Here is a 103,466-nt window from a genome sequence, read left to right as displayed (position 1 = left end):
ACGACCCACCCCGTCGGGATGGGGGACATGGAGCAGACGCCCATGCTGGTCTGGTTGGCGGTGTTGTTGATGTTGTAGCCGACGCCGGTGCCGGCGCAGCTGTTGCTGCTGTAGGACCATGTGACGACCCACCCCGTCGGGATGGGGGACATGGAGCAGACGCCCATGCTGGTCTGGTTGGCGGTGTTGTTGATGTTGTAGCCGACGCCGGTGCCGGCACAGTTGTTGCTGCTGTAGGACCATGTGACGACCCACCCCGTCGGGATGGGGGACATGGAGCAGACGGCGATGCTGGTCAGCGTGCTCGAATCGGTGATGGTGTACGAGACTCCGGTGCCGGGACAGCCCCAGCTGCTGTATGAGCTTGTGATGACCCATCCTGTCGGGATGGGGGAGTTGGAACATATGGTCGTGCTGGCGGCGAGCTGCTGCGGGGCCGCCTGTGCTTGCGCAGTTGCGGCGGTCATCATGCCCAGCAACAACAACACGACCGTCACCAGATTCGGGATGTGGTTCCGTAAGGTCTTCAATGCCAGCCTCAAATCTTCTCGACGGTCTACGACTACGTTGATGCAGCTGAGATGAACCATTCGCCCACTGTCTGTTCATCTCGACTGAGATGGTGTCAGAGTTGCTCCAGCGACACCAGAGTGCCGCCGGAGAGTGCCTCCCTCTTCGGAAGTCGCTGCCCTGCCCCGTGTGATCGGCGGGTGTCCCTGACGGACACGGTGCCGTTGTCACCGCGGGAGGGATCGTGTGATCAAGTCGTGCTCGGCGATGGGAGATGGCCGATGTGCCTTCGATGGTGGGGCCGCTGGAGGGCCGGAGGCGGCTGCCCGGCGCCCCCGTTACGACGCGAGGTGGACTTCTAGGTGCGCCAGGCGGCAGCCCAACGAGCTCGTCACGGTTGGCGGCGAGCCGTCGAGGGCCCGGGCGGACACGGCCGCCCGTCTCCTGCTGGTCTTTGATGTGCCAGAGCCGGCGCCGGTAGGGCTCCGCGTTCCGGCCTTGGCGCCTGCGGGCGCCGCCAGTGCACCCGCGCCCACAACCCGCCTCGTGGTCTCGGCAGTTGGCCGGCGCGAGCGGTGCCAACCACGGCTGGCTTGTGTCAACCAAAAGCTGTGGCTGCACCTACTCGCTGTGACTGCAGTGCGCGTGGCCAACGATCGATTCCGGTCTTGTGACTGGAAGTTGTAGTTGGCGGGCAGGTCTGCGGTGCGTGCAGGTGGCTGCGTCGGCTGGAAGTGGTGGTTGGCGGTTTCTGGAAGCGAGAGTTGGCGGTCGCCACGGCTATCGATTACGGAGAGTGAGACGAGCGCTTAGGCGATGGTTGCATCGATCTTCTGTGTCAGCTGCTGGGTGTAGTCGTCGAGGATCTTCCGCAGGGTTCCCCAGAAGCCGTTTCCTTCCGGGGTGTGGAGATGGTCCAGGACCGCGTGCTGGGGCCATCCGGGGCTGATCAACGTCGGGTTCTTGGTCAATGGCGGCTCGAAGCAAGGGGCGAGACCCCATTCGCTGCCTGGACAGACCCGGACCCCGGCGGGCGTCTGATCATTTAGGGCCGTAGCCCGCTCTGGATGACAGATCCCATGCTGACTCGACAGTGAGCCTGCCGAGTCACAGTCATGAGCCGGGACGCGGTAGTTGGAACCACGAGGGAGTGGCGAGCTGGCGGTTTGGGCCTCGTGGGACACGCTTGTCAGAACCATTTGGTCACGCTTCTCGCAACCAGGGGTGAATTGCCGTTCATGTTGGAACCAGTTGAGGTGCGGAGCGGTGCCCTGGGCGCCGGAGCGTTTACCGCGGCGGCTGCCGCAGTTGGTGAACCTGTTCGAGACGCGCGGGCGAAGCAGCAAACCCCGGCGGGCGATGACGGTCCTGCACATCACCAGGGAACTACGCCAGCGTCGTTGAAGAACTGTCCAGTCGGGCCGTCGTCGGGCAGGGTCGCGAGTTTGATGGCGATCGCCGCGCCCTGTTCGGGGGTGCGCACGCCGCGGAAGCCGTTGAGGTCGGTCGCGACGTAGCCGGGGCAACCGACGTTGATCAGGATGTTCGTGCCGCTCAGCTCCCGGGCGTACTGAAGGGTGACGGCGTTCAGGAACGCCTTCGACGGCGCGTACGCCACGGACACCGGACCTGCAGTCTGCTCGGCAGCGGGTCCTGACTGCCGGGCGAGGGAGCCGACGCTGCTGGACATGTTCACGATCCGTGGTGCGGCGGAGCGGTGCAGCAGCGGCAGCATCGCATTGGTGACGCGAATGACGCCGATCACGTTGGTCTCCACGACCGTCCGGACGGTGGCGGGATCGACCCGGGTGGGTTCCTGGGGCATGCCGCCGGTGATGGCGGCGTTGTTGACGAGCACGTCGAGGCGTCCGGCCTGTTCCTCGATCAGCCGTGCGGCGGCGGTCGCGCTCGCGTCGTCGGTCACGTCCAGGGGTACGCCGAATGCCTCGACGCCGGCCGCGCGCAGTCTGTCCACCGCGGCGTTGCGGCGCTGTTCGTCGCGGGCGCCGACGCCGATACCCCAGCCGAGTGCGCCGAGGCTCGCAGCGATCTCGTAGCCGATTCCCTTGTTGGCGCCGGTGACCAGCGCAATCGTTCGTTCGCTCATGGGGACCATGCTGCTCTCTGGCCCCGACGGGGTCCAACACCGATCGGGTGGGCAACGATACTGTCCAGGTATTGATCCGGGATACCGTGGCGGCATGGAGACCCGGGAACTGCGGTACTTCGTCGCCGTCGCTGAAGAGTTGCACTTCGGGCGCGCCGCACAGCGGCTCGGGATCACCCAGCCGCCTTTGTCACGGGCGATCCGGCAGCTCGAACGTCGACTCGGGACAGCGCTGCTGGATCGGACCAGTCGCACGGTCACGCTGACCGAGGCCGGCTGGGTGCTGCTGGTCGAGGGCCGGGCGGCCCTCGACGCGGTCAACGCCGCCGAGCGGCGGACCCGCCGCGCCGCCCTGCCCGCGACCGGCCGTCCCGGCCTGGTCCTGGTCACGAAAGCCAGCGCGTCCAGCGAACTGCTGGCGAAGCTGCTCGACGCGTACGCCGCCGAACCCGGCGCGGTTCCCGTCGACGTCATTCTGTGCGGCCCGGCCGAGCAGGAACGACTTCTGCGCGAGGGCCGGGCCGACGTGGCGCTACTGCACCGGCCGTTCGACTCGACGGCCGGGTTCCACACCGAAGAGCTCAGCACGGAGGGCCAGGTCGTGATCCTGCCGGCCGGGCATCCGCTCACCGTCCGGACCTATGTGCACATGGCCGACATCACCGGGCTGCCCGGCCTGCCCCTGCCACGCTGGCCCGACCCCGACGGCACCTACCCGCCCGGCCCCGGCCCGCAGGTCCGCGACCACGCGCAGTTGTTGCAGCTCGTCGCGCTCGGCCGTGCCTGCGCGGTCTCACCGGAGTCGTGCCGAGCTCAACTGCACGGTGACCTCGCCGCCGTGCCCGTTCTGGACGCGCCGAAAGTCACCACCGTGATCGCCTGGCCACCGCACAGCCGGTCCAGAGCCGTCGCCGACCTTGTCCGGACTGCGATACGCCTCCAGTAGTTCCAACATGCCTGGCCAGGTTCCACCTATCGTGGCCCGGCTCAAGTCACTCAGTGTGGCGGGAGTGTGGAGCCGCCACCCATCGGTTTCAACCGCCACCTATCGGTTCCGGTCACACCGGGTGTGACCGTCAGCGATAGGTGGCGAGACGAGCGCCGCGTTTGCGCTGGTCACGGCACTTCTGGTCAGTCGTAGTTGGCGGGAGTTGGCAGCGATAGTCGGCGACTCAGCGCCCCGGAGCGCACTGCCGTCGGCGAATCCCCCGGTGTGACGCAGCAGGCTGGCTGTCGTGTCAGCGAGGAATCCGTCGTCCAGAATGCGCGGTAGGGCATTGCTGATGAAGGGCCTCACCCCGCCGAAGCCGAGCGTTACAGCATGCGAGCGGCCCCGCGCACCGGGAACGGTACGCGGGGCCGCTGTGTGTCCACAGGCTGGGTTCAGCAGTGGGGCAGACCGGGCACGACATGGAACATTGTCGCGCCGTCCACGTACGGTGCGAACGTCCAAGTCACCCCCACACCGACCGACTGGCCGTACTGCCACACGGCCTCGGTGCGGTACCAGACATCACCGTCACTGCCGACGTACCCCCCGGCCACCCAGCAGTCCGCCCAGACCCAGCCGCTGTTCGGCGGGAGGGTCATGTTGTTGTACTTGCTGGATCCCGCGTCGGGGGAGGTGTAGACGCCCACGTAGTGGCTGGTGGTCAGCTGGATCCATTGCGGGGCGGAGCCGTGGTTGTTCGGGTTCGGGTCGGCGGACGCCTGCGAGGTCGCGCAGAAGATGGATGCCCCAGCCATGGCGAGCGCGGCGAGAGCCTTGATCGAGCGGGTCATGGTGTTTCCCCCGGATTCCTTCCGGCCCCCCTCTGTGGGTCCGGTCGGTGTACGAGCAAACCGCACCCGGGTTGTGCGGTCCAGACCACAAACCGGCCAGGATTCGCAAGCCGGAAGCCAGCCGTCAGATACCTCGCTGATCCAGCGACAGTTGTCGTGCTGACCTGGCCGCCGAACCGCACGTCGAGTGACGCAGTCGGCGACAAGTAGCGTGCCCAGTCACACCAGGTCACGGCGCCGAGCGCGGCCGTCTCGCCATCTAGCGCCGCCAACCGCCACCTATCGATTCCGGTCACACCGGGCGCGAGACGCGCCCCGAGTGGGTCTCGCATCAAAACAAGCAGGCATGATTGCTTTTTCTTCTTCCCGATGCCACGCTGCTGCCCGAAGGAAACCGGCAGGGGAGGCGTAGGGTGCTGCGGATCGGCAATGCTTCGGGGTTCTACGGGGACCGCTTCGCGGCCTTCCGCGAGATGCTCACCGGTGGGCCGCTGGATGTGCTGACCGGCGACTACCTGGCCGAGCTGACCATGCTCATCCTGGCCCGCGACCGGTTGAAGGACCAGCGGCTCGGTTACGCCAAGACCTTCCTGCGCCAGCTGGAGGAGTGCCTGGGGCTCGCCCTCGACGGGGGCGTCCGTCTGGTGGTCAACGCCGGCGGCCTCAATCCCGCCAAACTCGCAGCCGACATCCGTGAACTGGCCGGACGTCAGGGACTCGCCGCCCGCGTCGGGCACGTCGAGGGCGACGACCTGCTGCCCCGGGCCGCGGAGTTCGGCTGGCCCGCCGGGCTGCTCGCCGCCAACGCCTACCTCGGCGCGTTCGGTATCGCCGAGTGCCTGAACGCCGGCGCCGACATCGTGGTCACCGGGCGGGTCACCGACGCGGCCCTGGTCGCAGGCCCGGCCATCGCGCACTTCGGCTGGGGCCCGCAGGACCTGGACGCGCTCGCCGGCGCGGTCGTCGCCGGACACGTGCTGGAGTGCGGCGCCCAGGCGACCGGCGGCAACTACGCCTTCTTCGGCGAACTCGACGCCACCCGGCCCGGGTTCCCGCTCGCCGAGCTGCACGCGGACGGCAGCAGCGTGATCACCAAGCACCCCGGCACCGGCGGCGCCGTCACCACCGGCACCGTCACCGCCCAGCTGCTGTACGAGACCGCCGGCCCCCGGTACGCCGGCCCGGACGTCACCGCCCGGCTCGACACCGTCCGGCTCACCCAGGAGGGCCCCGACCGGGTCCGGATCGACGGCGTACGCGGCGAAGCCCCGCCGCCCACCCTCAAGACCGGCCTCAACCGGCTCGGCGGCTGGCGCAACGAGGCCGTCTTCGTGCTCACCGGCCTCGACATCGACGCCAAGGCCGCGCTGGTACGGACCCAGCTGGAGCAGGCCCTCGCACCGGACCACCCCGCCGAGCTGCGCTGGACCCTCGCCCGCACCGACCACCCCGACGCGGGCAGTGAGGAGGAGGCCAGCGCGCTGCTGCGGCTGACCGTCCGGGACACCGACCAGGCCAGGGTCGGACGGGCCGTCAGCGCGGCCGCCGTGGAGCTCGGCCTGGCGAGCTACCCCGGCTTCCACCTCACCGCGCTGCCCGGCCCGGGCGCACCGTACGGCGTCTTCGAGGCCGCCTACGTGGCCGCCAAGGCCGTCGACCACACCGCCGTCCTGCCCGACGGCACCCGCACCGCCGTACCGCCCGCCCCCGCCACCCGCGAGCTCGCCGACGTCCCGCCCCCGGCGCTGCCGCGGCCCCTGGAACCGGGACCCACCCGCCGGGCCCCGCTCGGGCTGGTCGCCGGCGCCCGCAGCGGCGACAAGGGCGGCGACGCCAACCTCGGCGTCTGGGCCCGCGGCGAGGACGGCTGGCGCTGGCTGGCGCACACCCTCACCGTCCAGCGGCTGCGCGAACTGCTGCCGGAGACGGCCGGGTTGACCATCACCCGGCACCTGCTGCCGAACCTGCGCGCCGTCAACTTCACCATCCAGGGGCTGCTCGGCGAGGGCGTCGCCGCCCAGGCCCGCTTCGACCCGCAGGCCAAGGCGCTCGGCGAGTGGCTCCGCGCCCGCCACCTCGACATCCCGGAGGCCCTGCTGTGACCGTCCTGCCCACCCGGCTCGACCCGGCCGGCCCGGAGTACGCCGAGCACCGCGCCGCGATGCTCGCCAGACTGGCCGAGCTGGACACCGAACACGCCAAGGCACTGGCCGGCGGCGGCCCCAAGTACGTCGAACGGCACCGGGCGCGCGGCAAGCTCCTGCCCCGCGAGCGGATCGAACTGCTCGTCGACCCGGACTCGCCCTTCCTCGAACTCTCCCCGCTCGCCGCCTGGGGCAGCGACCACCCCGTCGGCGCCGGCACGGTCACCGGCATCGGGGTGATCGAGGGCGTCGAGTGCGTGATCACCGCCAACGACGCCACCGTACGCGGCGGCGCCAGCAACCCGTGGACGCTGCGCAAGGCACTGCGCGCCAACGAGATCGCCCTGCGCAACCGACTCCCGCTGGTCAACCTGGTCGAGTCCGGCGGCGCCGACCTGCCCAGCCAGAAGGAGATCTTCATACCCGGCGGCGCGCTGTTCCGCGACCTCACCCGGCTCTCCGCCGCAGGCATCCCCACCATCGCCGTGGTCTTCGGCAACTCCACCGCCGGCGGCGCGTACGTCCCCGGGATGTCCGACCACACCGTGATGGTGAAGGAGCGCGCCAAGGTCTTCCTCGGCGGCCCGCCGCTGGTCAAGATGGCCACCGGCGAGGAGTCCGACGACGAGTCGCTCGGTGGCGCCGAGATGCACGCCCGCACCTCCGGTCTGGCCGACCACTTCGCCGTCGACGAGCCGGACGCGCTGCGCCTGGCCCGCCGGATCGTCGCCCGGCTCAACCACCACAAGGCCGGCCCGGCGCCGCACCCGTGCGCCCCGGCGCCCAGGTACGACGAGGACGAGCTGCTGGGCATCGTCCCCGGCGACCTCAAGGTGCCCTTCGACCCGCGCGAGGTGATCGCCCGGGTGGTCGACGGCTCGGACTTCGACGAGTTCAAGCCGCTGTACGGAGCCAGCCTGGCCACCGGCTGGGCGCGCGTGCACGGCTACCCGGTCGGCATCCTCGCCAACGCCCAGGGCGTGCTGTTCAGCGCCGAGTCGCAGAAGGCGGCCCAGTTCATCCAGCTCGCCAACCAGCGTGACATCCCGCTGCTCTTCCTGCACAACACGACCGGCTACATGGTCGGCAAGGACTACGAGCAGGGCGGCATCATCAAGCACGGCGCGATGATGATCAACGCGGTGTCCAACTCCAAGGTCCCGCACATCTCGGTGCTGATGGGCGCCTCCTACGGCGCCGGGCACTACGGCATGTGCGGCCGGGCGTACGACCCGCGGTTCCTGTTCGCCTGGCCGAGCGCCAAGTCCGCGGTGATGGGCCCGCAGCAGCTGGCGGGCGTGCTGTCGATCGTCGCCCGGCAGTCGGCGGCCGCCAAGGGGCAGCCGTACGACGAGGACGCGGACGCCGCGATCCGGGCCATGGTCGAGCAGCAGATCGAGGCGGAGTCACTGCCCGTCTTCCTCTCCGGCCGGCTCTACGACGACGGCGTCATCGACCCGCGCGACACCCGCACCGTGCTCGGCCTCTGCCTCTCCGCGATCCACAGCGCCCCCGTCGAGGGCGCGCGCGGCTACGGCGTCTTCCGGATGTGAGGGACACGAACGACATGATCACCTCCCTGCTGGTCGCCAACCGTGGCGAGATCGCCCGCCGGGTCTTCCGTACCTGCCGGGACCTGGGCATCGCCACGGTGGCCGTGTACTCCGACCCGGACGCCGAGGCGCCGCACACCCGCGAGGCCGACACCGCGGTCCACCTGCCCGGCGCCGCGCCCGCCGACACCTACCTGCGCGCCGACCTGATCGTCCGGGCCGCGCTGGAGGCGGGCGCCGACGCCGTCCACCCCGGGTACGGGTTCCTGTCCGAGAACGCCGACTTCGCCCGGGCCGTGCTGGCGGCCGGGCTGACCTGGATCGGCCCGCCGCCGCGGGCCATCGCCGCGATGGGCTCCAAGACCGAGGCCAAGCGGCTGATGGCCGCCGCCGGGGTGCCGGTGCTCACCACCCCGGCCGAGCCCACCGAGCGCGACCTGCCGCTGCTGGTCAAGGCCGCAGCCGGCGGCGGCGGGCGCGGCATGCGGGTGGTGCGCCGGCTGGAGGAGCTGGCGGGGCAGCTCGAAGCAGCCCGGGCCGAGGCCATGAAGGCCTTCGGCTCGGACGAGGTCTTCTGCGAGCCCTACCTACCCACCGGCCGCCACATCGAGGTCCAGCTGCTGGCCGACACCCACGGCACCGTCTGGGCCGTCGGCGAACGCGACTGCTCGCTCCAGCGGCGCCACCAGAAGGTCATCGAGGAGGCACCGGCCCCCGGCCTCGCCGACGGGCTGCGCGCCGAGCTCCACCACGCCGCCACCGCCGCCGCCCACGCCATCGGCTACACCGGCGCCGGCACCGCCGAGTTCCTGCTCGCACCCGACGGCCGGTTCCATTTCCTGGAGATGAACACCCGCCTCCAGGTCGAGCACCCCGTCACCGAGTGCGTCACCGGCCTCGACCTGGTCGCCCTCCAGCTGCGGATCGCCGAGGGCGAGGCCCTGCCCGCCGAGCCGCCCGCCGCCCGCGGCCACGCGATCGAGGCCCGCCTGTACGCCGAGGACCCCACCCGCGACTGGCAGCCGCAGACCGGCACCCTGCACCGGCTCGAAATCCCCGGCGTACGGGCCGAGTTCACCACCGCCCCGCAGGACACCGGCCTACGGCTGGACTCCGGCGCCGAGGACGGCACCGAGGTCGGCATCCACTACGACCCGATGCTCGCCAAGGTCATCGCCTGGGCCCCCACCCGCGCCGCCGCCGCCCGGCGCCTGGCCGACGCCCTCACCCGCGCCCGGATCCACGGCCTCACCACCAACCGCGAACTGCTGGCCGCCGCGCTGCGCCACCCGGCCTTCCTGGACGCCCGGCTGCACACCGGCTTCCTCGCCGAGCACGCCGAGGAACTGCTCCCGCGCGCCGCCAAACCCGACCCGCTGCCGGCCCTGGCCGCCGCGCTCGCCGACGCGGCCGCGCGCCGTACGGCGCTGCCCTCGGGCTGGCGCAACCTGCCCTCCCAGCCCCAGGTGAAGCGGTACCTGGCCGCCGACGGCACCGAGCACGAGATCCGCTACCGCCTCACCAGGGACGGTCTGCGCGCCGAGGGCCACCCCGGCACCACCCTGCTCGCCGCCTCCGCAGAGCGCGTCGTGCTCAGCGCGGCGGGACTGCGCCGAACCTTCCGGGTCGCCGTGCACGGCGCCCAGGTACACGTGGACTCGGCGAACGGCACCACCGTGCTCACCGCGCTCGAACGCTTCCCCGACCCCGCCCAGCAGACCGAGCCCGGCGCCCTGCTGGCCCCGATGCCCGGCACCGTCGTCCGCACGGCGGCCGCCGCCGGGGACGTCGTCACCGCGGGCCAGCCGCTGCTCTGGCTGGAGGCGATGAAGATGGAACACCGCGTCACCGCGCCCGCCGACGGCATCCTCACCGAACTGCGCGTCAGCCCCGGCCAGCAGGTCGAACTCGGCGCCCTGCTCGCCGTCGTCCAGCCGGCCGACCAGGCCTCCCGGTCCGACCGGTCCGACCAGGCCGACCGGTCCGACCGGACCGACCGGACCGGCTGACCGGCCGTCGCCGGTCAGCCCGTACGCCCGCACCCCCTCCGCCGCACCCCTCACGCCCGGAAGGACCCGGCATGCCCGCACCGCGTACCACCGCCGCCAGCGCCACCTCCGCTACCTCCGCCACCGCCGCCGTCGCACCGCAGGGCCCGCTGGTCGAGAGCAGCGAACGCCAGGCCCTGCGTCAGGCCGTCGGCGACCTCGGCCGCCGCTACGGCTCCGCGTACTACCTGGCCAAGGCCCGCGCGGGCGAGCCCGCCGACGAACTCTGGTCGGAGGCCGGGAAGCTGGGCTACCTCGGCGTCAACCTGCCCGCCGAGTACGGCGGCGGGGGCGGCGGCATCGCCGACCTCGCGATCGTGCTCGAAGAACTCGGCACCGCCGGCTGCCCGCTGCTGCTCCTGATCGTCTCGCCCGCGATCTGCGGCACCGTCATCGCCCGCTACGGCACCGACGAGCAGAAGCAGCGCTGGCTGCCCGGCCTCGCCGACGGCACCCGGCGCATGGCCTTCGGCATCACCGAGCCCGACGCCGGCTCCAACTCCCACCGCATCTCGACCGTCGCACGCCGCGACGGCGAGGACTGGCTGCTCTCCGGCCGCAAGGTCTTCATCTCCGGCATCGACCACTGCGACGCGGTGCTCTTCGTCGCCCGCACCGAGGACGCCAGGACGGGCAAGCTCAAGCCCGCCCTGTTCGTCGTCCCGCGCGAGACCCCCGGCTTCGAGTACCGGCCGATCCCGATGGAACTCGTCGCCCCGGAGAAGCAGTTCCAGGTCTTCCTGGACGACGTCCGGCTGCCCGCCGACGCCCTGGTCGGTGACGAGAACGCCGGGCTGCTCCAGCTCTTCGCCGGCCTCAACCCCGAGCGCATCATGACCGCCGCCTTCTCCCTGGGCCTGGCGCGCCAGGCCCTCGGCAAGGCCGTCGACTACGCCAAGACCCGTACCGTCTGGGACACGCCGATCGGCGCCCACCAGGGCCTGGCCCACCCACTGGCCCAGTGCGCCATCGAGATCGAACTCGCCCGCCTGATGACCCAGAAGGCCGCCCACCTCTACGACGCGGGTGACGACCTGGGCGCCGGCGAGGCCGCCAACATGGCCAAGTACGCGGCGGGCGAGGCCGCTGCCCGGACCGTCGACCAGGCGGTGCAGACCCTGGGCGGCAACGGCCTCACCCAGGAGTACGGGCTCGGCGCGCTGCTGGCCGCGACCAGGGTCGGCCGGGTCGCGCCGGTGAGCCGCGAGATGGTGCTGAACTACGTCGCCCAGCACACCCTGGGACTGCCCCGCTCCTACTGAGGCCGGGCGCCACCCTGCCGGGTACTCGCCCCCGCCCGTACCCTGCCGGCGCGTCCGTACCCTGCCGGTCCGGGACGGTCCGGGACGGTCCGGGACGGACGGGTACCGGCGGGTACCGGCCGACCCCGCCCGGCCACTGTTCGAGGGCGGCGCCGGTGGGCACGCTGTGAGCAGTCGTCAGCATCGAACCAGGAGACGCGCATGGTGTTCCACAGCGAGTACCCCGATGTCGAGAGTGTCGCCCTGCCCATCCACGACGCAGTCCTCGGCTCGGCCGTCCGGCACCCGGACACCCCCGCCCTGATCGACGGCATCACCGGCGAGAGCATCAGCTACGCCCGCCTCGCCGCGGCCACCCGGAGGGTCGCCGCCGGGCTGGCCGAGGCGGGTGTGCGGCCCAGGGACGTGATCGCCCTCCACAGCCCCAACACCACCGCCTACCCGATCGCGTTCTTCGGCGCGACCATGGCCGGCGCCACCGTCACCACGGTCTCCTCGCTCGCCACCGCCGGTGAGCTGGCCGGCCAGCTCGCGGACAGCGGGGCGAGCTGGATCATCACCGTCTCGCCGTTCCTGCCCGTGGCCCGGGAGGCCGCGGGGAAGCTCGCCGCGGAGGGGCGGCCGATCCGGGAGATCATCGTCTGCGACGGCGCCGAGGGCCACCGCTCGCTCGCCGACCTGATGGCCTCCACCGCCCCCGAGCCGCAGCCGCGGATCGACCCGGCCGCCGACATAGCCGTCCTGCCGTACTCCAGCGGCACCACCGGCCTGCCCAAGGGCGTGATGCTCACCCACCGCTCCATCGCCACCAACCTCGCCCAGACCGACCCGCTCTACCGCCCCGCCGTCGGCGAGCGGATCCTCGCCGTGCTCCCCTTCTTCCACATCTACGGCCTGGCCGCGCTGCTCAACCAGCCGCTGCGCTGCGGCGCGACCGTCGTCGTCCTGCCCCGCTTCGACCTCGAACAGTTCCTGCGCACCATCCAGGAGCAGCGCGTCGAGGGCCTGATCGTCGCCCCGCCGATCGTCCTGGCGCTGGCCAAGCACCCGCTGGTTGAGCAGTACGACCTCTCCTCGCTGCGGCACGTCCTCTGCGCCGCCGCGCCGCTGGACGCCGACCTCGGCGACCTCTGCGCCCGCCGCCTCGGGCTGCCGAGGGTCCTGCAGGGCTACGGCATGACGGAGCTGTCGCCCGTCACCCATGTGATGTCCCCGCACGACCCGGAGCCCGCGCGCGGCTCGGTCGGCAAGCTGGTGCCGTCCACCGAGCTGCGGGTGGCCTCCCTGGACGTACCCGGCGCGGACCTGGGCGTGGGGGAGAGCGGCGAGATCCTGATCCGCGGGCCGCAGGTGATGAAGGGGTACTTCGCCCGGCCCTCCGACACCGCCGCCACGGTCGACGAGGACGGCTGGCTGCACACCGGCGACATCGGGTACGTCGACGAGCGCGGCTACCTGTTCATCGTCGACCGGGTGAAGGAGCTGATCAAGTACAAGGGCTACCAGGTCGCCCCCGCCGAACTGGAGGCGCTGCTGCTCACCCACCCGCAGATCGCCGACGCCGCCGTGATCGGCAGCTACGACGGCGACGGCGTGGAACGGCCCAAGGCCTTCGTGGTCCGGGCCCCCGGAAGCGCACTGACCGAGCAGCAGGTGGCCGAGTTCGTCGCCGCGCAGGTCGCGCCGTACAAGAAGGTCAGGGCGGTGGAGTTCCTGGACGTCGTGCCCAAGTCCGCGAGCGGCAAGATCCTGCGCCGGGAGCTGCGTGAGCGCGACCGCCCGGCCGTGGGCTGAGCCGGCGGTGCCCGGCGTGGTGACGGCTTACGCGGCAGTGTCGGCACCGGCGGCTGCGGCGGCGGCGCGGTCGGTGGTCGCGGGAGGTCCGGCCGGGTCCGATCTGGCAGTATCAGGGGCCGACCAGGCAGGACCCGCCCGCACCCACAGGGACCGCAACCGCAGATGAGCACCGCCGCCGCCCGCACGCCCCAGCAGGACCGCAGCCGCGCCACCCGCCGCAGGCTGCTGGAAGCGGCGGTGGAATGCCTCGCCGAGCTGGGCTGGAACGGCAGCACGGTATCGGTGGTCGCCGAGCGCGCCGGGGTCTCCCGGGGCGCGGCCCAGCACCACTTCCCGACCCGGGAGGACCTCTTCACCGCGGCCGTCGAGCACGTCACGGCCGAGCGGCTGGCGGCCGTCCGTGCCCACGCGGACGAGCTGCCGGCCCGGGGGCCGGAGCGTACCGAGGCCGTCGTCGACATGATCGTCCGGCTCTACACCGGCCCGCTGTTCCGGGCCGCCCTGCACCTGTGGGTGGCCGCCGCCACCGAGGCGCCGCTGCGCGAGCGGATCGTCGGGCTGGAGAACCACGTCGGCCGGGAGTCACACCGCGCGGCCGTCGACTTCCTCGGCGCGGACGAGAGCACGCCCGGTGTCCGCGAGACCGTCCAGGCCACCATGGACATGGCCCGGGGCCTGGGCCTGGCGAACCTGCTCACCGACGACAGCGCCCGCCGGTCCGGCGTGGTCCGCCAGTGGGCCCGCCTGCTCGACTCCGCCCTCGGCGCCGCCCTCGGCTCAGCCACGCAGCCTGCCGAGCCCGACCTCGGCTGAGCCACCGCCCGGGCCACGACGCATCCGGGCCACGATGCATCCGGACCACGATCCGCCCGGACCCCGGCTCCGACCACCGCCCGGACCCGAGAAGGTATCGCCCGGTCCAAACCCGGCCACGAGGGGTCGCAGGCACGCTGATCTCCGTGCAGTCTGGAGTCGTACCCGATCGGCATCAGGCTGCCCCCGACCGGGAGGGCCGCAAGGTGGGTGGTTTCCTGATCATGGGCGGATTCGAGTGGGACGCACCTGACGAGGCCGGCCGGTTCACGGCGGGCGGCGATGCCGCACGCCTGGACGGCCACCGCCTCGTCCCGCTCGCCACCGCCCTCGTCCAGGGCGACGGCCGCATCCTGCACTGGAGCGAGGACGCGGAGGCACTGCTCGGCTACCCGGCCACGGAGGCCGTCGGCATGTATGCCGCAGAGCTGCTGGTCACCGACGAGGAGCGGCCCCGAGTGCTCGACATCTTCGAGCGGATCATGAGCGGCCAGAGCTGGTCCGGCACCTTCCCGGTGCGCCACCGCGACGGGCACGTCGTCCGGCTGGAGTTCCGCACCTACCCCATCGCGGGCCCCGGCGGCGAGCCGCTGCTGCTGGCCACCGCCTCCGACGTCCAGGCCCTGCACGACGTCGAGGCGGACCTGGCGATCCTCGACGGCATCTTCACCCAGTCACCGATCGGGATGGCCGTCTACGACACCGACCTGCGCTTCGTGCGGCTCAACGACGCGCTCGCCCGGATCAACGGTCTGCCGGTGGCCGACCACCTCGGCCGCCGGGTCAGCGAGATCCTGCCGGGGGTGAACAGCGCCGAGATCGAGCAGGTGATGCGGCAGGTGATCATCACCGGCCGGCCGGTCGTCGACGCCCGCTCGCACGGCCGCACCCCCGGTGACCCGCGCCGCGAGCGGGCCTGGTCGGCGTCCTACTACCGGTTGGAGGACTCCACCGGCCGGGTGCTCGGCGTCAGCTCGTCCATCATCGACGTCACCGAGCGCTTCCAGGCCGAGGCGCGGGCCGCCCGCGCGCAGGAGCGGCTGACCACCATCGCCGATGCCACCGCCCGGATCGGCACCACCCTCGACCTCAAGCGCACCGCCGAGGAGCTGGTCGAGGCCGTCATCCCGCGCTTCGCGGACTTCGCCACCGTCGACCTGCTCGACCCGGTGTTCCAGGGCGAGGAGCCCTCCCAGCTCGGCCCCGACCAGGGGCTCAAGCTGCGCGCGGTGGCGGTCGGGGAGGCGTACGAGTCCGGCATGGACCTGGCGGTCGACGCCGTCGGCGAGATCTCCGAGTACGACTCCTCGCGCACCTACAGCCAGTGTCTGCGCAGCGGGCGCCCGCTGCTGCGCAGCCATGTGAACGCCGATGTGCTGCGCAGCCTGGTCTCCTCGGAGGAGCGGGTCACCCCCGGGATGGCGGCCGGCATCCACTCGTACCTGATGGTGCCGCTGCTGGCGCGGGGCATGGTGCTGGGCGGCTCCGAGTTCATCCGGATGCGAAACCCGGAGCCGTTCACCGCCTCCGACGTGGCGCTCGCCGAGGAGCTGGTCGCCCGGGCCGCACTGGCCATCGACAACGCCCGGCTCTACCGCCGCGAGCGGGAGACCGCGCTCACCCTGCAGCGCAGCCTGCTGCCGCAGGAGATCCACCGCACGCTCGGGCTGGAGATCGCCTACCGCTACCTGCCGAGCAGTGTGACCAGCGAGGTCGGCGGGGACTGGTTCGACGTGGTGCCACTCTCCTGCGGCCGGGTCGCGCTGGTGGTCGGCGACGTGATGGGCCACGGCATCCGGGCGGCCGCCACGATGGGCCAGCTGCGCACCGTCGCCAGGACGCTCGCCACCCTCGACCTGCCGCCCGAGCAGGTTCTGACCCGGCTGGACGAGACGGCGTCCGGCATCGGCGACGGCCAGTTCGCGACCTGCATCTGCGCGGTCTACGACCCGGTGGACCGGATGGTCACGGTGGCGGGCGCCGGGCACCTGCCCCCGGTCTGGGTCGCACCGGACGGCACCACCAAGCGGGTGCCGCTGCCGCCCGGGGTGCCGCTCGGCGTCGGCGGGGTGGCCTTCGAGAGCATCGAGTTCACCCTCCCCGAGGGCGGCACGGTCGCGCTCTACACCGACGGCCTGATCGAACGCCGCGACCAGGACCTCGACCAGGGCATCGACCTGCTCTCCCGGACGCTCTCCGGGCCCGGCCGCACCCTGGAGGAGTCCTGCGACGCGGTGCTGTCCGCGCTGGTCACGGACGGCACGGACGACGACATCGCGATGATCATGGCCCGGGTGCTGCCCATCCCCACCGACCGGCTCGCCGTCCTGCCGCTGCGCGGCGGCGGCCGGCTGCCCGCCGAGGCCCGCCAGTTCACCCGCCGCACGCTCCAGGCCTGGGGCCTGTCCGCGCTCTGCGACTACGCGGAGCTGATGGTCAGCGAACTGGTCACCAACGCGCTGCTGCACGCCGACGCGCCGCGCCGGCTGCGGCTGTTCCGCGACCGGGTGCTGACGGTGGAGGTCGCCGACGCCGGTGGCCAGACCCCGCAACTGCGCCCGTTCGCGGAGCAGGACGAGGGCGGGCGCGGGATGTACCTGGTCAGCGAGTTGGCACACCGGTGGGGGAGCCGCCCGACCAGGGAGGGCAAGGTGGTCTGGGCGGAGCTGGAGCTCCCGCTCGGCATCGCCGGCTGAGCGCGGAGCGTCCCTGAGGTACGGGGTGCGGGGCACCGCCGCCGGGTGTGGTCGTGGCGGCCCCGAGCGTGTCACTGCTCGGGGCCGCCGCGCGTCACGGTCGTGTCACCACCCGCCGTGCGTCCTGCCGCTGTGCCTCCGGTTCGTCCCCGGCCCGCGCGTGTGCCTCGGGCTCTCGGGCCTCCGGTTCCCAGGCCTCGGGCGCGCGCGCCCCGGGTTCGGTCCCGGCGCCGGCCTGCGTGCGGGCGCTCTGCTGCTCCCGGCGCTCCGCGCCGGGCCGGCCCCGCAACAGCAGCCGGGCCAGGCCCGAGGCGGCCACCAGCAGCCCGCCGGCGAACCAGGCGGCCAGGTTCAGGCCGTGGACGAAGGAGTCCCGTGCACTGGTCAGCAGCGGTCCGGCCAGCTGCGCAGGCAGCGAACCGGCCGCCTCCACTGCGCCGCCGATCGACTCGCCGGCCTGCGCGGCCGCCGCGGGGTCGGTGCCGGCCGGGACGGTGAGCGCCCCGGCGTAGAGCGCTCCGACCACCGAGCCGACCATCGCGATGCCGAGTGCGGTGCCCAGCTCGTACGCCGTCTCGGAGACCGCGGAGGCGGCGCCCGCCTTCTCGCTGGGCGCCGCGCCCAGAACCTCGTCGGCGGAGAGCGTGTAGACCACGCCCTCGGCCGTGCCGACGGTCAGGAACGCGGCGGCGATCAGCAGGTAGGTGCTGTCCTGGTGCACCCAGCCGAGCGCCCCGACGCCCAGGCCCATGGCCAGCAGACCGAAGGTCAGCGAGGCCCTGGCGCCGAACCTGCGGGCCAGCCTGGCGGTCAGCAGACCGCCGACCACCGCGCCCGCGAAGGCGGGCAGTTCGGCGAGTCCGGCCTGCAACGGCTCGTACCCGCGCACCAGCTGGAGGTACTGGGACATCACGAACACCACGCCGGAGAGCCCGATCAGCGCGATCAGCGAGGAGAGGACGGCGGCGGTGAACCGGCGGTCGCCGAACAGCCTGACGTCCAGCAGCGGGGCCGGCAGGCGCAGCTGGCGGCGGACGAAGACGAACAGCGCGCAGGCGCCGAGCACCGCGGTGGCCGCGACGTCCCAGCGGGCGGGCCCGTGCGCGGCGGCCTCCTTGATCGCGTACACCACGCCGACGACGCCCGCCAGGGACAGCAGCACGCTCGGCAGGTCCCAGCTGCCCGGCTCCGGGTCCCTGGACTCCGGCAGCAGCCAGCCGCCGAGCACCAGCAGCAGGACCACCAGCGGGATGTTGAGCAGGAACACCGAGCCCCACCAGAAGTGCTCCAGCAGCACCCCGCCGACCACCGGGCCGAGGGCCGCGCCGGCGGCGGCCGCCGCGCCCCAGATGCCGATGGCGGTGGCCCGCTCGCGGGCGTCCGGGAAGAGGCTGCGGATCAGCGAGAGGGTGGAGGGCATGATGGTGGCGCCGGCCACGCCGAGCAGCGCCCGGGCCAGGATCAGCCAACCGGGGCCGGGGGCGTAGGCGGCCAGCAGCGAGGCGGCGCCGAACGCCGAGGCGCCGGTCAGCAGCAGCTTCTTGCGGCCGATCCGGTCGCTGAGCGATCCCATGCTGACCAGCAGGCCGGCCAGGACGAAGGAGTAGGCGTCGCCGATCCACAGTAGCTGGGTGCCGCTGGGGCGCAGGGTCTCGCTGATGGAGGGTATGGCCAGTGACAGCACGGTCGCGTCGAGCGCGACCAGGGTGACGGCCAGGACGAGGACGCCGAGGCCGACCCAGCGCTGGCGCGGGCTGGCGTTGAGGATCTTGCTCATGGTGTGTTCGGCTTCCTGAGGGCGCCGCCGAGGAAGAGCTCGGCGAGCGAGTAGGCACTGTCGCGAGGGGCCAGGCGTCCGTCCTGGACGGCCCATCCGACGCCGGCGACCAGGTCGAAGAAGGCTTCGCTGAGCCACCCGGCCGAGAGCTCGATTCGGAACACGCCCTCCTGCTGCCCGCGCAGGAACAGTGCGCGGACCCGGGCGTCCTGGATCTCCCAGAGCTCGTTGATCTCGGGGTCGTCGTAGAGCTGGTTCTCGCCGGCCAGGAAGGCGCACAGCGCGGCGTCCGGCACGACCGCGTCCACCAGTCGGCGCAGGGCCGAGTGGGCGTCGCCCTCCTCGATGGCCGCGGTGTCCAGCGCGGTGGCGAACTTGCGCAGGCCGAGCGCGCCGACCTCGCGGATCAGGGCGTCGCGTCCGGGGAAGATCCGGTGCAGGGTGGCGCGGCTGATGCCGGCGGCGCGGGCGATCTCGTCCAGGTGGGCGGTCGGGCGGCGGGAGAGCACGCCCACTGCTGCTTCGAGGACGGAGTCACGATCGGTGGCCATGCTGCAAGTGTAGATCAGATGAGACATGAATGTCTCAGAGTATTTTCAGCTGCCTCAACTGAGGCAGCTGTCCATCAGGGAGGGGTGATGGGCGGTGATGAGCGGTGAGAGGCCCGAGACCCGCGGCGATCCGTCCGCGTGCGGGCAGCAAAAACCGGGGACGGCGTCCTGCTGCCGTCCCCGGTGGGGTCTGCGGTGCCGCTCCGGCGGCCCCGCTCAGCTCTGGTTGTAGAAGCCGGTGTCGTCCAGCGGGCGGTCGATCACCATGACCTCGACCTCCGCGGGCGTGAGGAGGAAGACCCGGCGAGCGATCCGCTCGATCCCTCCGCACGTGCCGAAGATGAGACCGGAGGCGAAGTCGACCATGCGCTTGGCCTCGGCCTCGTCCATCTCGGTCAGGTCCATGACCACCGGGGTGCTGGCGCGGATGTGCTCGCCGACGGTCCTGGCGGCCTCGAATCCGGTCGGACGCAGCGAGACGATCTTGGCAGGGGCCGGCCCGGACGCCATGGTCTCCTGGTCGCCCCACGGATCGTCGTACACCGCGGCCGGGTAGTTCCCGGAGGGCATCAGCCACCCGTTGTGGTGCTCGTCGCGAAGTGCTCCCATGCCGCGCCTCCCTGTCTCGTCCCGTACGCGTCCGCCCGGGTGCGCGTGTCCTTTTGACACGTCATCCACTCGTCGGAACTGTCCGAGTATCGCACTGATCACCGGTCCGGTGCCCGCTCGCGACCGCCGTACGGGTCGTGGCGCGCCGCGAATCCGGATGAACCCCGGTATCTGTTGCGACGCCGCAGCTCGACGGATGGTTGCGCGCGTAGACCATATCGGTCTTGGTCAGCCACCAATTGACCTTCTGTCAACCTGGATCTCCGGGGTTCATACCCCGGTGGTGCCGTCCACGACTTCACGGAGCAGATCGGCATGACCGTTGTGCCGTGCGTACTCCTCGATCACGTGCACCAGAATCCAGCGCAGCGTCACCTCCTGCTCGTGGCGCAGCGTTTTGCCCACCGTATCCAGCGGAAGACCGGCCGCGGCCGCACGGGCGCTCTCGACCTCGGCCCGCCAGGTGGCGAAGTCCGCGGCGACATCCGCGGTGTCGACGTTGTCGAAGTCGCCGTCCGGGTCCTGCTCCGACCAGAAGTGGCTGGGCAGCTTCTCCCCGCGCAGGATGTTCCGGAACCAGTGCCGTTCGACCTCGGCCATGTGCCGGACGAGGCCCAGCAGGGAGAGACTGGAGGGCGGTACCGAGCGCAGCCGGAGCTGGTCGTCGGACAGGCCCTCGCACTTCTCGGCGAGCGTGGCCCGGTGGAACTCGAGCCAGGCCGTGAGCATGGCCGTCTCGTCACCGGCGGAGGGGGGATAGATGCGTGCAGTCGTTGTCATGGCGGCCATAGTGGCGCAGCGCGCTGACAGTGGCCACACAATTGTCCGGACGGGTTTCGGAATCCCGGGTTCGGGACCGCCTCGCCGCGGCCGTCGCGGGCACTGTTCGCGGCCGGCCCGGTTCCTCGTCCTCAGGTTGACGCCACGTCAGTGCGTCGGCCGCGGCGCCGGGCGGTGCGCCACAGTGACACCGCGCTGAGCACGACCATCAGTGCGATCGCGCCGGCCGAGACCAGGAACGCCCCGGAGCCGGGTGAACTCGCGCTGGCGGCGGCCACGACGTAGGCCGCCGTGGCGGGCACCACGCCGATTGCCGTGCCCGTCAGGAACGGCGCGAACCGCACGCCGGAGAAGGCGGCGGCGAAGTTGCCCGCCTGGAACGGCAGTCCGGGGAACAGCCGCAGCAGCAGGGTGCTGCGGAAGCCCTGTTCGGTGAACCTGAGGTCCAGGACGGTCAGCGCCCGCGCCCGCAGGAGCGGGCGCAGCGCGTCCCGGCCGAGCAGCCGGCCCAGGCCGAACGCGAGTGCCGCGCCCAGGGTGGTGCCGAGCACGGCGAGCAGCAGGCCCTGCTCGATGCCGAGCAGCAGCCCGGCGGCGGCGTTCAGCGCCGGGCGGGGTACGAAGGCGAGGGTGCCCAGCGCGTACACGCCGACGAACGCCGGGCCCTGCCAGAGCCCGGGGACGGTGGCGGCCAGGCCGCCGGAGAGCAGTGCGGCCGGGTCCCAGAGCAGCAGCGAGGCGGCCGCCGCCAGGAGCAGGACGGCCAGCAGGGCGAGCCGGGCCCAGGGCGAGAGCAGCGCGCGGCGCAGCGCGGATCCGGGCGGCGCGGGGGGCGGGGGAGCGAGCACCGCCCGAGCTTAACGGCCGCTGCGGGGTGGCCGGAAAGCCGGAGCGGCCCGGAAGGGGCGCGGGGGCCCGGAGGCGACGCGGTGGGCGCCGGTGATCGCGATGCCTGCCCCACCCGGTCGGCGGCCCGCGTCCCGTGCGGCGTCGGGCGGCGTCGGGCGTCCGGTTCCGCGCCCGTCCCGTATCGGCGCCCGCTGCCGGGCCGGCCTGGAGCGGGAGGTCGGCCCGGCCGACTTTCGCGCCGGGGCAGCGGGCCGGGGCCGGCCGGCCGCAGCTCGCGGGAACCCGGACGGCGGGTGCTCGTCCGGTGACGAAGCCGCACCGACAGCGGGTGCGCGGACGCGCTGGACGGACCGGACGCGGGGGTGGGAGGGAATCGCAGCGAATTGCCAATCGCCGCCTTCGGCCGGGGCGGTCGAGAGATCTGAGCGCGGATTCGGCGACGGTGGCGGCAGTCGGGTCGTGTACGGGCGGGTGCCTTGGGCGTGGTGGCCGAAGGGTGCTCGCTGTCGAGTGTCACGGCCGGCCGCGCCCGCGGATTCCATCCGGTATCCGCGGGGCCGGCCCGCTGCCCGCGCGATATCAGCCGCAATTGTCCCTGAAATCGGCTCGGCCGATAGGCATACCGAGCCGGCGTGCGGTCATTCCCTAACGGCCTGCGCGCCGATGCTCCCGCTGCTCTCCGGTACGCCGAGCGGCACCTCGCGCACGGTCGGCGGGGTGCTGACCGGCTCGGCCCGGCGCAGGGCACCGGCGCCCAGGATCAGCGCGGCGGCGAGGGCGGTCACCAGGGCGAAGGAGACGGTCAGCGAGGTGGCCTGGGCCAGCGCGCCGATCACGGCGGGCGCGATCAGGCCGGAGGTGTACGTGACGGTCGCGACGCCGGCGATGGACTGGCTCGGGTTGCCGCCGATCCGCCCGGCCGCCGCGAAGGCGAGCGGGACGACCACCGCTATCCCGATCCCGATCAGCGCGAAGCCGGGGATCGCCAGGTACGGGGAATCCGCGAGGACCACCAGCAGTCCGCCCACCGTGGCCACCGCACCGCTGATCCTGGTCGCCCGTACCGGCCCGATCCGGCGGATCACCGCGTCCCCCGCCAGCCGGCTGACGGCCATGGTGCAGGCGAAGGCCGTGTACGAGGCGGCCGCGACGGTGGCGGAGGAGCCGGTGACGTCCCGCAGGTACACGCCGCTCCAGTCCATCGAGGCGCCCTCGGCGAAGACGGCGCAGAAGCCGACCAGGCCGATGACGAGCGAGCTGCGCGGCGGCAGGGCGAAGCGCGGCGGGGCCTCCTCGGTGGCGTCCGGCCTCAGCCCGGGCAGTCCGCGGCAGACGAACTGGCCGGCCAGGGCCAGTACGAGCGCGGTGACGGCCAGCTGGAGCCGGGCGTCCAACTCCTGGTGCGCCGCCAGGATGCCGAAGGCGGACGCGAGCAGGCCGCCCACGCTCCACATGCCGTGCAGGCCGGACATGATCGATCGGCCGAGCCGCTCCTCGATCACCACGCCCTGCGCGTTCATCGCCACATCGGCCATGCCCGCCGTGGCGCCGTAGACCAGCAGGGTCAGGCAGAGCACAGGCAGGGAGGGGGAGAGCGCGGGCAGGGCAAGCGCCAGGCACCAGAGCGTCAGCAACCCGCGCACCGCCGCCCGGCCGCCGTAGCGGTGGACGAGCCGGCCGGCGAGCGGCATGGCCAGCGAGGAGCCGATCGCCGGCATCACCAGCGCCAGGCCGAGCTGCCCGGCGCTGAGCTCCAGGCGGTCCTGGAGCCAGGGGATGCGCGTGACGAATGAGCCGGTGACGGCCCCGTGCAGGGCGAAGACCAGGGCGATGCCGATCCTGGCCCGGCGCGGGTCCCCCAGGCCGGGGTGCGGGCTCCCGGTCGCGCTGTCGGTCATGGCTCCGTTGCTCACGCTGTCTCTTGCGATGTCTCTCACGCGCTCGGTCATTCGACGCTCCCTCCGGATCGCGTGGCAGGCGCGACAGTGTCGTCTTGGTCGGGCGGGTCGGTGCTGTTGCTATGCCGGGCCTGTCCCGGCCGTCCTGGGCAGAGGCGGGTGCAGGGTGGTGCGGACCCTGTTCGATAAACTATCAGGAAGGGACCCTGATAGAAACCTCTGGAAGGATGCATCCCCATGACCACCGCGCGCACGGCCACGCCGAGCACCGCCCGCGCCATCAACGACCGGTTGGCGCTCAACCTGCTCCTCGACCAGGGCCCGCTCACCGCGACCGAGCTGCGCGACCTGACCGGCCTCTCCCGTCCGACCGTCGCCGACCTGCTGGAACGCCTCCAGCGCACCGGCCTGGTCGCCGTCGTCGGCGAGCGCGGCGAGCAGCGCCGGGGCCCGAACGCCCGGCTGTACGCGCTGATCGCCGACCGTGCGCACATCGCCGCGATCGACGTACGCGAGGCCGGCGTCAGCCTGGTCGTCGCCGATCTCGCGGGCCGTACGCTCGCCACGGCCGAGCTGCCCGCCGGCGCGTTCGCGTCCGATGCGTCCGACGCGGATGGCGCGGGAGGCGCGCACGCGGGGGGCGCGTCCGACCTGGCCGAACGTTCCGTCCAGGCGCTGCTGGACACGGCTCGCGAGGCCGGCGTCGGACACCTGCACACCGTCGCGGTCGGCGCCCCGGGCCTGGTCGACCCGGCGACCGGGCGGCTCAACAGCACCGGCGCCCTGACCGACTGGCACACCGGGCTGCTCGCCGCGCTCGGCGAACTGCCCGGCACGGACCTGATCCTGGAGAACGAGGTCAACCTCGCGGCGGTCGCCGAGCACCGGATCGGAGCCGCGCGCGACCGCGACACCTTCGTCCTGCTCTGGCTCGGCCAGGGCGTCGGCGCCGCCGTCGTGCTGGACGGCAAGCTGCGGCGCGGCGCCTCCGGCGGCACGGGCGAGATCGGCTTCCTGCCCGTCCCCGGTACGGGTTCGCTGCCCAGCGCCACGGGCTGCGAGGGCGGCTTCCACGCACTGGTCGGCAGCGCCGCCATCTGCGCGCTCGCCCGCAGCCACGGCCTGCCGGCGGCGGACGGCCGCGCCCTCGCAGAGATCGACGCCCGCGCCGAGGGCGACGCCCCCGCAGCCGAGGCCGCTGTGCGGGCGGCGATCGCGGCCGGCCCGTCCGGCGAAGCCTTCCTGGACACGCTCGCCGAGCGGATCGCGCTGGGCGCGGCCGCCGTCTGCGTGGTGCTGGACCCCGGCTGCCTGGTGCTCGGCGGCGAGATCGGACGCGCTGGCGGCGCCGAGCTGGCCGACCGGGTGGAGCGGCGGCTGGCGACCCTGTCGCCGCTGCGCGCCGAGGTCAGGCCGGGCGCGGCCGGCGGGGGTGCAGTCCTCAGCGGTGCCGTGCTCACCGCCTGCGACGCCGTCCGGCGGGATCTGTTCGGCGAGCCGTAGGCCGGCGCGTGCTCGGCGGTGGGCCGCCGGGCGTCGGGTGCGGGGCGGGGAGGGGTCGGCCCGTCGGCCCGTCGGGCCGCTCAGCGTCGGGCGCTCGTGGCGGGCGGCCGGCTGCCCGTGTCATCGGTGACGTCCGAGGAGTTCACGGAGTTCGAGTGGTCGGAGGACTGCGGGGTGTCCGGGGGCCGCGAGGCGCCGGTGGGCGAGAGCGCCGGGGTGCCGAGGGCGAGGGCCGTGACCAGGCCCGCCGTCACCACCAGAGCGACCGCGACCCGGCCGCACACCGCGAGCCAGGACACCGGCTCGCGGGCGGGCGGCGCGATGTTGCTCTCGTAGCGCCTGTCGCGGCAGGGCTCGTCCTCGTCCTCGTCCTCGTACAGCACGTCCGAATACGGCTCGACCGGGTGGGGTTCGCGCGCGTACGGCTCGCCGGGGTAGGACTCGGTGAACGACACCCGTTCCGCCCCCTGCGTCATCGTCCTCGTCCTTCCGCTTCGCCGGTCCCGTAGCCGTCCGTTCCGGAGCGGTCCACGTCCGGTCCGGATCGAACTATGTCCGATTCGTACAGCTTAGATCGGAAATAGCGCCGAAGATCCGTTGGCTTCCTCCGACCGGGCCCACCGGTCGACGCGGCGATCCGCTTCGCGGACGGCCTGTGGCATACGGCAGGATGGCCGCGACAGTTGATCGCCGACACACCGCCAGGAGTCGAACATGGGCCAGTCCGCGCCGGTCAACCCGTATCGCATCGGCGAGGCCGCAGCGATGCTCGGGGTGAGCGCCGACACCATGAGGCGGTGGGTCGACGCCGGACGGGTGGCCGCCGAACGCGACGAGCACGGGCATCGGATCATCCCCGGCGCGCAGCTCGCCGCCTTCGCCCGAGAGCTGGCCCGCCCGGAGAACGCCGAGGCCGAGGGCCGGCCGTCCTCGGCCCGTAACCGGTTCCCCGGCATCGTGACGCACGTCGTCCTGGGGGACGTCGCCGCTCAGGTGGAGATCCAGGCCGGGCCGTTCCGGGTGGTCTCGCTGATCAGCCGCGAGTCGGCGGAGGAGCTCCGCCTGGTCGCCGGGGCGCCGGCGACGGCCGTGATCAAATCGACCAATGTGATGATCGAGCGCCGCTGACGGCCGGTCGGCCGGTCGGCCGGACAGTCGAACAGCCGGATGCCGCCCCGGCCGGGTGGTACCGCACTTCGAGCGTGCGTGCGTGTCCTCCCGGTGGACGGCGCCGCCGCCGCGCGGACCGCCGGTCCCGCCGGAACCGAATCCGCCCCCACTCCCGCCAGAATCGAGGTCGTGTGCCCATGTCCCACCCGTCCCTCCCCTCCACCCAGAGCGCCGTGTTCGCGGTGGAGGCCATGGCCGCCCGGCACGGCCGCTCGGTCCGCGCCACCCACGACATCGGCCGTGACCAGACCTTCGCCGGGCTGCTCCTGCCCGAGGGCCTGGCCGGCGACCTCGAAGGGATACCGCACGAGGCCCTGCTGGAGATCGACGGGGCTCCGGGCCTGACCGTCCGTCTGTTCGTCCACGACGAGGCCGTGGTGACGGTCGAGGGCATCGCCTTCGACGTGCCGCGCGACAGTGTCCCGCCGTTCCTCGACGCCGTCTGGGGCGGTCTGGCGCATGTCCGGCGGAAGGCATTCCCGCCGTCCTGCACGCTGGTGGTCGCCGTGCCCGGCGAGGCGTCCTACCGCGAGGCCGTCACCGACCTCGCCCTCACCCCCTGGCTCGCGGGAATCGTCCGATGACCGCCCCCGGCCGCCCCGCGCCCGCCACCGACCACGCCGCGCCCGCCACCGACCGACCGGCCCCGCGCGTGCTCGCCGTCGCCCACCGGGGTGACCCCTACCGCCACCGCGAGAACACCCTGCCCTCCATCGAGTCCGCCCTCGCGGCGGGCGCCGACGCGGTGGAGGTGGACGTCCGGCTCACCCGCGACCGGGTGCCCGTCCTGCTGCACGACGACACCCTCGAACGCCTCTGGCGCGACCCGCGCCCGCTGCGCTCGCTCACCCTGGAGCAACTGGACGGCGTCGGCGTCCCCGGCCTGCGGGTGCCCACCCTGGCCGACGCCCTCAAGGCCGCCGCCGAGACCCCGTCCGCGCGCCTGCTCATCGACCTGGACGACCCCCACCCGGCGGCCGCCACCTGGGCCGCCGTCACCGACCTGGGCGCCGAGCAGCGGGTCGGCTTCTGCGGCCCGGCCACCGCGATGCTCGCCGTCCGGGCGCTGGCCCCCGCCGCCGAGATCGCGCTCACCTGGACACAGCCCCGCCTGCCCGCTCCGGCCCTGCTCGCGGACCTGCGCCCGCGCTACCTCAACCCGCCGTTCGGCCTGGCCGAGCCCGAATTCGTCGCGGCCGCCCACGAGGCCGGACTGGCCGTCAGCACCTGGACGGCCGACCTGCGCCGCACCATGCGGCGACTGCGCCGGGCCGGGGTCGACTCGATCACCACCAACCGCATCGCCGTGCTGCGCTCCCTCCTGGACGGGCACTGATGGCCAAGCCGCCGCCGAGCCGGCCCGGCGCACCGGCCGCACCGGTCTCACCGGGCGATGTACCCGACGTGCTCAGCACCCGGGCGCTCGGCCGGGCCCTGCTGGCTCGCCAGCACCTGATCGAACGCGCCGCCGTCCCGCCGGCCGCGATGGTCGAGCACCTGGTCGGCATGCAGGCACAGGCGGCCCCGCAGCCGCCGTACCTCGGGCTCTGGGCCCGCCTGGAGGGCTTCACCCCCGGCGCGCTGACCGAGCTGATCGAGCGCCGCGAGGTGGTCCGGACCGCTCTCCAGCGCGGCACCATCCACCTGGTCACCGCAGCCGACTGCCTGACGCTGCGCCCGCTCGTGCAGCCGGTGCTCGACCAGGCGCTGCGCAGCAACTATGGAAGATACCTGGCCGGGCTGGACCTCGGTGAGCTGGCGGCCGAGGGGCGCAGGCTGGTCGAACAGCAGCCGCGGACCTTCCAGCAGCTCGGTGCGCTGCTCGGCGCTGGCCTGCCCGAGCGCGATCCGGCCGCCCTCGCCCAGGCCGTGCGCTGCATCCTGCCGCTCGTCCAGGTACCGCCGCGCGGGATCTGGGGCCGGGGCGGCCCGGCCGCGCACACCACCGCCGAGCACTGGCTCGGCCGCCCGCTCGATCAGGACCCCGCTCTGGACGACCTGGTGCTGCGCTACCTCGCCGCGTTCGGCCCCGCGACCGTCGCCGACGTGCAGAAGTGGTGCGGCCTGACCCGGCTCACCCAGGTGCTCAAGCGGCTGGCCCCGCAGCTCATGACCTTCCGGGACGAGCACGGCCGCCTGCTGTACGACCTCCCCGATGCACCGCGCCCCGATGCCGACACCCCCGTCCCCGTACGGCTGGTCGCGCCGTTCGACAACCTGCTGCTCTCGCATGCCGACCGCACCAGGGTGCTGCCGGAGGAGTACCGGGGCCGGGTGATGAGCCACAACGGAATCGTCCTGGGCACTCTGCTGGTGGACGGACTGGTCGCGGGCAGCTGGGAGCTGACGGAGGGCCGGGAGGGCTCGGCGGACCGGCTCGTCCGGGTGCGCCCGTTCGCGGCGCTGCGCCGGGCGGACGCGGCGGCTGCCGAGGCGGAGGCCGGGCGGCTGCTGGAGTTCGCGGGCGGGGCGGGGGAGGTCCGGATCGAGGCGCCGCAGGGTTAGGCGGCCGACCGGCCCGCCCGAGCGGTCCCGCCGGGCCCGGTCGGGCCGGCCCGGCCGCCAGGCCCGGTCGCGCTCGGCCGGTCCGTCATATCCATCTGCTGGTACGGACATCCCGGAACCCGGCGGAGGAGCCCGCACAGGCTCCGGGGCCGGGTGTGAGTGGTCGAGGTACAGAGAGTGCCGCTGGGATTGACCTTGGTCGGGTTGGTCTACTTCGCGGGCGCGTCGAGCCGGCGGGGTACAGCGCTGGCGCGCAGTTCGCGCTGGTCGCCGAGCTGCGCGAGCGCGGCATCGGCTTCACCTCGCTGCACGAGAACCTGGACACCACGACCCCCGGCGGTCGGCTCGCGGCTCGGCTGCGAGCAGGTCGGCTCCGCCCCCGGCCCCTGAGTGACCTGGGTGTTTGAAGATCCCGGAGGGTCGGGTGACCCTCCGGGAGGGATCTTCAGAAGACGAAGGCTTCTTGACGACTCAAGGGCTTGGGCGGTGCGGATGAGCTTCCGCGACGGCCGGAGCGAGGCCGCCCGGGTGCGGGTCGAGCGAGGTCGGGAAGGAGAGCGCAGGCGCGAAGGCCTCACGTGCTGGACAGTCGATTCCGGAAGCCCGAACAAAACCCCTTGCCTAATGGTCAAGAATCGTTGACCATTAGGGACATGCCTACCGATGATCTTCCCGAGACGTTCCACGTCACCACTGACGAGCAGCTACGCGCCGTTTCCAATCTCACGCGGCACCGGATCATGGCCGTGCTCCGCTTCGAGCCCGCGACGATCACGCAGATCGCCGAGCGAGTGGGCCTCGCGAAGGGGAGTTCCAGCTACCACGTACGGCTGCTGGAGCGGGCCGGCCTGGTGAAGGTGGTACGAACGCGGAAGGTCCGGGGGGTCACCGAGCGGTACTACGCGATGGCCGCTCGGGCGATCGTGCTGCCGGATCCGGGCGAGGGAGGGCCGGATGTGCTGATGCGGCATGCGGTGGCGGACCTGGAGGCGGCGCCGGTGGACGGCGAGCGGCACGTACGGATGGCGCATCTGCGGCTCACCGAGGAGCAGTTCGCGGAGCTGGGGGCGCGGCTGCACGCACTGGCGGACGAGTACCGGGAGCTGTCCGATCCGTCGCTGCCGGACGCGTCACTCGTCTTCGCACTGTTCCATCCGACATCGCGCGAGCAGGCCGAAGGGGACGCCAAGTGACTTCGGACGTTCGAAAGTTGCCGACCGGGTTCGGACGGCTGTGGACTGCGCAGACGGTGTCCTCGCTCGGTGACGGGGTGTCGCATGCCGCGCTGCCGCTGCTCGCGTTGACGTTGACGCGGGATCCGATGGCGCTCGCCGTCGTCGCGGCCGCCGGAACGCTGCCGTGGTTGCTCTTCGGGGTGCTCGGCGGTGCGCTGGTGGACCGCTGGGACCGTCGGCGCACGATGTGGGTCACGGACGCGGCGCGTGCGGTGCTGCTCGCGATACCGGCGGCAGCGGCCGCGCTCGACGTGCTGAGCATTCCACTGCTCGCGGCCGTCGCCTTCCTGCTCGGCCTCGGCGGACTCTTCTTCGACACGGCCGCGACGGCCTATCTGCCGGATCTGCTCGGCCGCGACCCCGCGCTCCTGGAGCGCGCCAACTCCCGCCTGCGCGGCGCCCAGACCGCCGCGTCCGGCTTCGCGGGGCCGCCTGCGGGCAGTGCCCTGCTCGCGCTCGGGCGGGCGGTTCCGCTGCTCGCCGACGCGGTGTCGTTCGCGCTCTCCGCACTGCTCGTACGGTCGCTGCCCGCCGCACCCCGGCCCGTACCGCAGGCCCGTGAGTCGCTGCTGCGGCAGGCGCGGGCCGGCGCCTCGTACGTATTCCGTGATCAGTTGCTGCTCGGGCTCGCGCTGCGTCCGGCGGTCGGGAACATCGCCTTCCTCGCCGTGGAGACCGTACTCGCCCTCTTCGCGCACGATCGTCTCGGTATCGACGCCTTCGGATTCGGTCTGCTCCTCACGGCGGAGGCCACCGGCGGTCTGCTCGGCGCGGGCATCGCCTCCTTCCTCGGCCGACGACTCGGCACCGGCACCGCGCTCACCTGCACGGCCGCAGTCGAGGGACTCGCCATCCTGGGCCTTGCCGTCGCCCCGAACCCGTACGTCGCCGGCCTCGCGCTCGCCGTCTGCGGAGCGGGTATGGGCGCCACGATGGTACTCGGCCCCTCCCTCCGACAGGCGATCGTCCCCGCCCACCTGATGGGCCGGGTCGCCTCCACCTCCCGCATGCTCGGCATGTGCGCCGCCCCGTTCGGCGCCTTCCTCGGCGGCTGGCTGGCCACCACCTACGACGTATGCACCCCGCTCTACACCGCCGCCGGCCTCCTCCTCACCATGACCGCCGTCACGTCGACCATGACCAGCAACCGCCAGGTTGAGGCGGCGCTGCGGGCCGCCGCCCCGGCCGGTGATCCAGACCACCCGGAATCCCGGGTTCCCGTTCAGGAGGGTGCCATCTAGGGCTCCGCGAGGTCGTTGAGCCAGTGCTGAGCCCAGCTCGGCGTTCCTCGCCTCGGCCCGGAGCGTCGGGCGCCCGGCCTCCACGGGATGCAACGAGTGGCCCAGCTGGCGGGGTGCGCCGCCGTCAATCCTCGTCGTCCTCGACAGCCTCCGGGGTCCGGCCAGGGTCGCATGCCCTGGCCGGGGCCACTGGCGGTGATGTCGCCCGCGCGACGCGGACCGTAGCCACCCGAGACGCCCCACTCGGCGGGTATCGCCGAACCCCAGCAGCACCACCGGACGGTGTGCTAGCCGACGAAGATCAATCTCAGCGGCACTTTCTGTACCTCAACTACTCACACCCGGGGGCGCCAGGGCCGGGTGGGGCAGCATTGCCGGATGGACCCACCCGGCGCAGCATCCATGCATATGATCTTGATGTCCAGCGCGTCCACCGCGTCCACCGCGTTCACGCGTCGATCTGAGCCTGCATCGGAGACTGAAGACCTATGGCCGACCAGCGAGTTGTCATCGTCACCGGCGGCGGCACGGGCATCGGCGAGGCGACCGCCCGACTGCTGCGCGCCGCGGGGCACCATGTGATCGTCTCCGGGCGGCGGCCCGAGCCGCTGCACCGCGTCGCCGAGGAGACCGGCGCCGTGGCGCACCCCTCGGACACCGCCGAGCCCGACGACGTCCAGGACCTCGTGGACACGGCCGTGTCCAGGTTCGGACGGCTCGACGGTCTCGTCCTCAACGCGGGAATCGGACGCGGCGGCGCCGTCGGCGACCTCTCCCTGGAGGACTGGGAGAGCGTCATGCGTACCAACCTCACCGGCCCCTTCCTGCTCCAGCGGGCCGCCCTCCCGCACCTGCTGGCGTCGCGCGGAGCGGTCGTCGCCGTCGCCTCGGTGTCCGCCCTGCGCAACGGGGTCGGCAACGCCGCGTACGCCACCTCCAAGGCCGCGCTGCTCCAGCTCTGCCGCTCCCTCGCGGTCGACTACGGCCCGCGGGGGCTGCGCGCGAACATCGTGTGCCCCAGCTGGGTGCGGACCGAGATGGCCGACCGGCGGATGGCCCGGTTCGCGGACGAGGCCGGGCTCAGCGGTGGCGCCGACGCGGCCTACGAGCAGGCGACCCGCCTCACCCCCGCCGGCCGTGCGGGTGAGCCCCGCGAGGTCGCCGAGGTGATCAGCTGGCTGCTCTCGCCCGCCGCGAGCCTGGTCAACGGCGCGGTCCTGACGGTCGACGGAGGCATCACCGCGGTCGACCCGGGGACACTGGCGTTCGACTTCCGGATCGAACCGCGCGAGGACGGCTCCGCGTAGACCTCCGCGTAGACCTCCGCGCGGGCACCGGGAGGACGGGCCCCCGAGCCCTCACCCGCCCGCCGCCGTGCGGACGACGGTCAGGCGGCTGGCCGAGCACACCGAGCGCCCCCGCGCCGGGGCTGGTGAAGTGGGAGCAACGGCGGACGGTGGGCGGCACCGGCCCGCCCTCACCGCCCGAAGGAGACCGTCCCCATGGCCGACACTGCCACGTCCTACGCCGACCTGAGCGCCCTGGTGATCAACTGCACCCTCAAACGCTCCCCGGAGCGCAGCCACACCCAGGGCCTGATCGACGTCAGCCGCGGCATCCTGGAACGCCAGGGCGTCCAGGTCGAGGTCCTACGGGCGGTCGACCTCGACATCGCCACGGGCGTGTGGCCGGACATGACGGAACACGGCTGGGAGACCGACGAGTGGCCGGTCATCTACAACAAGGTGATGTCCGCCGACATCCTGACCCTGGCCGGACCGGTGTGGCTGGGGGACAACTCCTCCGTCATGAAGCAGGTGATCGAGCGCCTCTACGCCTGCTCGTCCGTGCTCAACTCCTCCGGCCAGTACGCCTACTACGGCCGGGTCGGCGGCTGCCTGATCACCGGCAACGAGGACGGCGCGAAGCACTGCGCGATGAACGTCCTCTACAGCCTCCAGCACCTGGGGTATGTCATCCCGCCGCAGGCCGACGCCGGCTGGGTGGGGGAGGCCGGCCCGGGGCCGTCGTACCTGGACGAGGGCTCGGGCGGGCCGGAGAACGACTTCACCAACCGCAACACCACCTTCATGACCTGGAACCAACTCCACCTCGCCCGCATCCTCAAGGACGCCGGCGGCATCCCGGCCCACGGCAACCAGCGCTCCGAGTGGGACGCCGGCTGCCGCTTCGACTTTGAGAACCCCGAGCACCGCTGAGGATGGAATCGGCGTGGGCTGACGGGAGCGCCGAAGGGATCCGATCGTCATGCGGTGGAATCCACCCCGGCCGGGCATCGGTGCACGGCGGCCGGTGAGGCTTGCCCGCCTTCGCATCGGCGAGGCATTCCCGTCCCGAACGGGAACACGTACTCACTCATCGGGCGGACCGCAGTTCAGCACGTCGCAGGCCGGCGCCCCGCGCACTGCGCCGCGCGAGTGATGGTGCGTGAGATCTTCCAACCCATCCGTATCCAAGCAGAACCGCAGGTAGAAGCCGCGCTGCTGCCCCTTGCACCGGCCATCGGGAAGCGTGTCGCTGCGCTCCGGTCGGCCGCGCTCCGCGCACGGTGGAACGTATGGCTATCGACCTGAAGCAGACCGCGATCGATCCGGACCTGCCGACCGTTCCCCCGACCCGCAACACCCAGGAGGCCATTCGGGCCGCCATGGGTGACATGCAGGGCAACATTCTCAAGGGCCACGGCCGCGACCACAGCCGCCACCTGTTCATCACCTTCGCCACAGGGAGCGCCGACGACCGGCAGAAGGCGCGGCAGTGGCTGGCCGCGCTGGCCCAGCCCAGGTACGTCACCTCGGCCCTGACGCAGTACGAGGAGGCGAACAGCTACCGGGACACGCTGAGGACGATCGCTCGGAACGGTGCGATCACCCCCGCCGACCGGATGGCGATGATCCTCTCGGCCAGCGCCGTCTTCGTCGGCGTGATGGTCTCGGCCGACGGGTACCGGGATCTCCGACTCGGCGCGGACCTCACGCCGGACGACCCGTCCTTCGCCGCCGGCGCCAAGAACCGGGTGACGATCATCAACGACCCGCCGGTGACCGCATGGGAGCCCACCTTCCAGGCCACCCTGCACGCCCTCGTCGTCGTCGCCGACGACGATCCGGTACTGCGCATCGACCCGTTGGTGGCGGAGCTGAAGCAGCAGCTCGCGGCGATCGGCGCCACGGTCGCGGAGGAGACCGGCACCGTCATGCGCTTCGACACCCAGGGCAACCCGAGCCCCACCGGCGCGGTCCACGAGCACTTCGGCTTCGCGGACGGGGTGAGCCAGCCGCTCTTCCTCGCCCGGGACATCGAGCAGGCCAGGACGCGCAACGGCGGCATCGACAGGTACGACCCGAGCGCGCCGCTGGACCAGGTGCTGGTCAAGGACCCGGCGGGCGGGAGCGACGGCTACGGCTCCTACTTCGTGTACCGCAAGCTGGAGCAGGACGTGCCGGGCTTCCGCGGCGACGAGTCGGCCCTGGGACAGGAGATCGCGAAGCAGACCGACCCCAAGGCGCAGGATCCCACGGACGCCGACATCGCCCTGGCCGGCGCGTACATGGTCGGCCGGTTCAAGGACGGTACCCCGGTGGTGGAGCAGCAGGTGCCGGGGCTGGCTTCGCTGCCGAACAACTTCACCTACGACGATGACGTCGACGCGGTGCGCTGCCCCCTCGCGGCCCATGTCCGCAAGGTCAACCCGCGCGGCGACAAACAGCGCCAGTTCGGGGTGCCGATCACCCAGGAGCGGACCCAGCGCATCGCCCGGCGGGGAATCAGCTTCGGTCCCGCGACGCTGAACCCCGCGCCCACCGACAACGTGGGACTGCTGTTCCTGTGCGCGCAGAGCAGCATCGCGGACCAGTTCGAGTTCATCCAGGCGATCTGGTCGAACTTCGAGGACTTCCTGTGCCCCGCCACCGGCCTGGACGCGGTGATCGGCCAGCTGCCCTTCGCGGACCCCCGGGACAAGGCGGTCGAGCAGCCCTGGCCCAAGGTGTACGGCTCCCACAACCAGCTGGACTTCTCGAAGGTGCCGCCGGCGCCCATGGACGCCTTCTTCCCGAAGCGGGTCGGCCAGTGGGTGACCATGCGCGGCGGCGAGTACTTCTTCGTGCCGAGTCTGAGCGCCCTGACGAGGTTTGGCACCGTGGTGGAGCCGGCCGGGAACGGGGCCTGACCGTGAGCCGCCACCAGCGGGCCGTCAACGATCTCGCCCGGCACCTCAGCGGGTACGTCTGCGAGCCGGGCACCCCGGACTACGCCAAGGCGATGGAGATCGACAACGGCCGTACCCGGACGCCGCCGGCCTACGTGGTGCGCGCCAACTCGGTCGCCGACGTCACCCGGGCCATCGCGTTCGCCCGGGAGCTCGAACTGCCGATGACCGTACGCGGCGGCGGCCACAGCGCCGCCGGGTACTGCCTCAACCGGGGCGGCGTCGTGCTGGACCTCGGGCTGATGAAGGCCATCACGCTGGACCGGGACAGCAAGCGGCTGCGGGTCCAGATGGGCGCCATCTGGAGCGACGTGTACGGGTACGTCGCCCGCAACGCCACCCCGCTGATCCCGGTCGGCGGCGGCTGTCTGACCGTCGGCCTGCCCGGCTTCCTGCAGGGCGGCGGCTACAGCTTCGTCTCGCGCTCCTACGGACTGGGCAGCGACAACGTCACCGAGATCAAGCTGGTCGACGCCGCGGGTCGCCTGCGCACCCTGACAGCCGATGCCCCCGACGAGGCCGACCGGGACCTGTTCTGGGCCTGCCGCGGCGGAGGCGGCGGCAACTTCGGCGTCGCCGTCGAGATGACCCTCCAACTGCACACGCCCGCGGCCGCGACCGTGATGGGTGGCGCGCTGTCCTACCCGCTGGAGCGTGCCCAGGAGGTGATCGCCGCCTACGACGCGTGGGCCAAGGACGTCCCCCGGGCGATGGCCGCCTACGGCTATGTCGGCCGCGACCCCGACCCGGCCGAGCCGACCCGGAAGATCCCCACTTTCCGGATCACCCCGGTCTTCAACGGGGAGTACGCCGAGGGCGTCGACCTGCTGCAGCCGATGCTGCGGCTCAAGCCCTTCAACGCGAGCATCTACTCGATGCCGCTGCCGACCTGGGAGGCCACCATCGGCCGCTCCACCCTGGTCGGTGACCGCCAGGCCTACATCCGCTCCGGGGTCATCGGCGAGGGCGGCTGGCACAGCGGCATGATCGAGGCCGTCAAGGACGCGATGGAGAGCGCCCCCTCGCCCGACAGCTTCGTCGTGTGGACCCACGGCCGCGGCAAGGTCCGCGAGCCGGAGGGCGACAACCACGGGCCCTACCCGCACCGGGACAAGCGCTACATCTTCGAACTCAAGGCCATCTGGACCGACCCCGCCGACACCCGCACCAACGCGGAGTGGGCCTTCGACTTCGGCGAGGCGCTCAGCGCCGACTTCCACGGCGCCTACGTCAACTACATCGACCCGCTGCAGAAGGACTGGGCCGTGGCCTACTACGGCGACAACCTGGCCCGGCTGAGGGCCGTCAAGGCGGCCGCCGACCCCACCGGCTTCTTCCGCTTCCAGCAGTCGGTCGACTCGACCTTCGAGCCGGACCTCAGCCGCCCGCTCGACCTGAGCCCGATCAACCGCACCATCTGCTGACCTGCAGTTCCCGGGAGTAACCCATGGCAAACGGCACAACGAACCCCAGTCCCCAACAGATCTTCACCGAGCTCTCCGTGGCCCTGACCGGCTTCGACAGGGCGGAACTGGCCGGCACCGGCCTCATCGAGACCTACTACACCACCTTGCTGCGGATCATCGGCGAACGCGAGGCCGGGCACCTGTTCCAGGCCGCCACCGAGGCCCTTGCCGCCGACCGGAAGAACCGCGACGGCGAGGCCCTGCGGAGGCAGGTCGTCGAGAACCCGCGCTACTCGCCGGTCATCGTCAGCCTGATCAAGCTCTGGTACCTCGGCAGCTGGTACCCGCTGTCCGGCGGCTACCGCGACGTCAACGGATCGACCGCAGACGACGTCGAGCACGTCGTCTCCCCGCAGGCCTACCGCGAGGGCCTGGTCTGGGCCGCCGCCGGAGCCCACCCCATGGGCGCCAAGCCGCCCGGCTTCGGCTCCTGGGCGGAACCGCCCTCCCTGCCCGTCTTCTGAGCCCGAGGAAGCGCCATGAGCACCAACGACTACGACATCGTCATCGTCGGCGGCGGCATCTCCGCCGCCACGCTCGCCAAGACGGTCATCGAGAAGGCCGCCGCCCAGACCCCGCCCAGACACCCCCGCGTCCTCATCCTGGAGGCCGGCCGGGCCACGGCGATGAGCGCCGACAAGTACGACACGTATGTGGACGCGTACCAGGAGGCGATCGCCAAGGTCCCTAACTCGCCCTACCCCGCGAGCAGTTCGGCGCCGCAGCCGGACGTCCTCGACATCGGCCGGCCGATCATGGACCACGACGGCAAGACCAGAGTGCCCAGTGACAACGGGTACTTCGTCCAGATGGGCCCGCTGCCGTTCGGCAGCGACTACGCCCGCTCCCTCGGCGGTACCACGCTGCACTGGCTCGGCACCTGCCTGCGGATGCTCCCCAATGACTTCAGGATGTGGGACGAGTACCAGCGCAGCGTGAACTGGCCGTTGGGCTACGAGGACCTGAAGCCCTACTACGAGCGGGCCGAGTGGGACATCATCGGCGTCTCGGCCGACGTCGAGGACCAGGTCTACCCCGGCATCGGCGGCGACCCGAAGAAGTTCTTCAAGAGCGCAGACACCGAGAAGTTCCCCGGCGGGGTCTACCACTTCCCGATGGAGCGGATCCCCAGCAGCTATCTCGACCAGTACCTGGCCAAGAAGTCCGCCGGCCTGGTGGTCGAGCTGATCGACGAGCACGGCAGGCCGCACACCTTCCCCATCGAGCTCAGCAACACCCCGGTCGGCCGCAACTCCCAGCCGTACAAGGGCTACCAGGTGATCGGCGCGGTCGGGAACTTCGACCACGGGCAGCGCTGCGAGGGCAACTCCAGCTGCATCCCGATCTGCCCCGTCCAGGCCAAGTACAACGCGCTCAAGACGCTCTACGCACTGCTCGTCATGTACCCGGACCGGGATCCGGCGGACGGCGGCCCCCGCAAGGCCAGGGTCGCCATCCGTAGCCAGTGCGTCGTCTCCCGCGTCCGGCACACCCAGCAGAAGGGCGGGACCGGGACCGTCACCGGGCTCAGCTACCAGGCGTACTCCGACGACGGCAGTGCGCCGGTGGAGCACACCGTCACCGCCGACACCTACATCCTGGCTGCCAACGCCATCGAGAACGCCACCCTGCTGCTCGCCTCCGGTGCCGCCAACAACAGCGACCAGGTCGGCCGCAACCTGATGGACCATCCGCTGCTGATCACCTGGGGCCTGCTCGACGACAGTGTCGGCGCCTACCGCGGCCCCGGTTCGACCTCCGGAATCCCCGCCTTCCGGGACGGCTCCTTCCGCTCGGAGCGCACCGCCTTCCGCGTCGAGATCGGCAACTGGGGCTGGAACTTCCCGGAGAACGCCCCCTACGACACCGTCCACGACCTGGTCGGCGGCGGGGAGAGCGGGCAGGTGGGGCTCTACGGCAGGGAACTGCGTGCGCGGCTCGGCAAGATCCTTCCCCGCCAGTTCCGGATCGCATGGGAGCTGGAGCAGGACCCCGAACCGACCAACCGGGTCACCATCGACGACCGCTACAAGGACCCGCTCGGCAACCACCGGCCCGTCATCCACTACGACCTCTCGCCGTACGTGCGGGCCTCGCTGCCCTGGGCCTCGGAGGCGAGCCGGCAGCTGTTCACCCAGCTCGGCATCGGCGACAAGGTCCGGCGCCCCGAGTACCGGCCCGGCGACTACACCCACTACGACCCGAACGACCCGTCGGCCGTCACCTACGACGGCGCGACCTACTGGGTGCGCGGTGCGGGACACGTCGTCGGCACCCACCGGATGGGCGTCGACCCGACCACCTCCGTGGTCGACAGCTACCAGCGCAGCCACGACCTGCCCAACCTCTACATCGTCGGCTGCGGCAGCATGCCGACCCTGGGCACCTCCAACCCCACGCTCACCATGACCGCGCTGGCCATCCGAACCGGCGACCGGATCGCCGAGCAGCTGAAGGGGAAGGACGCATGACCGAGCCCACCAGGATCACCAGCCTCAAGGACCTCAAGGCCGCGCTGCAACTGGCCATCGGATTGGAGCTCAGCACCGTCCCGGTCTACCTCACCGCGCTGTACTCCATCGAGGCGGGCCGCAACACCGACGCGGCGCAGACGATCCGCAGCGTGGTCATGGAGGAGATGCTCCACATGACGCTCGCCGCCAACGTCCTCAACGCCCTCGGAGAGGTCCCCAGCCCGGAGCCGGTCGACTTCCAGGACCGCAGGAACCTCAGCCCGATCCCCGCCTATCCGCTGGACAGCCCGCTGATCTCCGGCATCGGCACGCTCGAACTGCTCCCGCTCACGCTCCGCGCCGTGGACAGCTTCGTCCGGATCGAGCACCCCCTGCACGGCGCTGCCACCCTCGACGACATTCCCGCCGAGCCGGGCGGCTTCCGCACCATCGGCGAGTTCTACGACGCGGTCGATGCGGCCCTGAACGACCCGGCGATCTGCCCGGACGGCGCCTTCGAGCCCGTCCGCCAGATTCCGGACGGCGACTACTACGGCGGCGCCGGCCACGTCATCGAGGTGAAGGACCGCGCCACGGCGCGCGAGGCTGTCCTGAAGATCATCGACCAGGGCGAGGGCCTGCCAGAGGACTACCTGCGCCGGCCCGCGAAGACGGTCACCGACGCGGACCGGCTCGGCTCCGGCTGGCAGATGTACTCCCACTACGCCCGCTTCCGCGAACTCCAGACCGGCCGCCGGTTCCGCACCGACCAGCGGGCCGACCAGAACCCCGAGGGGGCCATGCTGCTGGTCGACTACACCGCCGTCCAGCCGGCGCTGTACACCCCGCACAACGGCGGCTCCGACGGCAGCCCCGAAGGCTCCGCCCTGGACGCCTTCGACCTGGCGTACTCGCAGCTCGTCGACGACATCTACCGCGCGTTCGCGGGTGAGCCGAAGGAGGTCGTCGACCCGCTCGACCGCCACGCCGACCGGGAACGGCCGGCGCTGCGGCTGGCCGTCCACTCCATGTACGCGCTGAAGAACACGGCCGTCGCCCTGATGCGCATCCCGAACCCGGCCAAGCCCGGGCACACGCTCTGCCCCCGCTTCTCCTACGTACCACCGGGCGGAGACCGGGACAAGCTCGTCCAGCGGCTCGAGAACCGAGGAGGACAGGACCGGTGATCTCCGTCGTCACGAAGTGGTGGTGCCTGCCCGGCCGCGAGCAGGAGGCGGTGGCCGCCCTGAAGGACCTGGTGCAGCAGGTGAAGGACGGCGAGCCCGACACCCTCATGTACTGCCTGCACACCGCCGAGGTGACGGGCTCCCTGCCGCCGCCCACCCCGAACGAGGTGATCTTCATGGGCGCCTGGACGAGCCGTCAGGCCTTCGACGACCACCGGACGGGCAAGATCTTCACGGACTGGCTGGAGAAGCACCTCGACCTGTTCGTCCAGAACGACAACAGACTCTACGTCAGCGCCGAGTTCGCCGACCGCTTCGCCGGCTTCGTCCGGGGAGCCGCCATCGGCTGACCGCGACCGCCCGGCGGGCACTCTCCTCCTTCCCATCGGCACGGGAAGGAGGAGAGTGTTGCGACGAACTCAGCCGCCGCCCGCGGCCGATTCGGTCAGGCATCGATCCGGTGGGCGGCCCAGAACGGTGTCAGGTCCTCGGTGGTGGCGGCCTGGGCGGCGGCCTTGAAAGCGGGGGTGCTGCTCACGCCGTACCAGTGGACGCGCGCGTAGCCGCGGAGCAGGCGGGTCATCGCGTCGGCTCCGATCAGCCGCCGCAGGTCGTGCAGCGCGCACGCGCCGTAGTCGTAGACGACGTCCTCGTACCGTTCCGGGTGATCGTCCCAGTACGCCATGCCGTTGGTGATCCGTTCCTGCGGCGATGCCCACACGACGGTGCTCCAGCAGTCCGCCCCGTCCCGACCGCGTCCCAGGTCGGTGGCGTACTCGGCGAACGATTCGTCCAGCCAGGGCTGGTGGTACTGGTCGTCTCCGACGATGCCGTACCACCACTGGTGGGCGATCTCGTGGATGAGCGCGGTCGTGTTCACCCGGTCCAGGACGAACCCCGGGTATTCCATGCCGCTGAACCAGAGGTCGTTGTCCAGGACGGCGTCCAGCTCCGGGTACGGGTAGGCGCCGAACGCGCGGGCGTGCGTGTCCATCGCGGACTCGGCGGTGGCCAGCACCGCCTGAGCGTCCGCCGCACCGACGCCGGCCACGGTGTGGACGTTGATCGTGACCCCGCCTGCGGAGACCCTGGAGACGGTGTCGAACGGGCCCGCGGCCCAGGCGAAGTCACGCACCCGTCGGGCGGTCGCCGTGGTGACGGTTCGTCCGGCGGAGCCCGGGGTGTCGGCTGAGCCGCCGGTGGCGGGCACCCCCAGGACGGCCGGATGGTCGAGCGCGACGGTGAAGTCGCCAGCCAGCGCGTAGAAGGACTCCCCGGTGTCGGTGAACGGGTCGAGGTGCCAGCCGGCGGTGTCCCGGATCGCGAGCACCGGCAGGGCGTTGCCGAAGTAGCTGTACGCCCCGTGCCGCCCGAACCGCCCGGCGCTGTCCTTGAGTTCGGGGGCCCGGATGGTGAGGTCGAAGCCGACACTGTGGCGCCCGCCGGGACCGAGCGGGGCCGGCAGGGCGATCCGCAGCGCGGTGCACCCGACCGAGAGCTCGCCCGCGGCGGCCCCGGCCAGGTGCGTCACGGTGACGGACGGTGCCGAGCAGCCCCCGTGGGCGTTGCCCCACAGCCTCAGGAAGATCTCGTGGAGCGGCTCCGCCGAGACATTGGTGAAGCTCACGTGCTCGTGCCCGGACCAGTCGCCTCCGGAGGAGTCGCCGGTCAGCTCGACCGTGTAGGCGGCCGAGGCCGGCGTCCGGTCCGGCTCGGCACGCCGCCCGTTGCCGGGTGGAGCGCCGCCCGTGGTGGTGGCGATCAGCGCGAAGCACGCGAGGACGGCTGCCAGGAGCCGAGCGGACCTGCTCATCAGTTCTCCTCGGGAGTCGGCGGCCGGGCCGCGTGCAGGAGGCTCCGGCTCCGGCCGAGGCCGGAGCCCGGGGCGCTCGTCCGGTCACCGACCGCCGTTGCCCTCCCGCTGCCGCAGCACCGCCAGGTCTACCGCCCGGTCGACGGCAGGCAGGCAGGCGGCGACGTCGGAGTGGACCACGTACTCCACCGATGCCACCGTGTGCAGGCCCTGGACCAGGAAGGTGTACTCCCTGCCGCGTTCCAGCAGCAGGACGATCGGCTTGTCGAAGGCGCTGGCCCAGCCGATCTCGATGTGGGTGCCCGGGGAGGCCGGATGACCAGGCAGGGCGACGAAGACGTCGGCCTTGCGGATCTCGTCCTGGTCAAGCCGGGTGCACTGCTCCGGCCGCATCAGTTCCGCACCCCACGCCTCGCGGCGATGGGCGTTGTGCACGGAGATTCCCTGCGCCTCGAAGTGCTTGATCAGGACGTCGAACGGGGCCCGGGCATCGGCCGGCATCTCTCCGGTCTCCGGATCCAGGAGCTGGATGAACGGGCCGGCGAGGAAGATCGAACGGATGCCCAGGTCAGGGCGGGAGTCATGGGGCAGCGTGATGGTCATGGGGATACCTCCGGAGCAGCGCCGGTGAGCGGTGTCGGGTGAGGGCCGACCGGCGGGCGGGCGTGGGCTGAAGGCGGCGGGCCGGGTCAGTCCTTGAGGAAGCACTGGATGAAGGCGTCGCCGGTGGTGCCGCCGTGGGTGTACTCGGTGGTGTCGTACGCGACGAACGGGTGCCGTTCGACCCGGATCGAGCGGAAGTGCGGAAGGTACTGCCAGCGCAGCTCCGGCTTGGTGCTGAAGAACGGGATGAACACACCGCCGGGACGCAGCACCCGGACGACCTCCGGCATGGTCCTGGCCCACAGTTCGGCGTCCGTCCAGACCTCCATGTCGAGGGCCGGGTCGAAGAACATCCCGTCGATGCTCTCGGAGGGCAGCTCGAAGACCCGCTGGAAGAAGTCGCCGCGCTCGACGGTGAGGTTGTCGGGCACCTGCGGGTGCCGGGCCCGGAACAGGTCCTCGACCTCGTCGAAGAGTTCCAGCACGGTGTGGCGCCGGGTCGCCGGGTTGCCGGCGATGCGCAGCGCGGACAGGCCGAGTCCCAGCCCTACCTCGTAGAAGTCCCGGCCGTACTCGCAGAGCATGTCGGCGCTGGCCCACATCAGGTCCCGCTCCCAGGCCTGCATGGCCTGCTCGCCGCCGATGCTGAGGGTCACCTCGCCGTTCTGCTCGATCAGTTCGATCGCCGGCTTGTCCTGGGGGGTGGTACCCCGCTCCGCGACGCTCTGGCTCTCCATGGTTCTCCCTGCGGGTTGTGGGTGGGTCAGGCGGTATGGGTGGGTCAGGTGGTGCGGGTGTGTCAGTCGCTGCGAGGGACGACCCCGAAGTGGCGCCGGGCCGTCGAGACGGCGAGGTCCTGCACGGCGAACACCGTGAAGTAGTAGGCTTGCGGGGCCGTGTCGGGGGCGAACCGCACCCGGAACGCGATGTCCTCGGCCCGCTCGCCGGCGAGCCTGACCTTGGTCGTCACCGGTTCCACGGTCGTGTCCTCGCGCAGGTAGCTCGGCACGAAGAGGCCCAGCCGTACCGGGCCGGGCCGGGCCGGGGTGACCGTGGCCCGTACCTCCAGCACCCCGCCCTGCTCGACCTCGTCCGCGGCGTGGGCGAGCAGTGCGGGGGCGTCCGGAATGCGGAAGGTGACATCGCCGCACCGCATGCAGACGGCGCAGATGGTGTCCAGGACGTGCGGGAGCAGGCCCCGCCGGGTGAACTCCTGCGCGGGGCGGCCGCAGTGGCAGGTGACCTCCGTGACCTGCGGGTCCAGGCTGCTGCGGTCGCCGAAGTGCGCCGGGTAGTTCATCAGCTCGGTCTCGGGGCAGGCCGCGACCTGCTCGGTGATCACATGGTCGAGGGACTGGAGGTCCGCCGTGAGCGAGGCGTCGATCTGCTCGGGCGACTGGTCGGCGAGATGGGTGGGCCTGGCCACCCAGAGATCGACCTTCCGGGCCAGTTTGGCCAGCCGGGGCCGCAGCGGGTGGTTGTGCGGGAGCAGGTCCGAAGCGAGGTAGGCGGTGAGTCGGCCGCCCACGGTGAGCAGCAGCGGGTCGGGGCGGTGGTCCGCCGGCGCCGGCGGCGCCGGCGTGTCCTGCGGTGCCCCCGGGAGTCCGAAGCGCATGAACGCCGGGTAGGGGTGCGAGCCCGCCAGACTGGCGTTGAGGGTGTCGACGGAGTCCGCGCCGATGAGGGCGCCGTGCATCCAGGCGACGTTCTCCGGCCGGTCGGAGTCGTGCACTGACACGGCCGAGACCACCGTGCGGGCCGGGCCGTCGAGGGCGTTCAACAGCAGCTGGTACTTGGGGTCGTACAGGGCGAGGTCCGCGAGCGGGCCGCTGTTGCACGCGCTGAGCACCAGCTCCACGGCCTCCACCCGGTTGAGGGGGACCAGCTTGTCCTCCGGCTTGTAGCAGGGCAGTCCGTACGCGCAGCGCGGGCCGAGCAGCCCGGGCCTGGCCGGAGCCGAGCCGTTGAGGCCGCAGATGGTGAACTCGCCGAGGTTGACGCTGTCGTCCTTGCCGTGTCCCTGGAAGGCCACCCGCCGCCACCGGGTGCCCAGGATCTCCGCCTGGATGTCCGAACGGTCGAAGTCGCGGTCGTCGAACACCTGGACGCCGGGCAGCCTGGGCGGCCGGTCGGTGTCGGTGAAGAGGCCGAGTGCGTCGATGTCGAGGGCCGGCTCCGCGTACTGCTTGGCCACGTTCCAGACGACCGAGGCGCCGTCCCGGCCGCTCAGCAGTGTCAGTCCGTGCCGCGGGCCGCGATAGGTCGCCATCAGCAGGGCCCGCACCGGGTCGAGGGTGAGCCGGTCGTAGCAGCCGACGACCAGCAGCGAGCCGCTGTGCCGGGCCTGGAACGCCGTGACGTCGGCCAGCTCCTCCTCGGCCACCCACGTCCGGGCGAGCGGGCGGGCCAGCTCCGCGAGCCCTTCGGGCAGTTGCGCCTCGCCAAGGACGATCCCGACGTCCAGCGGGTGCGGCTTGCGCAGGCCGCCGTACAGCCGGCCGGCGAGCTCGACGCTCTGCGCCAGATCGGCGCGGTCCTCGGTCGGGACCGGCACCGCCAGGAGCTGGGGGGAGTCCAGGAACTCCCGGACCGCCTGCGGTAACTCCTGCCGGGTGACCGGACGGAACAGGGGAGCCGACCCGGACGGCCGGTCGGGCCGCTGGTCGGTGAGGGCGGCATTCATGGTGGACCACCTCGCGTTGTCCGCGCCGGGAGGGCGGGAGGGAAGGGGAGCGGCTGCGCGCGCGAGCCGACGACGGGCGAACGGGCCGACGGGGGGCCGCGGACGGTGGGCCCGGCCGTCATGCCGCACACTCCACGGCCGGTGCCACCTGCCGGGTCAGTAGCCCCCGGCAGGCGAAGGCCAGCCCGGCGGCGGCCAGGGCGGTTCCGGTCGCCACGGCGAAGACCGCCCGCGGCCCGAACGGGTCCATCAGCAGCCCGCCGGCCTGCTGGCCCACGGCGTCGCCCAGTACGGTGGCCAGCGACGCCCAGGTGAACGCCTCCGCCATGGACCGTCCGTCGGCGATGCCGCTCACCAGGCTCATCTCACTGGCGGAGACCAGGGCGATGGGCACGCTGCCCACCGTGAGTGCCACGGCCAGGCCCAGCTGGGAGCCGGCGAGCAGCGTCAGCCCGGTCCCGAGGGCGTAGGCCAGCAGCAGGCGCGGGAAGCGCACCTGGGGGGCCACCTGGGACTGGGAGCGGCCGAGCCACAGGGCACCCAGCGCGCTGCCGACCCCCCAGCACGCGTACACCACGCCCGCGTCGCCCGGCGCCCCGTGCCGGGCGACGAAGGCCGGGATCGCCAGGGTCAGCAGACCGATGGGTACCGCGGAGAGGGCCATGATGCCGGTCAGTGCCAGCAGGGCCGGCTCCCGCAGCGGGCCGAGTGGATGGCGCGGCTCCTTCGGAGCGGCCACCGGGGCGCCTTCGGTGCCGACCGGCAGTCGGGTGTGCGCGAGCCCGAGCGTGCCCACGCCGCCCACCACCGCGACCGCCGTCAGCGCCATGCCCGCCGAGCCGACCAGCATCAGCGCCGCCAGCATCAGCGGCGCACCGATCACCAGGACCTCCGTGAGCAGCGCCTCCCAGAGGTAGGCCGTCTCGCGTTCCTCCTCCTGGAGCGGCAGCCGCGCCCAGAGCGAGCGCATACAGGCGTTCGCGGGCGGCAGCACCACCCCGGCGACGACCGCGGCCACGGGCTGCGCCCAGCCGCCCGGGCGGGTCGCCCACACCAGGACGGCGAGCGCCGCCGGGTAGGCGAAGGCGGTCGCGGTCAGCACCGCCGATCGGCCGCTACGGTCGAGGCGGCGGGCGATCAGCGGGCTGCCGAGGGCCATCCCCAGTGTGTACAGCGCAGCGACCAGGCCGGCCTGGGCGTAACTGCCGCCCTGCTCACGGACCGTCAGCACGATGGCCAGCGACATCAGGTAGACCGGCAGCCTGGAGACGAGGCTCCACCAGGCCGGGCCGGCCACCCGGGGACGTGTGAGCAGGTCGAGGAAGCGACGGGGCAGGCCGCTGGTCACGTGGTCGGGTCTCCGTTCCGTGGCCGCCCGGGGCGGCGGAGTCGGGTGCCGTGCCGTCGCTCGCGCGGGCGGCACGGGCGGGGGTCAGGCGGGGACGGCGTCGGCCTCCTGTGCCGGGACGACCTCGATCGTGAACCGGTCGAGCACCTCGCGCATACGACGCTCCACCTCCTCGACCGACGTTCCCACGACATGGGCGTACCCCGAGGCGTTGTGCGAAGCCCGACGGGCCGTCACCGGATCGCCGGTACCGACCTTCAGCACGGCGTCGACGACCCCGGGCATCCCCAGGATCTCCTCCCGGGACGTGATCCGCCGGATCGTCCCGGAGCCGGGCAGCGGCAGCAGCAGGTCGCCCGCACAGCGGCGCTCGCGGTACTCCAGCTCCGGACGGCGGCCGAGATAGACCGCCAGGGTGGCACCGAAGACGTCGAAGCCGTACGCGTGACCGTGGTTGGCGGGAATCTCGCAGCCTGCGAGCCGCACGCCGATCTCGCCCGCGTACACCTCACCGTCGATCAGGAAGAACTCCATGTGCGCGTAACCGTGGTCCACGCCCATCCCGGTGACGATGCGCTGGACCAGTGCCCGCAGGTCGACCGGTGGGCTCTCGCCGGTGCCGACGCTGATGTTGGCGTTCATCGCGCCGTCGACGATGTCCAGCGGGCGGCAGGGCATCGCGCTCGGCCAGGCGTCCAGGACCTCGCCGTCCAGGATGAGCGCGCACACCTCCCACTCGGTACCGCCGAGGTGCTCCTCCACCATCCAGTCCCGCGTGCCGAGGTCGATCGCGGCGAGCTCGCCCGGCCCGGCGAGCCGGTGGGTGTCCACGCAGGCGAACGAGTCGACCGGCTTGAGGACCACCGGCCAGCCGTGCCGGCCGGCGAACCGCTCGACGTCGTCGGTCGACCGCACCCGCGCGAACTCCGCCGTCCGCAGGCCCAGTTCCCGAAACCGCGCCTTCATGGCGGCCTTGTCCCGGACCAGGGTCACCTGCTGCTCGGTCAGATGCGGCAGGCCGGCGAGCTGCGCGAACCGTTGGGCCGCGGCCTGCCTGGGCTCCGACGGGTTGCAGAACCGGGTCGGGGGTACGGGCAGACCGGCCGCCCACCCCCGGTACCGCCGTGCCTCCTGCGCCTGCGGCACGCCCTCGCGCACCCAGAAGGCGGGCAGATGCGCGGTTTCGAGGAGATAGTCCTCCGGCAGGTCCGGCCGCGTCCCGGCGAACCGCAGCAGGACCAGCCGATCGGGCAGCGCCCGGGCCGCGTAGCGGGTGAAGGACGACGGCCGGTCGTCCACCATCAACAGCACCTCGGCGTCGTTCACACCGCCTCCAGCACCTGGCGGACGGCCTTGGCCGCGAGGACCTGGTCCTCCTCGGGCAGCTCCGGGGACAACGGCACGCACAGGGTGCGGTCCAGGAGATCCCTGGTCCGGGCGAAGCCGTCGCGGCTGAGCGCGAGCGGGGACTCGGGGGCGTGGTTCCACGGAAACCCGTCGCGGTAGAGCGAACGGCGGCCGGTGAGTACCGGGTGGTCGGGCAGCAGGTACTTCCCGAGTGTCCAGTTGGCGATGCCGGCCGCGGTGAGCGCAGCCACCGCGGAGTCCCGCAGCTCCTTGCTCTCGCACCGGAACCGCAGGCTGACCTTCACATCGCCGGCGGCCCGGGGCCGGACCTCCAGATCGGGCCGGTCGGGCAGCTCGGCCATGGCAATGGAGTACATCCGCTCCAGCCCGGCGAGCAGTTCGTCGAGGTGCCTGAACTGCTGGCACTGGACGGCCGCGACCTGCTCGCTGGTCACGAAGTTCTCCCCGAAGTGGGCGTCCCGGTTCCACGCCGGGTAGTGCCCCGGCACCCGCGCCGAGCCGTGGTCGTGGTAGCAGCGCATGGTCGACCAGGCGTCCTCGTCGTTCGTGACGAGCAGCCCGCCCTCGCCCGAGGTGAGGACCTTGTTGTGGTGGAAGCTGAACGTCCCGGCGTAGCCGGCCGTCCCGACGTGCCGGCCGTCGGGGAAGCGCGCGCCGAGGGACTGGGCGCAGTCCTCGACGAGGTACGGCACCTCCGCCGGCAGCGGCGCCACCGTGCCCTCCATATGGGCCACGATCACCCGCTGCGCGTCGGGCGGCAGCAGCGTCGGGTCCATGGAGAGTGAGTCGTCGGCGTCGACCAGCACCGGGATCAGGCCGCAGGACAGCACCGCACCGGCCACCGCGACGAACGTGACCGCCGGGATGTGGACCAGGTCGCCGATGGCGGGACGGGTGGAGATCAGCGCCAGCCGCAGTGCCTCCGTGCAGTTGTGCACGGCCAGGGCGTGGCCCGCCCCCAGCCGTCCGGCCACGGTCCGCTCCAGCCGGGAGGCCATGCTCTCGGTCTCGGTCTGGTACCGGAACAGGACCTGGTGCTCGATCACCTTCCTCAGCTCCGACATGTCGGACCAGTCGAGGTAGTTCGCTCCGTAGGGCAGGAAGCGCTGCCCGAGCCGCTTGTCGAGTGAGCTCATGGTGTGTCGGACTCCGTGATCGGCTGCGCCTCACCGTCGACGACCATCTCCTGGCCTCGGTAGTTGCGGAGCAGCAGGCCGTCGGGGGTGGGGGTGAAGGAGGGCTGCGCGATCGGGATCTTGCCGATCTTCGTGGTCAGGACGTACTGGGGGACGCCGAACCCGGTGATGTGGCCCTGCAGGCCGGCCATGATCTCCCAGCCCTTCTCCACGGACGTCATGAAGTGCGAGACCCCGGTGACGTTGTCGCAGTGGTAGAGGTAGTACGGCCGGACCCGGATCCGCAGCAGCTCGGTCATCAGGGTGCGCATGGTGGCGACGTCGTCGTTGATCCCGCGCAGCAGCACCGTCTGGTTCCCGACCGGGATACCGTGCCGCAGCAGGCGGTCGACGGCCGCCGCGGCCTGCACGGTGATCTCCTTCGGGTGGTTGAAGTGGGTGTTCAGCCAGACCGGGTGGTACCGGGCGAGCATCGAGCAGAGCCCGTCGGTGATCCGCTGGGGCAGCAGCACGGGGAACCTGCTGCCGATACGGATGATCTCCACACTGGGGATCGCCCGGAGCCCGGCGACGATCTCCTCCAGCTTGCCGTCCTGGTAGGACAGCGGGTCGCCGCCGGTCAGCAGGACGTCCCGGATCTCGGGGTGGTCGGCGATGTAGCGCAGGTCCTCGTCGAAGGAGCCGCCCTCGTCGTCCCGGAAGTAGGTGCCCTCGACGTCGGTCGTGTGGAACTTGCGCGTGCAGTGGCGGCAGTAGACCGGGCACGCCTCGGTGATCAGCATGATCACCCGGTCCGGGTACTTGTGCACCACCCGGTTGGTCCTGCGGTAGTAGGTGTCCCCGACCGGGTCGACCTCGGCCCCGGGGAAGTCCATCAGCTCACCGAGGGCCGGCACCGCCTGCTGCCGGACCGGACAGCCGGGGTCGTCCGGGTCCATCAGCGACGCGTAGTACGGGGTGACGCTCCAGCGGTACTTGCCCGCCACCCCGGCGATGGCCTTCTCCTCGTCGGGAGCGAGGTTGATCCACTGCCGGGCCTTCTCGACGGTGGTGATGCGTCGGCGCATGTGCCAGCGCCAGTCGTCCCAGTCGCTCTCCGGGACCCTGGGGCGGATCAGTGCGGGGCGGGTGGCATCCGGGGGTTCGTGAAGGGTGTCGGACATGGCGGCTCCAGCACGACGTGGACGACGTGGGTGAGGTGGCCGGGACCGGTGAGGCCGGACCGGCAGACGGGCGAGGCGGGGGGAGGGGGCGGCTACGGTGGGCTCGCCGTGGGCGGGGCCCGCAGCGGGGTGCACGGAGGGCGCTCACAGCGGGGCGAGCGCGAGTTGGCGGAGGGTGCGGGCGACCCGCTGCGCGCCGCGCAGGTCGTCCAGGGCCGGGTCGAGCAGGTGCCACGGGCCGGTTGCGGCCGCCGCGGACAGGGCCCACAGGCCCGGGTCGTCGGGATCGCCGGCCGAGGGCAGCGGCAGGACCTCGGCCACCTGCTCGGCCAGGTCACGTTGGGCGGCCCCGAGCGGCGGCAGCGGGGCCAGCGGTGCCCGTCGCGCCTGGGCGAGGGCGAGCGCCCCCAGCACCGGCGAGGCCAGGAATACTGCGGCATCGGCGTGGAGTGCGTCCGTGTCGACCTCGGCGGCCCGGCGCAACCGGAGGCCCGGACGCTCCGCGAGGCCGCCCAGGGCGGACCGCAGGAGCGCGAGCCCGGTGTCGGCGACCACGGTGCAGCTCCCGGTGCGGTGCAGCGCCGCACCGACCAACCCCCTTAGCGCCCCGGTGGCGAAGGCCTCCGCTTCCGCGTCGGGTACGCACCACAGGGAGAGCAGCAGGAGGGTGCCCGAGCGGGTCCTGCTCCTGCCGGTGCGCTGCGGCGCGAGGAGCCCGGTGGGCCGTGCGCCGCGGACGAGGGGAGCGGACAGTGGCAGCCACCCGGGCCGGTGAATCCGTCCGAGTGCACCCCTCGGCGGCGTGTCCTCGGCGCCCGGGCCCGGATGACCCGAGCTCAGGTGCACCACCGGCACGCCCAGGCCCAGCAGCCGCTCGGTGGCCGGCACGTCGTCGCAGACCAGTGCCGCGACCGGTAGGGGGTCGAGGTCGGACCAGCCGACCGGACGGAGGTCGCCGAGGTGGGCGGCGACCCGGCGCAGGGCGAGCGTCGAGTCCAACTGGTCCTCGCGGGCGCTCAGCAGCACCCGCGGGCCGTGCGCGGCGCGGCGCTCCGGCGCGGCCGGGGCCTCCTCGGCGGAGGTCAGTAGTGCCATGGTCCCACCGCCCCGAGCCGGGCCACGTCGTCGCTGTAGCCGGCAGCGGTGGTGGAGCACCCGCTGCACACCTCGGGGCCGCGCTCGCGGAAGTAGTCGGCATGGGCCCGGAAGGCCGGGGTGTCCAGGCGGATCACCCCCTGCTCCCGCAGGGGTGCACCACCGGGCCCGTCGTCGCCCTCCCGGTGAGGGAGGCAGCTGCACGAGAACATCCGCCCGAGCTTGCCGTCGACGTAGATGACGTCGTCGGCGACGTGACACAGCGGTTCGGCGGCGCGCGGGGTGACGGACCGGGTGAAGTACCGCTCCTGCTCCTGCGGGGTGTCGCCGTAGAAGCGCTTGCCCATCGGGACCAGGAGGGTGGCCGGGTCGGTTTCGTAGATCGGATCGCAGACGCTGCGGACGTGATCGGCGTCGGGGTAGGTGATGGTGCGGTCGAGCTTGAGCGCGGACAGTTCCCACTGCCGTACCCCCGCCTCGGTCAGGACCTGTTGCAGGCGTGGCATCTCGGTGTAGTTGTGCGGGCCGACCACGGTGTTGACCCTGGGCAGGACGCCGAGCGCGGCGGCGTCGCGCAGGCCCTTCAGCCCGCTGTCGAACATGCCGGGGGAGCGCCGGTAGACGTCGTGGGTGGCGCCCGAGGCGCCGTCCAGGCTGACGATCACCTGGGCCAGGCCGGCCGCAGCCAGCGGGGCGGCCATCCGGGGCAGCAGCGAGCCGTTGGTGATCAGGGACATCCTCATCCCGCCGGCCGTCCCCGAGCGCACCAGTTCAACCACGTCCGGGTGCATCAGCGGCTCGCCACCGGTGAACCGGATGTAGCCCACGCCGGCGTCCCTGGCCTTGGGCACCAGGTCGTCGAAGTCCTCCCGGGAGAAGCGGAACGTGTCGCGGGAGAGGGCGAACTCGCACATGAAGCAGTCGGCGTTGCAGGCTTCCAGGATCCTGATGAAGAGGTAGCGATCGCGTGTACGCACGGGGTGGAGACCTTCCAGGCGGCTCACGGGACGGGTGGCACGGGGGACGGGTGGTGACCAGGTGGTCCGGAACGCGCAGGTCAGGCGGGTCGGGAGAGCCGGTCAGTCGGGCCCAGGACTCCGAGCAGCGCGTCGGCCACCTGGGCCGCGCCGCCGGTACCGACCGCGGTGGTGAGCGCGCCCCAGTCGTCGACCCCGGCGGACCGGCGCAGCGCCTCCAGGACACCGTCGCGCAAGGTGTGGCTGACGGCCTGTCGGTGGTCGCCCTGTGCTGCCGCCCCGATCGCGCCGTAGATCAGTTCGAGGGCGTGGTCCTCGCCCTCCGAACGGAGCGCCAGTGCGTCGTCCTCGGCGAGCACGTACTTGGGCCAGAGCACCCGCAGCGGGGCCTTGAGTGCCTGGCTGTGGTAGCGGCCGTTGAAGATCTGGCTGAGGTTCTGCGGCGGCAGGCAGACGGTGGGGACGTTCAGGTCGCCGGCCTCCAGCAGGGTGGTCAGACCCGGCGAGGTGAGCAGGACGTCGCAGTCGTCCAACCGGTCCAGGAACGCGCCGTGCCCGAGTGGGCCGGTGGTCGTCCGGGGCGGGGCGACCGACGCGTCGATGAGCCGACCCGCCAGATCGCCGGGCAGGTTGCCGGCGATGTGCACCTCCTCGACCCCGTGGGCGGCGAGGGCCTCCAGGGCTGCCGGGACGACCAGGCGCGGATAGTGCGCCGGATCGCCGAGCCTCGGTGCCCGCAGACCGCCCAGGCTGACCAGCGCCCTGCGGTACGGGCGGCCGGTGCTCCGCCCGGCACCACGCTCCGACTCCGAGGCGCGGGGCCGGGCGATGACCGCCTCGACCCAGCGCAGCCCCGGGGCGTCGGCCAGGACGTCCATGCACTCGGGTGGCAGCTCGACGCTCTTCTGGGCGCAGTACACCGTCGCGTCCAGCGGCAGCGCGGCCCGGTCGCCCTCGGACCAGAGGAAGGGCAGGCTGTCGACGAACACCGTGGGCACTCCGACGGCCAGCAGCGCCGTCGCGGCCGCGCCGTCCAGGACGACCACGGCGGCCCGCACCCCCTGCGACCGCACGATCTCCCGGACCGTGGGGGCCAGCCGGCCGGGATCGTCCGGCAGGTCGTACCAGTCGTCCACCGTGTGTTCGGCGAGCAGCGGGCGGCCCAGCCCCGACGCCAGCCCGACGAACCGCAGGGGAGGCGCCGACCGGTCCCGCAACGCGGAGAGCACCGCGCTCAGCTTCCCCGAGCTGCCCCACCCGAATTCCGCCCCGACGAGTGCGACGGTGACGAGAGCGGACCGCGCGGCGGGGTCGGCGGAGTACGTGGCGACATTGGACGGCATCGATTGCCTCTCGCATTCCCGGTAGGGGCGGCACGCTTGGCATCGGGACAAGCACCGTGCCCGCAGCCGCAAGCACGCAGCCGCAGAGCCGCCTCGGGTGAGATCTCGTGGTCCCGCCCCGGCGATTCCTTCGAGTACAACCGTTCCGTATGCGACTGATTGGCGCAAGGCGGTCGGCGCGACATTCAGGCTGACGGGTGAATAGGCCGATCGGTCGACTAACTATCATACGATGAGCCATAGTTGATGATCCATCACAAGCTCGGGAATCCGTCAGGCGGCCGGCGGAATTGAATCGCCCATCGAGCGTTCGGCGGCTAGGATCCGCTCCCATGGGCTACCTCGAAGCCGCCGGCCTCGGTCACGTTCTCGCCGACGGTCGCGAGCTGTTCCACGACGTCTCCTTCCGGGTGCCGGCAGGCGAAACGGTCGCGCTCATCGGCGACAACGGTGCGGGCAAGACCACGTTGCTGCGCACCCTCGCAGGCGAGATCCCGGCACAGCAGGGATCGTTCCGCTCCCAGGGCGCCGTCGCGGTCATGCCGCAGTTCATCGGCAGCCTGCGCGACGACCGTACGGTCCGGGACCTCCTGCTCACCGTCGCGCCGCCGTCGCTGCGGGCAGCCGCCGCCTTCCTCGACGCGGCCGAGCTCGCCATGATGGAGGCCGACGACGAACCCACCCAACTCCGCTACGCCCAAGCGCTGGTGGACTGGGGCGAGGCCGGCGGGTACGACTACGAGGTGCTCTGGGACACCGTGACGGTCGCCGCGCTCGGCATCCCGTTCCAGGCAGCGCAGTACCGGGCGGTGGCGACGCTGTCCGGCGGCGAGCAGAAGCGACTCGTCCTGGAGGCCCTGCTCCGGGGCCCGGCCGAACTGCTGCTGCTGGACGAACCGGACAACTACCTGGACGTCCCGGGAAAGCGCTGGCTGGAGGAGCAGCTCGCCCAGACCCGGCAGGGCGTGCTGCTGATCACCCACGACCGCGAGGTGCTGAGCCGGACGGCCGGCCAGGTCGTGACGCTGGAGGGCGGCACGGCCTGGACCCACGGCGGCGGATTCGCCACCTGGGGCGAGGCCCGTGAGGCCCGCTGGCAACGCGCAGCCGAGCTGCGGCAGCGCTGGAGCGAGAAGCATGAGCAGCTCAAGGACCTGGTCAGGACCTTGCGTCAACAGTCCTCCATCAGTGACGAGATGGCTTCGCGCTACCACGCGGCCCAGACCAGGCTGGCGAAGTTCGAGGCGGTCGGGCCGCCGCCCGCGCCGCCGCGCCGGCAGCGGGTCGCGCCGGACCTGCGCGGTGGCCGGACCGGCGTTCGGGCGATCACCTGTCGCGACCTGGAACTCAGCGGTCTGATGCGGCCGTTCGACCTGGAGGTGTTCTTCGGCGACCGGATCTGCGTGCTCGGTTCGAACGGATCCGGCAAGAGCCACTTCCTGCGCCTGCTGGACGAGGCCGGCGGGGGCGCGGCCGCGACCGTGGCACACACCGGCGAATGCCGGCTCGGCGCACGGGTCCGCCCCGGGCTGTTCGCCCAGACGCACCGGCACCCGGAGTGGGCCGGCCGGACGCCGGCCGACATCCTCGGCGGCGGCGAGGGCGACCGGGCCGGGCTGGACCTGGAGCGCGCCATGTCGGCCCTGAGCCGCTACGGACTGGCCGGCGCCGGCCGCCAGAACTTCGAGACCCTGTCGGGCGGGCAGCAGGCACGCTTCCAGATCCTGCTGCTGGAACTCGCCGGGGCGACCCTGTTGTTGCTGGACGAACCGACCGACAACCTCGACCTCATCTCCGCCGAGGCCCTGGAACAGGCCCTGGCCGCCTTCACCGGAACAGTGGTGGCGGTCACCCACGACCGCTGGTTCGCCCGGGTGTTCAGCCGCTTCCTGGTCTTCCGGGCGGACGGCCGGGTGACGGAGGCGGACGAACCGGTTTGGGACGAGGGCCGGGTCGGCCGCGTCCGCAGCTGACCCTGGCCCCCGCCGCGAGCAGCCCTTCGGGTCGTCCTGCGGATGTGCAGACGGCGGGCCCCGAGCCGCCCGGCTGGGCCGGGGATCAGCGCAGTCCGGCGAAGAGGTCGTTCTCGGGCACGGCAGCGCCGGTGGTGTCCTGGACCCGTACGAAGGTCTCCACGCCCATCAGCTCGGTGAACCTCTCCTTGCCCATCTTCAGGAAGAAGATGTTCTCGCCCTGGCTGGCGTGCGCGGCCAGCGCATCGAACTTCTGAGCGCCGAACTCGGTGGTGTCCACCCAGGTGGTGATCTCCTCGTCGGGGAGTCCGATCTCGGGCATCGCGGCGGCCTCCGCCGGATCCGGCTCCTCCCAGTCCGCGCCGAACTCGCGCATGACCTCCCCGAATCGCTGCATCATCGAGCGCGGCGCCGTCGTCCAGTACACCTTCGACGTCATCCCGGTCGTCGCCAGCGCCGCCATAGTGATGCGGTTCGCCTGGATGTGGTCGGGGTGGCCGTAGAACCCGTTCTCGTCGTAGGTCACGACCACATCGGGCTGGTAGCGCCGGAGGAGTTCGGCGAGGCGGGCGGCGCCCTCCTCCACGGGTGTCCGCCAGAAGGACCCGGGCGCGTCGTTGGCCGGCCAGCCCATCATCCCGGAGTCGGCGTACTCCAGCAGCTCCAGATGACTGACGTTCAGGACCTCACAGCTCGCCTGGAGCTCTTGGCGACGCATCGCGGCGACGGCCGCCGGATCGTGTCCGGGCTCGCCCGGCTTGACACCCCCCGGTCCGTCACCGCAACCGCCGTCGGTGCACGTGACGAGGACCGTGCGAATCCCCTCCGCCGCGTACCGCGCCAGGACACCCCCTGTTCCGGTGGCCTCGTCGTCGGGGTGGGCGTGCACTGCCATGAGTGTCAAGGGCCGGTCAACCATGAATGCCATCCTTCGGTCTGAAAAGTGCTCGGTCCGAGTCTGCGGCACGCGGGTAGCTGCTCGCCCGCAATATCGGCGTGACCGGGCACTGGGGAGACCCAAGGAGGTGCTCGGGGCCCAGGAATCCTACGGAGCGACTCGCCCCGGAGCCGGTCAGTCGATGAGGCCGAGCCGCTGCCCGCCCCGGTCGTGCAGTCGCCTGAGGAAGGCGAGCACGCCGGCGGAGCCGCCGGCCCAGGTGGCGCTCGACCGGGTCAGGCCGGTGTCCGGGAACACCGGACGAGTCGAGGTGCCGCCGCTGCGGCTCAGGATGATCGCGGCGACGGTCTCGGCGGCGTCCCAGAACTCCTCGGCCCCGGACGCCTTGGCGACGTCCACCATCAGGTCACCGACCCCGGACAGACCGCAGCACTGGGTGACCAGGGGCATGCGCGGCGCAAGCCGGGCGCAGGTGCGCGCGCTCTGCCGGGCGAGGACGAGGTAACCGGGTTCGCCGAGGCGGTCGGCGGCCCGGACGAGTACCGCCCCGATCCCGGCCAGGCCCCGGCACCACGAGCCGTAGCGGCGTGTCGCTCCCGGGCCGGTCGCCGCCGCGACGATGCCCGGTGTGACGGCGGCGAGGTGCGCGCAGGCCCGCCCGGCCCTGCGGACGGCGCCGGGATCCCCGGTCGCGCTCGCGTACTCGAGCAGGAAGTACGCGACACCCGCCTCGCCGTGCGCAAGTCCTTCGCGCAGGGCGGCACTGCCGGCCGTACCGGCGCCCGCGGGCGTCAGCCGGGCCCGGTCGGACGCCAGCATCCGGTCGCACTCGGCGGCGACGGCGAGGTGTCGGTCGGCGAGCCGGCTGTTGCCGCCCGCGAAGGCGTGGCGGGCGAGAAGCAGGCGGCCGATGCCGATTCCGGCGACGCCCTCGATCAGGTCCGCTTCCGGCAGCCCGCCGTCGGGTCCCCGGGTCGGCAGGGCGGGGTGGTCTCCCGGCCCTGCCGTGCTCGCCACGTCCACGTCCAGGTCCCCGGCGTCCGGGGTCGCCGCCGCCTCGGCGAGGAAGAGCTCGACGCCGGTACGGCCCGAGTAGAAGCCCGGTGAGAGGCTCCTGGACCGGCTCGCCGTCCATTGCCCCAGGGCGTCGACGGCTTCGCGCACCCCGCGTCGGTGGAGGTGGTGAAGGAGCTCCAGGCCGAGCCCCGAGCTTCCGCCGTAGACGTCGACGGGCGTCGGGATGTTCGCGCGTGCGGCGAGCACGGGGTCTGCGATCCTGTGGGCCTCGTCGACGCAGAACGCGGTCGTGTGCTCGATGATCTCCTCGAGCAGGCCGCCGTCGATTCGGAGCCGACCGGGCTGCCCGGATGCCCGGGACACCTCGGGCAGGCCGAGCACCCTGGGCGCCCCGGTGCGGAGCCGGTCGGCGCCGGCCGTCCGCACGGCCGGATCGAAGCTCATCAACTCGGCGATCGCGGCCCGGATCCGCCGGTGGTCCTCGCCGGGCAGCGCCCACGCCAGGCCGGCGAGGGTGCGGTCCCGGTTGACGGCGGCGTCGGAGTCGACGATCACCGGATCCATGCCGGTGGCGGCGAAGCAGAGGGTCGCGCCCAGGGCGTAGTAGTCGTCGGCGGGCTCGGCCGGTCCGCTCGCACGTCGAACCGGGTCACTGTAGCCGGGGGTCGAGCCGTCCGGGCCGACGCCGGCCAGCGCGCTGATCCCGAAGTCGATCACATGGCATCGACCCGTGGCGTCGAGCACGACGTTGCTGGGCTTGAGATCACGGACGACCACGCCCCGGAGGTGGATGCCGTCCAGGACACGGAGGAGCCGGGCGGCCAGGTCGGGGAGCGAGCGTGACGGCCGGGCCTCGTCGTCCTGGTAGGGGCCGTTCTCCTGGACGTCCCGCCGCAGGTCCCGATCGCCGCAGCTGGTCATCACCAGGTACTCGTCCGAGCGGTGCCGGAAGTAGTCGAGCGCGCGGGGCACCCCCGTGACGGTGCCGAGCGCGGCCAGGACCCTCCGCTCGTTGCGCAGCCGGTCGCGGGTGTCCGCACCGGACTCGTCCTCGGCCACGAAGGCCCGCGCCTGCTTGACGACCACCGGCAGCCCGGTGACCAGGTCGACGGCGCGGTAGACGTTGCCCTGCGGTTTGCGCGCGATGCCGACGGTGACCCGGTAGCGTCCGCCGCCGAATCCGGGGGAGGAGCGCGGCCGGGCGCCGTGCCCCGGCCGGTTCTCGAACGGATCCTCGGCCCAGGGCGGGCAGCGGTATGCACCGCCGGCCAGGCCGTCGAAGACCCGACCGTCCGGGCCCACCATCACCGACTCGAGCCGCCCGCTCCGGCCGGTCCGGTAGTCACCGGTGAAGGGCCCGTAGCGGTAGTAGACGGGGGAACGCGGATCGACCCGCCGGTCGCTGACGATCTGCGGGCCCTCCCGGCCGTGCAACACGGCGACGAGTTCGTCGGCGAGCCCGACGACGACGCCGGGTACCGGATAGACCGTGATCGCCTTCCCGACGGCACCCGCACTCGACGCACCGGAGTTGATCACGCGCAGGGTCTCCGGACTCCTGGCCCACTTCGCGTGGCAGACGTGGCTCAACAGCACCGGCAGGACGAGGCCGGTCACGGCCCTGAGGTCGCCGGGTCGAGCCGAGACGTGCAGTTTCCAACCGTGGTCCATCGCCGGCATCCGCGGATCGTTCAGGTACGACCAGGTGTCATCGGACCATCCGCTGCGGCCGGCGATGGACTCGGTCACCGTCAGGAGTTCAGATCGCAGGCGAAGCGGGTGGTTGCCGTCACCCACGGGTCGGCGAGACACGCCGTGGCGTCGTGGTCGTTGCGGTCGTCGTCCTCGAACACGATGGCCTCGTCGTCGACCACCAGCGGACCCGCGTCGCGGATCTCGTCGATCATGGTTACGGGCATGTGACGCCTCCAGGTCTTGTCGTGCGTCCGGCGACGGCGCGGGTTGCGCCCGCCGCAGACCGCCAGGCCCGGTGGGGCCGGGATCCTGACCCCCGAAGGTAGGTAGGAATGATCGCCCTGACAAGGGGTCAGAGCACATGAATTTCACAGAGTGAACACATGCATGGAGGAATGGTGTGCTCGGTTGGGCTGTCGAGCGCCCTGTCGAGCGCCCCGCCACCTTCGGGGCCGATGGTGGAAGTCCGGGCGCTGTCGTCCCGCCGTACCGCGGCGCCGCTGCATGACGTCGGTCCACCGGCCCTCCCGCTTGTTGACGAGAAGTCAGCAAGTTCCACCCGTTGCCTTGACGGTGCATGGACATGGCTCTACAACGTAGTCAGCTCCCCGATCCCCCACGGTCCGGGAGCAGCGAAAGGTTCGCCTTCTCGATCTCCCCTCACCGAGGAAGAGGCCTTCCCATGCGCCGTCACCGCCACCTTGCCGCAACCGTCACCGTCGCCGCCGCGTTCGCACTGGGCGCGGTCCCCGCGTCCGCGATGCCGGGGCCCGTCGCCACCCCGGTGCTGACCGCCGGCGGCGCGGGCGGCACCGTCGTCGCGGTGGGCGACGCGCTCGCCGCACCGCTCGCCGCGAACACCCGCGCCACCTTCTACTCGACCGCGACCAGCACGACCGGCGTCACCTGCGCCGTCTCCCAGCTCTCGGCCAAGGTGCTGGGCAACCCGGCGGCGCCCGGCACGGCGACGGAGTCCCTGACGGGGCTGACCTTCGGCTCGTGCACCAGCAACGTCACCGGTGTCACCTCGGTCCGCAGCCTGACGGTCGGCAACCTTCCCTACGGCATCGCCGTAGACGACGGCCCCGGGCTCCCGGTCACCCTCGCCGGTGGAGCCGGCGGACCGATCCAGGCCACCGCCGCGCTCAACACCTGGTTCGGCACCATCACCTGTGTCTACCAGCTCAGCGGCGCGTTCAGCGGCAACGCCGACAACGCCGCCCACAGCCTGGCCTTCCGCAACGAGCACTTCGCCAAGAGCGGCGGCTCGGCCCTCTGCCCCGGCGACGGCTACTTCTCCGCCACCTACGGCCCCGTCGCCGACACCACCCAGCCCGGCAGCCCCGCAGTCCACGTCAACTGACCCGCCCGGGCCCGACCGGCGACCCAATGCTCACCGGTCGGGCTCCTCCGTGTACGTGCCCTCGCTCCTGTTGCGAGTTCCAGGTCAGGTCATCAGGCCAGGTCCAGAAGCTGCTCGTAGAATCCGCCGAAGCCGCGCTCCTGGTCGATGAGGTGCAGCTCCAGGATCCAGTGGCAGGTCCGGCCCGCGCGGTCGGTGCGGCGGAGCGGGGAGTGGTTCTCGGGGGTGATGTAGGACTGGGCTTTGGCGCCGTCGTTGGTCTCGTGCGGGAATTCGCCGACGAGGTGGCCGGTGTGCCAGATGCCGATGGTCCAGCCGGCTTCGGCGGCGAGGCGTTCGACCTCGGTGTAGAGCCGGGCGCCGGTGACGTCGGGGTGGGCGGCGAAGAAGGAGCGGCCCGCGTCGAAGATCCGAGGGAGGTCGTGCAGGAGGCGCTGCTTGCGGGGGTCGTCGCCGAGGACGTAGGTGCGGCCGAAGTCCGCCTCGTACTCCTCGAAGATGGGGCCGAAGTCGGCGAAGGCGATGTCGTCGGGAGCGATGACACGGTCCGGCGGGTTGTCCTGGTACGGCCGGAGAGTGTTGGGGCCGGAGCGGACGATGCGCTTGTGCCAGTGCTTGGTGGTGCCGAACATCTCGTTGGCCAGGTCGCGGATACGGTCGCTGACCTCCCGCTCGCCCGCGCCGGGGGCGACCAGGCCCCGGGCCTCGACCTCGGCGAACAGGGCAATCGCCTTCTTCTGTGCCGCCACCAGGCCTTCGGCCCGCTGGGCCTCCAGCTCGTGTGATGCCTCAACCGCCATGTCGGCCAACCTCTTTCGCCGCTGCTGATGCTGCCTTTGCAGTGATCGGATCGGGAACGGGCTCGGGCCGGGTCGGCGACTGTCGACGTCCACGCTTCAGGCCGCGCGGCCTGCCCGCGTCCCGAACGCGTCCCTGACGACGGTCGCCGCCCACCCCTCAGCCTACGATCACCATGCATCGTGCACATGCGAACGAGTGGTGCCAACTCAATCAGGAGTCTCCGCATGCCGAACAGCATCACCGGCCCGGCGTGACACCGCGGGGCGGCCGGGTCCGCCGAGCGGCGGACCGTCGGGCGGCGTGCTCAGGCGCCGAGGTAGGCCCAGGCCTTCGTCCCCGACCGCAGAACGATCGGGGTCCTGACGTAGTCGTCGACCTCGTAGTCGTCGGCTGCGGCGAGTTCGGCGTCGGTGATGGTGAAGACACTGCCCTCCACCGCGTCGCCGTCGTCGGTGGAGGCCACGACCAGGGGGTGCCGGTCGGTGCCGCTGGCCGCGATCACCTCGGGGTCGGTGATCGCGATGTAGGTCAGCCGGTAGCCGGGCAGCGCGTCGGCCTGCCCTTCGAGCAGCCTGCCGAACCGGGCGAGCTGGACCTCCGGAAGCTGCAACGTGCCGTAAGAGAAGAGCTGGTGTGAAGCCTGATCATCCATCAGGAAGCCCCTAGCAGAACTCGATCACCGACTGGACCACCCAACCTATCGAACTGATGCTTCAGGGCGCACGGCGCATCCTCCGGTGGGACGGTCCGCGTGGGTTCAGTGGCTGACGATGAGGCGGACGGCTCCGTGGAACTCGGGCCGGCTGCGGTGCGAGCCGTAGCGCTCGTCCCAGACGCCGGACTCCAGGTCGGCGGCGAGCGCAGCGGCGACCCGCTCCTCGACCCCGGGCGCCAGGAAGCTCCACGCGGACTGCGCGCGGCGTACGGCCGGATCGAGCAGGGATTCGGGGCGCGCGTAGAAGGCCTCGGTGAACCCGTCGACACAATCCGAGGGGATCGGCACCGGCTGTACCTCGGCTCCGGGGCCGAGTGCCGCGGTGATGGTGTCGACGGTGGGGAAGCGGCCCGCTTCGACCTGTTGCAGCTCCGGGGCGTAGTCCATCAGCCACATCCGGCCGAGCTCGGCAGGGTCGAAGGTGAGTACCAGCACCGGCCCGCGGGCGACCCGGCGCATCTCACGCAGCCCCGCGACCGGGTCCGGCCACTGGTGGAGGGTGACCATCGCCATGGCGGCGTCGACCGCGTCGTCGTCGAAGGGCAGCGCCTCGGCGACGGCGTGAATGGCCGGTGCCAGATGGGCGGGGCGTTGACGGCGCATCTCGGCGGAGGGCTCGACGGGCAGTACGTGGCGGTCCAGCGGCTCGTACGATCCGGTGCCGGCACCGACGTTCAGCACCGTACGGGCGTTGCCGAGCGCAGCGTGGACCCGGGCCGCGATACGGGGGTCGGTGCGCCGGATCCGCGCGTAGCCGAGGCCTATCTGCCCGTAGTCCGCGTCGCCCGCCAGCTGCGTCATTGATCTCCCCCATCGTCCGTCGACAACACCGTCACGCTTGGATCTACGACCTTAGCTTCCTCCACATCGGCGGGCCCGGACGTTCGCCGCCTGCTCGCCTGGAGCTGGGGCCCGGCGGCGGGCGCGATGCAGCCACGCCGACCGCCAGCAACTGTGTGGTCGGTGAAGGCTTCTGACTTCAGGTCCGGTGACTCGCACAGACGCGTCTCGTGCGAGCGATGGGGACCGGAGGAAGCTGTTGGCGAAGGAAGAACCCGTCGTTGCGCGGCTTCGTCGCCGCGACAGGCGGCGGCGACTACCGGGCGGTGTTCGCGTGGGCGGAGCTCGACCCCGGATTCGCCAAGAGCCAGGTGCTGCTCGCGGTGCCCGAGGACGGTGTGCCCCTCGATGACGCCGCCGGGCCCCGCCTGGTCGCTCCCCAGCACTCGAAGGGCGGCCGGTACGTGTCCGAGGTCAGCCAGTTGTGGGTCGGCACCGTCGACCCGGTGGTCGACGGTGGGCACTGAGCCGGGTGACGCACGGGCTCCGGGCGCGTCGTCGCTGTTCGTCGCGCCGGGCGGCGTCGGGGCGGGGGAACTACATCGGGCGGGCGTTGCCGGAGGACTGGAAGACCGGGCCAGCCCACAGTGGCGGCAAGGTGTTCCCGTGCCCGCAGCCGGTCGACCCGAGGAGCGCGCCCCGGATTTCCGTTATCGCCGCGTCCGTCGTCGGTCTCCTGTGATGTGAGGCCCCACATTCCTCGGGCCCCGCAGCACCACGGGCCAGGCGTATCAGGGCGCCATCGGCTCAGGACGTGTAGGAGGCCGACCATGGACGTCGCCGTCATACCTGGCGCATCACCGGCGTGGCCTTCGCCGCCGAGACCGTGATCGGTGGTGGGGTGTTCCCGGCGGTCTGCGGTCGGGTCCGCGGGCCGTGGTGGCAAGGCGGCGGCCGGTTGCTGCGGGCGCGTGTGTGTCGTGCGCGCCTGACAGGGCGGCCGAGGCTGTGACCGACCCCCGGCCCCGGCCCCGGCCCTCGCTCATCTGCTCATCTGCTCATCCGCGCTCCCTCCTCGGCGCGCTCGTACCGGAAGACCTGCTGATGTTCGCTTCTCCTCGCTCGCTCTCCCGTCGTCGACCCGTCGCAGCCGGTGCGACGGCCCTGCTCGCCCTCGTGCTGACGGCGTGCGGTTCGTCCTCGCACTCCGGACACGCGGGCATGCCGGGCATGGACCACGCCGCGATGGCATCGCCGGGCGCGGCCTCCTCGGCCATGCCGCGGATGCCCGGGATGCCCGGGATGGCGGCGGGCGAGGGGCTCGCCGCCGAACTGGACGGCTACCGTCTGGACTCCCCGGTCGTCGGTCTCCCCTCCGGCCAGGCGGTGAGCTACCCGTTCACCATCACCGGCCCGGACGGCCAGCCGATCACCGACTTCGCCGTCGCGCAGACCAAGAAGCTGCACTTCTACGCGATCCGCTCGGACCTCACCGGCTACCAGCACCTGCACCCGACGATGGCCGACGACGGCACCTGGACCACCGACCTGGCCGCCCTCGATCCGGGCAACTGGCGGCTCTACGCCGCCTTCACCCCGAACACCGGCCCCCACAAGGGCGGTGAGTTCGTCCTCAGCCGAAGCGTGACGGTGTCCGGCGAGGCCGCCGCCGCTCCGCTGCCCGCCGCGGCCGACAGTACGACGGTGGACGGCTACACCGTCGCCGTCCACGGGGAGCCGATGGCCGGGATGGCCCACAAGGTCACCGCCACCATCAGCAAGGACGGCCGGCCGGTCACCGATCTCCAGCCGTACCTTGACAGCTACGCCCACCTCAGCGCCTTCCACGAGGGCGACCAGGCGCTGGCCCACCTCCACCCCCTGAACGTCGTCGACGGGGACCACGGCGGGCCGACGCTGACCTTCCACGCCGTGCTCGGCAAGTCCGGGAACTGGCGGGTCTTCCTCCAGTTCCAGACCGCAGGGAAGCTGCACACCGCGGTACTCACGATGCACGTCGCCTGACGCGCAGTCGCGCGGCGGGGGCGTGCGGCAGTGGTGGGGGGAGCCGTGGGGGGAGCCGCTCCGGTGGCGCCCCCACGGCGCGGGAGCAACAGCGGGTTGTGCCGGCACGTCAGCCAACGAGGTTTGAACCGCTCGTCAGCCGGCCGACCCCGCCCGACATGCCGGTCGTCTCCCTCAGGACTTGACGGAGGAGGTCCGGCTAAGCTCGTGCCGTCACGGACTCCCGGGATCCAGGGAGGGAGGGCGGCACCGATCAACCGCGAGCGCTTCACCAGGACGCTGACGTTCTGGCTCCGTCCGGCATTCGCGCTCCGTGTCGTCAACCGGTTCCAGCGAATCGCGGGATTCGATCGCTCGATGGCGCTGGCGTCCAGCATGCTGACGGCGATGATTCCGCTCGCGATCCTGTGCGGTGCCATTGTCTCCCATATCGGGGACAAGGACATCGCCGACCGGGTCATCGACCGCTACAGCCTCACGGCGGGCGGAGCCGCTGCGGTCACACAACTCTTCTCCTCGGCTGCCGACACGAGCGTCGGCATCTTCGGGGCGGTGTTCCTGATGCTCTCGACACTGAGCTTCGCGCGTGCGGTGCAGCGGTTGTTCGAGCAGACGTGGGAGCTCAAACCGCTGAGTGTGCGAAACACCCTCAACGACCTGAAGTGGTCCCTCTCCTTCGTGCTGTACGTGCCGGTGAGCGGCTGGCTCTACGCCAACCTGGGCCGCGGGCGCTTCGCCGTATGGGTGTACCTCCTGGAGGCGCTGCTGACAGCGGTCTTCCTCGTCTGGGGCGGCTGGATCCTCGCGGCGAAGCGGGTCGCCTGGTGGGATCTTCTGCCGTTCGGCGTCATCGGGGCCGTCCTGGCGGGTGTCTATTCGGTGGGCGCGGCCTTCTACGTACCGCACCTCTTCAACTCCTACGCCGCTCGCTTCGGCACGGTGGGCGTGGTCTTCGCGATGCTCTCGGCATTCTTCGGCATCGTGCTCGTGGTCGTGGGGTCGGCGGCTCTCGGTCGGGAGGTGCATGACGAGCTGGGGAGAATCCGTCAGGGTGAGCGGCCGGCCGATGACGAGGTTCGCCGTGAGTGGGACAATGTCATCGGCCTGGCGCGGGAGCGCTGGCAAACCGCTCGGGGGCAGATCTCCCGCATCCGGCCGGCCAGGAAGTCGAAACGGCGCTGAGCTTCGGTACTCCGCCCGCTGGAGACCACTCGCCGGGCGCGACCTGCGGGACCGGGGCTACGGCGGCGCTCCTCGAAGCTCGGCAGGTGCGCGTCGCCGCAGGACCTGTCACCCGTTCGCGCGGCGGAGTCCGCCCGGTCACGCACGGCCGATCGGGTTACCCCCGGGCGGGTCGGGGTACCGGCTTTCGCGGCCGCTGCAACGATGCGCCCATGGCATCGAGAGCCGGCACCGCCGGCAGTTCTGAGGCGCCGGCGACGGCGGGATTCGTGCTGCTGATCCTGGCGGCCGGGCAGTTCCTGATGGCACTGGACAGCTCGGTGATGAACGTGTCGATCGCGACGGTCGCGGACGACGTGGGTACGACCGTGACCGGGATCCAGGGCGCGATCACGGCGTACACGCTCGTGATGGCGATGTTCATGATTCCCGGTGGCAAGGTCGGCGTGCTCATCGGCCGCAGACGCGCGTTCATGATCGGTTGCGGTATCTACGGTTGCGGCTCCCTCACGACGGCGCTCGCCCCGAACCTGCCCGTGCTGCTGCTCGGCTGGTCCTTCCTGGAAGGAATCGGGGCAGCCCTCATCCTGCCGTCGATCGTCGCACTGGTCGCCGGCAACTTCGCCGCGGAGCGTCGGCCGGCCGCCTACGGACTCGTCGCCGCCGCGGGCGCCGTGGCGATCGCGCTCGGGCCGCTGATCGGCGGCGTCGCGACCACCTATTTCTCCTGGCGCTGGGTCTTCGCCGGCGAGGTCGTCATCGTGCTCGCCATCCTCGTGTTCGCCCGCCGCATCGCCGATGCCCCGACCGATGACCGCCCGCCCATCGACCTCGTCGGCGCGGTGCTCTCCGCGCTCGGGCTCGGGGTCTTCGTCTACGGCGTCCTGCGCTCCAGCGAGTGGGGCTGGTTCCTGCCCAAGCCCGACGCACCCGCCTGGCTCGGAATCTCGCTGGTCGTGTGGCTGATGCTGGCAGGCCTGCTGCTGATCCGGCTCTTCCTCCGCTGGGAGGCGCACCTGGTGGAGCAGCACAGGGAGCCGCTCGTGGACCCGGCTCTGCTGCGCAACCGGCAGCTCACCGGGGGCCTGACGATGTTCTTCTTCCAGTACTTCGTGCAGATGGGCGTGTTCTTCGTCGTACCGCTCTACCTGTCGGTCGCCCTCGGCCTGTCCGCGCTCGCCACCGGTGTCCGCATCCTGCCGCTCTCACTGACCCTGCTGGCCGCCGCGATCCTGATCCCGAAGCTGCTGCCGGACGTCTCACCGCGCCGGGTGGTGCGCCTCGGTGTCCTCGCCCTGTTCGCGGGTGCGGTGGCGCTGCTGGCGGCCCTCGACGCGGACGCGGGCGCGGAGATCGTCACCATCCCGCTCCTGCTGATCGGCCTCGGCATGGGCGCGCTGGCGTCCCAACTCGGAGCGGTCACGGTATCGGCCGTGCCGGACGAGCAGAGCGCGGAGGTCGGCGGTATCCAGAACGCCGTCACCAACCTCGGCTCCTCGATCGGTACGGCACTCGCCGGATCGATCCTCATCGCCACCCTGACGACCTCGTTCCTGACCAGCATCGAGCAGAACCAGGCGATTCCCCCCGAAGTCACCAGCCAGGCCGTCGTCCAACTCGAGAGCGGCGTACCCTTCCTGTCGGACGCGCAGCTCCAGAGCGCCCTGGACGGCGCGGGGGCGAGCCCGGAGGTGGCCCAGGCCGCGATCGACGCGAACGCCGAGGCGAGGCTCGACGGCCTGCGTGCCGCGCTCGCCGTTCTCGCCCTGACCGCTCTGCTGGCACTGTTCTTCACCCGGCGAATCCCGACCGTCCAGCCCGGAAGCAAGCCCGGAACCAAGCCCGGACGCCGGCCCGGAAGCCCCGAGCCGGCGGTGTAGACGGTCGGCCGGGGCGCGGGAGGGCCGTAGAGCGGCGGAGAGCGGCGGCCGCGCCCGGATACTGTCAGGGCCTGCGGGCGGCCTGGTGGTGGCGTCAGCCGTCCTCGCCCGCCGATCGCGTCGGGGGCGTCCCGGTCTGTGCGGTGGGCCACTTGAACTCGATCTCCAGCTCGATCTCCCCGTCGCCGACCTCGACCTCCAGCTCGGTGCGGAGGTCGTCGGGGATCCGCAGGCTCAAGGTCCCGGGGCCCAGTTCCAGTTCGGCGTTGCCGCCGTGCCTCAGCGCGTCCGCGAGCGCGGAGAGCTGATCAGCGGCCTCCAGCCGTGACAGCGAACGCTTCTGCTCAAACTTGAGGTCCTTCACGGATCTCTCCAATCCGCCCGGAAACAGCAGGTCAGGTCAAGTCTGACGCCGCGCGCCGCAGCGGGCATCACCCAGGCCGGGTGAGGAAGCCGGAGCGATCGGGGGCCCGGGCCGGAGCGGCACGGCCACGGCCGCGATCGGGCGCTCGCCGCCCCGGTGGGCAGCGCGGTCCTGGTCCGGCCGTGGGACGCTGGAGATCGGCGCCGCTGGTCGGCACGTTCCGCTCGGCCGTGTGCCTCCGTCGGCTGAAGGAGGCCTTCATGGCCGGCAACCTCAACCTCTCACAGGCGGGCAGCGTCCCCCAGGGCGCCTCGCGGCATGTCTTCCGAACCGGCTGGACCGTCCTCGCCGGGATCCTGATGATCGTCGGCGGGGCCCTGGCGATCTTCGAAGGAATCTCCGCCATCGCGAAGGACGACCTGTTCGTCAGAACGGCTAACTACGCGTTCCGGTTCAGCCTGACCGGCTGGGGCTGGGTCCACCTCATCCTGGGCATCGTCGTCGTCCTCGCCGGCTTCGCGCTCTTCACCGGAGCCGTGTGGGCGCGCGCGGTCGGTGTCGTGCTCGCGGGGTTGAGTCTGATCGCCAACTTCCTGTGGCTGCCGTACTACCCGTTCTGGGCCGTCGTGCTGATTGCCGTGAACATCTTCATCATCTGGGCACTCTGCGCCGGAGCGTTCCGCGAGGCCGGCCGGCCCTGAGGCCTCGGCGGGGGCCGGCGGCGACGGTCACCCGGCTGTGGGCGAGCGGCTCCGCCGTCCTCCGCTGCCGCGTCGTGCGGGTGTTCGTGGGCGGGTGTGCTCGTGCGGGTGTACCTCGGGCCGTGGGAGTGCACGCGCCGCGGCTCAGTCCTCGGCCGCCGGACTCGGCTGCGGCCTGGTGAAGGCGCGATGACTTCACGCCAGTCCGCGTGCGGGGTGGCCGCTGGGGAAGCGTTGACGACCTGCACGCATGCGGGAGCGACGCCGTGCAGGTCGTCCGACCGTTCGGAAGTGGCGGGGTAGGGCCGAGCCGGGGCTGTGGCATCGTGGGCTCGCGAAGGCATCCGAGGCCTTCGGCGGCCGAGGGTCCCGCCTGGATCCCGGGTGTGGGCTACGCGTCGAGCTCGGATTCGGCCACGGCGATGGCGAATCCCAGACCCTCGGCGATGTGGCCGGCCGCGGACATCACGTGGGCGGTGCCGACGATCGGCGCGATGGCCACCAGGACGTCCTGCACCTGGGCGGCCGTCACACCGGACTCCATGGCGGGGCCGATGTGCGCGAGGTAGGACATCGGAGGCGCGTCCATGGCGACGAGCGCGGCGATGCGGGTGAGGATGAGCTGGTCCATGGGCAGGCCGCAGCGTTCGACCGAGTCGAGGGTCATGGCAGCCAGGGTGTCGAGGACGGGAGTTTCGGAGGACGTCGTCATATCGGTGATCTCCTGACAGGATGATCGGGAGCCGACGCGGTGGATGGAAGGGGAATCAGGGTTCTCCTGCGCCGCATCCCTGTACACCGAACCTTAGGAACATTCCGCCCCACGTGCATCCTCATGCCGCTGCTGCGGTGAGCAGCATCGGGCGGTCGGCTGGTCGGCTGGTCGGCTGGTCGGCTGGTCGGCTGGTGGGCTGTCGGGCGCCGGTACGGTGGCTCGCCGGTCGGCTCAGCGCAGAACCTGCGCCTGCCAGTAGGCGAAGCGCTGTACCGGGTCGCCGTCCAGCCGCCACGGCCAGGGCGTGACGGTACTTCCGACCATCCGGAGGGCCTCCGCGGCCTCCGGGAGCCGGTTGGCCTGGACCAGCGCATAGGCCAGCATGTTGAGATCGGCCAGGGCCGCCGCATGGCGCAGGTGGCCGGGCTTGGTCCAGTTGGCCAGCGCCCGCTCCAGCGCGGACTCCGCCCGCGGATTCGCCCACTGCCTTCTCGCCAGGAGAGCGTCGACGCCGCCGCGGGCGACGGTCCGGTGATGGTGATCGATGGCCGCCGCGAGCTCCAGGCCCACGGCCGGCACCGCCGAGGTCGCCGGAGGTATCCGAGAACGGACGGAATCGACGAGCTCCAGCACCTGGCTGCGGGTGCCGCACTCCTCCGGTGACAGGTAGCCCAGCATCTGGAAATGCGCTTCGCGGTGCCAGGTATCGCGCGCCATCACCTCCTGCCAGACCTTGAACACGTCCTGCTGCTCGCATCTCAGCAGCCGCAGGATTCCGAGCAGTACCACCCACGGTGTCGGATCGTCCGGCGCGAGCTCGGCAGCGCGACGACAGTCGTCGGCCGCGGAGCGCGCGTCCTCCATCCCGCCCGTCAGGCGGCCGCGCACCAGCTCGACCCAGGCCTGGAAGACCATGGCATCGGCGCTGTGTGGACGACGCCTCAGCCAGGACCGCGCGATACCGGAGCCCGCGGCGGATTCCGCGAGCACCGAGAATCGATGCGCCCGCCGATCCCAATCCGTACCCGCATCCTGGAGGACCCGCTCGATCTGGTCGACCTGAATATCAATCAGCCCCGGCATCGAGGGACTTTCGAGTTGCTTGCGCACTCTGCCGAGATTGCTGTCATCGAGTTCTGGGGCCAGCCGCGGGCCGGAGTTCCGAAACATTCGAAAGATCGACACGAACGCAGACTAGGGCCGTTCCGGAGAACTAGAAAGACCTCGTAGCGAATCGTTATTCCGCAGCGCGGCCGGGGTTATGTTACCGCCTCGTACAGCGAGAGCGGGTGGGGGGAAATGAGCAACGCGAATTCTCCGGGTGTTCCGGTGTCGGCGCGGAGTTCGGCCTTCCCCAGCGCGCGGAGGCGGCTCATCCGGGCTTTCGCGCCGAGATCGAGACCAGGGTGTAGGAGAGCGCCTTGAAGCCGGGCCTGCGGACCAGCGCGCGGAAGCGGGTCAGCTCGTCGAGGGTGAGACCTGCGGCGAGCAGGGGTTCCTGGAGCTGGCGCGAGTTGATCTCATGGAGGCGGGTGCCGCCGTCGTGGGACCAGCTCTCGGCATGGATGGTGGTGTGGACCTCGGTCAGACCGAGGCGTGTCATCGCCGCGGGGACCTGGCGTCCCCAGTCCAGGTCTGCGCCCCGGTCGCCCAGGACGGTGAGAACGGTGTCGATGACCCGGGAGAAGAGGTCGCGCTCGGCCGGATCGACCGGGGTGAGGACGGAGAGCGGGCTGCGGTCGAACTCCTCGATCAGCAGCACACCGCCCGGCCGTAGCGCCCCGGCCAGGGTGGCGAGCACCTCGTGCCGCTCGGGCAGGTGGAGGAGGAGCAGGCGGGCGTGGATCAGGTCGAACGGGCCGCCCGGCGGCTGCTCGTACCGGACGTCGTGGCGGCGGACCAGAAGGCTCCCGGTGGACCCGGTGGACCCGGTGGACCCGGTCGGCGTGGTCAGCCGGGCCAGGTCGAGGTCGGTGGCGGTCACGGAGCCGGTGGGGCCGACCAGTTCGGCGAGCAGGCGGGCGATCGACCCGGCGCCCGCCCCGACCTCCCAGCAGTGGGCCCCGGCCGGCACCCCGAGCCGGTCCAGGTGGGAGGCGGTGATCGGGTCGAGGAAGGACTCCAGTACCTGGAACTGGTCCACGGCCTCGTCGGACCGGTTGTCGAAGGCGTAGCGCGTCTCGGTCGGCATCAGGGCTGCTCCTGCGGTGCGTGGCGGGGTGGGGTGAGGGCGGCGAGTACGTGGGCCGGGTCCTGGCGCGCGGCGGCGCCGTCCAGCGCGGTCGAGATCCGGCCGGTGCCGAGGACGGTGATCCGGTCGGCGATCGGGAGCACGGAGGCCGGGCTCGGGGTGGCGAGCAGGACGGCCAGTCCGTCGGCGGCCAACCGGCCCGCCAGGGCGAGCACATCGGCCGCGACCGCGGGGGCCAGGCCCTCGGTGGGTTCGTCGAGCAGTAGGACGCGGGGGCCGGTGAGCAGGGCGCGGGCGATGGCGAGCATCTGCTGCTCGCCGCCGGAGAGACGGTCGGCGCGGTGGCGCAGCCGCTCGCCGAGCCGGGGGAGCAGGTCGAGCACCCGGGCCGGTGACCAGGCCGCCGTCCGCTGTCGGTGTGCCAGCTTGAGGTGCTCGGCCACCGTCAGGGACGCGAAGAGCCGACGCCCCTGCGGGACGAGGCTGATACCGGCCCGAGCACGGTGGTGGGCCGGGAGGCGGGTGACATCGGTGCCGGCGAGCTCGATCCGGCCCGAGCCGACCGGGACCAGGCCGGCCAGTGTATGCAGCAGGGTCGTCTTCCCGGCGCCGTTGGGCCCGAGGACGGCGTGCACGGAGCACCGGCTCACCGTCAGGTCGATGCCGTGCAGCACGGCACCGCCGTGGTATCCGGCCCGCAGGGACAGTGTGTCGAGCATCCGCGTCACCTGGACCGGGGATCGAGGTAGGCCTCCCGGACGGCGGGGTCGGCGCTGATCTCCTCCGGCGTGCCGTCGGCGATGGGCCGGCCCTCGTGCAGCACGGTGACCCTCGTGGCGAGCGCGTTGACGAAGGCGAGATTGTGCTCGACGAGCAGGACGGCGACCTCGGCGGGCAACTGTCGCAGGACCGTCGTCAGCCGGTCGGTGTCCTCCTCGCTCAGGCCGGCGGCCGGCTCGTCCAGCAGCAGGATCCGGGGCCGCGCGGCGAGCGCGGCCGCGATCTCCACCAGCCGCTGCTGGCCGTGCGACAGCTGGCCGGCGGTGTGGGAGGCCAGGTGGGCGAGGCCGACCTGGTCGAGGTGGTCGAGGCAGCGGCGCCCGAGTTCCCGGTAGCGGCGGGGGCGCCAGAGCCCGCGTAGTTCGGTGTGCCGCCAGGCGGCCAGTGCCACGTTGTCCAGGGCGCTGAGGCTGCCGAGTACCGCGGGCTGTTGGAAGGTGCGGGCTATGCCGAGGCGGGAGCGTCGGGCCGGGTCGGTGCCGGTGATGTCCCGTCGGTCGAGCACGATCCGGCCGCCCGACGGTGCGACGGTGCCGGCGACCAGGCCGAGCAGGGTGGACTTGCCCGCGCCGTTGGGCCCGATCACGGCGTGGCGTGCCCCGGGCCGGACCGTCAGGTCGAGCCGGTCGACGGCGGCCAGTGCGCCGTAGCGGCGGGTCACTCGGGTGAGGCTGAGCAGAGCGTTCACGGGCCGGCCTCCGGGAAGCGGGGACGGGTCGGGTGGGGGGAGGAGGCCGCCGGCCGGCGGCGGAGGGGGCGCCGGGGGAGGCGGATGCCGGCGAGCCCGCGCGGCAGCAGGTACACGGCGGCGATGAACAGCGCGCCGAGCAGCAGCGGGCCGTGTCCCGGCCACCGGGCGGCGAGCTGGTCCCGGGTGAGCAGTACCAGCGCCGTTCCGACGAGCGCGCCGAGCGGCGAGGCCATGCCGCCGAGTACGGCGGCCAGCAGGCAGAGCGAGGAGGTGGTGAAGCCGACGTCGGCGGGCGAGACGTAGCGCTGCGCGGTCACCAGCAGGTGGCCGCCCACTCCCGCCAGGGCCGCGGCCCACACCTGGGCGCCGAGGAACACACGGGTGACCTGGTGGCCGCTCGCGCGCATCCGCGCCTCGTGGTCGCGGCACCCGGCGAGCAGGACGCCGAGCGGCGAGCGCAGCGCCAGTACCGTCGCCGTGACCGTGAGGGCGGCGACGGTGATCGCGTACCGGTAGACGGCCGGATCGCCGGTCAGCGGCGTCGTACCCCAGAGCACGCGGACCGGCGCCATGCCCGACAGGCCGTCGGTGCCGCCGGTGACCGAACTCCAGCGGGCGGCCGCGGTTGCGGTCAGTTCTCCCAGGGCCAGTGTGATCATCAGCGTCGTCACCCCTCGGGCCCGGGCCACGATCGGCCCGGTCAGCAGGGCGAACAGCGCGGCCGCCGACGCGGCGGCGGCGATCTGCACCGGCCCGACGTCGACGCCCGCCCGGCCCAGCAGGGCGGTGGTGTAGGCGCCGACCGCGTACGGGGCGGCCTGGCCGAGGGTGGGGAGTCCGGCCCGGCCGGTGAGCACGGTGACGCCGACGGCGACCAGACCGAGCGCGGGTATCGGGGTGAGCAGGCCGAGCGTCGACTCCTCGACGAACGCCGGCACGGCGAACAGCGCGAGCGAGGTCAGCAGCAGGGCCCAGCCGGCCACGTCCGCCCTCCTGCCGAAGGCCGACCGCGTGGACCGCGTGGACAGCGCTGACAGCACCGACCGCGCCGTGCGTGTGGCGCCGGCCGATGGCGTCGCAGCCGGCCGGATCGGCCGGACGGCCTTCGGGGTGCCCGCCCCGGACTCGGTCATCCGCGCGCTCCGGTGGCGCCGCCGCGGCGCAGGACCAGGGCTGCGGCCATCGCCGCGAACAGGAGGTAGGGGGCGAGGTCCGGCACCAGGTCGACGCCGAGGGTCTGCACCTCGCCCACGGCCACCGCCGCCACCAGCGCGCCCAGCACCGAGCCCAGGCCGCCCAGCACCACCACGATCAGTGAGAGCAGCAGTACCGTCTCCGCCGTGCGCGGGCCCGGGCCGATGATGGGAGCGCCGAGGACACCCGCGAGGCCCGCGAGCGCCCCGGCGCCCGTGAGCACTGCGGCGTGGACCAGGCGCGGGTCGGTGCCGAGGCCGGCGACCATCGCGGAGTCGTCCACCGTGGCCCGCAGCAGTGCGCCGGCCCTGGTACGGCGGAGCATGAGCTGCCCGGCCGCCGCCAGCACCACGGCCACCAGGATGAAGGCCAGCCGGTAGACCGGGTAGCGGTGCCCGGAGAGGTCGGCGCTGTGGTCGAGCGCCGCCGGCAGGGCGACCGGCAGGTCGTCGGGCCCGGCGGCCGTGCTGAGCAGATCGCCGCCGACCAGCGCCACGCCGGCGGTGAGCAGCGCCTGGGCGAGGTGGCCGCGCCGGCGTACGGGCTCGGTGAGCGCGGCGAGCAGCCCGCCCCCGGCACCGGCCGCCGCGGTGCCGACGGCCAGGGCGAGCAGCAGCCCGCCCCACGAGCCGTCCGACAGGGCGGCGGCCGTGTACGCGCCGACGGCGTAGAGGGTGCCGTGGGCAAGGTTGAGGACGTCACCCGTACCGAACGCCAGGGTCAGCCCGGCCGCCGCGACGTACAGCAGCAACCCGTAGGCCACACCGTCCACGGCCGGCACCAGGTGTGCGTCGATCAGGCCCATCGGTCCCCCTCTCCGATGCCCGGTCAGTTCCCGATGGTGGCGAGGTCCTGGACCATCTGGTTGGACAGTGCGCGGCCGTCGCTCTTGACCTCGCGCAGGTACCACTTCTGCACCGGCGAGTGGGTGTTCCGACCGAACTGCCAGGTGCCGCGGGGGCTGTCGATCTGGCCCAGGCCGGCGATCGCGGTGTTCAGCGTCTCGGGGTCGAGCTTGTCGCCCGCCGCGCCGATCGCCTTGTCGAGTACGGCGGCGGCGTCGTAGGAGGCCATCGCGTACGTGGTGGGCGGGGACTGGTGCTTGGACTGCCAGGCCGAGACGAACGCCCGGTTGGCCGCGTTGTCGAGGTCCGGGGCGTAGTTGAGCACCGAGCGGATGCCCTTGGCGGCATCGCCCTGGGCGGTGAGCACCCCGCCCTCGGTGAGGAACCCGGCGGCGTACAGCGGGGTGCCGGCCAGGTCGGACTGGGCGTACTGCTTGACGAAGTCGACCGCCGCGCTGCCGGCGTAGAAGCAGTACACCGCCTTGGCCTTGGAGTTCTTGATCTTGTTGAGGTAGGGGGTGAAGTCGGTGGTGCCCGGGAACGGCGTGAAGGTCGTCTTGCCTCCGGGGTCGGCGAGCTGCCCGCCGGCCTTGCCGAACGCGTCGGTGAAGCCGCGCAGCTCGTCCCAGCCGCCCTGGTAGTCGGGTCCGATCGCGTACACCGGCCCGTCGACGGTCTCACGCACGTACTGGGCGATCGCGGCTCCCGGCTCGTCGGACATGAAGCTGGTGCTCCACTGGTGGCTCACGTCCTTGACCTCGGGGCGGCCGTTGGAGCTGACCAGGGGGATCCCGGCCTCGCCGAGCAGCGGCGAGATCGCGGCGACCGAGCCCGCGCCGACCACCCCGGTGACGGCGAGGACCTTGTCCTGCTTGACCAGCTTGGTGGCGGCCGGCAGGGCGGTCGGCGCACCGTCGCCCTCGTCGGCGGTCACCAGATCGACGCCGTGGCCGCCGAGCACGCCGCCGTGGGTGTCCAGGTACAGCTGGAAGCCGTCCCGCAGATCGGTGCCGACGGACTTGTACGTCCCGGAGAGCGACGCCAGCAGCCCGATCTTCACCGTGCTCGGGCCGCCCCCGGCCGTGTCACCGCCGCCGTGGCCGCCGGCGCAGCCGGTCGCGAGCAGCAGGGCGGTGAGGAGGGGGAGGGCCGAGCGGCGTCTGCGGATCGGTGACACGAGTGCTCCCGGGGGTAGGGGGACGGGCCGGAGCTGACGGTCGATCAGGAGGTGCTGTCGAGGAGCTTGGCGCGGGCCGCGGGGGTCAGCTGCGGGCCGACCTTGTTGATGAGCTCGGCCAGCTCGAAGGAGACCTGCCCGATGTCGCAGGCCTTGGAGGTCAGGACCAGCAGTGAGGCACCGCTGCTGACCGCCATGGAGAACAGGAAGCCGCCCTGCAGCTCGGTCAGGTTGCTGATCACCGGTTCCGCCTGCAACAGCCGTGCGGCGCCGGCCAGCAGGCTGACCAGCCCTGACGCGATCGCGGAGAGCTGGTCGGCGTGCTCCGTGCCGACCCCGCGGGTGGCCGCGATCAGCAGGCCGTCGGCGGAGACCGCCACCGCGTGGGTGATCTCCGGGACCCGGGCCGCGAAGTCGTTCAGCAGCCAGTCGAGATCGTGCGTCGATGGGGAGGTCATGCGTCTTCCTTCTGCTTCGGATCGGACAGGAGTGGCTTGGGGGCGCCGCGTCCGGCGCGGCTGGCGCCGATACCGCGGGCGTACGCGGCCATCGAGGCCGAGACCTGCTGCGGGTCGCGGTGCGCCAGCCCGTGCGAGGGCCGAGGGGCGGGCGCCGGGGATTCGGGAGCGCTCGGGGGCGCCGCCTGGAGCGGGGCGGGATCGGTGGTGGCAGCCGTCGGGCGCCTGCGCCTGGGCAGGCCGCTCCCGGTGGTGCCGTTGGTGTCGCTGGTGCCGACAGCGTCGGCGGTGCCGGCGGTCGTCGGTTCCGGTGGGGCGGGTGCCGGTGCGGCACCGGGTGGCAGTGCCGGCACCTCCGGCGCGACCGGGAGCACCGACGCGCCCGAAGTCGCGACCGGGGCCGGGACGGGAGGCAGCTCGGCCGCCTTGGCCACGCCGAACACGGCGTCCGGAAGGGTGACCTCGGCGATGGTGCCGCCGCCCGGCCGCGGGCGCAGTTCGACCCTGATCCCGTACCAGGACGCCAGGTGGCCCACCACGGTCAGCCCCATCGCGCGGACGGCGGCGACCTCGACCGGGGAGGGTGCGGCCAGCTTCTCGTTGGCGGAGTCCCAGCCGTCCTCGGCCAGTCCGATGCCCTGGTCGCAGATCTGGACCACCAGCCGGTCCGTCAGCAGCCTGGCCTCGGCGGTCACCCGGGTCTCGGGCCTGGAGTACGCGGTGGCGTTGTCGAGCAGCTCGGCGAAGAGGTGGACCAGGTGATCCACCGCCCGGCCCTGGAGCAGCACGCCCTGGTCCGTGGTCCCGACGTCGACCCGCGTGTAGCGCTCGATCTGGGCCAGTGCTGCTCGGAGGACGTCCTCGATCGGGGCGTCGGTCGACCGTACCCGGGCCGTCGCCTCGCCACCGAGGACGAGCAGGCTGTGGTTGTTGCGCCGCATCCTGCTGGCCAGGTGGTCGAGCTCGAAGAGCCGGGCCAGCCGCTCGGGGTCGGGCTCGTCCCGTTCGGCCGCGTCGAGTGCCCGGACCAGTGCGCCGGTCAGCCGGTCGGACCGGCGGGCCAGGCCGACGAAGACGGTGCCCATCCGGTCGCGCATGGCCGCCTGCTCGGCTGCGATCCGCACCGCCTCCCGGCTGACGGTGTTGAAGGCGGCGCCGACCTCGGCGATCTCGTCCCGGCCGCGGACCTTGACCGGGTCGCCCGCCGCGGCGGCGAACTCCTCGGGCGTCGCCCCGCCGAGTGCGCCTCCCGCCGACAGGGCGGCCACGGCCGCCGGCAGGCGCTCGTGGGCGACGGCGTGCGCGGCGTCGCGGAGCCGGCGCAGCTCCCGGATCATCGGCCGGCCCAGCCGGAGCGCGAGGATGATCACCGAGACCACCGCCAGCAGTACCGCCACGCCCTCGCTCAGGGCCCACTTGCGCTGGGTGTTGCGGAAGGCGGTGACGTCGGCGAGTGCCGAGGCGTCGACCTTCTGCTCGACCTGCTGGAGCCGGTCGGTCCGCTCGTCCATCACCGTCGTCCAGCTCGCGTCCAGCGGCAGGGGGCGGCCCGGCCTGGCGCGGGCCACGGCATCCTCCAGCCGGCCCGCCGCGATGATCCCGGCACCGGTCAGCGACCGGTCCAGCCAGGTCTGCCACTCCGGGGTGGCCGTCCGCTGGAACTCCAGGACGGCCTCGGTGTACCCGGTGCGGGTGGCGGTGATCGCCTGCTGCGCGGCCGGGGTGAGGACGCCGGAGGCCTGCGAGGTCAGTACCGCGACCTCCTGCTGGCTCACCGCCTCCTGGGCCCGGGCCAGGGCCACTCCGCTGTTGATCCGGTCCGCGAGACTCGCCCCGGCGCGTCCGGCCTCGGCGACGTCGCCCCGGTAGGCCAGCAGATCGGCGATGACGATCCGGTAGTGGAAGGTGGTCGCGGACAGCGCGGTGCTCGGGCTCGACTCCACCTGCTTGCGCAGCGCGGGCAGGTCCGCCAGGTCGGCGTCCACCTGCCTCAGGAGCCCGAGGGTGATGCCCCGGGGCCCGTGCAGCCGCCCGCGCAGCCGGCGGTACTCCGTGATGCTCTCGTCGGTGGCCTGGATCTGCCGGAGGTAGGCGTTGGTCCGGTCGGGATCCGCCTCGCGGGTCAGCAGAGCCGCGGCGCAGGTGCGTTCGCGCTGCAACTGATGTGTCAGGTCGCCGGCCTGGGCGCTGATGGCCACCATCGAGCGCAGCTGTGCCGCCCCGAACACCTGTCCGGCGGTGATGCGCAGCGCGAGCGCCGCGAAGGCGACCACCGCGAGCAGCGGCACCGTGGCGAGTACGGCCAGTTTGCGGGTGATCCTCACCGGACCCACCCTGCGGCCACGGGTGGTCGGGCGATCAGGCCTTGCTGGTCAGAAGTCATGGCGCGCCTTTGAGGGTCGAGCGGAGGGGGTGCTGGCATTCAAGTGACGGTGCATCAGCCGCTGCTGGGGAAGAGCCTCCATTGGGCGCGTACCTGACACGATACGGGCCGATCATAGTGGCGGCGATCGATCATGTCTTCGAAACCCATGGAAGCCTAACCAACTGATCGACCGTCAGGAAGCTTCCCGGGGTGATCTTCTTGCCGACGACGCAGACGCTGGGGTGACAGGCCGTGACAGTAGCCAACGGCGACCTGGCCGGGGTCGGTGCCGGCTCCTGGAGCTGATCGGCCGGGGCCACCGCGACGGGCGGAGCGTGGACCGGCCGCGCGCGCCCCCGCCGCGCCGGAGCTGCGGCGCGGGGTACCGTGTGGAGCCCCGTCGGCGGAGAAAGCTCAGATCTTGCGCAAATCCGCCCCGAACGTGACATTGGCCACTGCCAGAAGCCTTGCCTGCCGCCAGGATGAGCCGTCAGGCCCTGCCACCGTGATCACCCACATCACCGTCGCGGCCGGTCTGAGCAGGAAACCTCTCCCCTCACGAAGGCGAACCAACTCCATGAGTGACCGCACACTGACTGCGGCCAACCCGCCCGCCGCCGACGCGCCGACGGCGCCCTCCCGCCACGTCGACGCAGGCGACGCCGGGTACCGCAAGGACCTGAAGTCCCGCCACGTCAACATGATCGCCATCGGTGGCGCGATCGGCACCGGGCTCTTCCTCGGCGCCGGTGGCCGGATGGCGAACGCGGGCCCCTCCCTCTTCATCGCGTACGCAGTCTGCGGAGCCTTCGCCTTCTTCGTGGTGCGCGCGCTCGGCGAGCTGGTCCTGTACCGGCCGTCCTCCGGCGCCTTCGTCTCCTACGCCCGTGAGTTCATGGGCGAGAAGGGCGCGTACACGGCGGGCTGGCTGTACTTCCTCAACTGGTCGACCACCGCCATCGCGGACATCACGGCCGCCGCGACCTACGCCCAGTTCTGGGCGATGTTCAGCAGCGTCCCGCAGTGGATCCTGGCGCTGATCGCCCTCGCGGTCGTACTCACGGCCAACCTGATCTCGGTGAAGTACTTCGGCGAGATGGAGTTCTGGTTCGCGATCATCAAGGTCGCCGCGCTGGTCGCCTTCATGCTCGTCGGCATCTTCCTGATCGTCACCCAGCACGACATCGGCGGCCACACTCCCGGCCTGGCCAACGTCACCGACAACGGTGGCATCTTCCCCAACGGCATGATGCCGATGCTGCTGCTCGTCCAGGGCGTGGTCTTCGCCTACGCCTCCGTCGAGCTGTGCGGCGTCGCCGCGGGCGAGACCGAGCACCCCGAGAAGATCATGCCGAAGGCGATCAACTCCATCATGTGGCGCGTCGGCCTGTTCTACGTGGGCTCGGTCGTGCTGCTCGCGCTGCTGCTCCCGTACACCGCGTACTCCTCGGGCCGGAGCCCGTTCGTCACCGTCTTCGAGAAGCTGGGCATCCCCGGCGCGGCCGGTGTGATGAACCTGGTGGTCCTCACCGCCGCCCTCTCCAGCCTGAACTCCGGCCTGTACTCCACCGGCCGCATCCTGCGCTCGATGTCGATGTCCGGGTCCGCGCCGAGGTTCACCGGCGTGATGAACAAGGGCGGCGTGCCGTACGGCGGCATCCTGCTCACCGCCGGGTTCGGTGTGCTCGGCGTGGCCCTGAACTACGTCATGCCCGACGAGGCGTTCGAGCTGGTCATCAACTTCGCCTCGATCGGGATCCTCGGCACCTGGGGCATGATCATGATCTGCTCGCTGCTGTTCTGGCGGCGCGCCGAGGCCGGCAGGGTCACCCGGCCCGGCTACCGGCTGCCCTGGGCCCCGTACACCCAGATCGTCACGCTCGGCTTCCTCGCCGCCGTCCTGGTGCTCATGTGGATGGACGGCGGTGTCGGCCGCACCACGGTCGCCTGCCTCCCGCTGATCGCGGCCGCGCTGGTCGGCGGCTGGTTCCTGGTCCGCCGGCGGGTCAAGGCGACCGCCGAGGCGGATCAGGACTGAGGACGCGCCGGCTCCCCGGAGCCGACACCGCCGCGCCAGGCCTCTCGGGACGTTCCCGGGGGGCCTGGCGCGCGTGCGGGGCGAAACTGTCGGCCGCTCCCTCCAGGCAGCGGGGCCGGCTCCAGCAGCAGGGGGGGCCTGCCCGTGGCGATCAGCTGCCCGTGCGGCCCGCCAGGTCGTCGGCTTCGGGTAGCCGGAGGTCGGTGAAGATCTGCTGCGCCACCGTCCATTCCCGCCGGGCGTCGGTGGTCCGGCCGAGCGCGTGGAAGGCGTCGCCGATGCCGCGATGCGCTCGGGCCCGCTCACGGCGGTCGCTGCTTCCGGGGTGCAGGGCGCTCTGGTGGCTGCGGGCTGCGGCGCGCGGGTCACCGAGCAGGAGCGCCGTCTCGCCCCGGTCGTTGCAGATCTCGGCCTGCAGGTCGGGGTCTGCGACGGCTCGGGCGATCGTCAGTGCGTCCTCGTGCAGCGCCAGGGCTGCCATGCCTGCGTCGCGGTCGACGCCGTCCTGGGCCTGGGCCTGGGCCGTGGCCAGCTTGCTGAGCGCCTCGGCCTCGCCTGCCCGGTCCCTGAACTCGCGGAAGAGCGTGAGCGCCTCCCGATGGCAGGCGGCGGCCCGGTCCCACTGGGCGGCCCGCCCGCGCACCACACCGGTGTTGACCAGGGCGTGGGCGACGCCGTGCAGGTCCCGGAGGTCCCTGAAGATCTCCAGCGCCTGGTCCAGTCGGCGCTGGGCCTGCTCCGTCCTGCCCAGGAGAGTGGCCAGCCGGCCGAGGCTGTTGAGGGCGTTGGCCTCACCGCGCGCGTCCGCCCGGCGGCGAAAGGCGGCCAGTGCCTGTTCGAAGCACCGGGCGGCATCGGTGTAATGCCCCAGCAGGTAGTGCGCGTTGCCGAGATTACCGGCCACGCCGGCGATCCCGATGTCATCACCCAGCCTTTGGTACAACGCCATGGCCTGCTCGTAGTAGGGCAGGCTGTCCGCCGTCCTTCCCACGAGGCAGTGGGCGATCGCCAGGTTCCCCACGAGATCCGCTTCGGCGGGGAGATCTGTGGTCCGGTGGGCGCGCTCGGCCGCGATCTTGTAGACGTCTATCCAGTCCTCGGTGCGCCGGCCCAGGAGGAACAGGCGCCGCATGCCCAGGGCCAGTGCGACGACCCGGCCGTGCTGCTGCTCCGCCGCGGCCAGCTGGATCAGGGCCAGCAGGCTGGCGTACTCGTCGTCCAGCCAGGACCACGCGGTCTCCCTGTCCTGGAAGGACAGGACATGGGGCGGCAACTCCTCGACCTGGTCGGCGGGGGAGGCCATCAGATGGTCCACCATGCCCACGGCGGCCGCGAGCGTGGCCGAGTACCACTGGTACAGCCGCTCGGTGGCGGTGGTCCGCTCGGCGGCGGAGGTCCGTTCGGCCGCCAGTTCTGCCGCGTAGAGGCGGATCAGGTCGTGCATGCGATAGCGGCCCGGCGTGGGTTGCTGCACCAGGTGGGCGTTCTCCAGGAGCTGGAGCAGGGCCCGGGTGCGGGGGATCGGAAGGGCGGCGAGGCCGGCGATGGCGGCGAGGCTGCTGTCCGGTCCTGGTGCCAGCCCCATGAGGGCGAAGACGCGGGCCGCCTGGACGTCGAGGGCCCGGTAGGACGTCTCGAAGACGCCCCGCAGATCGGCGGCGAGGTCTCCCGTGGTCAGCGCGTCCAGCCTGGTGGCGGCCTCGTCGAGTTCCGCCGCGAGCACGGCAAGGGGGAACCCGGGGTGGGTGGCCGCACGGGCGGCCACGACCCCCAGCGCCAGCGGCAGGTTGGCGCACCGTTGCAGCAGGGCGGCCGCAGCCTGCGGTTCGGCCGCGAGCCGCTCGGATCCGAGGGCGCGAGCGAGTACCTGGCGGCCCTCGGCTTCGGTCAGCCCGTCCAGGGCCAGGTACTGGGCACCATGAGTGGTGGTCAGACCACCGAGACGGTCCCGGCTGGTGACCAGGACCGTACACGCGGGGCTGCCGGGCAGTAGCGGGATCACCTGGTTGCTGTCGCGGGCGTTGTCCAGCATGATCAGCATCCGCCGGTCGGCGACCAGCGACCGGTACAGCCCCGCCTGGGCGTCCGGGTCCGCCGGGACCGCCGCCGCCGGCACACCGAGCGCGTTGAGGAAGGCCCGGATGACCACCTGAGGTGCCACCGGTTGACCCGTGGGGTCGTAGCCACGCAGGTTGGCGAACAACTGGCCGTCGGGAAACAGCGCCAGATGCGTGTGGCCCCAGCGCAGCGCCAGCCAGGTCTTGCCGATGCCCCCGGCTCCGCTGATCGCGGCTATCGCCACCGAGCCGCCCTGCTGGGCATCGGCGTCCAGGAACCGGTCGAGTCGGGTCAGCTCGCAGGTGCGGCCGATGAAGCCGGGCGGGGGCGCGGGGAGTTGACGCGGGACGGCCTGCGTCGACGCGGGTTGCACCGGCGCGGTGCCGACCTGCTCGGTGAGGGTGAGTACCGGGTCACCGACCAGGATCTGCTGGTACAGCGCTTGCAGGGCCGGGGTGGGGTCGGCGCCCAGCTCCTGCGCCAACTGGCGCCGAATCGCCTCGTAGTGCGTCAGGGCGTCGGCGGCGCGCCCGCTGCGATAGAGCGCCAGCATCAGCTGCCCTGCCAGGCGCTCGTCCAGCGGGTGGGCCTCGGCCCGGGCTAGCAGTTCGGCGAGTACCTGTGCGTGGCCGCCGTGGCGGAGCCGGATGTCGGCATGGTCCAGCTCCACCGTCAGACGTTCCTGACGAAGGGTGTCGCGCAGTTCGCCCACCCAGGGGGTGTCCAGCCCGGCGAGCGCCTCTCCGCGCCACAGTCCCAGGGCCTGCTCCAGCAGGGCCGCGGCCTGGCGGTCGTCCACCGCTCGGGCTCGGGTGACCAGGCGTCGGAAGCGGTGCAGGTCCACGGCGGACGGATCGACATCGAGGACGTAGCCGCCTGAGCGGCGTTCGATGCCGCCGACACCGTCGGAGGGCCCCGCCAAGGCTCGACGAAGCCGGGACAGGTAGCTGTAGAGCGACACCTGGGCGCGTTGCGGAGGATGATCCCCCCAGACCCGGTCGATCAACTGATCAACGGAGACCGCCCGATTGGCGTCGACCAGCAGCACCCCCAACACGCACCGCTGCCGCACCGGACCCACATCGATCGGCTGATCGCCGCTCCATGCCTCGATGCTGCCGAGCAAGCCGAACTCCAGCGCCATCCTGGCCACCCCCCTGCCCGAGAACCTAGCCCGGCGAAGGCACTTCCCTCAGCCGATTCTGTGATGGCTACGTCTCGGGCAGTGGGGATCCGTACCGGTGCTGACCCCCGGCGCCCCGCTTGCGCACCCGCGGCCGGCACCGACGCGCCGGCCGGCTGACGCGGGACGCGCCCACCGCTGATCCCGCAGCAGAAGGTGACGGCCACCCGCGCACACCGCCGCGGCCCGGCCGGCCACCGCGGGGTGCGGTGGCCGGCCGGGCCGTGAGCCGGCAGGACGGTCAGCAGGAGCCCACCGGGCGGTTGCGGACCACCAGGTCGGTGCGGCCGGCGGTGGCGTCCAGCCAGATCACCCGGGTGCCCTGGTCGGCCGCGGGCAGGTACTGGCCGCCCCGGTTGCAGGACAGCCGCTCGGGGGTGCCACCGGTGATCGGGATCTGCCAGAGCTTGGGCAGCGCGGCGTTGGACCAGCCGCCGGCGGGCTTGCTGCCCAGCACCCCGTAGGTGACGGCCCGGTCGGAGGCGGTGATGCTGATGGTGCTGCGCGGCGGGGCGTACGGCGAGGTGCCGGACAGCACGTCGGTGACGCCGGAGCCGTCCAGGGCGCCGGAGCGGATCGAGCTCCGCTCGGTCCGGTCACCGGGCACCTCCACCCAGAGCAGCCGTCCGCCCGCGAGCAGGGTGGACTGGGCCACCGGCCGGCTGCCGCCGTTCGGCGCGTCCGCGACGTACTGCGCGGTGACCTTGCCGGTGGGGATCGAGTAGACCGTCGGAGCGAAGACGAGATCCTGCCCGGCCGTCCAGGACTCGGACCAGCCCAGGGTCGCGTCCTTGAGGGTGAGGCCCGACAGGGTGTGGCCGTCGGGCAGCGGGAGTTCCACCGCCGGGGCGCCGTCGTGGGAGAGCTGGACCCGGGTCCGGCCGGTGGCGGAGTCGGTCACCTGGAAGGCGATGTCGTTGCCGGAGATCTGGACCTCACCGGGCTGTTGGGCCGCGGAGTGGAACAGGCTGCGGACCGGCCCGCCGGACAGCGAGCGGGTCAGCACCTCCATCCCCCACTTGCCCTGGGCGTCGGGGCCGATGGCCAGCCACACGGCGGACCTGCCGTCGGTGGCGGCCCAGCCGTGCACGCGGCCGTCATCCGGGCTGAGCCGGGTCGGGGTGTCGGGGCTGGTGGTGGAGCCGGTGTACAGCGCGGCCGGCTTCTTGGTGCCCGGGTCGTTGTCGCTCATCACCCAGCGGCCGTCCGCGGCGACCGGCGCGACGGGGGAGGAGACGTCGCGCAGCAGCGGACGGCTGTCCACACCGAGCCGGTTCTGCCAGCCGGCCCGGATCCCGTGTGCGTCGAACGCCGCGGCCACCGAGCGGAGTTGGGCCCGGTTCAGCTTGAGCGCCCGGCCGGCGGCGAGTACCGCGTCGCGCCCGGCCACGAAGTCGTCCAGCGGGGTGAGGTAGTCGGCCAGCGCGCGGTAGACCAGCCGGTCCGCGGTGAGCGGGTCCAGGCTGCCCCGGATGTCCCACAACGCACCGCTGAAGATCGTGGAGTTGAGGTGCACCCCGCCGCCGTCGAGCCCGGCCCCCGCGCCGAGGTAGTCGTTCACGGTGCTGCGGTGGCCGTCCAGCCGGCGGTTCGCGCAGGCCTCCGGGGTGCCGGTACGGCACAGGCTCTCGCCGAGCAGCGCGGCCTTCGGGTCGCTCATCGACAGGCCACGGGCGGTCACCTCGATGGCATTGCCGAAGTAGTCGGCCAGCGCCTCGTCCATCGCTCCGGACTGGCCGAGGTTGGCCAGGGCGGCGGTGTGCTCGATGACGGCGTGGGTCATCTCGTGCCCGGCCACGTCGAGCGCGACGGAGAACGGCTGGTACTCGGGGCCACCGCCGTAGACCATCTGCTTCCCGTTCCAGAAGGCGTTCGGGAAGGGCTCGCCGTCACTGGTCACGTTGACCACCGAGACGATCGGGCCGGCCTTGCCGTCCAGGCCCTCCCGGCCGAGCCGGTCGCGGTAGAAGTCGTACACGATGGCGGCGTTGAGGTGGGCGTCGGTGGCGCCGGTGCTGCCGGTGGCGGCCGGGAAGTCCGGGCCGGCGGAGCGGGCCGGGAGGATGTCGGCGGGTATGCCGCCGTTGAAGTCGTTGTAGTCACGCCCCGCCGCGTCGTAGGTGGCGATGGTGGCGCGCCGGGTGAGGTCGGTGAGCTGGTAACTCCCGTCCGGGAGGTGGCCGATGTTCACCTTGGCGGAGCGGCCGAAGGCGTCCGGCGCGGTGCCGGTGGCGGGTTCGGCGGTGGCGCCGGCCTCGGCGCGGGTGGTGCCGCCGGCCGTGTACGGGGCGCGGGCGTCGTGGGCGAGGGCGATCACGCCGACGGTGGCGTCCACGTAGACCTCGCGGACCAGTCGGCCGCCGGTGGCCGGGTCGGTGCCGTACACGGTGAAGTGCTGGGCCAGCCGGCCGGTGCCGCCGGGCAGGACCACCGGGCCGCGGTCCTCGGCGGTGGCCCCGGCCCTGGCGCGCGGGTCCTTGAGCGAGCCGAGCGCCACGTCGCGCAGGATCGCGGCCGGTACGCCGGGGGTGGTCGGCGCGGTGAGGCCGGTGAAGTACTTGCCGCCGACCGACTCGACCCGCTGCTCGGCGCCGTCGCCGGTGAGGTGGACCAGGTACTGCGCGCCGAGCACCGGTATACCGCCGTGGTGCTGCTGGAACCTGACGGTGTGCCGGCCGTCGGCGGTGCGCTCGGCCGCGATCTCGGTCAGCTCCCCGGGATCGATCCGGTACCGGTCCGGGTGGGCCGCGAGGTAGGCCAGGGCGGCGGGGGCGGGGCTGCCGGGGGCCGGCTCGGCGAGGCCGGTGACCAGTTGCGGGGTGGCGGTGTCCTGGCCGGCCACCAGGCCGGGTACGGGATCGGGGTCGGCGGCCGGTTCGGCCAGGGCGGCCGGCGCGGCCAGGGCCAGGCTCAGGGCGACGGTCATGCCGATGCCGAGCGCCTTGGGCCTGCGGGAACGATGATGCACTGCGGTCCTCCCACGGAAATTGCGGAATCGGTGTCAATGGCATGTACGTATGCTGACGAATCGTCGGATCACGCTTCGCGAATGCCTGATCGTGGATGCGCGGATCGGCCGGCCGTGGCGGGAAGAGCTGAATCTCGTAAAGCCCGGTGCGCATCCGAACAGCTAGGGTGCGTCCGAACCATTGCCGGTCGGACAACCGGAGGATGAATGGTGGTTGTGCGGCTTGTGATTGCTCGCGCGGCTATGGGAAAGGACGTGTCCGGTGCCCGCCGGGGTTCATCCACGATGTGTGGTTCGGGTCCGCACCGGCGCGGACCGGCGTCGCCCCCGCGGCCGACCGGGCGGGCCGGCCGCCGGCGTGGCGGCTCGGGGCGGCCCTCCGCCGGGCGTCAAGGATGCGTCAGGGCGTGCGACGCGCGCGTCAGGGTGTTGCCTCGTCCCGCTCTTCGCCATCGGGGTCTTCGTGGGCTTCACCATCTGCCAGATCGGCATGGTCCGGCACTGGCGACAGGAACGCGGCCCCCACTGGCGAGGCAAAGCACTCTCAACGGCTTCGGCGCACTCCTCACCGGTGTCGCCACCCTGGTCGTCACCGGCACCAAGTTCACCGAGGGCTCCTGGGGCATCTGCCTCGCGCTGCCGCTGCTCGTCGCCCTCTTCGAACTGATCCACCACACCTACGCCGGGATCGGCGCCCGGCTGGAGCTGGGCCGCATACCGGGCCCGGTCACCCGCCGGCGCTCCCTGGTGATCGTCCGGTGCACGCCATCACGCGGCTCACCCGCGACGCCCTCTCCGCCGCCGTCTCACTCGGGGACGAGGTCCTCGCCGTCACCGTCGTCCACGCCGATCCCGACACCAAGGACCGGCAGGCCGCCGAGGCGCTGCGCCGCGACTGGGAGCTGTGGCGGCCCGGCGTCCCGCTGATCGAGATCCCCGATGCCCACCGACGTATCGGCCAACCGCTCGCCGGCTTCGTCAACGAGCTCGGCGCCGAGCACGCCTACGACCGCGTCACCGTCCTCATTCCCGAGGTCGAGCCCGCCCGCCTGTGGCAGCGCGTCCTGCAGAACCAGCGCGGCGCCGTCATCGACCGGGCGCTGCGCCGGCACACCGACGCGGCCGTCTGCCGACAGCGTCTGCGGATGCAGGCCGGCACGGCGAAGTGACCGGTATGTCGCTGTCGGCGGGTGAAGGGTCGAGCGGTGGAGTGGTTGAGCGGTTGAGCGGTTGAGCGGTTGAGCGGTTGACACCGAAAAGTGTGAGTGGTTGAGTACTCACATGCAAACGGAACGCCGACGCCAGCTGTCCACCGCCGAGGAGCGCCGCGACACGGTGCTGCGCACCGCGATCGGAGCGTTCGCGGCGCGGGGGTACTTCGGCACCACCACGACCGAGGTGGCCAAGGCGGCCGGCATCTCGCAGGCGTATGTCTACCGGCTCTTTCCCAGCAAGGAGTCCCTGTTCGTCGCCGTCGTCGAGCACTGCCTGGTCCGGGTCAGGGCGAGCCTGGAGGTCGGCGCGGCGGAGGCCAAGAGCGGCTCACCCGAGGCGGTGCTCTCCGCGATGGGGGACGCGTATGCCCGGCTGATCAGCGACAACGACCTGATGCTGGTGCAGATGCATGCGCAGGCCGCCGCCGTCTCGGAGCCGGCGGTGCGTGATGCCATGCGGGCCGGATATGCCCGCCTGGTGGAGTACGTGCGCGGGGCCTCGGGCGGTGACGACCGGCAGGTGCAGGAGTTCTTCGCCGTCGGCATGCTCTGCCATCTGCTGGTGGCGATGGACGCCACCGCGGTGGACGCCCCCTGGACCCGCACGCTCGCGGCGGGCATCCGGCACTACTGACGGCCGCCGCAGGCGCGTCCGCTTGCCGTGGCCCCCGCCGCTGGCGGCCCCCTCGTGGCAGAGGGTGGCCTTCCTGTGGGGGGTGAAAGTGAGCGATCAATCACACATGCTCTGTGGGTGGATGGGCGGCCACTGATCAAGGGTCAACGGGCCTCGCTTTCGGTCCCGCTAGTGAGTGGGTGACCACACATAGGAGTTCTCTTGTCCGAGATCCAGGGCGGCACCGCCGCCCGGCCCGCCGCTGTGCTGGCCGTCCTGGCGGCCGCGCAGTTCGTGGTGGTGCTCAGCACCTCCGTCGTCAACGTCGCCCTGCCGGCGATCCGTGACCAGGTGGGGCTCTCCGGCGCCGGTATGACCTGGGTGATCAACGCGTACGGTCTGGCCTTCGGGGCGCTGCTGCTGCTCGGCGGGCGGCTCGCCGACCTCGTGGGACGGCGCCGGGTGCTGATCGCCGGCCTGACGGTCTTCGTGGTCGCCGCAGTGCTCGCGGCGCTGTCCACCACGCCGGCTGAGCTGGTCGTGGCCCGGGCCGTACAGGGCGCCGGGGCCGCCGCGATCGCTCCCGCCTCCCTCGCGCTGGTCATGCAGGTGTTCCCGCCGGGGCCGCGGCGCGGCCGGGCGCTGGGGGTGTGGGGTGCCGTGTCGGGCGCCGGCGGCGCGGCCGGCGTTCTGCTGGGCGGCGTACTCACCGAGAGCCTGGGCTGGCAGTCGGTGTTCTGGACGAGCGCGCTCGGTGCGGCGGCGGTCCTGGTCGCGGCTCCGTTCCTCGTCCCCGCGTCAGCCTCGGACCGCCACGGCCTGAAGGGCCTCGATCTCGTCGGCGCGGTCACCGTCACGACGGCCCTGGTCGTCCTGGTCCACGGTCTGACCACGGCCGGGCACGATGGCTGGACCGACCCGTGGGTGCTGGCCGCCTGGCCGGTGGCGGGCGTCCTGCTGGCGCTCTTCCTGGCCGCGGAGCGCAGGCACCCGGCGCCGCTGCTGCCACCCCGCCTGCTGGGCGCGGGCTCGGTCGCACCCGCCAACCTCGTGATGGCGCTGCTCGGCGCGGTGTGGGTCGGCCTGTTCTACTTCCTGCCGCTCTATCAGCAGCAGGTGCTCGGCGACGGGCCGTTGCGGGCCGGAGTGTCCCAACTCCCGCTCGCGGCGGCGAACATGCTGGGCTCGGCGCTCGCCCCGAGGCTCGCCCGCCGACTCGGAGCGTCCCCGGCGCTCGCCGCAGGCCTGGCGGCACTCGCCGCCGGACTGGTGTGGCTGGCCGGCATCTCCCCGCACGGAACCTTCGCCGGCGACGTGCTCGGCCCCACCGTCCTCATCGGCCTGGGCCTCGGGATCGCCTTCGTCCAGCTCACCGCGGCCGCGGTCGCCGGCGTGCCGGCTGTCGACGCGGGGCTCGCCAGCGGCCTGGTCAATACCACCAGGCAGCTCGGCGGAGCCGTCGGGCTGGCCGTACTCGGCACCCTCGCGGCCTCCCGGACGGCCACCCTCGCGGCAGGCCACTCCCACGAGGCGGCCCTCACCGGGGGCTACCGGGCCGCGTTCCTCGTCTCGGCCGCGGTCGCCGCCGCAGGTGCCGCGCTGACTCCGCTGCTGGCCCGCAGGCCGCCACCGCCCCACCGGCCGGACGCTGCCGACCAACCTGGCGCCGGCCAACCTTCGTTCACGGCAAGCAAGTTCACCGCCACCACCAAGGAGAACCGGTCATGAGCACCGACGCCCCCGACGCGATCCTCGACTCCACCACCGCACTGGGGCCGATCCAGGCCGTCGACTCCGACGCCCCCGTCGTGGTCCGGCTCGCGGTCACCGTCAACGCCCCGCTGGCCGAGGTCTGGGCGCTGCACACCGACATCGCCGCCTGGCCCGAGTGGAACCCGGACATCGACCGCGCGGACCTCGACCGTCCGCTCGCCCCCGGTGCCACCTTCACCTGGCGCACCCACGGCCTGGACATCACCTCGACCGTCTACCAGATCGTCCCCGGCCGGCGCATCGTCTGGGGCGGCCCGGCGCAGGGCATCGACGGTGTCCACGTGTGGACCTTCCAGGAGCGGGACGGCGTGGTGACGATCCGCACCGACGAGTCCTGGAGCGGGGCCCCCGTCCTCGCCCAGCCCGACGAGCTCCGCGGTGCGCTCCACCACTCGCTGGAGCGGTGGCTGCACTGCCTGAAGGAGCGCGCGGAGAGCCGCTGACCGGCGCGACCCGCCGCCCTGAGCGCGCCGCCGCCGCGGCGCGTCCGGCCGCCCGAGGCCCGAAGATCCGCACACCGGCAAGTCCCGCACACCGGCAAGTCCCGTACGTCGCAAGTCCCGTCCGAGCGAAGAGGATCCCCCATGACCAGCAAGCCCTACCTGACCGGCCACTACACCCCCGTCGCCGACGAGATCACCGCCACCGGGCTGACCGTCGAGGGCTCCCTGCCCCCGGAGCTCACCGGCCGGCTGATCCGCAACAGCCACAACCCCAAGCCCGGCATCACCCCCACCCACTGGTTCAAGGGCAGCGGCATGGTGCACGGCATCCGCCTGCGCGACGGCCGCGCCGAGTGGTACCGCAACCGCTGGGTGCACACCCCCGCCCTCGACGGCGCCCCCTACATGACCGAGCACGGCCCCGACCTCACCGCCAGCACCGCCGGCACCCACGTCATCGAGCACGCCGGCCGCCTGCTCGCGCTGTGCGAGGCGAACCTCCCCTTCGAGCTGACCGCCGATCTGGAGACCGTGGGAGCCTTCGACTTCGGCGGTCGGCTGACCTCGGCGATGACCGCGCACCCCAAGGAGGACCCGGTCACCGGCGAGCTGCACTTCTTCTCCTCCTCGCCGTTCCCGCCCTACCTGATCCACCACGTGGCCACGGCGGACGGCCGGGTGCTGGAGAGCCAGGAGGTCCCGGGCGCCGGCGCCGCGCTGAAGCACGACTTCGCCATCACCGAGCACCACGTGGTCTTCCTGGAGGGCTCGGTCACCTTCGACCCGGCCGAGCACTCCGGCATCCCGTACGGCTGGAGCGACGCGCAGCCCTCGCGCATCGGCGTCCTGCCGCGCGGTGCGGGCGGTGCGGGCAAGGTCCGCTGGTTCGAGATCGGCCAGGGCTACGCGATGCACCTCGCCAACGCCTACGAGGACGCCGGTGGCCGCGTCGTGGTCGAGGGCCCGTCCGTGGGCCGCGCCGGCTGGCAGCGTTCGTGGAACTGGTGGGTCGGTGCGCCCGACCGCGGTGCCGAGCCCAACTCCGGTTCGCGCAGCCGCCGCTGGACGATCGACCTGGCGGCCGGCACCGTCCGGGAGGAGCAGACCGATGACCTCACCGTCGAGTTCCCGACCATCAACGACGCCTTCGTCGGCCGCGAGCACCGCTACCAGTACGCCCTGTCCTTCCCGGACGACCTCGGGATCGGCAACCACACCCTGGTGAAGTACGACCGCGCCACCGGCAGCCGCCAGCTGCTGCCCTTCGGGGCGGGGCAGCTCCCCAGCGAGGCGGTGTTCGTCCCGGCCGCGGACGCCGGCGGCGAGGACGCCGGCTACCTGCTGACCGTCGTCAGCGACCTGAACGCCGACGCCTCCCGGATGCTCGTCCTGGACGCCTCCGACCTCGCACTGCCGCCGGTCGCCACCATCCACCTGCCCCGGCGCGTGCCCGCCATGATCCATGGCTCCTGGATCCCGGACGCCGACCTGGTCTGATCCGCCGACCGCCGAGAGGGGCGGCTTCCGGGGAATCCCGGGAGCCGCCCCTCCTCGCGTGACAGACTTGCGGACGTGCTGGATCGGCGGCTCCGGGCTTCGTGAGCTCGGGGCCGGTCGCTGCTGCTGTCAGCGGCGGAACGGCCTGGTCAGGACGGCCCACCAGCTGCGGCGCTGCGCGGGGAGGGCGGCGGTGGCGGCCGGTGCGGCCGGTGCGGTGGCCGGGGGCAGGGGCGGCAGCGCGGTGGCCGACACCGGAGGTGTTGTCGGGGGTGTCGTCGGCTGGGCGCCTTCGGCGGTGGCGGGCTCCGGCTCGGGCTTCGTCCGGGGGGCGAAGCGCACCGGCAGCTCGACCAGGTGCCGGGCCAGCCAGGCCGAGGTCCAGGTCAACTCCTCCTCGGGGACGGCGAGATGCAGGTCCGGCAGGCGGGTCAGCAGGATGTCGATGCCGGTCTCCGCGATGGCCCGGCCGATGTCCTGGCCGGGGCACTCGTGCGGCCCGCTGCCGAAGGCCAGGTGGGAGCGGTTGCCGTAGAGCGGCTTCGCCAGGTCGGGCCGGACGGCCGGGTCGACGTTGCCGGCCGCGAGCCCGAGCAGCAGCATGTCGCCGGCCTTGATCCGCTGGCCGCCGAGTTCGGTGTCGCCGGTGGCCCAGCGGCCCGCGACCAGCGACATCGGCGCGGAGTCCCAGAGGACCTGGTCCAGGGCGTCGGGCAGCGTCATATGGCCGCCCGACAGATGGGCGCGGAAGCGCCGGTCGGTGAGGACGAGCTTCAGGGTGTCCGCGATCAGGTTGACGGTCGTCTCGTTCGCGGCGAGCAGTACCACCCGCAGGTGCTCCAGCACCTCGTCGTCGGTGAGGCCGGCTTCGTGCTGCATCAGCCAGGACACCAGATCGGCGCCGGGCTCGGCCCGCTTGCGTTCCATCATCCGGCGCAGCGTCGCCACCACGTAGTCGTTGCTCGCGATGGCCGTCTCGGTGCCCTTCATCAGGTCCCGGGCGGCCTCGACCAGTCGGGGCCCGTACTCCTCGGGCATGCCGACCACCTGCGTCATCACGAGCATCGGCAGGTGCTCGGCGAACTGTGACACCAGCTCGGCCCGGCCGGTGGGTCCGAAGTCCTGGATCAGCTGGTCGGCGAAGCGGGTGACGTAGCGGCGGATGCCGCGGTGGTCGAAGCGGTTCAGGCTGTCGGTGACCGCCCCGCGCAGTCGCTTGTGCTCCTCACCGTCCGTGAAGACGCACAGCGGCTGCCAGGCGATCACCGGCATCAGCGGGGAGTCCGGGGTGACCTGGTCCTTCTGGAACGCCGTCCAGCGGCGGGAGTCCCGGGAGAACCGGGAGGGCGTGCGCATGGCGGTGAGGTTGGCGGAGTGGCCGAGGATCAGCCAGGCCGGGAGGTCACCGTGCAACAGTACGGGCGCCACCTCGCCGTGCTCGGCGCGCAGCTTCTCGTACAGGCCCGCCGGGTCGGTCTCGGCCTCGGGCCCGTAGAGCCGCCGGAGGCCGCCGGCGCCGAGGCCGAGGCCGTCGGCGGGGCAGCCGGGCGGCGGGGTGAGCGAGGCGTCGTCAGGGAACGGGGTGGTCACGGTATCTCCGGGGTCGGCGCGAGGCGGTCATCGTGGAGCGTCGTGGTGCGGTGTTCAGGCGTGGTGCGGCGTTCGTGGTGCGGCAGTCGTGGCACGGCAGGCGTCGTGCGGCGGCGATCGTGCGACCGTCCTTCCGCGGTCGTCGTGCGGCCTCGCCGGGGCGCGGTCACCGTGCGGGCGAGGCCGAGAGGTCGTACAGGTAGCGCATCAGCGTCATCAGGACGTCCCGGCTGGATTCGCGGGTCCGCGCGTCGCACGCGATGATCGGCACGTCCGGCGGCAGGTCCAGGGCGGCCCGCAGTTCCTCGGTGGGGTAGCTCGGCGACTCGGGGAAGGTGTTGGCCGCGACGACGAAGGGCACGCCGCGGTCCTCCAGCCGCCCGATCACGTCGAAGCTGACCTCCAGCCGGCGGGTGTCGACCAGCACGACCGCGCCGAGGGCGCCCTCGAACAGGCCGTGCCAGAGGAACCAGAACCGCTCCTGCCCCGGCGTGCCGAACACGTACAGCACCAGTTCGTGGCTGATGCTGATCCGGCCGAAGTCCATCGCGACCGTGGTCGAGGTCTTGCGCTCGATCCCGGCGAGGTCGTCGACCTCGGCGCCGGCCTGCGTCATCGTCTCCTCGGTGGTCAGCGGGCGGATCTCGCTCACGGAGCCGACCAGGGTCGTCTTGCCGACGCCGAAGCCGCCCACGATCACCACCTTGACCGCCATGGTGGTCGAGTCCGGGAGCAGGTCCGCGTTCTGCGGCCCCACCACCGTGTCAGAGCTTCTGAAGTCCATGCATCACCGCCTCCAAGAGGGCACGGTCGGGAAGGGTCGCCTGCGGGACGCAGGCGCGGGCCTCGATCTGTTCCTCGGCGAGGAGGTCCGCCAGCAGTACGGTGACGGCGCTCACCGGCAGTCGCAGGTAGGCGGAGATCTCGGCCACGGACAGCGGCGATTCGCAGATCCGCAGGATCGCCGCGTGCTCCGGCTGCATCGTGGGCGTCGGCTCCGAGCGGGAGACGATCAGCGTGACCAGGTCGAGGGTGGTCTGCTCGGCCAGACCGCTACGGCCGCGCGTGATCACGTAGAGGCGTTCGGGGATTCCTGCGTCCCAGCCCTGGTCGGCTGCACTCATGCGACCTGCTCGCCGTTGCGCGGCGGTGTACTGAGATGCCCGCCGATCCGGGCGACCAGGTCCCGCATCCGCTGGCCCATGAGGCCGGCGTCGACCCCCTCGTCGGCCAGCACCGCGAGGTAGGCCCGGGCGCCGGCCGCCATCAGGTAGAAGAAGCCGCCGCCCATCTCGATCACGACCAGCCGCATCAGGCCGTTGCCGTGCGGGAACTCGTGTCCCACCGCGGCGGCCAGGCTCTGCAGCCCGGCACAGGCGGCGGCGAGCCGGTCGGCGGTGTCGTTGTCGGCGCCGTACTGGGCGATCCGCAGGCCGTCGGCCGAGAGCACGATGACGTGGCGGGTGTGCGGAACGCCGTCCGCCAGCTCCTTGAGCATCCAGTCCATGTTGGCCCGCTGCTGAATCACTGCTCGCCCTTCCCTGCTGCCGACTCTTCACTGGTGTGGCTGGCCGTACCGGTGGACGGCGCGTGGCCGTTCACCCCCTCGTTGAACGCGGCCAGCCACATACCGGGCTGTACCGGCGCCGGGGGCGGCTCGGGGGCCCTGGCGGGCCCGGGGGTGCTCCGCCGGGACGGCGCGGCGTGGCGCCGGCGCTGGGGCAGGCCGTTCGGGGTCCACTCGCTCACCACCGGGACCTCGTCGTCCGCCGGTGACAAGCCCCGCCGGCCGCCGGGGGAGGACCCGAACGACGACCCCGACCCGAAGGACGACCCCGCGGAGGAGGCCGCCGGTACCGTCCTCGACCCCCACGGCCGCGGTCCACCCGCGGGCCGGGTGGTGGCGGTCGGGGCCGGCCGGGGGCTGCCGGTGACGCCGATGCCGTGGGCCCGGCCGGTGGCGGGCGCCGTGGTGATGAGCTTCTGGGGCACGATCAGCACGGCGCGCACACCGCCGTAGGCGGAGGGGCGCAGCGAGACCTGGAAGCCGTACGCCTTCGCCAGCCGGCCGACCACGGCGAGGCCGAGCCGGGGCGTCTCGCCGAGGTCGTTGAGGTCGATGCCGGCCTGTGCTTCCTTCAGCATCCGCTCGGCGCGGGCCCGGCCCTCCTCGCTGAGGCTGAGGCCGCCGTCCTCGATCTCGATCGCTATTCCGGTCTGCACCTCGACGGCGGTCAGGTGCACGTTCGTCTGCGGCGGGGAGTAGCGGGTGGCGTTGTCCAGCAGCTCGGCGACCGCGTGGATGAGCGGTTCGACGGCGGGTCCGACCACGGCCACCTCGGACACCGGGTGCAGTTCCACCCGCTGATAGTCCAGGATTCGCGACATACCGCCGCGCAGCACGCTGTACAGCGGCACCGACCTGCTCCACTGCCGGCCGGGGCGGGCGCCGCCGAGGACGGCGATGCTGTCGGCGAGCCGGCCGATCAGCGCGTTGCCGTGGTCCAGGCGCAGCAGGTCGTCGAAGACGGCCGGGTCGTTGCCGTGCCGGTCCTCCATCTCGCGCAGGTCCTGGGCCTGCCGGTGGATGATCGCCTGGACGCGGCGGGCGATGTTGACGAAGGCCCGCTGGGCGGACTCGCGCATGCCCTCCTCGTTGTCGACGGCGTCCAGGACGGTTCGCAGCACGGAGTGCCGGGCGGCCTGGAACTCCGCACCGACGACGGTGTCGTGGGATTCGTACGCCTTCAGCACGTCCTCGGTGAACTCGCCGCGCTGGAGCCGGGCGACGGCCTCGGGCAGCGCGACCGCGGCCAGCTCGGCCGTCTCGCTCTCCTGCCGGGCCAGCCGTCGGCGCAGCTCGTTCTCCTGCCGGGCGTACTGCCGGCGCAGCGCCGCCAGCGCGCGCCCCCGGCGCGCCGCCTCGGCGGCCACCACCGCCACCGCCGCGGTGCCCACCACCCCGCACCAGAGGACACCCGCGCGGGCGCCGGCCGAGGCCAGCGACACGGCGACGGCGGCGGCCGCCGCCGTCACGACCGTGGGTAGGAGCCACACGAGAACGGGAGCGGAGCGCCGGTCCACGGGTGACGATCCAGCACTAAGCATCAGCATCCTCAAACGATCGAAAGAGTACGGAAGGGCGGACGGGGGCCGGCTCCGGCGGCGTGGCAGCTCTGGTTCGCATGTCCCGACGCCCGCGCCGGCCCTCGCCGACCGTGGTGCGGCGGGGTGTGTCGGGCAGAGCCGAAGTAGCGGTGCTGGCACCAGATTTTCGCCGCCGCGGGCCCGTGTTTCCCTCCTGCGGGGCCCGGTTCGCCCATGCGGGGGGTCTGCCCGCGAATTCCCCACCCTGGGCGGACGGTCCGTGGTACGGCGACCCCCCGGGCCGGGTTCGGGACGCCGGCGGGTCACGTGTGGAGGACGGGCTCGCTGCTCTTCCCGTGGGCTCTCCGGACCGTCCTGTCCGGTGCGCCGGACCTCGTGCGCGGGCGGTGGCCGGCCGGGTGCGGTCAGGAGCGCTCCCGGCCTCCGCCGCCGTGCCCGGCCGCGTATCCGTGCCGGTGCCCGGTCCGGTCCAGCGTGCGCAGGCCTTGGACGAGGACGCGGAGGCCGAACTCGAAGCCGGCGGTGAAGTCGGTACCGGTCAGGGTGGGCAGCGCCGTGGCGAGGTGGGGGAACCGGCCCGGCGTCACGGTCACGGCCTGGCACAGGCGTTCCGGGTCGGCGGGATCCCCGCTGCCGGGCCGCAGGGCGGCCTGCTCCTCCAGGGTGTGGCCGACGGTGAAGTTGGCCACCGCCATGAGGGTGTGCGCCGCGTCCCGGTCATCGAAGCCGGCCTCGCGCAGCACGCCGATCATCGTCTCGGCGAAGCCGAGGGTGTGCGGCCCGGTCGAGTGCGTACCGGCGAAGACCCGGGCGCCGTCGCGACGGGCGAGCAGCGCCGCGCGCATCGCCCTGGCGAGGTCGGCCAGCCGCTCGCTCCAGTCGGCGTCAGGGGTCGCTGCCGCTGCCGGGGGAGTGCCGGCATCGGCCAGCATCCGTTCCGCCATCGCCGTCAGCAGGTCCTGCTTGGTGGCGAAGTAGCGGTACAGCGCGCCGGCCTGGACGCCCAGCGCGTCGGCGAGGCGTCGCATGGTCAGGGCGTCCAGCCCGGCTTCGTCCAGCAGTTCGAGGGCTGTCCCGACGGTGCGGTCGGGGTCGAGCCGGGCGGGGCGGCCTCGTGCGGGGGTTGACGGGGAGCTCATGGGGCTCACTATAGTGAACAGCGTTCACGTGAACGCTGTTCACTAAATCCGAGGGAGCATCTCCGATGGACATCGATGTGATCGTGGTGGGCGGCGGGCCGACCGGGCTGATGCTCGCCTGCGAGCTGGCGCTGGCGGGTGTGCGGACCCGGATCGTGGAGCGCCGCACCGAACCGCAGCGGGACTCCCGCGCGCTGACGCTGCATCCGCGCAGCGTGGAGCTGATGGACCTGCGCGGCCTCGCGCCCCGCTTCCTGGCCTGCGGCAGGACGGTGCCGGGCTGGCACTTCGCGGCCCTCGACACCCGCCTCGACTTCGCCGCTCTGGACAGCCGCCACGGCTACACCCTGTTCCTGGCCCAGGCCCGCACGGAGGCGCTGCTGGAGGAGCGGGCACGCGAACTCGGGGTGGAGATCAGCCGCGGGTACGAGACCGTGGGGCTTCGTCAGGACGCCGAGGGGGTCGAGGTACGGCTCCGCGGGCCTGGGGGCGGCGGCAACGAGACCGTGCGCGCCGCGTACGCGGTGGGGTGCGACGGCGCCCGCAGCACGGTGCGAGAGGCCGCCGGCATCGGGTTCCCCGGCACCGCGGAGACGCTGACCGGGGTGCTCGGGGACTTCGCGGTGGTCGGCGCGGATCCCGCCGCCCTGGACTAGGCGCGGGCCCGCGGCCTGCTCGTCGTCCCGCTGGAGGACGGCCTGACCCGCTTCGTCCTCATGGATCCGGAGCGGATGCGGACCCCGGCCGCCGAGCCGGTGACGCTGGAGGAGTTCCGGGCCGCCCTGATCCGGCTCTGCGGCGGCGACCTCGGTGTGGCGCAGCCGCGCTGGCTGTCGCGCTTCGGCAACGCCACCAGGCTCGCCGAGCGCTACCGCTGCGGCCGCGTCCTGCTCGCCGGCGACGCCGCGCACATTCACTTCCCCGCGGCCGGCCAAGGCCTGAACACCGGACTCCAGGACGCCATGAACCTGGGCTGGAAGCTGGCCGCCGTGATCAACGGCTGGGCGCCGCCCGGACTGCTCGGCAGCTACCACCGGGAGCGCCACCCCGTGGGACTGGCCGTCACCGAGAACACCGAGGTCCAGACCCTGCTGGCGGAGCTGACCCTCGTCCCGCAGTACCAGCGCCCCGCCGCCGCGCTGCGCAGGCTCTTCGACGAACTGCTCGGCATCGAGGAGGTCAACCGCCGTCTGGCCGGTCAGGTCTCCGCGCTGAGCACCGCCTACCCGCCGGCGGACGGGGACGCGGACACCGACCCCCTGGTGGGGCGCCGGATGCCGGACGCCGGGTTGACGGTCGCCGGCTCGAAGGCGACCCGCGTGTACGAGCTGCTGCATCGCGGAGGCTTCGTCCTGCTCGGCCTCGCCGCAGACCCGGACCGGCCTGCGGGCCTCACCGGCGGCCGGGGCACCCGCGTCCGTGCCGTCACAGCCCGGCGGTACGACCGCCATGCCGCCTTGGACGGGGTGGCCGAGGTCCTGATCCGGCCCGACGGCCACATCGCCTGGGCCACCCGGGCCGACGACGACGCCGCCCGCCCGAGCGGGCGCGACGCCGCGCTGGCCGCGTGGGCGGGCGCGCCCGCGGGCCACGGCGCCTGAGGGCCGTGCCCCCTGCCCCCGCCGGGCGCCCGGCGGGGGCAGGCGTCCGAGTTGTGGTGATCGGCTCCCGCCGTCGATCCCATCGACCCGCTATTGGGGTGACGGCGGGGGCGCCCGCCGGTGTTCGCGCAGGCCGAGGGGGGTGGCTCGCATACGCTGGGCCGGCCGCTCGTCCTGCGGCCAGGCTGCTCACTGCTCTCGACGGGAGTGCAAGGTGGTGACCTCAGCTTCGGGCGCTCGCGGTTCCGCGCCGTCGGTACGGCAGCGGTTCCGGGCCTGGCTGCTCGAAGGCCTGTCCGACATGGCCAAGCAGCACCCCGGCCCGCACGCCCAGGCCCCCGCGCAGCACGGGCAGCGCTGGTGGCGGGTGATGTGCCTGACCGGTCTGGACTACTTCTCGACCCTCGGCTACCAGCCGGGCATCGCGGCGCTCGCGGCCGGGCTGCTCTCCCCGGTGGCGACCATCGTGCTGGTGCTGGTCACCCTGTGCGGGGCGCTGCCGGTCTACCGGCGGGTGGCGCGGGAGAGCCCGCACGGCGAGGGCTCGATCGCCATGCTGGAGCGGCTGCTGTCGTTCTGGCAGGGGAAGCTGTTCGTGCTCGCGCTGCTCGGGTTCGCGGCGACCGACTTCCTGATCACCATCACCCTGTCGGCCGCCGACGCCACGGCGCACCTGGTGGAGAACCCGCACCTGACCGGGGCGCTGCACGGCCGTCAGGTGCTGATCACCATGATCCTGGTGGCCATGCTCGGGGCGGTCTTCCTCAAGGGCTTCACCGAGGCGATCGGCCTGGCCGTGTTCCTGGTCGCGGTCTACCTCGGGCTGAACGTGGTGGTCGTGGCGGTCGGGCTGTGGCACGTCCTGACGGCGCCGCACGTGATCACGGACTGGACGCACGCGCTGACCGCCGAGCACGGCAACGTGGTCGCCATGGTCGGGGTGTCCCTGCTGGTCTTCCCGAAGCTGGCGCTGGGCCTGTCCGGCTTCGAGACCGGCGTCGCCGTGATGCCGCACATCGAGGGCGACGAGGGCGACACCGAGGAGCAGCCGACCGGGCGGATCCGTGGTGCCCGCAAGCTGCTCACCACGGCCGCCGCGATCATGAGTGTCTTCCTGATCACCACCAGCTTCATCACCACCCTGCTCATCCCGCCCGACGACTTCGAACCGGGCGGCCCCGCCAACGGCCGCGCGCTCGCGTACCTGGCCCACGAGTACCTCGGCAACGCCTTCGGCAGCGTGTACGACGCCTCCACCATCGCCATCCTGTGGTTCGCGGGGGCCTCCGCGATGGCCGGTCTGCTCAACCTGATGCCCCGCTACCTGCCGCGCTACGGCATGGCGCCGCACTGGGCGCGCGCCGTGCGCCCGATGGTGCTGGTGCTCACCGCGATCGCCTTCCTGGTGACGTGGATCTTCGACGCGAGCGTCGACAAGCAGGGCGGCGCGTACGCCACCGGCGTCCTGGTCCTGATCACCTCGGCCGCCATCGCGGTCACCATCGCGGCCCGCAAGGCGGGCGAGCGCCACTGGACGGTGGGCTTCGCCGTCATCGCGGCCGTCTTCGTGTACACCACCGCCGTCAACATCGCCGAGCGGCCCGACGGCGTGAAGATCAGTGCCTGCTTCATCGCCGGTATCGTGCTGGTCTCGCTGGCCTCCCGGCTCGCCCGGGCGTTCGAACTGCGGGTCACCGACGTGGTCCTCGACGACGTCGCCGCGCGCTTCGTGCGGGACTGCTCGCACCGCACCATCCGTCTGATCGCCAACCAGCCCGACAGCCGCGACCTGGCGGAGTACCGGGACAAGCTGCACCAGATCCGCGGCGACAACGACATCCCCGCCGAGGACGACCTGATCTTCGTGGAGGTCACCATCCTCGACCCGTCCGACTTCGAGGCGGAACTCAGGATCCACGGCGAGGCGATGCACGAGCGCTACCGCGTCCTCACCCTGGAGCACTCCAGCATCCCCAACGCGCTCGCCGCGCTGCTGCTGCACGTGCGGGACGCGACCGGGCAGCAGCCGCACATCTACTTCGAATGGACCGAGGGCAACCCGTTCGCGCAGTTCCTGCGGTTCTTCCTGTTCGGCCAGGGCGAGGTCGCACCCGTCACCCGGGAGGTGCTGCGGGAGGCCGAGCCGGACCGCAGCCGCCGCCCCCGGGTGCACGTCGGCTGACCGCGGACGCGGAAGGGCCGTGGCGTGGGCCCGCGGACAACTCGGATGGGAGTGAACGGAACTGACCCGGCGCCGGGCCGGTGTCCGGGCGAGGTGCTGAGCTGCGGCGCGGGCCCGGACGGGCTGATCACCCGGGCCGCGAATCCCGCCCGCGAGTGCCGCGCGGCCCCCTAAAGTATGGCGCGTGACCCAGGAGAACGCGGACCTCATCGCCGGGCGTTACCAGTTGGTCGAACGGATCGGCCAGGGCGGGATGGGCCGCGTCTGGCGCGGCACCGACCAGCACCTCTTCGGCCGGGAGGTCGCCGTCAAGGAGATCCTCTTCCCCCCGGGGCTGGAGGACGGCGAGCGCGGCAGGCTGCTCAAGCGCTTCACCGGCGAGGCCCGTGCGGCGGTCACCCTGAGCCATCCCGGCATCATCACCATCCACGACGTGGTCGAGCACAACGGCTCGCCCGTCATCGTGATGGAGTTCGTCCGCGGGCAGTCCCTCGCCGCCGCGATCCGTGACCAGGGCCGGCTGCCCGTCCGGCGGGTCGCCGAGATCGGCGCC

83 protein-coding genes and 4 pseudogenes (1 of these 87 only partly in view) are annotated in these 103,466 nt (G+C 72.3%); 40 read left to right on the top strand and 47 right to left on the bottom strand.

The genetic code is table 11. The features are described 5' to 3' along the window. A pseudogene (locus tag ACIBH3_RS15460) lies at positions 1-275 on the bottom strand (hypothetical protein); the annotation flags it as partial. Between ACIBH3_RS15460 and ACIBH3_RS15455 the strand changes: the two are divergent. Continuing rightward, on the top strand, positions 274-585 hold the full coding sequence (locus tag ACIBH3_RS15455) for a hypothetical protein (protein WP_396312463.1): 312 nt from the start codon (positions 274-276) through the stop codon (positions 583-585). The pseudogene ACIBH3_RS15460 and the gene ACIBH3_RS15455 sit on opposite strands and share 2 nt — an antisense overlap. 734 nt (positions 586-1,319) lie before the next feature. On the opposite strand, the gene ACIBH3_RS15450 is transcribed toward ACIBH3_RS15455, so the two are convergent. Next, on the bottom strand, positions 1,320-1,463 hold the full coding sequence (locus ACIBH3_RS15450; protein WP_396312462.1) for a hypothetical protein: 144 nt from the start codon (positions 1,461-1,463) through the stop codon (positions 1,320-1,322). 422 nt (positions 1,464-1,885) lie between these two features. Next, positions 1,886-2,617: an SDR family NAD(P)-dependent oxidoreductase gene (locus ACIBH3_RS15445; RefSeq protein ID WP_396312461.1), complete on the bottom strand. Its 732-nt coding sequence runs from the start codon at positions 2,615-2,617 to the stop codon at positions 1,886-1,888. A gap of 94 nt (positions 2,618-2,711) precedes the next feature. Here ACIBH3_RS15445 and ACIBH3_RS15440 point away from each other — a divergent pair, with 94 nt between their 5' ends. Further along, positions 2,712-3,563, top strand: a complete 852-nt coding sequence (locus ACIBH3_RS15440; RefSeq protein ID WP_396312460.1) for a LysR family transcriptional regulator — start codon at positions 2,712-2,714, stop codon at positions 3,561-3,563. A gap of 437 nt (positions 3,564-4,000) precedes the next feature. Here ACIBH3_RS15440 and ACIBH3_RS15435 read toward each other — a convergent pair whose 3' ends face one another. After that, positions 4,001-4,399, bottom strand: a complete 399-nt coding sequence (locus ACIBH3_RS15435; RefSeq protein WP_396312459.1) for a hypothetical protein — start codon at positions 4,397-4,399, stop codon at positions 4,001-4,003. A gap of 413 nt (positions 4,400-4,812) precedes the next feature. Here ACIBH3_RS15435 and ACIBH3_RS15430 point away from each other — a divergent pair, with 413 nt between their 5' ends. The 7 genes from ACIBH3_RS15430 (at position 4,813) to ACIBH3_RS15400 (ending at position 16,712) form a co-directional block, all read left to right on the top strand. Next, complete coding sequence (locus ACIBH3_RS15430) at positions 4,813-6,501, top strand: acyclic terpene utilization AtuA family protein (protein ID WP_396312458.1); 1,689 nt, start codon at positions 4,813-4,815, stop codon at positions 6,499-6,501. Then, positions 6,498-8,096: an acyl-CoA carboxylase subunit beta gene (locus tag ACIBH3_RS15425; RefSeq protein WP_396312457.1), complete on the top strand. Its 1,599-nt coding sequence runs from the start codon at positions 6,498-6,500 to the stop codon at positions 8,094-8,096. Before ACIBH3_RS15430 ends, ACIBH3_RS15425 begins: the two co-directional genes overlap by 4 nt. Before the next feature lie 14 nt (positions 8,097-8,110). After that, positions 8,111-10,105 carry an acetyl/propionyl/methylcrotonyl-CoA carboxylase subunit alpha gene (locus tag ACIBH3_RS15420; protein ID WP_396312456.1) on the top strand — a complete coding sequence of 665 codons (1,995 nt, stop codon included), beginning with the start codon at positions 8,111-8,113 and terminating at the stop codon, positions 10,103-10,105. A gap of 71 nt (positions 10,106-10,176) precedes the next feature. After that, complete coding sequence (locus ACIBH3_RS15415; protein WP_396312455.1) at positions 10,177-11,406, top strand: acyl-CoA dehydrogenase family protein; 1,230 nt, start codon at positions 10,177-10,179, stop codon at positions 11,404-11,406. Between the two features lie 201 nt (positions 11,407-11,607). Beyond that, a complete protein-coding gene (locus tag ACIBH3_RS15410) occupies positions 11,608-13,200 on the top strand; it encodes a 4-coumarate--CoA ligase family protein (protein WP_396312454.1) in 1,593 nt (530 codons plus the stop codon). A gap of 165 nt (positions 13,201-13,365) precedes the next feature. Further along, the gene (locus tag ACIBH3_RS15405) at positions 13,366-14,016 is read left to right on the top strand and encodes a TetR/AcrR family transcriptional regulator (RefSeq protein WP_396312453.1); all 651 of its coding nucleotides are present in this window, start codon (positions 13,366-13,368) and stop codon (positions 14,014-14,016) included. Between the two features lie 146 nt (positions 14,017-14,162). Continuing rightward, the gene (locus ACIBH3_RS15400) at positions 14,163-16,712 is read left to right on the top strand and encodes a SpoIIE family protein phosphatase (protein ID WP_396312452.1); all 2,550 of its coding nucleotides are present in this window, start codon (positions 14,163-14,165) and stop codon (positions 16,710-16,712) included. Between the two features lie 94 nt (positions 16,713-16,806). On the opposite strand, the gene ACIBH3_RS15395 is transcribed toward ACIBH3_RS15400, so the two are convergent. The 6 genes from ACIBH3_RS15395 to ACIBH3_RS15370 all read right to left on the bottom strand — a co-directional run bounded on the left by ACIBH3_RS15395 (position 16,807) and on the right by ACIBH3_RS15370 (position 23,176). Further along, positions 16,807-18,489 (bottom strand): MFS transporter, encoded by a 1,683-nt coding sequence (locus ACIBH3_RS15395; protein WP_396312451.1) that lies wholly within the window; start codon positions 18,487-18,489, stop codon positions 16,807-16,809. Continuing rightward, positions 18,486-19,040 (bottom strand): TetR/AcrR family transcriptional regulator, encoded by a 555-nt coding sequence (locus ACIBH3_RS15390; RefSeq protein WP_396312450.1) that lies wholly within the window; start codon positions 19,038-19,040, stop codon positions 18,486-18,488. The genes ACIBH3_RS15395 and ACIBH3_RS15390 overlap by 4 nt, the downstream gene beginning before the upstream one ends. 216 nt (positions 19,041-19,256) lie before the next feature. After that, positions 19,257-19,649 (bottom strand): cell division protein SepF, encoded by a 393-nt coding sequence (locus ACIBH3_RS15385; protein ID WP_396312449.1) that lies wholly within the window; start codon positions 19,647-19,649, stop codon positions 19,257-19,259. Positions 19,650-19,919: 270 nt separating this feature from the next. After that, the gene (locus ACIBH3_RS15380; RefSeq protein WP_396312448.1) at positions 19,920-20,429 is read right to left on the bottom strand and encodes a DinB family protein; all 510 of its coding nucleotides are present in this window, start codon (positions 20,427-20,429) and stop codon (positions 19,920-19,922) included. 131 nt (positions 20,430-20,560) lie between these two features. Further along, the gene (locus ACIBH3_RS15375) at positions 20,561-21,277 is read right to left on the bottom strand and encodes a TVP38/TMEM64 family protein (RefSeq protein ID WP_396312447.1); all 717 of its coding nucleotides are present in this window, start codon (positions 21,275-21,277) and stop codon (positions 20,561-20,563) included. A gap of 639 nt (positions 21,278-21,916) precedes the next feature. Beyond that, the gene (locus ACIBH3_RS15370) at positions 21,917-23,176 is read right to left on the bottom strand and encodes an MFS transporter (RefSeq protein ID WP_396312530.1); all 1,260 of its coding nucleotides are present in this window, start codon (positions 23,174-23,176) and stop codon (positions 21,917-21,919) included. Between the two features lie 237 nt (positions 23,177-23,413). On the opposite strand from ACIBH3_RS15370, the gene ACIBH3_RS15365 reads away from it, so the two are divergent. Next, positions 23,414-24,679 carry an ROK family transcriptional regulator gene (locus tag ACIBH3_RS15365; RefSeq protein WP_396312446.1) on the top strand — a complete coding sequence of 422 codons (1,266 nt, stop codon included), beginning with the start codon at positions 23,414-23,416 and terminating at the stop codon, positions 24,677-24,679. Positions 24,680-24,759: 80 nt separating this feature from the next. On the opposite strand, the gene ACIBH3_RS15360 is transcribed toward ACIBH3_RS15365, so the two are convergent. Continuing rightward, positions 24,760-25,155, bottom strand: a complete 396-nt coding sequence (locus tag ACIBH3_RS15360) for a hypothetical protein (protein WP_396312445.1) — start codon at positions 25,153-25,155, stop codon at positions 24,760-24,762. A 238-nt stretch (positions 25,156-25,393) separates the two neighbouring features. Between ACIBH3_RS15360 and ACIBH3_RS15355 the strand changes: the two genes are divergently transcribed. The 14 genes from ACIBH3_RS15355 to ACIBH3_RS15290 all read left to right on the top strand — a co-directional run bounded on the left by ACIBH3_RS15355 (position 25,394) and on the right by ACIBH3_RS15290 (position 40,517). Further along, positions 25,394-25,807 (top strand): molybdopterin-binding protein, encoded by a 414-nt coding sequence (locus ACIBH3_RS15355; protein ID WP_396312444.1) that lies wholly within the window; start codon positions 25,394-25,396, stop codon positions 25,805-25,807. A gap of 179 nt (positions 25,808-25,986) precedes the next feature. Continuing rightward, positions 25,987-26,433 (top strand): hypothetical protein, encoded by a 447-nt coding sequence (locus tag ACIBH3_RS15350; RefSeq protein ID WP_396312443.1) that lies wholly within the window; start codon positions 25,987-25,989, stop codon positions 26,431-26,433. Then, positions 26,430-27,185: a glycerophosphodiester phosphodiesterase gene (locus ACIBH3_RS15345; RefSeq protein WP_396312442.1), complete on the top strand. Its 756-nt coding sequence runs from the start codon at positions 26,430-26,432 to the stop codon at positions 27,183-27,185. The genes ACIBH3_RS15350 and ACIBH3_RS15345 overlap by 4 nt, the downstream gene beginning before the upstream one ends. Next, positions 27,185-28,354, top strand: coding sequence for a winged helix DNA-binding domain-containing protein (locus ACIBH3_RS15340; RefSeq protein WP_396312441.1), 1,170 nt, complete (start codon positions 27,185-27,187; stop codon positions 28,352-28,354). Before ACIBH3_RS15345 ends, ACIBH3_RS15340 begins: the two co-directional genes overlap by 1 nt. A gap of 653 nt (positions 28,355-29,007) precedes the next feature. After that, positions 29,008-29,547: an ArsR/SmtB family transcription factor gene (locus tag ACIBH3_RS15335; protein ID WP_396312440.1), complete on the top strand. Its 540-nt coding sequence runs from the start codon at positions 29,008-29,010 to the stop codon at positions 29,545-29,547. Beyond that, entirely contained in the window at positions 29,544-30,830 is a 1,287-nt protein-coding gene (locus tag ACIBH3_RS15330; protein ID WP_396312439.1) for an MFS transporter, read from the top strand. The genes ACIBH3_RS15335 and ACIBH3_RS15330 overlap by 4 nt, the downstream gene beginning before the upstream one ends. A gap of 488 nt (positions 30,831-31,318) precedes the next feature. Beyond that, positions 31,319-32,137, top strand: coding sequence for an SDR family NAD(P)-dependent oxidoreductase (locus ACIBH3_RS15325; RefSeq protein WP_396312438.1), 819 nt, complete (start codon positions 31,319-31,321; stop codon positions 32,135-32,137). Positions 32,138-32,332: 195 nt separating this feature from the next. After that, positions 32,333-33,049, top strand: a complete 717-nt coding sequence (locus tag ACIBH3_RS15320) for a flavodoxin family protein (RefSeq protein ID WP_396312437.1) — start codon at positions 32,333-32,335, stop codon at positions 33,047-33,049. 359 nt (positions 33,050-33,408) lie between these two features. Then, on the top strand, positions 33,409-35,022 hold the full coding sequence (locus ACIBH3_RS15315; protein WP_396312436.1) for a Dyp-type peroxidase: 1,614 nt from the start codon (positions 33,409-33,411) through the stop codon (positions 35,020-35,022). A gap of 2 nt (positions 35,023-35,024) precedes the next feature. Next, positions 35,025-36,485, top strand: coding sequence for an FAD-binding oxidoreductase (locus ACIBH3_RS15310; RefSeq protein WP_396312435.1), 1,461 nt, complete (start codon positions 35,025-35,027; stop codon positions 36,483-36,485). 23 nt (positions 36,486-36,508) lie between these two features. Next, positions 36,509-36,991 carry a hypothetical protein gene (locus ACIBH3_RS15305; RefSeq protein WP_396312434.1) on the top strand — a complete coding sequence of 161 codons (483 nt, stop codon included), beginning with the start codon at positions 36,509-36,511 and terminating at the stop codon, positions 36,989-36,991. 15 nt (positions 36,992-37,006) lie between these two features. After that, a complete protein-coding gene (locus ACIBH3_RS15300) occupies positions 37,007-38,998 on the top strand; it encodes a GMC family oxidoreductase (protein WP_396312433.1) in 1,992 nt (663 codons plus the stop codon). Then, a complete protein-coding gene (locus ACIBH3_RS15295) occupies positions 38,995-40,167 on the top strand; it encodes a ferritin-like protein (RefSeq protein ID WP_396312432.1) in 1,173 nt (390 codons plus the stop codon). The genes ACIBH3_RS15300 and ACIBH3_RS15295 overlap by 4 nt, the downstream gene beginning before the upstream one ends. Further along, entirely contained in the window at positions 40,164-40,517 is a 354-nt protein-coding gene (locus ACIBH3_RS15290) for a putative quinol monooxygenase (RefSeq protein WP_396312431.1), read from the top strand. Before ACIBH3_RS15295 ends, ACIBH3_RS15290 begins: the two co-directional genes overlap by 4 nt. Positions 40,518-40,612: 95 nt before the next feature. Here the strand turns inward: ACIBH3_RS15290 and ACIBH3_RS15285 are convergent, their stop codons facing one another. The 11 genes from ACIBH3_RS15285 to ACIBH3_RS15235 all read right to left on the bottom strand — a co-directional run bounded on the left by ACIBH3_RS15285 (position 40,613) and on the right by ACIBH3_RS15235 (position 53,696). Next, entirely contained in the window at positions 40,613-41,980 is a 1,368-nt protein-coding gene (locus tag ACIBH3_RS15285) for a M1 family metallopeptidase (RefSeq protein WP_396312430.1), read from the bottom strand. Between the two features lie 84 nt (positions 41,981-42,064). Beyond that, the gene (locus ACIBH3_RS15280) at positions 42,065-42,583 is read right to left on the bottom strand and encodes a nucleoside 2-deoxyribosyltransferase (protein ID WP_396312429.1); all 519 of its coding nucleotides are present in this window, start codon (positions 42,581-42,583) and stop codon (positions 42,065-42,067) included. 86 nt (positions 42,584-42,669) lie between these two features. After that, complete coding sequence (locus tag ACIBH3_RS15275) at positions 42,670-43,320, bottom strand: class I SAM-dependent methyltransferase (protein ID WP_396312428.1); 651 nt, start codon at positions 43,318-43,320, stop codon at positions 42,670-42,672. 62 nt (positions 43,321-43,382) lie between these two features. Continuing rightward, positions 43,383-45,266, bottom strand: a complete 1,884-nt coding sequence (locus ACIBH3_RS15270) for a hypothetical protein (protein ID WP_396312427.1) — start codon at positions 45,264-45,266, stop codon at positions 43,383-43,385. Positions 45,267-45,384: 118 nt separating this feature from the next. Continuing rightward, on the bottom strand, positions 45,385-46,614 hold the full coding sequence (locus ACIBH3_RS15265) for an MFS transporter (protein WP_396312426.1): 1,230 nt from the start codon (positions 46,612-46,614) through the stop codon (positions 45,385-45,387). Positions 46,615-46,698: 84 nt separating this feature from the next. Then, positions 46,699-47,940, bottom strand: a complete 1,242-nt coding sequence (locus tag ACIBH3_RS15260) for an ATP-dependent carboxylate-amine ligase (protein WP_396312425.1) — start codon at positions 47,938-47,940, stop codon at positions 46,699-46,701. Next, entirely contained in the window at positions 47,937-49,118 is a 1,182-nt protein-coding gene (locus tag ACIBH3_RS15255; RefSeq protein ID WP_396312424.1) for a DegT/DnrJ/EryC1/StrS family aminotransferase, read from the bottom strand. Before ACIBH3_RS15255 ends, ACIBH3_RS15260 begins: the two co-directional genes overlap by 4 nt. Next, positions 49,115-50,281 (bottom strand): arginine 2,3-aminomutase, encoded by a 1,167-nt coding sequence (gene blsG, locus ACIBH3_RS15250; RefSeq protein ID WP_396312423.1) that lies wholly within the window; start codon positions 50,279-50,281, stop codon positions 49,115-49,117. Before blsG ends, ACIBH3_RS15255 begins: the two co-directional genes overlap by 4 nt. A gap of 144 nt (positions 50,282-50,425) precedes the next feature. After that, positions 50,426-51,376 (bottom strand): CGA synthase-related protein, encoded by a 951-nt coding sequence (blsF, locus tag ACIBH3_RS15245; protein ID WP_396312422.1) that lies wholly within the window; start codon positions 51,374-51,376, stop codon positions 50,426-50,428. Further along, entirely contained in the window at positions 51,364-52,353 is a 990-nt protein-coding gene (blsE, locus tag ACIBH3_RS15240; RefSeq protein WP_396312421.1) for a cytosylglucuronate decarboxylase, read from the bottom strand. The genes blsF and blsE overlap by 13 nt, the downstream gene beginning before the upstream one ends. Before the next feature lie 80 nt (positions 52,354-52,433). Next, positions 52,434-53,696 carry a hydroxymethylcytosylglucuronate/cytosylglucuronate synthase gene (locus ACIBH3_RS15235; RefSeq protein ID WP_396312420.1) on the bottom strand — a complete coding sequence of 421 codons (1,263 nt, stop codon included), beginning with the start codon at positions 53,694-53,696 and terminating at the stop codon, positions 52,434-52,436. A 332-nt stretch (positions 53,697-54,028) separates the two neighbouring features. Between ACIBH3_RS15235 and ACIBH3_RS15230 the strand changes: the two genes are divergently transcribed. Then, complete coding sequence (locus ACIBH3_RS15230; protein ID WP_396312419.1) at positions 54,029-55,669, top strand: ATP-binding cassette domain-containing protein; 1,641 nt, start codon at positions 54,029-54,031, stop codon at positions 55,667-55,669. An 85-nt stretch (positions 55,670-55,754) separates the two neighbouring features. On the opposite strand, the gene ACIBH3_RS15225 is transcribed toward ACIBH3_RS15230, so the two are convergent. From ACIBH3_RS15225 to ACIBH3_RS15215, 3 genes are all read right to left on the bottom strand, one after another. Continuing rightward, positions 55,755-56,588 carry a PIG-L family deacetylase gene (locus ACIBH3_RS15225; protein WP_396312418.1) on the bottom strand — a complete coding sequence of 278 codons (834 nt, stop codon included), beginning with the start codon at positions 56,586-56,588 and terminating at the stop codon, positions 55,755-55,757. A 153-nt stretch (positions 56,589-56,741) separates the two neighbouring features. Then, on the bottom strand, positions 56,742-59,333 hold the full coding sequence (gene lanL, locus ACIBH3_RS15220; RefSeq protein ID WP_396312417.1) for a class IV lanthionine synthetase LanL: 2,592 nt from the start codon (positions 59,331-59,333) through the stop codon (positions 56,742-56,744). A 2-nt stretch (positions 59,334-59,335) separates the two neighbouring features. Next, positions 59,336-59,503, bottom strand: coding sequence for an SflA family class IV lanthipeptide (locus ACIBH3_RS15215; protein WP_396312416.1), 168 nt, complete (start codon positions 59,501-59,503; stop codon positions 59,336-59,338). A gap of 458 nt (positions 59,504-59,961) precedes the next feature. Here ACIBH3_RS15215 and ACIBH3_RS15210 point away from each other — a divergent pair, with 458 nt between their 5' ends. Next, positions 59,962-60,642, top strand: coding sequence for a Tat pathway signal sequence domain protein (locus tag ACIBH3_RS15210; RefSeq protein WP_396312415.1), 681 nt, complete (start codon positions 59,962-59,964; stop codon positions 60,640-60,642). Between the two features lie 92 nt (positions 60,643-60,734). On the opposite strand, the gene ACIBH3_RS15205 is transcribed toward ACIBH3_RS15210, so the two are convergent. The 3 genes from ACIBH3_RS15205 to ACIBH3_RS15195 all read right to left on the bottom strand — a co-directional run bounded on the left by ACIBH3_RS15205 (position 60,735) and on the right by ACIBH3_RS15195 (position 62,959). Continuing rightward, positions 60,735-61,442: a M24 family metallopeptidase gene (locus ACIBH3_RS15205; RefSeq protein WP_396312414.1), complete on the bottom strand. Its 708-nt coding sequence runs from the start codon at positions 61,440-61,442 to the stop codon at positions 60,735-60,737. Positions 61,443-61,747: 305 nt separating this feature from the next. Beyond that, on the bottom strand, positions 61,748-62,095 hold the full coding sequence (locus ACIBH3_RS15200) for a gamma-glutamylcyclotransferase family protein (protein ID WP_396312413.1): 348 nt from the start codon (positions 62,093-62,095) through the stop codon (positions 61,748-61,750). A gap of 105 nt (positions 62,096-62,200) precedes the next feature. After that, positions 62,201-62,959 (bottom strand): class I SAM-dependent methyltransferase, encoded by a 759-nt coding sequence (locus ACIBH3_RS15195; protein ID WP_396312412.1) that lies wholly within the window; start codon positions 62,957-62,959, stop codon positions 62,201-62,203. A 260-nt stretch (positions 62,960-63,219) separates the two neighbouring features. Between ACIBH3_RS15195 and ACIBH3_RS15190 the strand changes: the two genes are divergently transcribed. From ACIBH3_RS15190 to ACIBH3_RS15175, 4 genes are all read left to right on the top strand, one after another. Continuing rightward, on the top strand, positions 63,220-63,465 hold the full coding sequence (locus ACIBH3_RS15190; RefSeq protein WP_396312411.1) for a hypothetical protein: 246 nt from the start codon (positions 63,220-63,222) through the stop codon (positions 63,463-63,465). Between the two features lie 577 nt (positions 63,466-64,042). Next, positions 64,043-64,963 carry a hypothetical protein gene (locus tag ACIBH3_RS15185; RefSeq protein WP_396312410.1) on the top strand — a complete coding sequence of 307 codons (921 nt, stop codon included), beginning with the start codon at positions 64,043-64,045 and terminating at the stop codon, positions 64,961-64,963. Positions 64,964-65,170: 207 nt separating this feature from the next. Then, complete coding sequence (locus ACIBH3_RS15180; protein ID WP_396312409.1) at positions 65,171-66,145, top strand: YihY/virulence factor BrkB family protein; 975 nt, start codon at positions 65,171-65,173, stop codon at positions 66,143-66,145. 212 nt (positions 66,146-66,357) lie between these two features. Then, positions 66,358-68,025 (top strand): MFS transporter, encoded by a 1,668-nt coding sequence (locus ACIBH3_RS15175; protein ID WP_396312408.1) that lies wholly within the window; start codon positions 66,358-66,360, stop codon positions 68,023-68,025. Positions 68,026-68,119: 94 nt separating this feature from the next. Here the strand turns inward: ACIBH3_RS15175 and ACIBH3_RS15170 are convergent, their stop codons facing one another. Beyond that, positions 68,120-68,389, bottom strand: a complete 270-nt coding sequence (locus ACIBH3_RS15170; RefSeq protein ID WP_396312407.1) for an amphi-Trp domain-containing protein — start codon at positions 68,387-68,389, stop codon at positions 68,120-68,122. Between the two features lie 359 nt (positions 68,390-68,748). Here ACIBH3_RS15170 and ACIBH3_RS15165 point away from each other — a divergent pair, with 359 nt between their 5' ends. Next, positions 68,749-69,090 (top strand): hypothetical protein, encoded by a 342-nt coding sequence (locus ACIBH3_RS15165; RefSeq protein WP_396312529.1) that lies wholly within the window; start codon positions 68,749-68,751, stop codon positions 69,088-69,090. A 391-nt stretch (positions 69,091-69,481) separates the two neighbouring features. Here ACIBH3_RS15165 and ACIBH3_RS15160 read toward each other — a convergent pair whose 3' ends face one another. The 10 genes from ACIBH3_RS15160 to ACIBH3_RS15115 form a co-directional block, all read right to left on the bottom strand. Further along, on the bottom strand, positions 69,482-69,802 hold the full coding sequence (locus ACIBH3_RS15160; RefSeq protein WP_396312406.1) for a carboxymuconolactone decarboxylase family protein: 321 nt from the start codon (positions 69,800-69,802) through the stop codon (positions 69,482-69,484). A gap of 234 nt (positions 69,803-70,036) precedes the next feature. After that, positions 70,037-70,990, bottom strand: a complete 954-nt coding sequence (locus ACIBH3_RS15155; protein WP_396312405.1) for a hypothetical protein — start codon at positions 70,988-70,990, stop codon at positions 70,037-70,039. Between the two features lie 187 nt (positions 70,991-71,177). Continuing rightward, positions 71,178-71,996 carry a class I SAM-dependent methyltransferase gene (locus ACIBH3_RS15150; protein WP_396312404.1) on the bottom strand — a complete coding sequence of 273 codons (819 nt, stop codon included), beginning with the start codon at positions 71,994-71,996 and terminating at the stop codon, positions 71,178-71,180. Further along, on the bottom strand, positions 71,996-72,715 hold the full coding sequence (locus ACIBH3_RS15145; protein WP_396312403.1) for an ABC transporter ATP-binding protein: 720 nt from the start codon (positions 72,713-72,715) through the stop codon (positions 71,996-71,998). Before ACIBH3_RS15145 ends, ACIBH3_RS15150 begins: the two co-directional genes overlap by 1 nt. Before the next feature lie 5 nt (positions 72,716-72,720). Beyond that, complete coding sequence (locus ACIBH3_RS15140; protein WP_396312402.1) at positions 72,721-73,464, bottom strand: ABC transporter ATP-binding protein; 744 nt, start codon at positions 73,462-73,464, stop codon at positions 72,721-72,723. Further along, positions 73,461-74,450 carry a branched-chain amino acid ABC transporter permease gene (locus ACIBH3_RS15135; protein WP_396312401.1) on the bottom strand — a complete coding sequence of 330 codons (990 nt, stop codon included), beginning with the start codon at positions 74,448-74,450 and terminating at the stop codon, positions 73,461-73,463. Before ACIBH3_RS15135 ends, ACIBH3_RS15140 begins: the two co-directional genes overlap by 4 nt. A 146-nt stretch (positions 74,451-74,596) precedes the next feature. Continuing rightward, positions 74,597-75,466: a branched-chain amino acid ABC transporter permease gene (locus tag ACIBH3_RS15130; protein WP_396312400.1), complete on the bottom strand. Its 870-nt coding sequence runs from the start codon at positions 75,464-75,466 to the stop codon at positions 74,597-74,599. Positions 75,467-75,489: 23 nt separating this feature from the next. Beyond that, positions 75,490-76,683, bottom strand: a complete 1,194-nt coding sequence (locus tag ACIBH3_RS15125) for an ABC transporter substrate-binding protein (protein WP_396312399.1) — start codon at positions 76,681-76,683, stop codon at positions 75,490-75,492. A gap of 44 nt (positions 76,684-76,727) precedes the next feature. Then, complete coding sequence (locus ACIBH3_RS15120; RefSeq protein WP_396312398.1) at positions 76,728-77,141, bottom strand: roadblock/LC7 domain-containing protein; 414 nt, start codon at positions 77,139-77,141, stop codon at positions 76,728-76,730. Next, the gene (locus ACIBH3_RS15115; RefSeq protein WP_396312397.1) at positions 77,138-79,465 is read right to left on the bottom strand and encodes a nitrate- and nitrite sensing domain-containing protein; all 2,328 of its coding nucleotides are present in this window, start codon (positions 79,463-79,465) and stop codon (positions 77,138-77,140) included. Before ACIBH3_RS15115 ends, ACIBH3_RS15120 begins: the two co-directional genes overlap by 4 nt. 618 nt (positions 79,466-80,083) lie before the next feature. Here ACIBH3_RS15115 and ACIBH3_RS15110 point away from each other — a divergent pair. Then, positions 80,084-81,544 carry an amino acid permease gene (locus tag ACIBH3_RS15110; RefSeq protein ID WP_396312396.1) on the top strand — a complete coding sequence of 487 codons (1,461 nt, stop codon included), beginning with the start codon at positions 80,084-80,086 and terminating at the stop codon, positions 81,542-81,544. A gap of 151 nt (positions 81,545-81,695) precedes the next feature. On the opposite strand, the gene ACIBH3_RS15105 is transcribed toward ACIBH3_RS15110, so the two are convergent. Both ACIBH3_RS15105 and ACIBH3_RS15100 read right to left on the bottom strand, forming a co-directional pair. Then, positions 81,696-84,746 (bottom strand): BTAD domain-containing putative transcriptional regulator, encoded by a 3,051-nt coding sequence (locus tag ACIBH3_RS15105; protein ID WP_396312395.1) that lies wholly within the window; start codon positions 84,744-84,746, stop codon positions 81,696-81,698. A 280-nt stretch (positions 84,747-85,026) separates the two neighbouring features. Next, on the bottom strand, positions 85,027-87,753 hold the full coding sequence (locus ACIBH3_RS15100) for a M4 family metallopeptidase (protein WP_396312394.1): 2,727 nt from the start codon (positions 87,751-87,753) through the stop codon (positions 85,027-85,029). A gap of 433 nt (positions 87,754-88,186) precedes the next feature. On the opposite strand from ACIBH3_RS15100, the pseudogene ACIBH3_RS15095 reads away from it, so the two are divergent. The 5 genes and pseudogenes from ACIBH3_RS15095 to ACIBH3_RS15075 all read left to right on the top strand — a co-directional run. Then, positions 88,187-88,922, top strand: a pseudogene (locus ACIBH3_RS15095) (amino acid permease); the annotation flags it as partial. 112 nt (positions 88,923-89,034) lie between these two features. Further along, a complete protein-coding gene (locus tag ACIBH3_RS15090) occupies positions 89,035-89,601 on the top strand; it encodes a TetR/AcrR family transcriptional regulator (RefSeq protein ID WP_396312393.1) in 567 nt (188 codons plus the stop codon). Between the two features lie 201 nt (positions 89,602-89,802). Further along, positions 89,803-91,308 carry an MFS transporter gene (locus tag ACIBH3_RS15085; RefSeq protein WP_396312392.1) on the top strand — a complete coding sequence of 502 codons (1,506 nt, stop codon included), beginning with the start codon at positions 89,803-89,805 and terminating at the stop codon, positions 91,306-91,308. Continuing rightward, positions 91,305-91,796, top strand: coding sequence for an SRPBCC family protein (locus tag ACIBH3_RS15080; RefSeq protein ID WP_396312391.1), 492 nt, complete (start codon positions 91,305-91,307; stop codon positions 91,794-91,796). The genes ACIBH3_RS15085 and ACIBH3_RS15080 overlap by 4 nt, the downstream gene beginning before the upstream one ends. A 141-nt stretch (positions 91,797-91,937) precedes the next feature. Continuing rightward, positions 91,938-93,293, top strand: coding sequence for a carotenoid oxygenase family protein (locus ACIBH3_RS15075; protein WP_396312390.1), 1,356 nt, complete (start codon positions 91,938-91,940; stop codon positions 93,291-93,293). A gap of 129 nt (positions 93,294-93,422) precedes the next feature. Here the strand turns inward: ACIBH3_RS15075 and ACIBH3_RS15070 are convergent, their stop codons facing one another. The 6 genes from ACIBH3_RS15070 to ACIBH3_RS15045 form a co-directional block, all read right to left on the bottom strand. After that, entirely contained in the window at positions 93,423-94,883 is a 1,461-nt protein-coding gene (locus ACIBH3_RS15070; protein WP_396312389.1) for a cytochrome P450, read from the bottom strand. Between the two features lie 166 nt (positions 94,884-95,049). Then, positions 95,050-95,667 carry a GTP-binding protein gene (locus ACIBH3_RS15065; protein WP_396312388.1) on the bottom strand — a complete coding sequence of 206 codons (618 nt, stop codon included), beginning with the start codon at positions 95,665-95,667 and terminating at the stop codon, positions 95,050-95,052. Continuing rightward, a complete protein-coding gene (locus tag ACIBH3_RS15060; protein ID WP_396312387.1) occupies positions 95,648-96,007 on the bottom strand; it encodes a DUF742 domain-containing protein in 360 nt (119 codons plus the stop codon). Before ACIBH3_RS15060 ends, ACIBH3_RS15065 begins: the two co-directional genes overlap by 20 nt. Further along, complete coding sequence (locus tag ACIBH3_RS15055) at positions 96,004-96,411, bottom strand: roadblock/LC7 domain-containing protein (protein WP_396312386.1); 408 nt, start codon at positions 96,409-96,411, stop codon at positions 96,004-96,006. Before ACIBH3_RS15055 ends, ACIBH3_RS15060 begins: the two co-directional genes overlap by 4 nt. Then, positions 96,408-97,991 carry an ATP-binding protein gene (locus ACIBH3_RS15050; RefSeq protein WP_396312528.1) on the bottom strand — a complete coding sequence of 528 codons (1,584 nt, stop codon included), beginning with the start codon at positions 97,989-97,991 and terminating at the stop codon, positions 96,408-96,410. Before ACIBH3_RS15050 ends, ACIBH3_RS15055 begins: the two co-directional genes overlap by 4 nt. 404 nt (positions 97,992-98,395) lie before the next feature. Further along, positions 98,396-99,130: a TetR/AcrR family transcriptional regulator gene (locus ACIBH3_RS15045; protein WP_396312385.1), complete on the bottom strand. Its 735-nt coding sequence runs from the start codon at positions 99,128-99,130 to the stop codon at positions 98,396-98,398. Positions 99,131-99,195: 65 nt separating this feature from the next. On the opposite strand from ACIBH3_RS15045, the pseudogene ACIBH3_RS15040 reads away from it, so the two are divergent. The 3 genes and pseudogenes from ACIBH3_RS15040 to ACIBH3_RS15030 form a co-directional block, all read left to right on the top strand. Beyond that, positions 99,196-100,731 (top strand): annotated as a pseudogene (locus tag ACIBH3_RS15040) (monooxygenase). Between the two features lie 301 nt (positions 100,732-101,032). Then, positions 101,033-102,913, top strand: coding sequence for an amino acid transporter (locus ACIBH3_RS15035; RefSeq protein ID WP_396312527.1), 1,881 nt, complete (start codon positions 101,033-101,035; stop codon positions 102,911-102,913). A gap of 184 nt (positions 102,914-103,097) precedes the next feature. Beyond that, positions 103,098-103,466: pseudogene (locus ACIBH3_RS15030) on the top strand (serine/threonine-protein kinase); its annotated part runs 405 nt beyond the window's last position; the annotation flags it as partial.

The organism is Kitasatospora sp. NPDC050543, assembly GCF_044457565.1.
Classification (GTDB): Bacteria; Actinomycetota; Actinomycetes; order Streptomycetales; family Streptomycetaceae; genus Kitasatospora.
This window is presented reverse-complemented; position numbering and strand designations above follow the sequence as displayed.

Coding starts and splice junctions, on each gene's coding strand:
- ACIBH3_RS15230 (WP_396312419.1), top strand. CDS start 54,029: ATGGGCTACCTCGAAGCCGCCGGCCTCGGTCACGTTCTCGCCGACGGT.
- ACIBH3_RS15235 (WP_396312420.1), bottom strand. CDS start 53,696: ATGCCGTCCAATGTCGCCACGTACTCCGCCGACCCCGCCGCGCGGTCC.
- ACIBH3_RS15295 (WP_396312432.1), top strand. CDS start 38,995: ATGACCGAGCCCACCAGGATCACCAGCCTCAAGGACCTCAAGGCCGCG.
- ACIBH3_RS15105 (WP_396312395.1), bottom strand. CDS start 84,746: ATGGCGCTGGAGTTCGGCTTGCTCGGCAGCATCGAGGCATGGAGCGGC.
- ACIBH3_RS15325 (WP_396312438.1), top strand. CDS start 31,319: ATGGCCGACCAGCGAGTTGTCATCGTCACCGGCGGCGGCACGGGCATC.
- ACIBH3_RS15050 (WP_396312528.1), bottom strand. CDS start 97,991: ATGCTTAGTGCTGGATCGTCACCCGTGGACCGGCGCTCCGCTCCCGTT.
- ACIBH3_RS15045 (WP_396312385.1), bottom strand. CDS start 99,130: ATGAGCTCCCCGTCAACCCCCGCACGAGGCCGCCCCGCCCGGCTCGAC.
- ACIBH3_RS15270 (WP_396312427.1), bottom strand. CDS start 45,266: ATGAATGCCGCCCTCACCGACCAGCGGCCCGACCGGCCGTCCGGGTCG.
- ACIBH3_RS15035 (WP_396312527.1), top strand. CDS start 101,033: ATGGCCAAGCAGCACCCCGGCCCGCACGCCCAGGCCCCCGCGCAGCAC.
- ACIBH3_RS15160 (WP_396312406.1), bottom strand. CDS start 69,802: ATGACGACGTCCTCCGAAACTCCCGTCCTCGACACCCTGGCTGCCATG.
- ACIBH3_RS15360 (WP_396312445.1), bottom strand. CDS start 25,155: ATGACGCAGGGGGCGGAACGGGTGTCGTTCACCGAGTCCTACCCCGGC.
- ACIBH3_RS15350 (WP_396312443.1), top strand. CDS start 25,987: ATGTCCCACCCGTCCCTCCCCTCCACCCAGAGCGCCGTGTTCGCGGTG.
- ACIBH3_RS15410 (WP_396312454.1), top strand. CDS start 11,608: ATGGTGTTCCACAGCGAGTACCCCGATGTCGAGAGTGTCGCCCTGCCC.
- ACIBH3_RS15145 (WP_396312403.1), bottom strand. CDS start 72,715: ATGCTCGACACACTGTCCCTGCGGGCCGGATACCACGGCGGTGCCGTG.
- ACIBH3_RS15445 (WP_396312461.1), bottom strand. CDS start 2,617: ATGAGCGAACGAACGATTGCGCTGGTCACCGGCGCCAACAAGGGAATC.
- ACIBH3_RS15285 (WP_396312430.1), bottom strand. CDS start 41,980: ATGAGCAGGTCCGCTCGGCTCCTGGCAGCCGTCCTCGCGTGCTTCGCG.
- ACIBH3_RS15345 (WP_396312442.1), top strand. CDS start 26,430: ATGACCGCCCCCGGCCGCCCCGCGCCCGCCACCGACCACGCCGCGCCC.
- ACIBH3_RS15075 (WP_396312390.1), top strand. CDS start 91,938: ATGACCAGCAAGCCCTACCTGACCGGCCACTACACCCCCGTCGCCGAC.
- ACIBH3_RS15455 (WP_396312463.1), top strand. CDS start 274: ATGGAGCAGACGGCGATGCTGGTCAGCGTGCTCGAATCGGTGATGGTG.
- ACIBH3_RS15415 (WP_396312455.1), top strand. CDS start 10,177: ATGCCCGCACCGCGTACCACCGCCGCCAGCGCCACCTCCGCTACCTCC.
- ACIBH3_RS15165 (WP_396312529.1), top strand. CDS start 68,749: ATGATCGTCGGCGGGGCCCTGGCGATCTTCGAAGGAATCTCCGCCATC.
- ACIBH3_RS15435 (WP_396312459.1), bottom strand. CDS start 4,399: ATGACCCGCTCGATCAAGGCTCTCGCCGCGCTCGCCATGGCTGGGGCA.
- ACIBH3_RS15090 (WP_396312393.1), top strand. CDS start 89,035: ATGCAAACGGAACGCCGACGCCAGCTGTCCACCGCCGAGGAGCGCCGC.
- ACIBH3_RS15420 (WP_396312456.1), top strand. CDS start 8,111: ATGATCACCTCCCTGCTGGTCGCCAACCGTGGCGAGATCGCCCGCCGG.
- ACIBH3_RS15175 (WP_396312408.1), top strand. CDS start 66,358: ATGGCATCGAGAGCCGGCACCGCCGGCAGTTCTGAGGCGCCGGCGACG.
- ACIBH3_RS15205 (WP_396312414.1), bottom strand. CDS start 61,442: ATGGCGGTTGAGGCATCACACGAGCTGGAGGCCCAGCGGGCCGAAGGC.
- ACIBH3_RS15110 (WP_396312396.1), top strand. CDS start 80,084: ATGAGTGACCGCACACTGACTGCGGCCAACCCGCCCGCCGCCGACGCG.
- ACIBH3_RS15320 (WP_396312437.1), top strand. CDS start 32,333: ATGGCCGACACTGCCACGTCCTACGCCGACCTGAGCGCCCTGGTGATC.
- ACIBH3_RS15210 (WP_396312415.1), top strand. CDS start 59,962: ATGCGCCGTCACCGCCACCTTGCCGCAACCGTCACCGTCGCCGCCGCG.
- ACIBH3_RS15120 (WP_396312398.1), bottom strand. CDS start 77,141: ATGACCTCCCCATCGACGCACGATCTCGACTGGCTGCTGAACGACTTC.
- ACIBH3_RS15060 (WP_396312387.1), bottom strand. CDS start 96,007: ATGAGTGCAGCCGACCAGGGCTGGGACGCAGGAATCCCCGAACGCCTC.
- ACIBH3_RS15195 (WP_396312412.1), bottom strand. CDS start 62,959: ATGACGCAGCTGGCGGGCGACGCGGACTACGGGCAGATAGGCCTCGGC.
- blsF (WP_396312422.1), bottom strand. CDS start 51,376: ATGGCACTACTGACCTCCGCCGAGGAGGCCCCGGCCGCGCCGGAGCGC.
- ACIBH3_RS15300 (WP_396312433.1), top strand. CDS start 37,007: ATGAGCACCAACGACTACGACATCGTCATCGTCGGCGGCGGCATCTCC.
- ACIBH3_RS15275 (WP_396312428.1), bottom strand. CDS start 43,320: ATGGAGAGCCAGAGCGTCGCGGAGCGGGGTACCACCCCCCAGGACAAG.
- ACIBH3_RS15225 (WP_396312418.1), bottom strand. CDS start 56,588: ATGGTTGACCGGCCCTTGACACTCATGGCAGTGCACGCCCACCCCGAC.
- ACIBH3_RS15080 (WP_396312391.1), top strand. CDS start 91,305: ATGAGCACCGACGCCCCCGACGCGATCCTCGACTCCACCACCGCACTG.
- ACIBH3_RS15385 (WP_396312449.1), bottom strand. CDS start 19,649: ATGGGAGCACTTCGCGACGAGCACCACAACGGGTGGCTGATGCCCTCC.
- ACIBH3_RS15390 (WP_396312450.1), bottom strand. CDS start 19,040: ATGGCCACCGATCGTGACTCCGTCCTCGAAGCAGCAGTGGGCGTGCTC.
- ACIBH3_RS15130 (WP_396312400.1), bottom strand. CDS start 75,466: ATGGGCCTGATCGACGCACACCTGGTGCCGGCCGTGGACGGTGTGGCC.
- ACIBH3_RS15340 (WP_396312441.1), top strand. CDS start 27,185: ATGGCCAAGCCGCCGCCGAGCCGGCCCGGCGCACCGGCCGCACCGGTC.
- ACIBH3_RS15380 (WP_396312448.1), bottom strand. CDS start 20,429: ATGACAACGACTGCACGCATCTATCCCCCCTCCGCCGGTGACGAGACG.
- ACIBH3_RS15065 (WP_396312388.1), bottom strand. CDS start 95,667: ATGGACTTCAGAAGCTCTGACACGGTGGTGGGGCCGCAGAACGCGGAC.
- ACIBH3_RS15255 (WP_396312424.1), bottom strand. CDS start 49,118: ATGAGCTCACTCGACAAGCGGCTCGGGCAGCGCTTCCTGCCCTACGGA.
- ACIBH3_RS15370 (WP_396312530.1), bottom strand. CDS start 23,176: ATGACCGACAGCGCGACCGGGAGCCCGCACCCCGGCCTGGGGGACCCG.
- ACIBH3_RS15200 (WP_396312413.1), bottom strand. CDS start 62,095: ATGGATGATCAGGCTTCACACCAGCTCTTCTCTTACGGCACGTTGCAG.
- ACIBH3_RS15185 (WP_396312410.1), top strand. CDS start 64,043: ATGTTCGCTTCTCCTCGCTCGCTCTCCCGTCGTCGACCCGTCGCAGCC.
- ACIBH3_RS15405 (WP_396312453.1), top strand. CDS start 13,366: ATGAGCACCGCCGCCGCCCGCACGCCCCAGCAGGACCGCAGCCGCGCC.
- ACIBH3_RS15150 (WP_396312404.1), bottom strand. CDS start 71,996: ATGCCGACCGAGACGCGCTACGCCTTCGACAACCGGTCCGACGAGGCC.
- blsG (WP_396312423.1), bottom strand. CDS start 50,281: ATGTCCGACACCCTTCACGAACCCCCGGATGCCACCCGCCCCGCACTG.
- ACIBH3_RS15280 (WP_396312429.1), bottom strand. CDS start 42,583: ATGACCATCACGCTGCCCCATGACTCCCGCCCTGACCTGGGCATCCGT.
- ACIBH3_RS15305 (WP_396312434.1), top strand. CDS start 36,509: ATGGCAAACGGCACAACGAACCCCAGTCCCCAACAGATCTTCACCGAG.
- ACIBH3_RS15315 (WP_396312436.1), top strand. CDS start 33,409: ATGGCTATCGACCTGAAGCAGACCGCGATCGATCCGGACCTGCCGACC.
- ACIBH3_RS15365 (WP_396312446.1), top strand. CDS start 23,414: ATGACCACCGCGCGCACGGCCACGCCGAGCACCGCCCGCGCCATCAAC.
- ACIBH3_RS15355 (WP_396312444.1), top strand. CDS start 25,394: ATGGGCCAGTCCGCGCCGGTCAACCCGTATCGCATCGGCGAGGCCGCA.
- ACIBH3_RS15440 (WP_396312460.1), top strand. CDS start 2,712: ATGGAGACCCGGGAACTGCGGTACTTCGTCGCCGTCGCTGAAGAGTTG.
- ACIBH3_RS15215 (WP_396312416.1), bottom strand. CDS start 59,503: ATGCCCGTAACCATGATCGACGAGATCCGCGACGCGGGTCCGCTGGTG.
- ACIBH3_RS15395 (WP_396312451.1), bottom strand. CDS start 18,489: ATGAGCAAGATCCTCAACGCCAGCCCGCGCCAGCGCTGGGTCGGCCTC.
- ACIBH3_RS15335 (WP_396312440.1), top strand. CDS start 29,008: ATGCCTACCGATGATCTTCCCGAGACGTTCCACGTCACCACTGACGAG.